The organism is Nocardioides humi, assembly GCF_006494775.1.
In the GTDB taxonomy this organism is placed as follows: domain Bacteria; phylum Actinomycetota; class Actinomycetes; order Propionibacteriales; family Nocardioidaceae; genus Nocardioides; species Nocardioides humi.
This window is the reverse complement of the sequence record NZ_CP041146.1, coordinates 951,715-1,065,119: the sequence shown is the minus strand read 5'-3', so window position 1 is coordinate 1,065,119 and position 113,405 is coordinate 951,715. Positions and strand designations below refer to the sequence as shown.

106 protein-coding genes, 1 tRNA gene and 10 pseudogenes (2 of these 117 only partly in view) are annotated in these 113,405 nt (G+C 72.7%); 78 read left to right on the top strand and 39 right to left on the bottom strand.

Going from position 1 to position 113,405, the window contains the following annotated elements:
• Both FIV44_RS31855 and FIV44_RS31850 read right to left on the bottom strand, forming a co-directional pair.
• Positions 1-534, bottom strand: the 5' portion of a protein-coding gene (locus FIV44_RS31855) for a tetratricopeptide repeat protein (RefSeq protein ID WP_281285852.1). The gene continues 228 nt to the left of window position 1, outside the view; 534 of the gene's 762 nt are visible here — the first part of the coding sequence; its start codon is at positions 532-534; its stop codon lies off the left edge, out of view.
• A gap of 242 nt (positions 535-776) precedes the next feature.
• Complete coding sequence (locus FIV44_RS31850) at positions 777-2,291, bottom strand: hypothetical protein (RefSeq protein ID WP_246086817.1); 1,515 nt, start codon at positions 2,289-2,291, stop codon at positions 777-779.
• Positions 2,292-2,432: 141 nt separating this feature from the next.
• Between FIV44_RS31850 and FIV44_RS05180 the strand changes: the two genes are divergently transcribed.
• Positions 2,433-3,773: a Vgb family protein gene (locus FIV44_RS05180; RefSeq protein ID WP_141003525.1), complete on the top strand. Its 1,341-nt coding sequence runs from the start codon at positions 2,433-2,435 to the stop codon at positions 3,771-3,773.
• 254 nt (positions 3,774-4,027) lie between these two features.
• A complete protein-coding gene (locus FIV44_RS05175) occupies positions 4,028-4,630 on the top strand; it encodes an alpha/beta hydrolase fold domain-containing protein (protein ID WP_246086816.1) in 603 nt (200 codons plus the stop codon).
• A gap of 42 nt (positions 4,631-4,672) precedes the next feature.
• On the opposite strand, the gene FIV44_RS05170 is transcribed toward FIV44_RS05175, so the two are convergent.
• The gene (locus FIV44_RS05170) at positions 4,673-5,101 is read right to left on the bottom strand and encodes a DUF2000 domain-containing protein (RefSeq protein WP_141003524.1); all 429 of its coding nucleotides are present in this window, start codon (positions 5,099-5,101) and stop codon (positions 4,673-4,675) included.
• 50 nt (positions 5,102-5,151) lie between these two features.
• Here FIV44_RS05170 and FIV44_RS05165 point away from each other — a divergent pair, with 50 nt between their 5' ends.
• Complete coding sequence (locus tag FIV44_RS05165) at positions 5,152-5,958, top strand: AraC family transcriptional regulator (protein WP_141003523.1); 807 nt, start codon at positions 5,152-5,154, stop codon at positions 5,956-5,958.
• On the opposite strand, the gene FIV44_RS05160 is transcribed toward FIV44_RS05165, so the two are convergent.
• The gene (locus tag FIV44_RS05160; RefSeq protein WP_141003522.1) at positions 5,942-7,132 is read right to left on the bottom strand and encodes a glycoside hydrolase family 43 protein; all 1,191 of its coding nucleotides are present in this window, start codon (positions 7,130-7,132) and stop codon (positions 5,942-5,944) included. The genes FIV44_RS05165 and FIV44_RS05160 overlap by 17 nt on opposite strands.
• Positions 7,133-7,206: 74 nt before the next feature.
• Complete coding sequence (locus FIV44_RS05155) at positions 7,207-7,950, bottom strand: GntR family transcriptional regulator (RefSeq protein ID WP_141003521.1); 744 nt, start codon at positions 7,948-7,950, stop codon at positions 7,207-7,209.
• A 173-nt stretch (positions 7,951-8,123) separates the two neighbouring features.
• On the opposite strand from FIV44_RS05155, the gene FIV44_RS05150 reads away from it, so the two are divergent.
• The 11 genes and pseudogenes from FIV44_RS05150 to FIV44_RS33505 all read left to right on the top strand — a co-directional run.
• Complete coding sequence (locus FIV44_RS05150) at positions 8,124-9,236, top strand: ABC transporter substrate-binding protein (RefSeq protein ID WP_141003520.1); 1,113 nt, start codon at positions 8,124-8,126, stop codon at positions 9,234-9,236.
• Positions 9,237-9,238: 2 nt separating this feature from the next.
• Positions 9,239-10,963 carry an ABC transporter permease gene (locus tag FIV44_RS05145; protein WP_181411004.1) on the top strand — a complete coding sequence of 575 codons (1,725 nt, stop codon included), beginning with the start codon at positions 9,239-9,241 and terminating at the stop codon, positions 10,961-10,963.
• Entirely contained in the window at positions 10,956-12,062 is a 1,107-nt protein-coding gene (locus FIV44_RS05140; protein ID WP_141003518.1) for an ABC transporter ATP-binding protein, read from the top strand. The genes FIV44_RS05145 and FIV44_RS05140 overlap by 8 nt, the downstream gene beginning before the upstream one ends.
• A complete protein-coding gene (locus FIV44_RS05135) occupies positions 12,055-13,278 on the top strand; it encodes a CaiB/BaiF CoA transferase family protein (RefSeq protein ID WP_219996301.1) in 1,224 nt (407 codons plus the stop codon). The genes FIV44_RS05140 and FIV44_RS05135 overlap by 8 nt, the downstream gene beginning before the upstream one ends.
• Positions 13,279-13,302: 24 nt before the next feature.
• Positions 13,303-14,196: an HpcH/HpaI aldolase/citrate lyase family protein gene (locus FIV44_RS05130; protein WP_141003517.1), complete on the top strand. Its 894-nt coding sequence runs from the start codon at positions 13,303-13,305 to the stop codon at positions 14,194-14,196.
• Between the two features lie 43 nt (positions 14,197-14,239).
• Positions 14,240-14,695 (top strand): AbrB family transcriptional regulator, encoded by a 456-nt coding sequence (locus FIV44_RS33050; protein ID WP_141003516.1) that lies wholly within the window; start codon positions 14,240-14,242, stop codon positions 14,693-14,695.
• Entirely contained in the window at positions 14,662-15,279 is a 618-nt protein-coding gene (locus FIV44_RS33045; RefSeq protein ID WP_181411003.1) for an AbrB family transcriptional regulator, read from the top strand. Before FIV44_RS33050 ends, FIV44_RS33045 begins: the two co-directional genes overlap by 34 nt.
• Positions 15,280-15,368: 89 nt before the next feature.
• Positions 15,369-16,451 (top strand): FecCD family ABC transporter permease, encoded by a 1,083-nt coding sequence (locus FIV44_RS05115; RefSeq protein WP_141003514.1) that lies wholly within the window; start codon positions 15,369-15,371, stop codon positions 16,449-16,451.
• A gap of 21 nt (positions 16,452-16,472) precedes the next feature.
• Entirely contained in the window at positions 16,473-16,820 is a 348-nt protein-coding gene (locus FIV44_RS31115; RefSeq protein ID WP_219996300.1) for a substrate-binding domain-containing protein, read from the top strand.
• A 14-nt stretch (positions 16,821-16,834) separates the two neighbouring features.
• Positions 16,835-17,464: an ABC transporter substrate-binding protein gene (locus tag FIV44_RS31110; protein WP_219996588.1), complete on the top strand. Its 630-nt coding sequence runs from the start codon at positions 16,835-16,837 to the stop codon at positions 17,462-17,464.
• Positions 17,461-17,685: pseudogene (locus FIV44_RS33505) on the top strand (ATP-binding cassette domain-containing protein); the annotation flags it as partial. The gene FIV44_RS31110 and the pseudogene FIV44_RS33505, both read left to right, overlap by 4 nt.
• Here FIV44_RS33505 and FIV44_RS33500 read toward each other — a convergent pair.
• Complete coding sequence (locus FIV44_RS33500) at positions 17,601-17,846, bottom strand: hypothetical protein (protein ID WP_342778922.1); 246 nt, start codon at positions 17,844-17,846, stop codon at positions 17,601-17,603. The pseudogene FIV44_RS33505 and the gene FIV44_RS33500 overlap by 85 nt on opposite strands.
• On the opposite strand from FIV44_RS33500, the gene FIV44_RS31835 reads away from it, so the two are divergent.
• From FIV44_RS31835 to secA, 5 genes are all read left to right on the top strand, one after another.
• Entirely contained in the window at positions 17,823-18,233 is a 411-nt protein-coding gene (locus FIV44_RS31835) for an ABC transporter ATP-binding protein (RefSeq protein ID WP_342778902.1), read from the top strand. The two genes, FIV44_RS33500 and FIV44_RS31835, sit on opposite strands and share 24 nt — an antisense overlap.
• Positions 18,230-18,955, top strand: a complete 726-nt coding sequence (locus FIV44_RS05100; RefSeq protein ID WP_141003513.1) for a class I SAM-dependent methyltransferase — start codon at positions 18,230-18,232, stop codon at positions 18,953-18,955. The genes FIV44_RS31835 and FIV44_RS05100 overlap by 4 nt, the downstream gene beginning before the upstream one ends.
• Before the next feature lie 40 nt (positions 18,956-18,995).
• Positions 18,996-20,039, top strand: a complete 1,044-nt coding sequence (locus tag FIV44_RS05095; RefSeq protein WP_342778878.1) for a bifunctional folylpolyglutamate synthase/dihydrofolate synthase — start codon at positions 18,996-18,998, stop codon at positions 20,037-20,039.
• A 303-nt stretch (positions 20,040-20,342) separates the two neighbouring features.
• The gene (locus FIV44_RS05090) at positions 20,343-20,726 is read left to right on the top strand and encodes a DUF4233 domain-containing protein (RefSeq protein ID WP_246086991.1); all 384 of its coding nucleotides are present in this window, start codon (positions 20,343-20,345) and stop codon (positions 20,724-20,726) included.
• 20 nt (positions 20,727-20,746) lie between these two features.
• A complete protein-coding gene (secA, locus tag FIV44_RS05085) occupies positions 20,747-23,641 on the top strand; it encodes a preprotein translocase subunit SecA (RefSeq protein WP_141003512.1) in 2,895 nt (964 codons plus the stop codon).
• 131 nt (positions 23,642-23,772) lie between these two features.
• Here the strand turns inward: secA and FIV44_RS05080 are convergent, their stop codons facing one another.
• On the bottom strand, positions 23,773-24,303 hold the full coding sequence (locus FIV44_RS05080) for an Rv3235 family protein (RefSeq protein ID WP_141003511.1): 531 nt from the start codon (positions 24,301-24,303) through the stop codon (positions 23,773-23,775).
• A gap of 26 nt (positions 24,304-24,329) precedes the next feature.
• Entirely contained in the window at positions 24,330-24,995 is a 666-nt protein-coding gene (locus tag FIV44_RS05075) for a LysM peptidoglycan-binding domain-containing protein (protein WP_219996299.1), read from the bottom strand.
• Between the two features lie 109 nt (positions 24,996-25,104).
• Here FIV44_RS05075 and FIV44_RS05070 point away from each other — a divergent pair, with 109 nt between their 5' ends.
• Positions 25,105-25,656: a hypothetical protein gene (locus FIV44_RS05070; RefSeq protein ID WP_141003510.1), complete on the top strand. Its 552-nt coding sequence runs from the start codon at positions 25,105-25,107 to the stop codon at positions 25,654-25,656.
• Positions 25,657-25,721: 65 nt separating this feature from the next.
• Positions 25,722-26,951, top strand: a complete 1,230-nt coding sequence (locus FIV44_RS05065) for an NHL repeat-containing protein (protein WP_141003509.1) — start codon at positions 25,722-25,724, stop codon at positions 26,949-26,951.
• Here FIV44_RS05065 and FIV44_RS05060 read toward each other — a convergent pair.
• From FIV44_RS05060 to FIV44_RS05030, 7 genes and pseudogenes are all read right to left on the bottom strand, one after another.
• Positions 26,941-29,301, bottom strand: coding sequence for a tetratricopeptide repeat protein (locus FIV44_RS05060; RefSeq protein WP_141003508.1), 2,361 nt, complete (start codon positions 29,299-29,301; stop codon positions 26,941-26,943). The two genes, FIV44_RS05065 and FIV44_RS05060, sit on opposite strands and share 11 nt — an antisense overlap.
• A gap of 12 nt (positions 29,302-29,313) precedes the next feature.
• Positions 29,314-29,670, bottom strand: coding sequence for a sec-independent translocase (locus tag FIV44_RS05055; RefSeq protein WP_141003507.1), 357 nt, complete (start codon positions 29,668-29,670; stop codon positions 29,314-29,316).
• A 53-nt stretch (positions 29,671-29,723) separates the two neighbouring features.
• Positions 29,724-30,867: pseudogene (locus tag FIV44_RS05050) on the bottom strand (P-loop NTPase).
• Between the two features lie 50 nt (positions 30,868-30,917).
• A complete protein-coding gene (locus tag FIV44_RS05045) occupies positions 30,918-31,445 on the bottom strand; it encodes a DUF1003 domain-containing protein (RefSeq protein WP_141003506.1) in 528 nt (175 codons plus the stop codon).
• Positions 31,442-32,700 (bottom strand): annotated as a pseudogene (locus FIV44_RS05040) (magnesium transporter MgtE N-terminal domain-containing protein). Before FIV44_RS05040 ends, FIV44_RS05045 begins: the two are co-directional and overlap by 4 nt.
• Before the next feature lie 163 nt (positions 32,701-32,863).
• Complete coding sequence (locus FIV44_RS05035) at positions 32,864-34,417, bottom strand: sulfatase family protein (protein WP_141003505.1); 1,554 nt, start codon at positions 34,415-34,417, stop codon at positions 32,864-32,866.
• Positions 34,414-35,384: pseudogene (locus FIV44_RS05030) on the bottom strand (formylglycine-generating enzyme family protein). Before FIV44_RS05030 ends, FIV44_RS05035 begins: the two are co-directional and overlap by 4 nt.
• Positions 35,385-35,452: 68 nt before the next feature.
• On the opposite strand from FIV44_RS05030, the gene FIV44_RS05025 reads away from it, so the two are divergent.
• From FIV44_RS05025 to FIV44_RS04980, 10 genes are all read left to right on the top strand, one after another.
• Positions 35,453-36,529, top strand: a complete 1,077-nt coding sequence (locus FIV44_RS05025; protein ID WP_141003504.1) for an endonuclease/exonuclease/phosphatase family protein — start codon at positions 35,453-35,455, stop codon at positions 36,527-36,529.
• A 158-nt stretch (positions 36,530-36,687) separates the two neighbouring features.
• Positions 36,688-37,257: a phospholipase D-like domain-containing protein gene (locus FIV44_RS05020; RefSeq protein ID WP_181411002.1), complete on the top strand. Its 570-nt coding sequence runs from the start codon at positions 36,688-36,690 to the stop codon at positions 37,255-37,257.
• On the top strand, positions 37,140-38,084 hold the full coding sequence (locus FIV44_RS05015; protein ID WP_181411001.1) for a phospholipase D-like domain-containing protein: 945 nt from the start codon (positions 37,140-37,142) through the stop codon (positions 38,082-38,084). Before FIV44_RS05020 ends, FIV44_RS05015 begins: the two co-directional genes overlap by 118 nt.
• 101 nt (positions 38,085-38,185) lie before the next feature.
• A complete protein-coding gene (locus FIV44_RS05010) occupies positions 38,186-39,232 on the top strand; it encodes a hypothetical protein (protein WP_141003501.1) in 1,047 nt (348 codons plus the stop codon).
• Complete coding sequence (locus FIV44_RS05005; protein WP_141003500.1) at positions 39,229-40,191, top strand: glycosyltransferase family 2 protein; 963 nt, start codon at positions 39,229-39,231, stop codon at positions 40,189-40,191. The genes FIV44_RS05010 and FIV44_RS05005 overlap by 4 nt, the downstream gene beginning before the upstream one ends.
• Before the next feature lies 1 nt (position 40,192).
• Positions 40,193-41,965, top strand: coding sequence for a DUF6752 domain-containing protein (locus FIV44_RS05000; RefSeq protein WP_141003499.1), 1,773 nt, complete (start codon positions 40,193-40,195; stop codon positions 41,963-41,965).
• A 9-nt stretch (positions 41,966-41,974) separates the two neighbouring features.
• The gene (locus FIV44_RS04995) at positions 41,975-43,054 is read left to right on the top strand and encodes a hypothetical protein (protein WP_141003498.1); all 1,080 of its coding nucleotides are present in this window, start codon (positions 41,975-41,977) and stop codon (positions 43,052-43,054) included.
• A gap of 235 nt (positions 43,055-43,289) precedes the next feature.
• A complete protein-coding gene (locus FIV44_RS04990; RefSeq protein ID WP_141003497.1) occupies positions 43,290-44,651 on the top strand; it encodes an endonuclease/exonuclease/phosphatase family protein in 1,362 nt (453 codons plus the stop codon).
• 151 nt (positions 44,652-44,802) lie between these two features.
• Positions 44,803-45,999, top strand: a complete 1,197-nt coding sequence (locus FIV44_RS04985; RefSeq protein WP_141003496.1) for an acyl-CoA dehydrogenase family protein — start codon at positions 44,803-44,805, stop codon at positions 45,997-45,999.
• Positions 45,996-47,048 carry a MaoC family dehydratase gene (locus FIV44_RS04980; RefSeq protein ID WP_141003495.1) on the top strand — a complete coding sequence of 351 codons (1,053 nt, stop codon included), beginning with the start codon at positions 45,996-45,998 and terminating at the stop codon, positions 47,046-47,048. The genes FIV44_RS04985 and FIV44_RS04980 overlap by 4 nt, the downstream gene beginning before the upstream one ends.
• Here the strand turns inward: FIV44_RS04980 and FIV44_RS04975 are convergent.
• Positions 47,035-47,538: a DUF6174 domain-containing protein gene (locus FIV44_RS04975; RefSeq protein WP_141003494.1), complete on the bottom strand. Its 504-nt coding sequence runs from the start codon at positions 47,536-47,538 to the stop codon at positions 47,035-47,037. The two genes, FIV44_RS04980 and FIV44_RS04975, sit on opposite strands and share 14 nt — an antisense overlap.
• Positions 47,539-47,703: 165 nt before the next feature.
• Between FIV44_RS04975 and FIV44_RS31830 the strand changes: the two are divergent.
• The 7 genes and pseudogenes from FIV44_RS31830 to FIV44_RS04940 all read left to right on the top strand — a co-directional run.
• Positions 47,704-49,065: pseudogene (locus FIV44_RS31830) on the top strand (ABC transporter substrate-binding protein); the annotation flags it as partial.
• A 215-nt stretch (positions 49,066-49,280) separates the two neighbouring features.
• Positions 49,281-50,669 (top strand): ABC transporter substrate-binding protein, encoded by a 1,389-nt coding sequence (locus tag FIV44_RS31825; protein WP_141003492.1) that lies wholly within the window; start codon positions 49,281-49,283, stop codon positions 50,667-50,669.
• 3 nt (positions 50,670-50,672) lie between these two features.
• The gene (locus FIV44_RS04960; RefSeq protein ID WP_141003491.1) at positions 50,673-52,649 is read left to right on the top strand and encodes an ABC transporter permease; all 1,977 of its coding nucleotides are present in this window, start codon (positions 50,673-50,675) and stop codon (positions 52,647-52,649) included.
• A gap of 1 nt (position 52,650) precedes the next feature.
• On the top strand, positions 52,651-53,433 hold the full coding sequence (locus FIV44_RS04955; protein WP_141003490.1) for an ABC transporter ATP-binding protein: 783 nt from the start codon (positions 52,651-52,653) through the stop codon (positions 53,431-53,433).
• Positions 53,430-54,137 carry an ABC transporter ATP-binding protein gene (locus tag FIV44_RS04950; RefSeq protein WP_141003489.1) on the top strand — a complete coding sequence of 236 codons (708 nt, stop codon included), beginning with the start codon at positions 53,430-53,432 and terminating at the stop codon, positions 54,135-54,137. Before FIV44_RS04955 ends, FIV44_RS04950 begins: the two co-directional genes overlap by 4 nt.
• A 498-nt stretch (positions 54,138-54,635) precedes the next feature.
• Positions 54,636-55,724, top strand: coding sequence for a choice-of-anchor P family protein (locus tag FIV44_RS04945; protein WP_141003488.1), 1,089 nt, complete (start codon positions 54,636-54,638; stop codon positions 55,722-55,724).
• A gap of 1 nt (position 55,725) precedes the next feature.
• Entirely contained in the window at positions 55,726-56,286 is a 561-nt protein-coding gene (locus tag FIV44_RS04940; protein WP_141003487.1) for a hypothetical protein, read from the top strand.
• 165 nt (positions 56,287-56,451) lie between these two features.
• On the opposite strand, the gene FIV44_RS04935 is transcribed toward FIV44_RS04940, so the two are convergent.
• Positions 56,452-57,612, bottom strand: a complete 1,161-nt coding sequence (locus FIV44_RS04935; RefSeq protein ID WP_246086815.1) for an MFS transporter — start codon at positions 57,610-57,612, stop codon at positions 56,452-56,454.
• A 47-nt stretch (positions 57,613-57,659) separates the two neighbouring features.
• Here FIV44_RS04935 and FIV44_RS04930 point away from each other — a divergent pair, with 47 nt between their 5' ends.
• From FIV44_RS04930 to FIV44_RS04910, 5 genes are read left to right on the top strand one after another with little or no spacing between them, the layout of a single operon-like run.
• Positions 57,660-58,220, top strand: coding sequence for a histidine phosphatase family protein (locus FIV44_RS04930; RefSeq protein WP_246086814.1), 561 nt, complete (start codon positions 57,660-57,662; stop codon positions 58,218-58,220).
• Positions 58,221-58,280: 60 nt separating this feature from the next.
• The gene (locus FIV44_RS04925; RefSeq protein ID WP_246086813.1) at positions 58,281-59,015 is read left to right on the top strand and encodes a DUF6758 family protein; all 735 of its coding nucleotides are present in this window, start codon (positions 58,281-58,283) and stop codon (positions 59,013-59,015) included.
• A 31-nt stretch (positions 59,016-59,046) separates the two neighbouring features.
• Complete coding sequence (locus FIV44_RS04920; RefSeq protein ID WP_141003486.1) at positions 59,047-60,747, top strand: bifunctional lysylphosphatidylglycerol flippase/synthetase MprF; 1,701 nt, start codon at positions 59,047-59,049, stop codon at positions 60,745-60,747.
• Positions 60,710-61,582, top strand: coding sequence for a PHP domain-containing protein (locus FIV44_RS04915; protein ID WP_141003485.1), 873 nt, complete (start codon positions 60,710-60,712; stop codon positions 61,580-61,582). The genes FIV44_RS04920 and FIV44_RS04915 overlap by 38 nt, the downstream gene beginning before the upstream one ends.
• On the top strand, positions 61,579-62,187 hold the full coding sequence (locus FIV44_RS04910; RefSeq protein WP_141003484.1) for a MarC family protein: 609 nt from the start codon (positions 61,579-61,581) through the stop codon (positions 62,185-62,187). Before FIV44_RS04915 ends, FIV44_RS04910 begins: the two co-directional genes overlap by 4 nt.
• Positions 62,188-62,399: 212 nt before the next feature.
• Here the strand turns inward: FIV44_RS04910 and FIV44_RS04905 are convergent, their stop codons facing one another.
• Positions 62,400-63,161 (bottom strand): SDR family NAD(P)-dependent oxidoreductase, encoded by a 762-nt coding sequence (locus FIV44_RS04905; RefSeq protein ID WP_141003483.1) that lies wholly within the window; start codon positions 63,159-63,161, stop codon positions 62,400-62,402.
• Positions 63,162-63,218: 57 nt separating this feature from the next.
• On the opposite strand from FIV44_RS04905, the gene FIV44_RS04900 reads away from it, so the two are divergent.
• From FIV44_RS04900 to FIV44_RS04890, 3 genes are all read left to right on the top strand, one after another.
• Positions 63,219-64,010 carry a ParA family protein gene (locus tag FIV44_RS04900; RefSeq protein WP_141003482.1) on the top strand — a complete coding sequence of 264 codons (792 nt, stop codon included), beginning with the start codon at positions 63,219-63,221 and terminating at the stop codon, positions 64,008-64,010.
• A 7-nt stretch (positions 64,011-64,017) separates the two neighbouring features.
• On the top strand, positions 64,018-64,776 hold the full coding sequence (locus tag FIV44_RS04895; protein ID WP_181410999.1) for a L,D-transpeptidase: 759 nt from the start codon (positions 64,018-64,020) through the stop codon (positions 64,774-64,776).
• Between the two features lie 78 nt (positions 64,777-64,854).
• Positions 64,855-65,682: an endonuclease/exonuclease/phosphatase family protein gene (locus FIV44_RS04890; RefSeq protein ID WP_141003480.1), complete on the top strand. Its 828-nt coding sequence runs from the start codon at positions 64,855-64,857 to the stop codon at positions 65,680-65,682.
• Positions 65,683-65,688: 6 nt separating this feature from the next.
• Here the strand turns inward: FIV44_RS04890 and FIV44_RS33895 are convergent, their stop codons facing one another.
• Positions 65,689-66,243: a DEAD/DEAH box helicase domain-containing protein gene (locus tag FIV44_RS33895; RefSeq protein ID WP_425465155.1), complete on the bottom strand. Its 555-nt coding sequence runs from the start codon at positions 66,241-66,243 to the stop codon at positions 65,689-65,691.
• Entirely contained in the window at positions 66,153-67,220 is a 1,068-nt protein-coding gene (locus FIV44_RS04885) for a DEAD/DEAH box helicase (protein WP_425465154.1), read from the bottom strand. Before FIV44_RS04885 ends, FIV44_RS33895 begins: the two co-directional genes overlap by 91 nt.
• Positions 67,221-67,481: 261 nt before the next feature.
• On the opposite strand from FIV44_RS04885, the gene FIV44_RS04880 reads away from it, so the two are divergent.
• A complete protein-coding gene (locus FIV44_RS04880; RefSeq protein WP_141003479.1) occupies positions 67,482-68,183 on the top strand; it encodes a ferritin-like fold-containing protein in 702 nt (233 codons plus the stop codon).
• A gap of 110 nt (positions 68,184-68,293) precedes the next feature.
• On the opposite strand, the pseudogene FIV44_RS33890 reads toward FIV44_RS04880, so the two are convergent.
• Positions 68,294-70,914 (bottom strand): annotated as a pseudogene (locus tag FIV44_RS33890) (esterase-like activity of phytase family protein).
• Positions 70,915-71,035: 121 nt separating this feature from the next.
• Between FIV44_RS33890 and FIV44_RS04870 the strand changes: the two are divergent.
• The 6 genes from FIV44_RS04870 to FIV44_RS04845 all read left to right on the top strand — a co-directional run bounded on the left by FIV44_RS04870 (position 71,036) and on the right by FIV44_RS04845 (position 76,677).
• Positions 71,036-71,344 carry a nuclear transport factor 2 family protein gene (locus FIV44_RS04870; protein WP_219996296.1) on the top strand — a complete coding sequence of 103 codons (309 nt, stop codon included), beginning with the start codon at positions 71,036-71,038 and terminating at the stop codon, positions 71,342-71,344.
• A gap of 180 nt (positions 71,345-71,524) precedes the next feature.
• Positions 71,525-72,802: a phosphopyruvate hydratase gene (gene eno, locus FIV44_RS04865; RefSeq protein ID WP_141003477.1), complete on the top strand. Its 1,278-nt coding sequence runs from the start codon at positions 71,525-71,527 to the stop codon at positions 72,800-72,802.
• Between the two features lie 217 nt (positions 72,803-73,019).
• Positions 73,020-73,427 (top strand): FtsB family cell division protein, encoded by a 408-nt coding sequence (locus FIV44_RS04860; RefSeq protein WP_246086812.1) that lies wholly within the window; start codon positions 73,020-73,022, stop codon positions 73,425-73,427.
• Entirely contained in the window at positions 73,424-73,960 is a 537-nt protein-coding gene (locus FIV44_RS04855) for a DUF501 domain-containing protein (protein WP_181410998.1), read from the top strand. The genes FIV44_RS04860 and FIV44_RS04855 overlap by 4 nt, the downstream gene beginning before the upstream one ends.
• Entirely contained in the window at positions 73,953-74,876 is a 924-nt protein-coding gene (locus FIV44_RS04850) for a Ppx/GppA phosphatase family protein (RefSeq protein ID WP_141003474.1), read from the top strand. Before FIV44_RS04855 ends, FIV44_RS04850 begins: the two co-directional genes overlap by 8 nt.
• Before the next feature lie 421 nt (positions 74,877-75,297).
• Complete coding sequence (locus tag FIV44_RS04845) at positions 75,298-76,677, top strand: helix-turn-helix domain-containing protein (protein ID WP_181410997.1); 1,380 nt, start codon at positions 75,298-75,300, stop codon at positions 76,675-76,677.
• A 31-nt stretch (positions 76,678-76,708) separates the two neighbouring features.
• Here FIV44_RS04845 and FIV44_RS33040 read toward each other — a convergent pair whose 3' ends face one another.
• Positions 76,709-76,834 carry a hypothetical protein gene (locus FIV44_RS33040; protein ID WP_281285809.1) on the bottom strand — a complete coding sequence of 42 codons (126 nt, stop codon included), beginning with the start codon at positions 76,832-76,834 and terminating at the stop codon, positions 76,709-76,711.
• Positions 76,835-77,481: 647 nt separating this feature from the next.
• Here FIV44_RS33040 and FIV44_RS04840 point away from each other — a divergent pair.
• The 6 genes from FIV44_RS04840 (at position 77,482) to FIV44_RS04815 (ending at position 83,164) form a co-directional block, all read left to right on the top strand.
• Positions 77,482-78,006, top strand: coding sequence for an RNA polymerase sigma factor (locus tag FIV44_RS04840; protein WP_181410996.1), 525 nt, complete (start codon positions 77,482-77,484; stop codon positions 78,004-78,006).
• Entirely contained in the window at positions 78,003-78,599 is a 597-nt protein-coding gene (locus tag FIV44_RS04835) for a hypothetical protein (RefSeq protein ID WP_141003471.1), read from the top strand. The genes FIV44_RS04840 and FIV44_RS04835 overlap by 4 nt, the downstream gene beginning before the upstream one ends.
• Positions 78,600-78,607: 8 nt before the next feature.
• Complete coding sequence (locus FIV44_RS04830) at positions 78,608-81,742, top strand: CHAT domain-containing protein (protein WP_141003470.1); 3,135 nt, start codon at positions 78,608-78,610, stop codon at positions 81,740-81,742.
• Between the two features lie 160 nt (positions 81,743-81,902).
• Positions 81,903-82,427 carry a glycine cleavage system transcriptional repressor gene (locus FIV44_RS04825; RefSeq protein WP_219996295.1) on the top strand — a complete coding sequence of 175 codons (525 nt, stop codon included), beginning with the start codon at positions 81,903-81,905 and terminating at the stop codon, positions 82,425-82,427.
• 59 nt (positions 82,428-82,486) lie between these two features.
• On the top strand, positions 82,487-83,053 hold the full coding sequence (def, locus tag FIV44_RS04820; RefSeq protein WP_141003469.1) for a peptide deformylase: 567 nt from the start codon (positions 82,487-82,489) through the stop codon (positions 83,051-83,053).
• 37 nt (positions 83,054-83,090) lie between these two features.
• A tRNA-Leu gene (locus FIV44_RS04815) sits at positions 83,091-83,164 on the top strand.
• A gap of 59 nt (positions 83,165-83,223) precedes the next feature.
• Here FIV44_RS04815 and FIV44_RS04810 read toward each other — a convergent pair.
• A complete protein-coding gene (locus FIV44_RS04810; protein WP_246086811.1) occupies positions 83,224-84,774 on the bottom strand; it encodes an MFS transporter in 1,551 nt (516 codons plus the stop codon).
• 154 nt (positions 84,775-84,928) lie between these two features.
• Positions 84,929-85,612, bottom strand: a complete 684-nt coding sequence (locus FIV44_RS04805) for an SAM-dependent methyltransferase (protein WP_246086810.1) — start codon at positions 85,610-85,612, stop codon at positions 84,929-84,931.
• A gap of 54 nt (positions 85,613-85,666) precedes the next feature.
• Here FIV44_RS04805 and FIV44_RS04800 point away from each other — a divergent pair, with 54 nt between their 5' ends.
• The 3 genes from FIV44_RS04800 (at position 85,667) to FIV44_RS04785 (ending at position 88,597) form a co-directional block, all read left to right on the top strand.
• A complete protein-coding gene (locus FIV44_RS04800; protein ID WP_141003467.1) occupies positions 85,667-86,248 on the top strand; it encodes a helix-turn-helix domain-containing protein in 582 nt (193 codons plus the stop codon).
• Between the two features lie 133 nt (positions 86,249-86,381).
• Positions 86,382-86,714 carry a helix-turn-helix domain-containing protein gene (locus tag FIV44_RS04795; RefSeq protein ID WP_141003466.1) on the top strand — a complete coding sequence of 111 codons (333 nt, stop codon included), beginning with the start codon at positions 86,382-86,384 and terminating at the stop codon, positions 86,712-86,714.
• Between the two features lie 566 nt (positions 86,715-87,280).
• Complete coding sequence (locus tag FIV44_RS04785; protein ID WP_141007732.1) at positions 87,281-88,597, top strand: IS256 family transposase; 1,317 nt, start codon at positions 87,281-87,283, stop codon at positions 88,595-88,597.
• Positions 88,598-88,627: 30 nt separating this feature from the next.
• On the opposite strand, the gene FIV44_RS33885 is transcribed toward FIV44_RS04785, so the two are convergent.
• On the bottom strand, positions 88,628-89,041 hold the full coding sequence (locus FIV44_RS33885) for a hypothetical protein (protein ID WP_219996294.1): 414 nt from the start codon (positions 89,039-89,041) through the stop codon (positions 88,628-88,630).
• Positions 89,042-89,050: 9 nt separating this feature from the next.
• On the opposite strand from FIV44_RS33885, the gene FIV44_RS33880 reads away from it, so the two are divergent.
• A complete protein-coding gene (locus FIV44_RS33880; RefSeq protein ID WP_219996293.1) occupies positions 89,051-89,623 on the top strand; it encodes an integrase core domain-containing protein in 573 nt (190 codons plus the stop codon).
• Between the two features lie 11 nt (positions 89,624-89,634).
• On the opposite strand, the gene FIV44_RS04775 is transcribed toward FIV44_RS33880, so the two are convergent.
• Both FIV44_RS04775 and FIV44_RS04770 read right to left on the bottom strand, forming a co-directional pair.
• Entirely contained in the window at positions 89,635-90,288 is a 654-nt protein-coding gene (locus tag FIV44_RS04775) for a ClpP family protease (protein ID WP_141003464.1), read from the bottom strand.
• A pseudogene (locus tag FIV44_RS04770) lies at positions 90,285-90,889 on the bottom strand (ClpP family protease). Before FIV44_RS04770 ends, FIV44_RS04775 begins: the two are co-directional and overlap by 4 nt.
• Before the next feature lie 139 nt (positions 90,890-91,028).
• Between FIV44_RS04770 and FIV44_RS04765 the strand changes: the two are divergent.
• The 3 genes from FIV44_RS04765 (at position 91,029) to FIV44_RS04755 (ending at position 94,221) form a co-directional block, all read left to right on the top strand.
• Entirely contained in the window at positions 91,029-91,709 is a 681-nt protein-coding gene (locus FIV44_RS04765; RefSeq protein ID WP_141003463.1) for a class I SAM-dependent methyltransferase, read from the top strand.
• A gap of 46 nt (positions 91,710-91,755) precedes the next feature.
• Entirely contained in the window at positions 91,756-93,258 is a 1,503-nt protein-coding gene (locus FIV44_RS04760) for a cellulase family glycosylhydrolase (protein ID WP_141003461.1), read from the top strand.
• Between the two features lie 120 nt (positions 93,259-93,378).
• Positions 93,379-94,221, top strand: a complete 843-nt coding sequence (locus tag FIV44_RS04755; protein WP_141003460.1) for a Bax inhibitor-1/YccA family protein — start codon at positions 93,379-93,381, stop codon at positions 94,219-94,221.
• Positions 94,222-94,423: 202 nt separating this feature from the next.
• On the opposite strand, the gene FIV44_RS04750 is transcribed toward FIV44_RS04755, so the two are convergent.
• Entirely contained in the window at positions 94,424-95,476 is a 1,053-nt protein-coding gene (locus FIV44_RS04750; RefSeq protein ID WP_141003458.1) for an SGNH/GDSL hydrolase family protein, read from the bottom strand.
• Positions 95,477-95,512: 36 nt separating this feature from the next.
• Here FIV44_RS04750 and FIV44_RS04745 point away from each other — a divergent pair, with 36 nt between their 5' ends.
• The 5 genes and pseudogenes from FIV44_RS04745 (at position 95,513) to FIV44_RS33035 (ending at position 99,383) form a co-directional block, all read left to right on the top strand.
• Positions 95,513-96,898, top strand: a complete 1,386-nt coding sequence (locus FIV44_RS04745) for a cystathionine beta-synthase (RefSeq protein ID WP_141003457.1) — start codon at positions 95,513-95,515, stop codon at positions 96,896-96,898.
• Positions 96,891-97,261 (top strand): annotated as a pseudogene (locus tag FIV44_RS31810) (N-acetyltransferase family protein); the annotation flags it as partial. The gene FIV44_RS04745 and the pseudogene FIV44_RS31810, both read left to right, overlap by 8 nt.
• A 291-nt stretch (positions 97,262-97,552) precedes the next feature.
• Complete coding sequence (locus FIV44_RS04735; RefSeq protein ID WP_141007731.1) at positions 97,553-98,194, top strand: ABC transporter permease; 642 nt, start codon at positions 97,553-97,555, stop codon at positions 98,192-98,194.
• The gene (locus tag FIV44_RS31800; protein WP_281285808.1) at positions 98,191-98,742 is read left to right on the top strand and encodes an ATP-binding cassette domain-containing protein; all 552 of its coding nucleotides are present in this window, start codon (positions 98,191-98,193) and stop codon (positions 98,740-98,742) included. The genes FIV44_RS04735 and FIV44_RS31800 overlap by 4 nt, the downstream gene beginning before the upstream one ends.
• Positions 98,709-99,383, top strand: coding sequence for an ATP-binding cassette domain-containing protein (locus FIV44_RS33035; RefSeq protein WP_281285807.1), 675 nt, complete (start codon positions 98,709-98,711; stop codon positions 99,381-99,383). The genes FIV44_RS31800 and FIV44_RS33035 overlap by 34 nt, the downstream gene beginning before the upstream one ends.
• A gap of 123 nt (positions 99,384-99,506) precedes the next feature.
• Here FIV44_RS33035 and FIV44_RS31795 read toward each other — a convergent pair whose 3' ends face one another.
• Positions 99,507-99,818: a hypothetical protein gene (locus tag FIV44_RS31795; RefSeq protein ID WP_246087089.1), complete on the bottom strand. Its 312-nt coding sequence runs from the start codon at positions 99,816-99,818 to the stop codon at positions 99,507-99,509.
• Between FIV44_RS31795 and FIV44_RS31790 the strand changes: the two are divergent.
• Positions 99,700-100,098, top strand: a pseudogene (locus FIV44_RS31790) (ABC transporter permease); the annotation flags it as partial. The gene FIV44_RS31795 and the pseudogene FIV44_RS31790 overlap by 119 nt on opposite strands.
• A gap of 91 nt (positions 100,099-100,189) precedes the next feature.
• The gene (locus tag FIV44_RS04720) at positions 100,190-101,182 is read left to right on the top strand and encodes a glycine betaine ABC transporter substrate-binding protein (protein WP_181410995.1); all 993 of its coding nucleotides are present in this window, start codon (positions 100,190-100,192) and stop codon (positions 101,180-101,182) included.
• On the opposite strand, the gene FIV44_RS04715 is transcribed toward FIV44_RS04720, so the two are convergent.
• Entirely contained in the window at positions 101,146-102,126 is a 981-nt protein-coding gene (locus FIV44_RS04715) for a GNAT family N-acetyltransferase (protein ID WP_141003456.1), read from the bottom strand. The two genes, FIV44_RS04720 and FIV44_RS04715, sit on opposite strands and share 37 nt — an antisense overlap.
• A 79-nt stretch (positions 102,127-102,205) precedes the next feature.
• Between FIV44_RS04715 and fdxA the strand changes: the two genes are divergently transcribed.
• Both fdxA and dapC read left to right on the top strand, forming a co-directional pair.
• Positions 102,206-102,532, top strand: coding sequence for a ferredoxin (fdxA, locus tag FIV44_RS04710; protein ID WP_141003455.1), 327 nt, complete (start codon positions 102,206-102,208; stop codon positions 102,530-102,532).
• A pseudogene (gene dapC / locus FIV44_RS04705) lies at positions 102,533-103,644 on the top strand (succinyldiaminopimelate transaminase).
• Positions 103,645-103,647: 3 nt separating this feature from the next.
• Here dapC and FIV44_RS04700 read toward each other — a convergent pair.
• Together FIV44_RS04700 and FIV44_RS04695 are read right to left on the bottom strand one after the other, a co-directional pair.
• On the bottom strand, positions 103,648-104,217 hold the full coding sequence (locus FIV44_RS04700) for a hypothetical protein (RefSeq protein WP_141003453.1): 570 nt from the start codon (positions 104,215-104,217) through the stop codon (positions 103,648-103,650).
• A gap of 8 nt (positions 104,218-104,225) precedes the next feature.
• The gene (locus FIV44_RS04695) at positions 104,226-104,612 is read right to left on the bottom strand and encodes a hypothetical protein (RefSeq protein ID WP_141003452.1); all 387 of its coding nucleotides are present in this window, start codon (positions 104,610-104,612) and stop codon (positions 104,226-104,228) included.
• A gap of 124 nt (positions 104,613-104,736) precedes the next feature.
• Between FIV44_RS04695 and FIV44_RS31785 the strand changes: the two genes are divergently transcribed.
• Positions 104,737-105,750, top strand: a complete 1,014-nt coding sequence (locus FIV44_RS31785; protein ID WP_141003451.1) for a helix-turn-helix domain-containing protein — start codon at positions 104,737-104,739, stop codon at positions 105,748-105,750.
• Here the strand turns inward: FIV44_RS31785 and FIV44_RS04685 are convergent.
• From FIV44_RS04685 to FIV44_RS04660, 7 genes are all read right to left on the bottom strand, one after another.
• Entirely contained in the window at positions 105,747-106,124 is a 378-nt protein-coding gene (locus tag FIV44_RS04685; RefSeq protein WP_141003450.1) for a hypothetical protein, read from the bottom strand. The genes FIV44_RS31785 and FIV44_RS04685 overlap by 4 nt on opposite strands.
• The gene (locus FIV44_RS04680; protein ID WP_141003449.1) at positions 106,121-106,372 is read right to left on the bottom strand and encodes a hypothetical protein; all 252 of its coding nucleotides are present in this window, start codon (positions 106,370-106,372) and stop codon (positions 106,121-106,123) included. The genes FIV44_RS04685 and FIV44_RS04680 overlap by 4 nt, the downstream gene beginning before the upstream one ends.
• A gap of 69 nt (positions 106,373-106,441) precedes the next feature.
• Complete coding sequence (locus FIV44_RS04675; protein WP_141003448.1) at positions 106,442-107,404, bottom strand: VldE C-terminal domain-containing protein; 963 nt, start codon at positions 107,402-107,404, stop codon at positions 106,442-106,444.
• A 50-nt stretch (positions 107,405-107,454) separates the two neighbouring features.
• On the bottom strand, positions 107,455-108,393 hold the full coding sequence (dapD, locus tag FIV44_RS04670) for a 2,3,4,5-tetrahydropyridine-2,6-dicarboxylate N-succinyltransferase (protein WP_141003447.1): 939 nt from the start codon (positions 108,391-108,393) through the stop codon (positions 107,455-107,457).
• 451 nt (positions 108,394-108,844) lie between these two features.
• On the bottom strand, positions 108,845-109,639 hold the full coding sequence (locus tag FIV44_RS30260; protein WP_181410994.1) for an acyl-CoA thioesterase: 795 nt from the start codon (positions 109,637-109,639) through the stop codon (positions 108,845-108,847).
• A 47-nt stretch (positions 109,640-109,686) separates the two neighbouring features.
• The gene (locus FIV44_RS30255) at positions 109,687-110,181 is read right to left on the bottom strand and encodes a DinB family protein (protein WP_181410993.1); all 495 of its coding nucleotides are present in this window, start codon (positions 110,179-110,181) and stop codon (positions 109,687-109,689) included.
• A gap of 10 nt (positions 110,182-110,191) precedes the next feature.
• Positions 110,192-110,512 carry a hypothetical protein gene (locus FIV44_RS04660; protein WP_141003445.1) on the bottom strand — a complete coding sequence of 107 codons (321 nt, stop codon included), beginning with the start codon at positions 110,510-110,512 and terminating at the stop codon, positions 110,192-110,194.
• Positions 110,513-110,781: 269 nt separating this feature from the next.
• On the opposite strand from FIV44_RS04660, the gene FIV44_RS31780 reads away from it, so the two are divergent.
• Positions 110,782-112,083 carry a class I tRNA ligase family protein gene (locus tag FIV44_RS31780; RefSeq protein ID WP_281285806.1) on the top strand — a complete coding sequence of 434 codons (1,302 nt, stop codon included), beginning with the start codon at positions 110,782-110,784 and terminating at the stop codon, positions 112,081-112,083.
• A gap of 11 nt (positions 112,084-112,094) precedes the next feature.
• Positions 112,095-113,405, top strand: partial view of a class I tRNA ligase family protein gene (locus tag FIV44_RS33030; protein WP_281285805.1) — the 5' portion only. The gene runs 606 nt beyond the window's last position; 1,311 of the gene's 1,917 nt are visible here — the first part of the coding sequence; its start codon is at positions 112,095-112,097; its stop codon lies beyond the right edge, outside the window.

Sequence of the window (113,405 nt, the reverse complement as noted above, 5' to 3'; positions counted from 1 at the left end):
GGCGAGCGCGAGCCGGGCGCTCGCCACGCCGCACAGCGCGGACGCCTCCAGCAGCCGGTCCCCGGACCGGCGCGCGATCTCGAGCGCGGTGTCGTGGTGGGCGATCCCGTCGAGGGGCCGGCCGAGGCCGACCAGTGCCCGGCCCCCCGCGGTGAGGCCGTAGCCGCGGACCGGGTCGTGGCCGACCTGCTCCGCCAGCCGCACGCCCTCCTCGGCCGAGGCCAGCGCGGCCTCCGGGTCGCCGAGCGTGAGCTGGAGGGTCGCGGTGTTGACCAGGCTCAGCGCGCGCGGCGCGTCGGCGCCGGCCCGCTCGGCCACTCCCTGGGCGAGCTGGTGGTGCCGCAGCGCCTCGGCGAAGTTGCCGAGGCGGTGCTCGACGATGGCGACGTTGTCGAGGGAGAGCGCCTGACCGACCAGGTCACCGCTCTCGGCGGCGAGCTCGGCGCAGCGCCGGAAGAGCGCGGAGGCCTCGGCGGGCCGGCCCTGCTGGGCGGCCACGATGGCGAGGCCGTTGAGCGCCTCGCGGGCCTCGATCGGGAGGCCGGCCTCCTCGAGCTGCGGGTGGACGGCGCCGAGGTGCTCGGCGCCCGCGGTCAGGTCGCCGAGCCGGACGAGCGCGCGGCCCAGGTCGAGCCGGGCGCGCAGGACGGCGTCCGGTCGCTCCGCGGCCCGGGCGACCGCCCACGCCCGCTCGTGCAGGACCCGCGCGTCGGCGTACCTGCCCCACAGGTCGAGCCGGGAGGCGAGCGCCCGGGCCAGGTCCGGCAGGACGTCGGTCAGGGGCCCGTCGGCCAGGCCGGCGAGCAGCAGCAGCGTGTCGGACTCGCGATCGACCCGGCGGCGCGCCTCGTCGGCGTCGAGGTCGGGCAGCTCGAGGCCGGCCGGCGGCGGCCGGCCGCTGCCGGCGCGCAGGTGGACGTGGTCGGCCCAGGCCAGGGCGAGCAGGTGCTGCGCGAGCCGGCGCTGCGCCGCCGCGCGCTCGACCGGTCGGTCCTGGTCGTGGGACCGGTCGAGCGCGAACGTGCGGACCAGCGGGTGCATCCGCAGGCGGGACGGCGCGGAGCGCTGGAGCAGGTGGTGGCGCCACAGCTCCGCCAGGGCCGCGGCCGCCTCCTCCGCCGGCGTCCCGGCGACCGCCGCGACGGCCGTCTCGTCGAGGTGCTCGACCGGCAGGGCGGACAGCAGCCGGAGCAGCCGGGCCGCCTCCGGGCCGAGCGCCGTGTACGTCGCCGCGAGGGTCTCGGCGACGGCGTCGTCGACCCGCAGGCTGCGGCGCCGGGCGTCCGCCACCTCGACGAGATCGGCCAGCGGCCAGTCGTGGCGCGCGGGACCCGGGTCGCCGCGAGGGACACCGCGAGCGGGAGGTGGCCGGTGGCCTCGGCCAGCGCGGCCGCCGCCTCCGGCTCGGCGGCGACCCGGTCGGCGCCGGCGATCGCGCCCAGCAGGTGGACCGACTCGCGGGGCGTGAACGAGCCGAGCGTCACCCGGTCCGGTACGTCGGGCAGCAGCGCGAGCCTGCTGGTCACCAGGTGCACGGTCGGCCCGGCGCGCACGAGGAGCGGGCGCACCTGCTCCTCGTCGGCCGCGTCGTCGAGGACGACGACGTGCGGCCGGGCCCGGAGCAGGTCGGCGTACTGCTGGCGCCGGGTGGGCAGCGCGGCCGGCGCGGCGCCACCGCCCAGCGCGCGGACGGCGGCCGTGAGGGCGGCCTCGGTCGCGACCGGGGGCAGCCCGTCGTGGAACCCGCGCAGGTCGACCTGGAGCCCGCCGGCCAGGCGCCCGCTCGCGACCAGGCGCTGCGCGGCCCGCCGGGCGAGCTGGGTCTTGCCGCTCCCGGCCAGCCCGTCGACCACGACGACCCGGGCGCCGGCCTCGACGGCCGCGACCACGGCCGCCAGCTCGGGCCGGTCGATCGACGGCTCCTCCGGCGGCGGCACCGGCGCCGTCGCCGTACCGACCATCCCGGCGTCCCGCCGGTGCTGGGCCGCGCTGCTGCGCTGCCGCCAGTGCTCGGCCGTGGCGGCGTCCCCGCCGAGCGCCTCCACGATCTCCGCGACCAGGTCCGCGTCGAGCCGCCGGCGCCCCGCGCGGAAGCAGTCGTAGACGGTCACCCGGCCGACGTGACACTCCGGCTCGGGCACCCCGCGGGCCCGGCGGGCCTCGGCGATCCCCTCGGCGATCCGGGCGTACGACGGGCTGCCGGCGTCGGCGCGCAGCTCCCGCAGCCCGGCGGCGAGGTCGTCCAGGGTCCAGGTCGCGCCCTCGTCCGAGGCCGGGCGTGCGGCTGTCACGCGGTGACCGTACCGGGTGCGTGCGCGGCCGTCCGGGACCGTCCGGGAGCGTTCGGGAACGTTCGGGATCGCGGCGGGCCGGCGCGCCGGTGCGGCAGCCTCGGTTCGCACGGTGACCGGCGGTGAGAGGAGCGTGGCGAGGTGCGGATCAGACGGTGCGCGGCGGCCGCGGCGGGGACGCTGCTGCTGGCGTCCCTGGCCGGCGTGGAGGCGGGCGCCGCCCGGGCGGAGGAGGGCGCGCCGGAGCGCCCGGGCAGGGCGCCGACCATCGCGACGTACCCCGTGCCGACCGCCGACGCCGGCCTGGACTCGCTCGTGGTCGGGCCCGACGGGCAGCTGTGGTTCACCGAGCGCAAGGGCTGGAAGCTGGGCCGGATCACCGCGGCGGGCGCGATCACCGAGTTCCCGGTCCCGCCGATGGGCGGCGGCAGCGGCCCGAGCGACATCGTGCGGGGAGCCGACGGCTACCTCTGGTTCCTCACCGACAGCCGGTTCCGGCTCGGCCGAGCGACCACGGGCGGCACGGTCGAGCGGGTGGCCGAGGCGCCGCTCGCGACCATCTTCTCCGACCTCGCCGCGGGTCGCGGACGCGGCGTGTGGCTCACCCAGGCCGACGGCGGCCAGGTGCACCGGCTGCTGGACGCGGACACCAATCCGGCCCAGGGCTGGTCGCTGGCCACGTCGTACCTCAGCCCGACGCCGATGGCCGTCGCCCCCGACGGAGCGCTCTGGTACGGCGACGGCGCGGGCTACCTCAAGCGGCTCGACGAGGCGGGCAACCAGACCAACCACCCGATCAGCTGGGGGAACAGCAATATCGACAGCACCTCGCTGGCGTTCGGCTCCGACGGCGCGCTGTGGGCGACCGGGTTCGCGCCCGGCACGCCGCTCAGCACCGCCGAGGGCGGATCGGTCGGCCGCTTCGACGGCACCAGCCTGCGGGCCTGGCCGCTGCCCGAGCTCGCCACCCACGTCGACCCGGTGCCGGGCTCGATGACCGCCGGACCGGATGGCGCCCTCTGGTGGGCCGAGGACGGCGCGATCGGCCGGATCACCACCACCGGCGTCATCTCGCGGGTCCGCATCGCCCCGCACGACCCCGACGACATCGCCTTCGGTCCCGACGGGCGCCTGTGGTTCCTCGACACCGGCGCCAACCGGGTCGGCGCGATCACCGTCGACGCGAACCTGTTCCCCGCCCGCCAGGTGGCCCGCAAGGTCAAGCTCCGCGCCGTCTCGGGCCGGCGGGTCAAGGGGCGGGTCGTCACGGCCGAGCCCGGCTGCCGGGCCGGCAAGGTGGTCGCCTACGCCAAGCCCCGCAAGGGCAAGGCGCGCAAGATCGGCGCCGGCCGGGCGAAGGCCAACGGGAAGTTCTCGGTCAAGTTGCGCAAGCGGCCCGGCGGGAAGGTGTTCGTGAAGGTCAAGGCGTCCGCGCCCGCGGCCGACGTGCGGTGCCTGCCCGCGAAGTCGCGGGCCCGCTGACTCGCTAGGGTCCGCCGCATGGCCCTCCACCCCCAGGCCCGTGCGGCCGTCGAGAACGCCGCCGGGGAGCTCCCCGTCACCGATCCCGCCTACGACATCGCGGCCGAGCGGGAGCGCGACCGCGCGGCCGCCCTGGCCCAGGAGCGGCCCGCGGTCGCGGACGTGCGCGACGTCGACGCGGGCGGCGTACCGGCTCGGCTCTACCTCCCCGAGGGGTACGACGCCGTGGTGCTGCACGCCCACGGGGCGGGTTCGTGTTCAACGACGTCGAGGTCCACGACGCGGCGGTACGGCGGTTCGCGAACATCAGCGGGGCGGCCGTGCTCAGCGTGGACTACCGGCGCCCGCCGGAGCACCGGTTCCCGGCCGCGCCGGACGACCTGTCCGCGGCGGTGCGCTGGCTGGACGGCGAGCCCGGGCTCGCGGCGCTGCCGACGTTCGCGCACGGCGACAGCGCCGGCGGCAACCTGGCGCTGGTGACGGCGCTGCGGCACCCGGGCCGGTTCGCCGGCCTCGCGCTGGTCTACCCGTTCCTCGATCCCACGGCGTCCTACGACTCCTACCGCACCGCCGCCGACGGCTTCGACCCAGCGGAGGCCGCCTGGTACTGGCAGCAGTACGCCGCCACGCCCGCCGACCTCGAGCACCCGGACCTCGCGCCGCTGCGCTCGGACGCCCTCGGCACGCTGCCGCCGACCCTGGTCGCGACCGCCGAGCACGACCCGCTGCGCGACGAGGGGAGCACCTCGCCCTGCTGCTCGCCGAGGCGGGCGTCGAGGTGGTCGGCACCCGCTACCTCGGCCAGGTGCACGGCTTCTGGCGGCACACCGGCGTCTTCGACGCGGCCGAGCCGCTGATGTGGCAGGTGGCCGGCTGGATGCGGATGCACGCCGACCGGGTCAGGGGTGCAGGCTCGCGCCCTTGAGCACCTTGTCGACGGCGTTGCGGGGCCCGTGCACGGCCAGGCCCACCAGGTCGAGAGCCGCACCCCCGACCGCGGCGACCACCGCCCGATTCGCCTCGTCGTGGCCGGTGCGGAACATGTCGCCGGTGTAGACCGCGAGCGGCAGGCCGCGTCGTACGGCGCGCTCGCGGGCCGCGCCCAGGGTCTCCACGCTCGCCCGGAACACCAGCACCGGCATGCCCAGCAGGGGCAGGTACGCCGTGCCGTCCGCGTCGGCGTACGGCGCGCCGATCAGGTGCGGATGCGCCGCGGCGACGCCGCTGGCGAGGAACGCCGTGACGTTGAGGCGCTGCCAGGTGGCCAGGTCGTCGCGGACGGCGATGGCGATCTTGGAGTCGAACGGGGGCTGCAGGATGTCGTCCACGGCGCCCAGCCTGGCCGGGGCGCGACGGCCCCGTCTTGTACGTTCCTGACATGGCGCCCCGGCCGCGGATCCGCACCTGGCGGCCCGACGTGCCCGGCGTGGCCGAGGTGCTGCACGCGCACTTCCCGAGCCACGCCTACCCGCCGCACACCCACGACACCTGGACGGTCCTCCTCGTCGACCACGGGACGGTGCGCTACGACCTCGGTCGCCACGAGCGGGCGACGGCGCGCTCGCGGGTGACCGTGCTGCCGCCGTACGTCGCCCACGACGGGCGCAGCGCGGAGGCGGGCGGCTTCCGCAAGCGGGTGCTCTATCTCGACGCCGACCGGCTCGACCCGGAGCGGGTCGGGAGCTGGGTCGACCGGCCGGATCCCGCCGACGGGGCGCTGCGTGCGGCCGTCGACCGGCTGCACCGCGCGGTGGCCCTGCCCGGGGAGGAGCTCGCGGCGGAGGTGGGCCTGGCCCTGGTGGTGGAGCGGCTGCAGCGGCACCTGGCGCGGGTCGACCCCGAGGCGCCTCCGGTCACCGCGCCGACCCTGGCCCGCCGGTTGCGCGAGCTGCTCGACGAGCGGATGGTGGAGGGCGTCTCGTTGGCCGAGGCCGCGGCGGAGCTGGGCGCCGACCCGGCCCATCTGGTCCGCGTCTTCCGGCGGGAGGTCGGCGTGCCGCCGCACCGCTACCTCGTCGGCCGGCGGCTCGACGCCGCGCGGCACGCGCTGCTGGCCGGGCACCCGCCCGCCGAGGTCGCCGTACAGGTGGGCTTCCACGACCAGTCGCACCTGCACCGGCACTTCCGGCGCCTGCTCGGCGTGACGCCGGGGGAGTACGTCCGGTCGCTCAACCCGGGTCGATGACCTCGAGGGTGCCGTCGTCGCGCTGCCAGAGGCTCGCGATGTGCATCTGCCGGGTCCGGCCCACCTGGTCCCAGGCGTGGTAGATCAGCCGCAGCGACTTGTGGTCCACGAACGCCGAGGCGCCGCCCGGCCCCAGCCGGCCGGTCGCGGCGGTCGACAGCAGCGGGTCGCCGCGGTTCTGGCGGACGCACGGACCCTCGGGTCCCGCGCAGATCGCGTACCCGGTGGCGTAGTCGGCCCGCTCCCAGGAGTTGCCGGAGTAGAAGAGGTAGGTGACGCCGCGGAACTGCACCATGCTCGGGTTCTCGATGGTGTCGCCCTCCCAGGCCCGTTCCAGGGTGAGCAGCTCCCGGGTCTGCGAGCCGTCGGCGAAGCCGGTGCCGTCCGGGTTGAGCTGGCGGATGAAGATGCCGGCCGGGCGGCGGTTCACCACACCGGAGAACTTCCACAGCAGCCACGGGACGCCGTGCTCGTCGACGAACACGTCGGGGTCGATGACACCCAGCTGCGCCTCGCCGTAGCAGATCGGCTCGCCCACGGGTCGGAACGGGCCGGCCGGCGAGGGCCCGCGGGTCAGGCCGATGCAGTTGTGCCGCTGCCCGCCCTGGGTGCCCGCCGGCGCGGCGTACGCCGCCGTCCAGCCGTCTCCCACCTTCTCGACGCCGGGCGCCCACAGGTCGCGGCCGCCGTCGCGGCTGCGCACCCAGCCGCCGATCTCGAGCGGGTCCACCCGACGGCCCGCGCTGTCGGCGAGCGGGGTCCAGGTGACCAGGTCGCGGGAGGTCAGCGTGGGCAGCCGCAGGTGTGAGGTGTTGGTCGCGTAGGCGTACCAGCGGTCCCGGTGTCGCACGATGTCCGGATCGGCGAACACCCCGCGGTACGCCGTGCCCGGCTGCCAGCGCGAGCTGCTGCCCGCGATCCGCACCGGCGCGGGCCGCCGCTGCGCGGGCAGCTGCTGCGCCAGCCGCTCGGCCAGCTTCGCCAGGTCCTGCATCTCGCCCGCGAGCACGTCGCTGGGCAGCGCGGTCGGCAGCGCGCTCTCCTCCGGGATCAGCGGGGCCTCGGAGGAGGTGTGGTCCGCGCGCGGCGACGCGCTTCCACCCTCGGTGCAGGCTGCGGCGCCGATCGCGACGAGCACCAGCAGCGCGGCGATCGGCCTGCCCCGCTTGCGCATGTCCCACCTCCCCACGGTGGCGCCACTCTAGGGCGCGGGCCGTCGGATCGCGCTGCCCCCGACGCCGAGAGCGATCAGCTCTCGTCCGGTGCGCCGTCGCCCCTGGTCTGCGGCCAGATCTCGAGCACCTCGGTCATCGCCTTGCGCACGTGCTGGATCGTGATCCGCTCCGCCTCCGCCTCGTCGCGTCGCGCGATGGCCTCGACGACGGCGCGGTCGTCCTTCCAGCGGTAGTTGCCCGGGACCTGTTGGTCCAACATGGCGCGCTGGGTGCGCTCGCGCATCTCACGGTGGTTGAACGCCTCGGTCTGCTCCAGCAGGCGCACCAGCAGCGGGTTGCCCGCGCAGGCGTACTGGAGCCGGTTGAACCGGTCGGTCATGTCCGCGACGCGGCGCAGGTGATCGTCGATGGGCAGGCCGTCGGCCCGGCGGCTCGCGATCAGGCGCCACAGGTCGTCGGACTCGTCGAGGACGGCCATCAGCTCATCGACCTGCTCCGGGGTGGCGTGGCGTGCCGCGAGGCGGGCCAGCACGCCGCGGATCGCGGCGCGGGCCTCGATGATCTGGCTCAGGGTGGCGGGGGTCATCGCCGTCACGACGAGCGTGCGCGGGCCTGGGCGCTCCACCAGGCCCTCGCGCTCGAGGCGCTTGATCGCCTCGCGGATCGGCGTCGCGCTGACATTCAGGCTGGCGGCCAGCCCGCGCTCCGTCAGCCGCTCCCCGGCGCGCAGCTCGCCGACCGTGATGGCGCGGCTGATCGCCTCGTAGCAGCGGTCGGCGACGCTCTGTGTCTCCAGACGTTCGAGTGCAGGCGGCATGGCTGGATGCTACTACGAATAGCAAAGATCCACTTCGAAAGATTCCAGTAGCAAAACTATTGCAGGCAGATAGGCACTTTGCTATTGCAAACAGGAGAACGGGCGGCCTACGCTCACGGCCGTTCGGTCGTGTGGTGGCCGACACACGCACGACCCGAGAGGAAAGGACGACCATGAAGATTCCGACCCGACGCTGGCTCGCGGTCAGCACGGCAGCCCTGCTGTCCGGCGGCCTCCTGACGGCCTGCGGCGACGGCGGCGCCACGGACGAGCCCATCGCCAGGAACACGAGGGCCGCGGCCGGGATCGGCCAGGACGAGGTCGCCGAGGCGACCGCCGAGGGGAAGGTCGTCGTCTACGGCAACCCGCCCGAGGACATGTGGAAGCGGCTGATCCCGACCTTCGAGAAGGCCTACCCGGGCATCAGGATCGAGACCGTCGACCTCGGCGGCTCCGAGCTCGTCCAGCGGGTCCTCTCCGAGGCCAAGACCGGCGCCGCATCGGCCGACCTGGTGATCGACTCGAACAGCAAGACCTTCCTCGACCTTGCCGACGTGATCGCCGCGCGCACCTCGCCGTTCACCGCCGAGCTCCCGGAGTTCACCCAGCCGGAGAGCGGTGTCTACGCCTTCGCCGCGGACCCCGGCATCCTGGTGTACAACAAGGCCGTCCTCGACGAGGGCCAGTACCCGGCCTCGATGGCCGACCTGGCCGCGATCGGCGACGCCCATCCGGGCAAGCTGACGACCTACGACCTCAGCAACGACAACGGCTACAGCCAGATGTGGACCTTGGCCGACGCCATCGGCGACGCCGCCTGGGACGTGTACGCCGACCTGGTCCCCGAGACGACCTACGAGTCGGCCGGCGGCACGATGCTGCAGAAGGTCGCCCAGGGCGAGTACGTCGGAGGCTACTTCCAGTCCGGTCTGGCGCGCGGCCTGCTCGCGCCGATGGGATACGACAAGCTCGTCGGCTGGTCCTACGCCTCCGACGGCACCCCGGTCCAGCCGCGCTACGTGGCGCCGTTGAGCGACGCCGGGCACCCCAACGCGGCCGCCCTGCTCCAGGACTACCTCCTGTCCGCCGAGGGGCAGACGGTCGTGTGCGCGAGCGGCCTGACCGCCGTCCGCGAGGACGTGGTCGGCACCTGCGGCGACTTCGCGCTCAAGCACATCCAGGACGAGCTGGGCGAGGAGAACGTCCACCTCGTGCCGTTCGGCCGCCAGGTCTTCGACGACAAGCCGGACTTCGAGGCGCGGGTCGACGCGCTCGACAAGGGCTGATCGTGTCCCTTCGCAGTCACGCCGGACCCGCGCCCGCGCGGGTCCGGCACCGGCCGTCGGCGTCCTCGCTGACCTGGTGGATCACCCTGGTCGTCTCGGCGGTGCTGCTGCTCGGCGCGATCCTCCCGATCGCGTACGCCGCGCTGCGCTCGGTGCCGCTCTACGAGTCCGGCGGCTCGTTCACGCTGGACAACTACACCGCCTTCCTCTCCGACGCCTCGTTCTGGACGGCGCTGTGGAACACGAGCCTGCTGGCCGTGCTGACGGCGGTCCCGTCGATCCTGATCGGCACCGCCCTGGCGGTCCTGGTCACCCGGACGAACATGCCCGGCCGCTCGCTGATCGGAGTGCTGCTCCTGGCGCCGCTGCTGTTCCCGGGGCTCGGGGCCACCCTCGGCTGGGTCTCGATGTACGCGCCCAGCGGCTACATCTCGACCTGGTTCGCGAACACCTTCGGCGGCGTCCCCTGGAACCTGTACTCGATCCCCGGCATGGCCCTGGTGTCGCTCGAGCGCACCGTGCCCATGGTGTACCTGCTGGCGCGGGCGCGGCTCTCGACGCTCGACTCCTCGATCGAGGACGCCGCGCTGTCGGCGGGCGCCGGCCCGGCGCGGATCCTGCGCACGATCACCCTGCCGATGATGCGGCCGTCGCTGCTGCTGGCCGGCGTGCTGATCAGCATGATGGTGTTCGAGTCGCTCGGCCTGCCGCTGCTGCTGGGCACGTCGTCCGGGATCGAGACGGTCTCGACGTACATCTACAACAACTGGACGAGGTCGGCGGACAACCAGGGCCTGGTCTCGGCCACCGCGTCGACCCTGCTGCTCATCGTCACCCTCATGATGCTGCTGCGCAGCAGGCTCGAGGGCGACAGCAAGAGGTTCGTGACCGCCTCGGGCAAGCCCAAGGCCCGCCGTCCGCTCGATCTCGGCATCATCGGCCCGGTCGCGTCCGTGCTGTGCCTGGCGTGGGTGGTCCTCGCGATCGTCATGCCGACCTTCGGCCTGCTGATGACGGCGTTCACCCAGATCTTCTCCCCGCTGATCTCGCCGTGGGAGGTGCTGACCACCCACAACTTCTCCACGGTGTTCGACAGCCCCGCGTTCACGCGCTCGATCCGCAACAGCATCCTCGTCGCCGTCGTCGGCGCCCTCGTCTCGACGGTGGCCCTGACGATCGCCGCCCTGGTCGCGCACCGCTCGGAGTTCCGGTTCCGTACGGCGCTCCCGCCGCTGCTCCTGTTCCCGCGGGCGATGCCCGGCATCGTGGTCGGCATGGGCCTGTTCTGGGCCTTCGTCGTGGTCGATCCGTCCGGCTGGGTCCGGGCCTCCATCTGGGGGATCATGATCGCCTTCGTCATCCGCAACACCGCCGTGGGCTACGCGGCGATCGAGTCGACGCTGCTGTCGATCAGCAACGAGCTCGACGGCGCCGCCCGGACGTGCGGAGCCGGCTGGCTGCGCACCGGCTGGACCATCGTCGTCCCGCTCCTGCGTCCAGCGCTCGGCGCCTGCTTCGTCCTCATGTTCGTCGCCCTGCTCAACGACTACGACCCGGCGATCTTCCTGATGACGTCCGGGAACGAGGTCATCGGACTGACCATGCTGCGCCAGTGGCTGGCGGGATTCGCCGGTCCCGTCGCCGCCCTCGGCGTCATCCAGATGCTCATCACGGCCGTCGTCCTCGGGTCGGGCCGCCTGTTCTTCGGAGTGAAAGCCCATGTCTGACGTCACCATCGACCGGCTCGGCCTCGACTACGGCGACAACACCGTCCTGAAGGACATCTCCTTCCACGTCGCCGAGGGCGAGTTCGTGACCCTGCTCGGTCCCAGCGGCTGCGGGAAGACCACCACCCTCATGTCGATCGCAGGACTGGCCGCCCCGACGCGGGGCTCCATCACCTGCGGGGAGGTCACGCTGTTCGACGGCGCCAGGCGGATCAACCGGCCGCCCGAGCGGCGGGACTGCGGCGTCGTCTTCCAGTCCTACGCGATCTGGCCGCACATGAGCGTCGCCGACAACGTCGCCTACCCCCTGCGACTGCGCCGCCGGCCCAAGGCCGAGATCGCGGCGGCCGTCGCGGAGACCCTGGCGCTCGTCGGGATGGGGGATCTCGCCGAGCGGTACCCGCACGAGCTGTCCGGCGGGCAGCAGCAGCGCGTCGCGATGGCGCGCGCGGTGGTCTACTCGCCACGGGTCCTGCTGCTGGACGAGCCGCTGTCCAACCTCGACGCGAAGCTCCGCGAGCAGGCCCGGGTCTGGCTCAAGGACATCCAGGCCCGCCTCGGCCTCACCACGATCTTCGTCACGCACGACCAGGACGAGGCTCTCGCCATGTCGGACCGGATCGTCGTGATGAAGGACGGCGCGATCGAGCAGATCGGCGCCCCCGAGGAGGTCTACCGCGAGCCGTCGTCCCCGTTCGTCGCCTCGTTCCTCGGCTCGAGCAACCTGATCGCCGGGACGGTGGTCGGCTCCTCCGGTGGGCGCACGGACGTACGGATCGGGCAGGACGGAGCGGTGCTCGCGCTCGACGCTCCGGTCGGCGCCGCCGTACGCGACGTCCAGCTGATGGTGCGCCCGGAGGACGTCGAGCTCAGCGAGCAGGCGCGCGACCGCGCATCGATCCCCGTCCGGATCGAGTCCCGGATGTTCCTCGGATCCCACTACCGCTACGGCGTCTCGCACGCCGGGACGTCCTTCTTCGTCGACAGCCGGGATGCCGTCGCCGGTCCGACCGCCCATGCCCACATCCCCAGCGGAGCGGCCCGCGTCTTCGACGCGACGTCTCCCACGACCCCGAACCAGGAGCCAGTCCGTGCCTGAACTCACCCTCGATCCGGTCGACTACCAGAACCCCGTCGACTACCAGCCCGACGCCAAGGGACCGCTGGAGGGAGTGCGTGTCCTCGACCTCGGCCGGTTGGCCGCCGGCGGACACTGCGGGCTCGTCCTCGCCGACCTCGGGGCCGACGTGGTCAAGGTCGAGAGGCCGAAGGTGGGCGACGAGATGCGGGGCATGGGACGCGCCGCCCTGTCGCCGTACTGGGTCGTCTACAACCGCAACAAGCGCAGCCTGGCGCTCGACCTGAAGTCGGAGGAGGGGCGCGCCCTGCTGTTGGAGATCCTGCCGCAGTTCGACGTCCTGGCCGAGAACTTCCGGCCGGGAACGCTGGAGTCGCTCGGCATCGGCCCCGACGCGCTGCTGGCGCGCCATCCGGGCCTGGTCGTCACCCGGCTGTCGGGCTGGGGGCAGACCGGCCCGTACGCGAGCCGCCCGGGCTTCGGCACCCTCGCCGAGGCGGTCTCGGGCTACATGCTGCGCAACGGGTACGCCGACCGGCCGCCCGTCCCCGCCCCGACCGCCCTGGCCGACATGGTCGCCGGCCTCTACGGCGCCTGCGCCACGGTGGCCGCGGTCCTGCACGCGCGCGGCGGCGGACCGGGCCAGGTCGTCGACGTGTCGCTGTTCGAGCCGATCACCTCGATCATGGGACCGGACGCGCTGCTCGACCAGCTCGGCCGGCTCCCGGTGCGGGGCGAGGGGACGCGCGCCTCCTCGGTGAAGGGCATCTTCGAGTGCGCCGACGGCCTGTGGATCGCGCTGTCGGCCGGCACGGACTCGATCGTGCAGCGGGTCTTCGAGGCCCTCGGCATGGGCGACTTCGCGGACGACCGGCGGTTCGCGACGTACGACGACCGGCTGGAGCACCGCGAGGAGATCAACGCGATCATCGGTGCCTGGGTCCGGCAGCACTCGCGGGACGAGGCGCTGGCGCACTTCCACCGCCACGGAGTCACGGCCGGCCCGCTCTACGCCGTGGCCGACGCCCGCCGCGACCCCCACTTCCAGGCGCGCAAGGTGTTCGTGGACCTGCCCGGTCGTCCGGGCGAGCCGGAGCGCGTCGCCATGCACAACATCGTGCCGCACATGTCCGCCACCCCTCGGGGATCCGGCGGCCGGCGCCGCTGCTCGGCGAGGACACCACCGACGTGCTGCGCGAGGCCGGGATCGCGGACGAGCGGATCACGGCACTGCTGACCGACGAGATCATCGAGGAGAACCATGCGTGACCACGACGCGGCCCCCTGGCGGTCGCTGCTGTACGTCCCCGCCAACCGCCCGCGGTTCGTCGCGGGCGCGACCCGACGGGGAGCCGATGCCGTCATCCTCGACCTCGAGGACTCGGTGCCCCGCGAGCAGAAGGCGGCGGCCCGCGCCGGGCTGACCGATGCGATCGGGACGGTCGCGCAGGGCCGCGGGGACGTGCTGGTCCGGGTCAACCGGAACTGGTCGGACCTGGTCCCCGACCTCGCGGCGAGCGTGCACCCGGCGGTCACCGCGATCAACCTCCCGAAGGTCGACGACCCCGGCGTCGTACGCGTCGTCTCCGAGATGCTGGACGAGCTGGAGGCCGAGCGTGGCCTGGAGCGCGGACACGTCCGGATCTTCGCCCGGATCGAGACGGCCGGCGGAGTGCGCCGCATCGACGACATCCTGCGCGCCAGCGACCGGGTCGCGGCGACGGCGATCGGCACCGGCGACCTGTCGATCGAGGCCCGCCTCGACCCCGCGGGGGACGGCATCAGGCAGGCGTTCGTCGAGGTGACCCTGGCGGCGCGCGCCGCCGGGGTGCAGCCCCTGGGGCTGCCGGGCCTGATCGTCGACTTCGGCGACCTGGACGCCTTCCGGCGGACGGCGGAGGACGCCAGGAGCCTGGGCAGCCGGGGCGCGCCCTGCATCCACCCGTCCCAGGTGCCCGTCCTCAACGAGGTCTTCGGCCTGCAGCCCGACGAGGTCCGGGCGGCGCGCGAGGTGGTCGCCGCCTTCGAGCAGGCGGCTGCGGAGGGACGAGGCTCGCTCATGCACGAGGGGAGCTTCGTCGACGTGGCCAACTACAATCAGGCCCGCCACGTCCTCGAGCAGGCGACCCGTCAGCAGGAGCTGGAGACCGCCTGAGCCGGACGACCCATCCACCCGCGATCGACAGCTCGGAGAGTGCATGAGCCCGCCGGCGTGGCGCGTGGTGCTCGCGGCGGTCATCAGCGCGGGTGCGACGGCGCTGATGTTCGCCGTCTCCGCGCCGTCGCCCGCGCTGTTCGCGGGCTTCGTGACGTCGGTGACGTGCGCGCTGCTGCTGAGCCGGCAGCTCGCGGTGCCCACGCCGGTCAGCCGGACCGCCCAGGCCGTGCTGGGCGGCACGGTCGCGACCCAGGTCGATCTCGACGGGTGGGGGAGCGTGCACGCGCAGCTGCCGGCCGTGTTCGCGGTCGCGACGCTGACCATCGTGGTGGCGGTGGCGATGGGCCAGCTGCTGCTGCGGCACGGCGTCTCCCGGACCACGGCCGTCCTCGCCTCGGTCCCCGGTGGTGCCTCGACCGTCACCGCGATCGCGGGGACCTGGGAGCCGACCAGCGGGTGGTCGTGGTGGTGCAGTACCTGCGGGTCGTCGTCGTGATCGTCACGCTCCCGGTCCTGCTCGCGACCCTCTTCGACACGTCGACGGGAGGCGCGGCGACGTCGGCCGCCGCGGGGGCGTCGGACTGGGTGTACGTCGTGCTGGTGGCGCCGGGTGGGCTCCTCCTCGGGCACCTGCTCCGCCTGCCCGCGCCCGCCGTCGTCGGCGCGCTGCTGGCCGGGACCCTGCTGATGCTGGCGCCGCCCTTCGAGGCCTCGGTCACCCCGCCCCTCGTCCAGTCGGCGGCGCTCCTGGCGATCGGGCTCCAGTCGGGCAGCGGGTTCAACCGGCGTACGCTCGCCGACCTGCGCGGACTCCTCCCGATCGCCCTGGTGACGAGCGTGCTGCTGGTGGCCCTCTGTGCGCTGGTGGCGGTGCCCTTCGCCGCCTGGACCGGCGTCTCGGGCCTCGACGGCTATCTCGCGACGTCGCCCGGAGGGCTTCCCGTCGTGCTCGCCGCATCCCTCGACTCCGGCGGTGACGCCGCCCTGGTGTCGGTCACCCAGATCGTTCGGCTGCTCGCGGTGCTCCTCGTGATGCCGATCGTGCTGTCGATCGCCCGGCGCTGGAGGCCGGGCAGCTGATCTCGGGCGGAGCGCCCGGTGTCGGGCGGACAGGGCTAGTGCGCTAGCTTCTCTGTTGCAATCGACTTGCAACAAGACGAGGAGCCGTGATGGTCGCGCTGGAGCCCGCCGTCGCCGTTCCGGAGGCTCCCGATCGCACCGCGGCCCGGGCACGCCGGTGGACGCTCGGGCTGCTGCTCGCCCTCGCCGTGTCCGTGGTCGCGGGCATCGCGTTCGGCGCGATCGCCGTCCCGTTCCGCAGCGTGGTCGAGGTGATCGGCCACCACCTGTTCCTCATCCCCGGAGAGCGGACCTGGAGCGCGCCCCGCGACTCCATCGTGTGGGACGTACGGCTCCCGCGGGTCCTGCTCGCCGCGCTGGTCGGCGCCGGCCTGGCGGTGTGCGGGACGGCGCTGCAGGCGATGGTGCGCAACCTCCTCGCGGACCCCTACCTGCTCGGCGTCAGCTCGGGCGCGTCCGCCGGCGCCGCGGCCGCGATCCTGTTCGGCGTCAGCCTGGGACTGGGAGAGCACATGCTCTCGGGCAGCGCCTTCCTCGGGGCGCTCGCCGCCTCCGTCCTCGTGTACGGCGTCGCCCGCTCGGCCGGCCGGGTCACCTCCACGCGACTCCTCCTCGCCGGGGTCGCCGTGGGCTACGCGCTGCAGGCCGTCACCAGCTTCCTCATCTTCGCCTCGGACTCCGCCGAGGGCGCCCGGTCGGTCATGTTCTGGCTGCTCGGCTCGCTCGCCCTCGCCGGCTGGGGGCAGCCGCTCGCCGTGGCCGTGGTGGTCGTGCTGCTCGCCGTCGCGGTGCTGACCGTGCTCGGCCGGCAGCTGGACGCGCTCGCGGTCGGCGACGAGACGGCGCTCGCGCTCGGCGTACCCCCGGAGCGGTTCCGGTCCGCCCTGCTGGTGCTCGTCTCGCTCTGCATCGCGGTCGTGGTCTCGGCCGCCGGCAGCATCGGCTTCGTGGGCCTGGTGGTGCCCCACCTCGCCCGCCGCGCGGTCGGCGCCGCTCACGTCCGCGTCGTCCCGGTCGCGGCCCTCATGGGCGCGATCCTCCTGATCTGGGCCGACATCGTCGCCCGGGTGCTGCTCGCCCCGCAGGAGATCCCGATCGGGATCATCACCGCGGTCGTGGGCGCACCGTTCCTGCTCGTCCTCGTCCGCCGCCTCCAGGCCACCGCCGTCTGACCTCCAGGAGACCCATCCGCCATGCGCCGTCCACTGATCGCCCTCGCCGCGACGACCTCCCTCCTCGCCGTGTCCGCCTGCGGCCTGGCCACCGAGTCGCAGTCCGCCGAAGGCGGCTCGAGCGACTCCGACGCCTACCCGGTGACCGTCGAGAACTGCGGCGCCGAGGTCACCTTCGACGCGGAGCCGGAGCGGGTGGTGTTGCTCAAGAGCGCCGCGGTCCCGTACCTCTCGGCGCTCGGGGTCCTCGACCGGGTGACCGCCCGCGCGGGGGAGTACCCCGCGACTACTACGACGACGCCACCTGGTCCGCGCTGGAGGACATCCCCGCCCTCACCGGCAAGACGGACACCTCCGGGCACCTGCTGATCTCCAAGGAGGTCGTGATCGACCAGGAGCCGGACCTCGTCCTCGGCGAGGTCGACAACCTCAGCCGCGCGACCCTCGACGGCGTCGGGATCCCGCTGGTCGAGGAGCCGGCGATGTGCGCCGAGGGGCTCGACGACCCCGGCTTCGACGACGTCTACGACCAGATGGAGACCTACGGCAAGGTCTTCGACCGCCCCGACGAGGCCGCGGCCGCCAACGCCGCGCTGGAGCAGCGGGTCGCCGAGCTGAGCACGGACGACGCGGGCCGTCGTCGTACCGCCGCGGTGCTCTACCCGACCGTCGGCGGCGGCGTGACCTACGCCTACGGCACCCGCAGCATGGCCGCCCCGATCCTCGAGGCCGCCGGCTTCGACAACGCCTTCGGCGACACCGACGAGCGGGTCTTCGAGGTCACCCCCGAGGAGCTGATCGGCCGCGACCCTGACGTCCTGATCCTGCTCTACAGCGCCGGCGACCCGGCGAAGGTCGCCGACGCGGTCACCACCCTGCCCGGCGCGCAGAGCATCTCCGCGGTCCGCGACGACAACCTGATGCCGCTGCTGTTCAACTACGTCGAGCCGCCGACGCCGCTCGCCCTCGACGGCCTGGAGCAGATCCGCGAGCGGTTCGGCGACGCGTCGTGATCGTCGCCGAGGACCTCCACTTCTCCTACGGCGCCGCGCCGGTCCTGCGCGGCGTCGGGCTGGAGGCGCGGCCCGGCCGGGTGCTCGGCCTGCTCGGCCCCAACGGCAGCGGGAAGACCACCGCGCTCCGGATGCTCTACGGCTCGCTCCGCCCGGCGCGCGGCCGGGTCACCCTCGCCGGCCGCCCGCTGGCCACGCTCACGCCGCGCGAGGTCTCGCAGCGGATCGCGGTCGTCGTCCAGGAGTCCGACGCCGAGTCGATGCTGTCCGTGCGCGAGATGGTGACCCTCGGCCGGCTGCCGCGGCTGCGCACCTTCCAGCGCACCGGCCCGACGACCACCGCGCCGTCGACGACGCGCTGGCCGCGGTCGGCGGCACCCACCTGGCCCGCCGCCGGTTCGCCGAGCTCTCCGGCGGCGAGCGGCAGCGGGTGCTCGTCGCCCGCGCGCTGGCCCAGGAGGCGGAGTTCCTGCTCCTCGACGAGCCGACCAACCACCTCGACATCCGCTACCAGCACGAGGTGCTCCACCTCGTCCGCACCGTCGCCACCAGCGCGGTCGTCGTGCTCCACGACCTCAACCTCGCCGCGCGCTACTGCGACGACCTGGTCCTGCTCGACGCCGGCCGCGTCGTCCGGGCCGGCTCGCCCGACGACGTCCTCGACCCGGACCTGATCGCCGAGGTCTACGGCATCGGCGCCACCCGGGCCGACGCCGGCGGCCACCCGCAGCTCCTCTTCCACCCCCTCACCGAGAGGCTCCCCGCATGAACCAGCCCGTGAGCTCCACCGTCCAGGACAACGTCGACGCCTACTGGACCGGCCGCGCGCCGTCCTACGACGACTACCAGCAGCGCCCCGAGCGGCTCGCCCTCGACCAGGCGGCCTGGGGCGCGATCTGGTCCGGCGCCCTGCCGCCCGCCCCGGCCGACGTCCTCGACCTGGGCACCGGCAGCGGGTACGTCGCGCTGCTCCTCGCCGGCCTGGGATACGACGTCACCGCCACCGACCTGTCCGAGGGCATGCTGGCCCGCGCCCGCGAGCACGCCGACCGCGCTGCTCGCACCGGCCGCGCCCCCGACTTCCGCCGCGGCGACGCCGTCGTACCCGACTTCCCCGACGCGTCCTTCGACGCCGTCACCAGCCGCTACCTGATGTGGACCCTGCGCGAGCCCGAGCGCGCCCTCGCGAGCTGGCGCCGGCTGCTGCGTCCCGGCGGGGTGCTCGCCGTCGTCGACTCGACCTGGTTCCCCGACGGCCTGGACCGCGACACCTCCGCCGACTTCGTCGAGCTGTACGACGACGAGGTGCGCCGCGCTCTGCCGTTGGCCGCCGCCCGGTCGATCGACGCCACCCGCGACCTGGTCGCGGCGGCGGGCTTCACCGACGTCACCGTCACCCCGCTGACCAGCATCCTCGAGCTGGACCGCGCCCACGGCGTCGCGCCCGACCACGAGGTGCAGCTGCAGTTCCTCGTCCGCGGGGTCCGCTGATTCATCGCCCGTCCCGGCGCGCATCTAGACTCCAAGCGCCATGAGTGAGCCTGTTGCGCGCCCAGCCGAGACCGTCGCCGAGGCCGAGGACGCCCTGCTGTCCCGGTGGCCCGAGACCCGGCTGGAGCCCTCGCTCGACCGGATCCGCGCCTTCACCGAGCTGCTCGGCGACCCGCAGCGGGCCTACCGCTCGATCCACCTGACCGGTACCAACGGCAAGACGTCGACCTCGCGGATGATCGACGCGCTGCTGCGGGCGCTCGACCTGCGCACCGGCCGCTTCACCAGTCCGCACGTCGAGCGGATGAGCGAGCGGATCAGCATCGACGGCGAGCCGCTGGACGACGAGGCGTTCGTGCGGGCGTTCAACGACGTGGCGCCGTACACGCACCTGGTCGACGCCGCCGAGGCCCATCCGCTGAGCTTCTTCGAGACCGTCGTAGGGATGGCGTACGCCGCCTTCGCCGACGCCCCGGTCGACGTGGCGGTCGTCGAGGTCGGCATGGGCGGGGTCTGGGACGCGACCAACGTCATCGACGCCGACGTCGCGGTCATCACCCCGATCGCGGTCGACCACGCCAACTACCTCGGTGGGACGGCGGTCGAGATCGCCCGTGAGAAGGCGGGGATCATCAAGCCCGGGTCCGTGGCGGTCCTGGCCCAGCAGAGCGCCGACGTCGCGGCGGTCCTGCTGGAGCGGGTCGCCGAGGTCGGCGCCACCGTCGCCCGGGAGGGCCTGGAGTTCGGCGTCGTCTCCCGCGCGCCCGCGGTCGGCGGCCAGGTGGTGACCTTCCAGGGCCTGCGGGGCCGCTACGACGAGGTGTTCCTCCCGCTCTACGGCGCCCACCAGGCGCAGAACGCCGCCGCCGCGCTCGCCGCGGTCGAGGCGTTCGTCGGCGGGGACGAGCCGCTGGGCGACGACGTGGTCCGCGGCGCGTTCGCCGAGATCACCTCGCCGGGCCGGCTCGAGGTGGTCCGCCGCAGCCCCACGATCGTGCTCGACGCCGCCCACAACCCCACGGCGCCGAGGCGACCGCGGCGGCGCTGGAGGACTCCTTCCAGTTCGACCCGCTCATCGGCGTGATCGGCGTGATGGGGGACAAGGACGCCGAGGGACTGCTGGCCGCGTTCGAGCCCCACCTCGCCCACGTCGTCATCACCCAGAACTCCACCGACCGGGCGCTCCCGGCCGACCAGCTCGCCGTCGTCGCCCGTGAGGTGTACGGCGAGGACCGGGTCAGCGTCGTACCCCTGCTCGCCGACGCCATCGACGCCGCGGCCGCGCGCGCCGAGGCGGCCGGCAGCGACGCCCTCAGCTCGGGAGCCGTCCTCGTCACCGGGTCGGTCGTCACGGTCGGCGAGGCCCGGGCCCTGCTGGGGGACGCAAGTGACCGACGAGCGCGACAGGTCGCCGCGGCGGGCGATGTGCGCGGCCGTCCTCTCCCTGGAGGCGATCGCGGTCGCGCTCTCCACCCCCGTGATGATCGCGATCTCCGACATCCGCCCGGCCGTCGCGCTGCCCGTGGGGCTGGGCCTGGCGGTGCTGTGCGTGCTGGTCGCCGGGATGCTGCGCCGCGAGTCGGCGTACGCCCTCGGCCACGTCCTGCAGGTCGCCGCGATCGCGCTGGGCCTCCTCGCCCCGCTCATGTTCGTCATCGGCGGCATCTTCGCCCTGCTCTGGGGCACGGCCTACGGTCTGGGGCGCAGGATCGAGAGCGAGCGGGCGGCCGCGTTCGCCGAGTACGACCGCCGGAACTCGGACGGTTCGTGACTGCTCGGTAGAGTGGCCGCGTGCCAGTGATCATCGACAAGCTCCTCCGCATCGGAGAGGGCAAGATCCTCCGCCAGCTCGAGGGCATCGCGAAGGCCGTCAACGCCATCGAGGACGACTTCAAGGCGATGTCCGACGACGAGCTGCGGGGCATGACCGAGGAGTTCCGCACCCGCCTCAACGAGGGCGAGGATCTCGACGACATCATGCCGGAGGCGTTCGCCACCGTCCGCGAGGCCGCCCGCCGGGTCCTCGGCCAGCGCCACTTCGACGTCCAGGTCATGGGCGGCGCGGCGCTGCACCTCGGCAATATCGCCGAGATGAAGACCGGTGAGGGCAAGACCCTGGTCTCGACCATGCCGGCGTACCTCAACGCCCTCGAGGGCAAGGGCGTCCACGTCGTCACCGTCAACGACTACCTCGCCAAGTTCCAGTCCGAGATGATGGGCCGGATCCACCACTTCCTCGGCCTCACCGTGGGCGTGATCCTGCCGAGCATGAGCCCCGCCGAGCGGCGCGAGGCCTACGCCTGCGACATCACCTACGGCACCAACAACGAGCTCGGCTTCGACTACCTCCGCGACAACATGGCCTCCTCGCTGGAGGAGTGCGTCCAGCGCGGCCACAACTTCGCCATCGTCGACGAGGTCGACTCGATCCTCATCGACGAGGCCCGGACCCCGCTGATCATCAGCGGCCCGACCCAGGACGAGGTCAAGTGGTACGCCGAGTTCGCCAAGATCGCGCAGAAGCTCACCCGTGACGTCGACTACGAGGTCGACGAGAAGAAGCGCACCATCTCGGTCCTCGAGGACGGCATCACCAAGGTCGAGGACCACCTCGGCATCGAGAACCTCTACGAGTCGGCCAACACCCCGCTGATCTCCTTCCTGCACAACTCCATCAAGGCCAAGGAGCTGTTCCGCAACGACAAGGAGTACGTCGTCATGGAGGGCGAGGTGCTCATCGTCGACGAGCACACCGGCCGCATGCTCGCGGGACGCCGCTACAACGACGGCCTCCACCAGGCCATCGAGGCCAAGGAGGGCGTGAAGGTCCGCGAGGAGTACCAGACCCTCGCGACCGTCACCCTGCAGAACTACTTCCGCCTCTACGACAAGCTCTCCGGCATGACCGGCACGGCCATGACCGAGGCCTCGGAGTTCGACAAGATCTACAAGCTCGGCGTGGTCCCGATCCCGACCAACAAGCCGATGCTCCGCAAGGACCAGCCCGACCTCGTCTACCGGACCGAGGAGGCCAAGTACGACGCGGTCGTCGACGACATCGTCGAGCGCAACGAGAAGGGCCAGCCGGTCCTCGTCGGCACCGTCTCGGTCGAGAAGTCGGAGTACCTCCACCAGGCGCTGACCAAGCGCGGCGTACCCCACTCCGTCCTCAACGCGAAGGTCCACGCCGAGGAGGCGAAGATCGTCGCGATGGCCGGCCACAAGGGCGCGGTCACCGTCGCCACCAACATGGCCGGCCGCGGCACCGACATCATGCTCGGCGGATCGGTCGAGTTCCTCGCCGACGCCGAGCTGCGCAAGCAGGGCCTGGAGCCCTCCGGAGAGACGGCCGAGGAGTACGACGCCGCCTGGCCCGCCATGATCGAGACGATCAAGAAGCAGGTCGAGAAGGAGCACGACGAGGTCAAGGAGCTCGGTGGCCTCTACGTCATCGGCACCGAGCGCCACGAGTCGCGCCGCATCGACAACCAGCTCCGCGGTCGCTCCGGCCGTCAGGGCGACCCCGGCGAGAGCCGCTTCTACCTCTCCCTGCAGGACGAGCTCATGCGGCTCTTCAAGTCCGACTGGGTCGACCGCGTGCTGCTCCTGCTCAAGATCCCCGACGACGTCCCGATCGAGAACAAGCGGGTCACCAACGCCATCGCCAACGCGCAGGGCCAGGTCGAGTCGCAGAACTTCGAGTCCCGCAAGAACGTCCTCAAGTACGACGACGTGATGGACCGCCAGCGCAAGGTCATCTACGGCGAGCGCCGCGAGGTGCTCGAGGGCGTCGACCTCGAGGACCAGGTCCGCACCTTCATCGACGACGTCGTCACCGGCTTCGTCGGCAGCTCCCTCGACGAGTTCGCCGAGCAGTGGGACCTCGAGCAGCTGTGGACCGACCTCAAGCAGTTCTGGCCGGTCTCCCTGTCCTGGAAGGACCTCGTCGAGGACGCCGGCTCCCAGGCCGCGCTCGAGAAGCAGCACCTGATCGAGAAGCTCAAGGAGGACGCCCACGCGGCGTACGACCGTCGCGAGGAGGAGGTCGGCGAGGAGGTCGCCCGCGAGCTCGAGCGCCGCGTGCTCCTCTCCGTGCTCGACCGCAAGTGGCGCGAGCACCTCTACGAGATGGACTACCTCCGCGAGGGCATCTACCTGCGCGCCTACTCCCAGCGCGACCCCCTGGTCGAGTACCAGCGCGAGGGCTTCGACATGTTCGCCGCGATGATGGACGGCATCAAGGAGGAGACCGTCGGGTTCCTCTTCAACCTGGAGGTCCAGGTCGAGGACGACGACGAGGACGACGACGAGGAGGAGTTCCACTACCACGCCGACGGCACCCGCCACGCCGGCCCGATGCACCAGGGCGCGTTCGCCGAGCCGCCCGTCGGTGCGGGCGCGGGCGGCGGCGTCGACCTCGCCTCGATCTCCTCCGAGCTCAAGGCCCCGAAGGTCACCGCCAAGGGCCTCGACGCCCCGAAGCAGCCGCAGAACCTCACCTACTCCGCACCCGACGAGACCGGGCACGAGGAGGTCCGCGGCGGCGGCACCGTCACCAACGCCGGCGACGAGTACGCCGACGTCGGCCGCAACGCGCTGTGCCCCTGCGGGTCGGGCAAGAAGTACAAGCGCTGCCACGGCGCCCCCGGTGGCCCGTCCGGGCTCACCACCCGCGTCAACGGCTGAGGCTTGCCGCGACCCGGCGCGTCCTGACCTCGGAATCGTGTCGACCCGGCGCATCCTGACCTGACGGAGGTAAGGATGCGCCGGGTCGGCGTCGTTCGGAGGTCAGTTTGCGCCGGGTCGGGCACGCGGTCTCACGAGAAGTCGAGCGCGGTGCAGATCCAGCGCTGGTCGATCCGCTCGAAGCGGGCGGCGACGGCGCGTGAGCGGTCGCCGTGGCGCACGTGCACGCCGCACTCGACGACGGTGTCGCTGAGGAAGCAGGCGTGCACGCTCTGCACCCGGGGCCGGACCGGCTGGACGCGGGCCAGGCCGGGCTGGTGGCCACCGGCGCGGGCGACGAGCAGGGCGCGGCGGTGGAGGTCGGCGTACACGTCGCGGCTGGTCCAGCGGACCAGCTGGGAGACGGGGCGGTCGCCGCCGACGATCTCGACGGCTGCCTGGACGAACCGGTGCGTCCACTCCTCGATGGCGTGGCGCAGCCGCTGGTCGATGGGTACGACGACCGCGCCCGGGCGCGCCGGCGGCCGTCGCTCGGGCCGGTTCGGTGGGGGTCCGGAGGGCGGGGTCTGGCGGGGGAGCAGGGCGAGGGCGAGGGTGCCCTGGGTGGGGCTGACGGGGACCGCCAGCCGGAGGCCGACGAGCTCGTGCGGGACTGCGGACATGGATCCTCCTGGTGCGGGCGGCTGGTTCACGCGGGCGGCAGCCGCAGGGACTGTCCGGGCTGGATGAGGTCGGGATCGGGGCCGATGACGGCGGCATTGAGCGCCTGCACCCGCCGCCAGTACGACGCCACGTCGGCCGCCGACGCCCCCGGCCCGAGCCGGCGGGCGGCGATCGTCCACAGCGAGTCGCCGGGCCGGACGATCACGACCGTGGGTCCGGACCCGACCCTGCGCCCGACGGCCCGGTCGGGGAGCGGCAGCCCGTCGAGGGCCCTCGCGCCGGCAGGTGCGTCGGAGCCGAGCGGCGCATCCGCGCCGGCCGGTGCACCCGAGCCCAGCGACGAGCCGGCGTGGGCCGGTGCCGTGGTGGCGAGCACGGTGACGCCGCAGGCGGCGAGCACCAGCCGGCGCACGGATCCGACCCGCCCGGTGGACCGGCCCGGCGGCGTACCCCCGGACCGCAGCACGCCCCACACGACGTCGGTGACGGTGACCCACAGGACCCCGGCGGCGACCAGGGCCGCGGCGGCGCAGGCCCGGACCAGGGCGGCGGCGAAGTCCGGGCCCGGGCCGGTCAGCAGGTCGCGGGCGAGGGGCGCGGTGAGGGCGCCGAGCGCGGCCAGGGCGGCGGTGGCGGTGAGCCAGAGCAGGGCGGCGCGTGCGCGCACCCGTCCGGCAACGACGAGTTCCATCCCGAGAACCTTTACGTTTGCTTCTGTTTGATTCAGGATGAATTCGTTCGAGGACGATGTCAACCGTTGGTGTTCGGCTTGTGGACGACGGCGTGTGAGGGTGGTGCCCATGGGCTGGGAGGACGAGCTGTTCGCGCTGTTCGACGACCTCGAGGACCAGGCCAGCGCCCTCTACGCCGCCGAGCGGGACCTCGAGGTGGCCGACCGCAGCCGCGCGGAGTACCGCCAGGTCACGCTGAGCAGCCGGCTGATGGCGAGCGTCGGCGACGAGGTCACGCTCGGGATCCTCGGCGTCGGCAGCGTGACCGGCACCGTCGAGCGGGTCGCCGCCGACTGGCTGCTGGTGTCCGCCGGCGACCACGCCGGCCACCACGACTGGGTGGTCGACCGGACGGCCGTCGTCACCGTCGAGGGCGCCTCCGACCGCGCGGTCCCCGAGGTCGCCTGGTCGCCGCTGACCCGCCTCGGCCTCGGCTCCGCGCTGCGCCGGATCGCCGACGCCGGTGAGCCGTGCCTGCTCCACCTGCGCGACGGCAGCCGCCACGACGGCGTGCTCGGCCGGGTCGGCGCGGACTTCTGCGAGCTCGTCGAGGGGGAGCGCCGCCGTACCGTGCTGATCGCGTTCAGCGCCTTCGCCGCGGCCCGGTCCGGGGCTCGCTGAGCGGTCCGTTCGGATTCGTCCGGATTGCGCCCACCGCCGGTCGGGGGACACCAGACTCCCGGAGCATGCGTGGAATCGCCCGACGTGCCCTGTCCGTCCTGCTCGGCGCGGGGATGCTGGTGGGAGCGGGACTCGTGCCCGCCGCGGCCCGGACCGAGAGCGTGCCGACCGCCCCGCCGACGGCCCCGCGGGCGGCTCCCGGCGCCCTGTACGTCGAAACGGGCCACTGGGCCGTCGGCGAGGCCGGACCGGTCGCCGTCGACAACAGCGGCCACGTCCTGGTCGCGGCCGACGAGAGGCTGCTCACCTACGACGAGACGGGCCGGCTGCTGTCGTCGTTCGCGACCGGCGTCTCCACCGCCTACGGGCTGGCGGTCGGTCCCGACGGGCGGATCTACCTCTCCGAGTACGGCGGCCTGCCGAGCGCCGTGCACGTCTTCAGCCCTGGGGGCGCGTCGCTGGGCAGCTACACCTCGCCCGGCGGCGGCTCCTTCGATCCGTGGGGGCTGGAGACCCACCCGGGCACCGGCCAGCTGTGGATCGCCAACGCCACCGGCGACGAGATCGACCGGGTCACGCCGAATGCGCCGGCCATCGGCGGCCCGGGCACCGGGAACGGCCGGTTCGACACCCCGGTCGACGTCGCCTACGGCAACGGCAGCATGTACGTCGTGGACCGGGACAACAGCCGGATCCAGCGCTTCCGCGCCGACACCGGCGTGTTCCAGGGGAAGTGGGGACAGCTCGGGCACGGCGCCGGCCAGTTCGAGCTCCCGGTGGCGCTGGACGTCGGTCTCGGCGGGTCCGTGCTGGTCCTGGACCGCTGGCTGACCGGGGACAGCGACCTGGACGCGTTCAGTCCCGACGGGGTCTACCTGGGGACCAGCAAGGTCCCCGCTTCGCACACCTTCGGCATGGCGACCGATGCAGCCGGCAACGTCTACGTGTCCGGCCTGCTGGCGAGCGGTGGCTGGGGAGTGGTGCGGATGTCCCCGGCGTCCTATCCCCGGCTGGCCGAGAAGCGGGTCGACGCCAAGCCGAACCGGAAGAAGGCGAAGGTCAAGATCGCCTGCGCGGCGGGCGCCGACTGCCACGGCAAGGTCCGGGTCGTCCGGAGCGGCAAGGTGGTGGCCAAGGGCAGCTACCACGTGGCCGCGGGAGCCAAGCGCATGGTGAAGATCAAGATCACGCCGAAGGGACGCACGGCGCTGCGCCAGCGCGCCCGTACGCCGGTGAAGGTCCGCCTGGTGTCGGCTGGCGGCGTGGTCAAGGCACGGGGCGTCCTCACCCGGTGAGCGCGAGTCCCTCCCGGGCGCGCTGCGCCTCGAACCCGTCGGCGTGGACCACGTGCCGGAGCGCGCTGGAGTAGGCGGCCCGCGCGGCGTCGAGGTCACCGGCGGCCCGCTCGGTGTCGCCGAGGTTGTTGGCGATCGCCGCCACCAGGTCGGGGTCCCGGGCCTCCCGAGCCGCGGCGCTCCCGAGCCGGTGCGCGGCCCGCGCCTCGTCGTACCTGTCGAGCGCCGTCAGCGCGACACCAAGATTGGTGCGGCTGGCCGCCGCGTTCACCCCGTAGCGCTCCGCCAGGTCGCACGCTCGCTCGGCGGCGCGGAGCGCCTCGTTCGGCGAGCCGTCGGCGAGCTGGTTGTCCACCAGGTTGTTGAGGGCGGAGGAGGCCAGGCTCCAGTCGCGGTCGCGCAGCGCCAGGTCGAGCACCTCCTGCTGGTGGGCGATCGCCTCCGGGAACCTGGACAGGTGGGTCAGCACCACACCGATGTTCCCGAGGAGACCGGTCCGCGTGCGGACGGTCCGGCCGGTGTCGACCAGCGCCAACGCCGCCCGGAACTCGTCGAGAGCCTGCTCGAGGTCGCCCCGGTGGACCGCGAGGACGCCGCGCACGGTGCGGGCGGTCGCGCTCGCGTCGGCGCCGGCCTCGGTTGCGGGGTCGGCGCCGGCCAGGATGAGCTCGGTCTCCCGCAGCGCCGTCTCCGCGTGGCCCAGGCGCGCGTGTGCGGCCGCCAGGTGGCCTCGGGCACCGATCGCGCCGCTGTCGTCCGCGCGGCCGAGGGCGGCGTCGACCGCCCACCCGTGGAGGACGACGGCCTCCTGGTGGAGACCCTGCGTGTCGAGGTAGCGGCCGAGCAGCCGTGACATCCGGACGGTCGCCTCGGGCCCGGGCCGGTACGCCGGGTCGACCAGGGCGATGAGGCTGGTCCGCTCCCGCGTCAGCCACGACCAGGCGTGGTCGGCGTCCTCGGCGGGCTCTCCTCCGTCCGGAGCCGGCTGGCCGGGGGCGTAGGAGAGCATGCCCGTCGCGGCGATCGCGCGCTCGGCGGCGCGCAGGCAGTGGTCCACCAGCCGCTCGCGCGCGGCGTCGCGCTCGGACGGCGAGTCCTGGCGCGGGCCCCACGCTCGCGCCGCCACCCGCACCAGGTCGTGGAGGACGATCCGATCCGGGGGACCGCTGACGAGGTGGGCGGCGGCGAGGCCGTCCAGCCAGGTCGTGGTGCTGGCGAGGTCGGCGCCGAGCAGCTCGGCCACGGCCTCGGCGGGCAGGTGCCCGCAGGGCTGCTCCGCGATCAGCCGCAGCGTGCGGCCCGCGCCGGGATCGAGCGCCCGGAAGGACAGCTCGAGACTCGCGCTCACCGGCTGGTCGAGCCGGAGCAGGTCGTGCTCGTGGCGCGTGGCCGCCAGGTGGTCGGCCAGCGACCAGTCCGGGCGCTCGGCCAGCCGGTGCGCGGTCAGCTCGAGTGCGAGCGGGTGGTGCCCGACCAGTGCGGCCAGGGCGAGGGCGGTGTCGTGGTCCTCGACGGGCACCGCGCGTCCGTACGCCGCCAGCAGCCACACGGCGGACACCGGGTCCAGGCCGTCGAGGGCGAGGTGCTGCGCGAGCGGCCAGTCGAGCCCGGCGCGACTGGTGGCGAGCACCAGTGAGCCGCATTCGTCCGGGCCGACAGCGCCGAGAACGGCGGCGATCTCGTCGGCCGACGCGGCGTTGTCGAGGAGGAGGACGCAGCGTCGCTCCACGAGCGCGGCGCGGAGCGCGCGCTGCTCCTCCGGCGCCGGCAGCCCGCGCGGAGGCGCGTCGACCAGCTGCTTGAGGAGCTCGTGGCGCACCGCCGCCGGGTCGGCACCGGGCCGGGTCTCGTCGTACCCGCGGAGGTCGACCAGCAGCAGCCGGTCGGCCCGGCCGTCGCGCACGTGGTCGCGGGCGGCCCGGATCGCCAGCTGGGTCTTGCCCACGCCGCCGACGCCGCTGATCAGGAAGACGCCGCGCTCGTGCGCCCGCAGCGCCGTGAGCTCGGCGGTGCGGCCGACGAAGGTGGCGGTCGTCGCCGGATCCGGGTCGCTCGCGACGATGCGTGCCGCGTCGATCCCGTTCTGCACCGCGAACAGCGACGCGCTCCATGCCGTGGCCTCGGTCCCGGACAGGCCGAGCACGGCGCCGAGGTCCTCGAGGAGCGCGAGGTCCATCCGGACCCGGCCGTCCCGGAAGCAGTCGTACACCGCGGTCCGACTGGTGTGCTCGGGCCGACCCTGCGCCGCCCGCCGCTGCCCGACCTGCGCCGCCAGCCGCGTGTACGACGGGCTCCCCGCTCGGGTGCGCAGCTCTCTCAGCGTCGCGGCGACGTCATCCCAGGAGCGCACGACCCACCCGGGCTACGTCGCGTCGATGTCGTACGGCGGCCGCTCGCCCGGCTCCAGCAGCCGCGCCGGCGGGGGCGCGTCGTCCTCGCCGGCGCTGCGGATGGTGTCCTCCAGCTCGTCGAGCTCGGCCATCGCCTCGGCGATGTGCTTGCGGACGATCGCGCGGGGGTCGAGGTCGGTCAGCTCCAGGTCGGCGTACTCGGGCCCGAGCTCGGAGCGCAGCTCGTCGCGCGCGTTGTTGGCGAACCGGCGCAGCTCCCGGACGAGCCGGCCGGCCTGGCGGGCGAGCTCGGGCAGCTTGTCGGGGCCGAAGACGAGCACGGCGAGGAAGGCGATGACCACGAGCTCGCCGAAACCGATCCCGAACACCCGCCGCCCGCCCCTCTACCGTCGTCCCGCGCACGCCTGTCGCAGCGTGCGGGTCAGAACTTACTGGTCGGGGTGAGCCCGAGCTGCATGCCGGCCAATCCGCGGCCACGGCCGTCGAGGCGGTCGGCGATCGACCGCAGCGCCGCGGCGGCCGGGGCGGTGGGGTCGGCGTCGACGATCGGCTTGCCGGCGTCGCCGCCCTCGCGGAGGGCGATGTCGAGGGGAATCCGGCCGAGCACGGGCACGTCGTACCCGAAGCGCTGGGAGAGCGTCTCCGCGACCCGGTCGCCGCCGCCGGAGCCGAAGACCTCGAGCCGGTGGTCCTTGCCCTCGGCCGTGCAGTGGGGCAGGGGAGGTAGCTCATGTTCTCGATCACGCCGACGACCCGCTGGTGCATCATCGAGGCCATCGTGCCGGCGCGCTCGGCGACCTCGGCCGCGGCCTCCTGCGGCGTGGTGACCACGACGACCTCGGCGCCCGGCAGGTGCTGGCCCATCGAGATCGCGACGTCGCCGGTGCCGGGGGCAGGTCGAGCAGGAGGACGTCGAGGTCGCCCCAGTAGACGTCGGCGAGCATCTGCACGAGGGCGCGGTCGAGCATCGGCCCGCGCCAGGCGACGACCTGGTCGCGGCGCGGCTTGAGCATGCCGATCGAGATGACCGAGACGCCGGACGGCGTCGGGACCGGCATGATCAGGTCCTCGACCTGGGTGGGCCGGGAGTCGGCGACGCCCAGCATCGCCGGCACCGAGTGACCGTAGATGTCGGCGTCGACGAGGCCCACCTTGCGGCCGGCGGCCGCCAGCGCGAGGGCGAGGTTGACGGTCACCGACGACTTGCCGACGCCGCCCTTGCCGGACGCGATCGCGAAGACCTTGGTGAGCGAGCCCGGCTGCGCGAACGGGATCTCGCGCTGCGCCTGGCCGCCGCGCAGCGTCTCGTGCAGCCCGGAGCGCTGCTCGGCGGACATCACGCCGAGCTCGACCTCGACCCGGGTCACGCCGGGGAGGGCGGCGACGGCGGCCGAGACGTCGCGGTTGATGGTGTCCTTGAGCGGGCAGCCCGCCACGGTCAGCAGCGCCTTGACCGTCACCACCGAGCCGCCGTCGCCCGCGGCGATGTCCACGCCCTCCACCATGCCGAGCTCGGTGATGGGGCGCTTGATCTCGGGGTCGTCGACCTTGCTGAGCGCGGCCATGACCTGCTCGACGGACGGGGACTGCGTCGTACTGCTCACAACCGTTGAGTCTACGGAGCGGCCGGAGCTTCCTCGTCGGCGCCGTCCCCGTGAGACTGCGCACGCTCGTCGAGGTCGGACAGCAGCGAGCGCAGCTCGGAGCGCAGGAAGTCGCGGGTGGCGACCTCGCCGACCGCCATCCGCAGCGACGCGACCTCGCGCGCGAGGAACTCCATGTCGGCGTGCGCCCGCGCGTCCGCCTGCCGGTCCTGCTCCGCGATCACCCGGTCCCGCGCCTCCTGGCGGTTCTGCGCGAGCAGGATCAGTGGAGCGGCGTACGACGCCTGCAGGCTCAGCATCAGGGTCAGGAAGATGAACGGGTACTCGTCGAAGCGCAGGCCGTCGGGGACGACCAGGTTCCAGCCGATCCAGCCGACGACGAACAGCGTCATGTAGATGAGGAAGGTCGCCGTCCCCATGAACCGGGCGAACTGCTCGGCGAACACGCCGAACGCGTCGGCGTTGTACGCCGGCCGGCGGACCAGCTGCCGCCGCTGGTCGCGGGGGGTGTCGAGCCGCTCGCGGCGCGCCTCGCTCATGACGCCGCCCCTCCGCGCTGCCGCGCCCGGTCGCGCCAGTTGGCCGGGAGCATGTGGTCGAGCAGGTCGTCGACGGTGACCGCGCCGAGCAGGCGCCGGTCCTCGTCGACGACCGGCGCCGCCACCAGGTTGTACGTCGCCAGGTGGGCCGCGACCTCGTCGATGGTCGCCTCCGGGCGCAGCCACTCCAGGGAGTCGTCGAGCGCCCCGGCGACCAGCGTCGAGGGGGCTCGCGGAGCAGGCGCTGGATGTGGGCGACGCCGAGCAGCTTGCCGGTGGGCGTCTCCAGCGGTGGGCGGCAGACGTAGACCAGCGCCGCGAGGGACGGGGTGAGCTCGGGGTTGCGCACGTGGGCGAGCGCGTCGGCGATGGTGGCGTCCGGGCCCAGGATGACCGGCTCGGAGGTCATCATCGCGCCGGCGGTGTTCTCGACGTACGACATCAGCCGGCGGACGTCCTCGGCCTCCTCCGGCTCCATCAGCTGGAGCAGGATCTCCTGGGTCTCCGGCGGCAGGTCCGCGACCAGGTCGGCCGCGTCGTCGGGCGACATCTCCTCGAGGACGTCGGCCGCGCGCTCGGAGTCCAGTCCCTTGAGGATCTCGACCTGGTCGTCCTCGGGCAGCTCCTCCAGCACGTCGGCGAGCCGCTCGTCGTCGAGAGCCAGCGCGACGGCGGTACGACGCTCGGCGGGCAGGTCGTGCAGGATGCTCGCCGCGTCGGCGGGCCGCATCTCGTTGAGGGCCGCGATCAGGTGGGTCGCCCCCTGCGCCTCGTCGACGCGGTGCAGGCCGACCACGTTGCGCCATTCCACGACGTGGGTCTGCCCGCGGCGGCGGAAGCCCTTGGACGGCTCGCGCACGGCGACCCGGCTGAGGACCCAGTCCCGGGTGCGGGCGGGCTCCATCGCGACGTCGTACACGGTGCCGGTGATGCCGCTGTCCTTGATGGTCACGGTGCGGTCGAGCATCTGGCCGATGACCAGGGTCTCGGTGGAGCGCTGCTCGAAGCGGCGCATGTTGAGCAGGCCGGTCGTGTAGACGTGCCCGCTGTCGATGTTCGTCACCCGGGTCATCGGGACGAAGATCCGGCGCCGGCCGAACACCTCGGCGACCATCCCGAGCACCCGCGGCTGGGTGCCTTCGGTGCGCATGGTGACGACCAGGTCGCGGACCTTCCCGACCTGGTCGCCCTGGGGGTCGAAGATCGGGAGCCCGACCAGCCTGGCCGCGAACACGCGGGACGGGGTGGTGCTCACGGGACGCAACGCTACCGGTCGGCGCGACGCGCCCGTGACACCAACGCGCTAGGGAAGCGCTGATCGATGTCGCCGTCGCGAGCGCCGTGAGGTGCGTGCGTTGCCAACGTAGCCAGCGTGCGTGCATCGCGGCGCGCAGCAGGCGAGATTGATCGGCGGTTCCCTACTGCATGAAGGTCCGCGGGCAGGAGGCTCCGGCGCAGTCGCGGGTCTCCGCCCACAGCCGGCGCAGCTCCTTGCGCACGCTCTTGAACCGCGGGTCCCGGTAGATGTTGTAGAGCTGGTAGGGGTCGGACTTCGCGTAGTAGATCTCGCCGCGCCCCTTGCGCCCGCGCACGTAGGTCCACGGCCCCACGATCACCCCGGTGTAGAGCGGCTCGAGGCCGCCCTTGACCGGCCAGCCGGCGACCGGGATGACGCGCCGGGTGGCGTCGCTGTCGAGCCACGGCATCACGTCGACGCCGTCGGCGTCGCGGTCGAGGGTGGTGCCGGCGAGGGCGGCGAACGTCGGTGCCCAGTCGGCGTTGGTCACCGGCGCCTGCGTGGTGATGCCGGCCGGGAGCCCCGGGCCGCGGATGAACATCGGGATGCCGATGCTGTCGCGGAAGTACCACAGCTTGCCGTTGAGGTTGTGCTCCCCGACAGTGAAGCCGTTGTCGGAGGTCACCACGACATAGGTGTCGTCGAGCTGGCCGGTCTCGCGCAGGGTGTCGACCGTGCGGGCGATGGCGCGGTCGACGGCCTGGAGGGACTCGACCCGCTGCTGGCGCGCCTCGCGCAGCCCCGCGCGGCGCTCCGGGGAGCTCTTCTGGCGCGCGGCCCGGACCAGCGCCTTGTCGGAGGGGTCCTCCTCGAACATCTCCGGCGTGGTGTCGAGCTCGAGGTCGGAGAACGTGTCCTTGTCCTGCTTGTCGGGGACCGTGGTCGAGATGCCCTCCGGGTCGTCGTCCTCGTGGGGGCTGCCGTGGTGCGGGGCGACGTAGTTGACCCACAGGTACCACGGGTCGTCGCTGTCGGCGCGGTCCTCGATCAGGCCGTTCGACTGGTCGCTGAGCAGCGTCGTGGAGTAGGTGTCGTAGTCCTTGATCCGGCCGTCCACGAGCAGCTGCGGGTGCTCGAAGTTGTACGTCGCGAAGTCGACCGTCGGGCGCCACACGGTCCAGCCCGGCGGCTCGTGGTGCACCTCGCTCTTCGTGTACCCGTTGAGGTACTTGCCGACCATCATCGTGTCGTAGCCCGCCTTCTGCAGGCTGACCGGCAGCGTGTCCTCGTCGTCGAACGCGTGGTAGCCGCCGCCCTCCCCGCTGATGGTGACCGCGCCGTGGTTGTTGGCGTACTGGCCGGTCAGCAGCGAGGCGCGGGCGGGCACGCAGATCGGGGTGGGCGCGAGGCCGTTGGCGATGGTGACGCCCTGGTCGGCGATCAGCTCCTGCAGGTGCGGCATGAACTGCATGTCCTTGAGCGCCGCGTCGTCCATCGTGATCATCAGCAGGTTCGGCTGCTCGGGCGACGTGATCGGCACCGGGGTCGCCTCCGGGCCCAGCACGGTGTCCTGCTCCGTCGGCGCCGCGACCTCGGCCTGCTCGCCCGGCGGCTGGTACTTCACCGCCGGCCGCTTCTCCTCGGCCCCGCCGCCACCCCCGCCCGTGCAGGCGGCGAGCACGCTCGCGCTCAGGACGGCGGCGGTGGCCAGCCGGAGTCGGCCGGGGCGTGTCACGCGTCGATCTCCTTCTCGGTGGTGGCGTCGGCGGCACAGCGGAAGCCGAGGTTCGAGGCGCTGGAGTCCGGTGGTGCCGCGGAACGGGCGGCGACCCGGTACCGGTTGCAGTACGAGTCGTGGCACAGGAACGACCCCCGCGCATCACGCGGACCGTACCAGAGGCCGGGCCGCGCGGATCGCGCCGCGGCCGGTCGGTGTACGCCCCCGGGTCGAACCAGTCGGCGCACCACTCCCACACGTTCCCGACCATCTGGTGGAGGCCGTAGCCGTTGGGGGAGTACGCCGTCACCGGCGCGGTGGTCGTCCAGCCGTCCTCGGCGGTGTTGCTGGCCGGGAAGCTGCCCTGGAAGATGTTGCACCGCCAGGCGCCGTCGGCCATCAGGTCGTCCCCCCAGGGGTAGCGCTTCGCGGCGAGGCCGCCGCGGGCGGCGTACTCCCACTCGGCCTCGGTCGGCAGCCGCCTCCCGGCCCATCGGGCGAAGGCCAGGGCGTCGTCGTGGGAGACGTGGACCACCGGATGGTCGGCCCGGTCGGCGAGGTCCGAGAGCGGGCCCTCGGGGTGCCGCCAGTCCGCGCCGCGCACGCCCACCCACCACGGCGTCGCGGGGGAGTAGCCCAGCACGTCGGCGAGCGGGGCCGCGACGTCGGTGTGGAAGACGGCGGAGTAGCCCTCGGTCTCGGCCGTGGTCCGGTGGCCGGTCGCGTCGACGAAGGCCGCGAAGGCGGCGTTGGTCACCGTGGTCGTGCCGAGCAGGAAGGCGGACAGCTCGACCTCGTGGACCGGTCGCTCGCCGTCGCCGGCGTAGCCGTCCCCGAAGTGGTCGCCCAGGACGGCCCGGCCCGCCGGGATCGCCGCCATGGCCGACGGGTCGGTGCCCCGCAGCTCCGCCGGCGGCGCGGCCGGGGCCGCCCCCGAGCGGGCGTCGAGGCCGGCAGGGACGCAACACGCAGGCTGATCGGACATCGCCGACCAGTCTGCCCCGGCCCGCGAAGAGATCCGGTGATCGGGGTGTGTCGTTTACCATTCCCGACGTGGCGGAGCATGGGAAGCGCGGCGCGCGCGCGAGCAGGCGGCAGGGCCCTGCCGTCTCCTCCCTCGACGTCGTCGTCACGCTCGTGGCGGTGGTCGTGGTGCTCGCCGGGCTCAGCGTCTCGCTGATCTTCCCGCCGGGCGCTCCGGACACGCCGGACGCCTCGATCGCGCGCGAGGGGAAGCGCACGACGCCGGCGGTGGTCGCCACCGACGTCCCCGTCCCGGAGGCCACCGAGACCGGCGGCGTGGTCGTCCCGCCGCTGGCGATGGAGGCCGAGCGGCAGTCCGCCCAGCTGGTCTGCCAGGCCCTGATCGGGACCCACGAGTTCACGGCCCTCTCCTACAACATCAAGTCGGGGCGCGCCGGCGGCCTGGAGCGGCTGCTCGGCGTGATGCAGCGCTCGACGGCCGACGTGATCCTGCTGCAGGAGGTCGACAACAAGCGCCGCAGCACCGGCAGCGTCGACCAGGCCGCCTGGTTCGCCGGCCGCCTCGGCGGGTGGCACTCCGCGTTCGGCCGCAACGTGACCTTCGGCGACGGCCTCTACGGCACCGCCGTCGTGTCGAAGTACCCGATCGTCTCCTCGGTCAACACGCCGCTGCCCAACAGCGGCAAGGCGCAGCCGCGAGGGCTGCTGCACGTCGTGATCGACGTCGAGGGCGTCGAGGTCAGCATCTACAGCACCCACCTCGACAACACGTCCAACAACATCCGCACGGCCCAGGCCAGCCGGATCTCCAGCATGCTGGCGGCCGACCCGCGGCCCAAGATCCTCGGCGGCGACATGAACGCCTGGCCCGGCGCCGGGCCTGCCCGGATCCTCACCTCGCGGCTCACCGACAGCTTCGTCGTGGCCGGCCGGGGCGGCGGCGCCACCCACCCCGCGAACCGGCCGCGCGGGCGCATCGACTACCTGCTGTACGGCGGTCCGGAGCTGAAGGCGCTCAGCGCCGACGTGCTTCCCGACGGGGGGTCCGACCACCTCGCCGTCCGGGCCCGCTACGAGCTCGGCGGGATCAAGACCGAGAAGTGCAGCGGCGACGGCAAGGCCAAGGGCGAGGCCAAGAGCGACTGACCGGCCGGCCGCGCGGGTGGGGCGCGGGAGGCGGGTTTCGGCGCCTCCTGGTGGGTATAGTTCCCGCGTCAAAGGGTCGAGAGCCGCCTGCACCCGCGAGGGGTGCTCCGTTCGGAGCCCGATCGGTTTTCGGGTGGAGTGGGTAGGGAGTCAGGGACGTGGCGAATGTGTGGGGGACCTCGTCGACGGTCGGCCGGACCAGAGGAATGGCGGCGCTCGTCGCGCTGCTGCTCGCGGCGGGGCTGCTGGTCGCCGGCCAGGGGAGCGTGAGCCGCGCGGAGGCCGCTGCGGTGGCCGCGCCGGCGGCGGTGTCGACCACGTCGGCGGCCGAGGCCGCGACGAAGCGCAAGCCGAACCCGGCGTTCGTGGTGAAGCCCGGGATCGTGTTCAACCACCCGTTCAAGAAGAAGAAGCGCACCAAGATCCAGCGCAAGATCATCAAGACGGTCAAGAACGTCGAGGCCGGCCAGACGATCCGGCTGATGACCTGGAACTTCGACTCGCCCATCTACAACAAGGTGTTCATCGCCGCCCACAAGCGCGGCGTCTCGGTGCAGATCATCATGGCCCGCGGGCTCGCCCGGGGCAGGGCCCCGGCCGCTCGTACCCCGTGCTGCGCAACGCGCTCAAGAAGGGCAACGCCGACCGGCCCAAGGAGCTGCGCAGCTGGATCCGCACCTGCGTCTCCACCTGCCGCGGCAAGGGCGGCGCGATGCACTCCAAGCTGATGCTGGTCAGCCGCTCGGGCGCGACGAACTGGATCGTGATGCAGGGCTCCGGCAACTTCACCGGCGCCGCGGCGTACAACCAGTTCAACGACTGGACCACGGTCACCGAGGACCAGGCGGTCTACGAGGGCTGGATGCAGATGTGGAAGCAGTCCACGAAGGACAAGAACTTCCCGCCGCTGCGGTTCACCGTCGGCAACATCACCTCCATCTTCGCCCCGCACCGCGACAAGGTCGACCCGGCGCTGAAGGTGCTCAACGAGGTGAAGTGCTCCGGCGCCACCAACACCGCCAACGGACGCACGAAGGTCCGCATCGCCAACGCGGTGTGGGGCGACGAGCGGGGCGCCCGGATCGCCCGCAAGGTCCGCGAGCTGCACAACCAGGGCTGCGACGTCCGGCTGGTGTTCATGATGATGTCCGGGAAGATCCGCAGCATCCTCGCCGGCCTGCCGGCGAAGCAGATGGTCTACATCACCGGTGCGACGGCCAACAAGTTCAAGGACCGCTACGTCCACCTCAAGGGCCTCGCCGTCCAGGGCAATGTCGACGGCCGCAGCGACGGCAACGTCGTGCTGTCCAGCAGCGAGAACTGGACCCAGCTGGGCTGGCACTCCGACGAGCAGAACATCATCTTCTACGACGACGCGGCGATGGCGGCCAAGTACGCCGACTGGGTCGACGTCATCTACCGGCAGGCGCCGCGGACGCTGGCCAACTACGTCAACTCCGCGGACCCGGACCCGAAGGTCCGGATCAAGCCCGGCAGCGAGTATCTCAGCCCGAAGGACTACCCCTTCCACGAGCTCGAAGCCGAGTTGAACTGACGAGACGCATCCCGGGCCCGGGTCGCTGCTGAGAGAATGCAGCGGCCCGGGCTTCGGGCGCCCGTGAGCAAGGGGACCTGAGACATCGGAGAGGACGACCCATGGCGCAGCGAGTGGTGCTGCACATCGGCACCATGAAGTCGGGGACCAGCTTCCTCCAGAACGTGCTCGGGGAGAACAAGGCGGAGCTGGCCGAGCGGGGGGTGCTCTTCCCCGGCCGCCGGTGGCGCCGCCAGGTCCGGGCGGTGCGCGAGCTGATCGCGTACGGCGGTCCCGGCCAGCCGCCGATGCCGCCCGCCGGCTACTGGCAGCAGCTCGTCGACGAGATCCGGGCCTGGCCCGGCACCGCCGTCGTGTCGATGGAGTACCTCGCGCCCCGTGACGAGCGGCAGATCCAGCGGATCCGCAAGACGTTCCCGGAGAGCCGGGTCGAGGCCGTGCTGACCTGCCGCGATCTCGGGCGCAATGTGCCCGCGATGTGGCTGGAGTCGATGCAGAACGGCGGGGTGACCGGCTGGGAGGACTATGTCGCCGCGCTCGGCACCCGCAAGGACGGCACCGAGTCCACCGCCCGGTTCTGGCGCCACCAGGACGTGCCGACGATCGCGTCCCGCTGGGCCAAGGCGCTCGACAAGGGCGCGCTCAGCCTGGTCACCGTCCCGCCGCCGGGCGCGCCGGGCGACCTGCTGTGGCGCCGGTTCGCCGAGGTGCTCGGGACCGACCCCGACGCGGTCGGCCTCGACGTCCGCAGCAACCCCAGCATCGACCTGCCCAGCGCCCTCCTGCTGCTCGAGCTCAACCGGCGCTTCCGCCCCGACGGCAAGGGCGACCTGCCGCCGTTCTACGACCGGCTGGTCAAGCACCAGGTGGCCAAGCGCGGGCTCTCCCTGCGCGAGGGCGGCGGCCAGCGGCTCGGGTACGACGACCCGTGGGTCCGCGCCAAGGGCGAGGAGCAGGTGACCCGCCTGCGCAAGGCCCGGCATCGCGTCGTCGGCGACCTCGACGAGCTCCGCCCGGTCCCGGTGCCCGGCCTCCAGCCCGCGGACGTTCCTGCCGAGGACGTGCTGCGGGCCGCGGTCGACGCCCTCGAGATCGCCCTGTCCCGCTGGAGCAGGTCCCGGGGCCTCACGGAGGGGGAGCAGCGATGAGGTGGCGTGGTCGCCGCGAGGACGCGCCGGCGCCGGGTCCCGGCCCGGCCGCGACGGACCGGCCGTCGAGCGACGGGCTGCCGCGCGTCGCCGCCATCACCATGACTCGCGACAGCGGCCCGGTGCTGCGGCGCTGGGTCGAGCACTACCAGCGCCAGCTCCGCGCCGACGACGTCTTCGTGGTCGACGACCACAGCGTCGACGGCTCGACCGACGACCTCCCGTGCACGGTGCTGCGCCTGCCCTACCTCGACAAGTACACCTTCGAGCCGTCCCGGATGGGCATCCTCAGCGGCCTGGCCACGTCCCTGCTCTTCGCGTACGACGCCGTGCTGCTCGCCGACGCCGACGAGTTCGTGGTCGCCGACCCCGCGAAGCACGACTCGCTGCGCCACTTCGCGGCCGCCCGTCAGGGCAGCGCCGTCGCCGGCGTCCTGGGCTACAACGTGATCCACCGCGTGGACGTCGAGCCTCCGCTCGACTTCGCCGCCCCCTCGCTGCTGCGGCAGCGGGAGTTCGCCCGGTTCACCCCGCTGATGTGCAAGCCGGCGCTGAAGTGGGTGGACGCCGACTGGGCCCACGCCTCCCACGGCATCCGGCACCCGTTCGAGCCCGACCCCGAGCTGTTCATGTTCCACCTCAAGTTCGCCGACGTCGACCAGCTCCGGCTGCTCGCCGAGCAGCGCCACCAGGCCGCCGTCGTCGAGGGCCGCGCGGTGAAGTCCGGCTGGAGCCGCCCGACCGACGAGATCGTGGAGGCGCTGCGCACGGCCGCCGCCCAGATCGCCACCGCCGAGGAGCAGGGGGAGCTCGGCCGGTTCCGGCCGGGACCGAAGAAGATCGCGGCGATCGTGCAGAACGAGGGCGACCTGTGGCGGGCCACCGGCGCCGGCCAGCACCTCGCGCTGGCGCGGCCGCCGTACGTCCGGATCCCCGACGAGCTCCGCGACCTGGTGTGACATGGCCGACCTGACCGTCACCGCCGTCGACGACGACGGACTGCTGCTCGCCGTCGAGGACGAGGACCGGGCGCTGGACGTGCTCTTCGACGGCCGCCGGATCTGGTCCTTCTGGTCCCTGCGCGACACCATCGAGAGCGACACGACCGAGGGCGCGGAGGCCGAGCGCCGGATCGCCTGGCCCGAGCGGATGCTCCGCTTCCTTCACGGGGTCACCCGGCTGAGCGTGCGCGACCACGTCGCCGGCACCGTGCTCTACGACGAGGAGATGTCCTTCGGCGACGGCGACGAACGGATCGCGTTCGTCAACAAGCAGGGGCTGCCGATCGCCCTGGACAAGTCGGGCCGCTTCCACCCCGAGTTCTCCGTGCGCAGCGGTGACCAGCTCGAGCCGCTGCTGGAGGCGATGCACCGGGTGATCGCGGTCCTCGAGGAGGAGGGGATCGCCGCCTTCCCGGCGTACGGCACCCTGCTCGGCGCGGTCCGCGAGCAGGACTTCCTGGGCCACGACTCCGACGCCGACCTCGGCTACGTCTCGCGGCACGTCTCGCCCGCCGAGGTCGTGCGCGAGTCCTTCCGGCTGCAGCGCGCGCTGGCCGTCCGGGGCATGGCGACCTTCCGCTACAGCGGCGGCGCGTTCCGGATCGACGTCGAGGAGAGCGACGGCTCGGTGCGCGGGCTCGACCTGTTCGGCGGCTTCTTCGCCGGCGACGGCCGGCTCTACCTGATGGGCGAGGTCGGCGTGGACTTCCGCGAGGAGTGGATCTTCCCGCTGTCCACGGTCACCCTCGCCGGCCACGAGTTCCCGGCGCCCGCCGAGCCCGAGCGGCTGCTCGAGGCGATGTACGGCCCGCACTGGCGGGTCCCGGACCCCGCCTTCAAGTTCGAGACGTCGGCCCGCACCAAGGCCCGGCTCGACAGCTGGTTCCGCGGCCTCTCCCCGTTCCGGCGCGACTGGCAGCGCAACCAGGCCCACCGCAAGGCCGACGTCGACGCCCCCGCCTCCGACCTGGCCGGGCGGCTCGCGGCCGACACCGCCGTGGGCACCCACGTCCTCGACGTCGGCGCCGGGCGGGGGAGCGACGCGCTCCACCTCGCGCGCGCGGGCTTCCGCACGACGGCCTACGACTACGTGCCGCAGACCCTGCGCAAGGCCGAGCGGGTCGCCGGGCGCGAGGGCGCCCCCCTCGACGTACGGATGCTCAGCCTCACCCAGCTCCGCTCCGTCCTCGCCGAGGGCGCCCGGATCGCGCGCCAGGAGGGACCGCGCGCCATGCTGGCGCGGCACGTCCTCGACGCGACCACCGAGCTCGGCCGCGAGGGACTGCTGCGGTTCGCCGCGATGACCCTGCGCGGCGGCGGGCGGCTGCACGCCGAGTTCGCGACGGGCGAGGGCGAGGCCGGCGAGGGTTTGTATCCTGTTGCCCTCGACGGGGTCCTGGCGGCGATCGGACGGTTCGGGGGCTCGGTCGTGTCGGCGGACGTCGAGCCCGGCCCGCGGGTCGCGCCGGACGCGCCGTCGTGGTCGCCCGGTGGTGAAGATGGTGAGAGAAGAGATGACCCGATGACGCAGAATCGCTGGAACCTGTTCGCGACCGTCCGCGCCCAGCGGCTGCGGATCGAGGCGCTCGAGACCGAGGTGGCCGAGCTGCAGCGCCACTACGTGCGCGTGGCCGAGCTGGTCGACGTCGTCCAGGAGCTGCTGATCCCCGTCGCCCAGCAGGACGAGGCCCGGATCGCCGAGGCGATCGAGGCGTTCGAGAAGAGCCTGTAGGGAGATCTCGTGGTGTCTCGCCGCGTCTTCGTCCACATCGGGCTGCCCAAGACGGCCACGACCTACCTCCAGACCATCGTCTGGGCCTCGCGGGACCGGCTGCGGGAGGACGGCGTGCTGCTGCCCGGGTTGGGTCGCTTCGACCACCTGTGGAGCAGCCGCATCGTGCGCGAGGACCCGCGTCTCCCGAAGGCGACCGAGGAGCACCGGACCGCGTGGGAGCGCCTGCGCGCCGAGATCGCGGCGTACGACGGCGACGCGCTGATCACCCACGAGTTCTTCGCCGCGGCGAGCGCGGAGCAGGCGGCCCGGATGGCCGAGCAGCTCGCCCCGGCCGAGGTGCACGTCGTGGTCACCGCCCGCGACCTGCTGGGGCTGTTCACGGCCAGCTGGCAGGAGAGCCTGAAGAACCGCGGCACGACGCCGATGGCCGACTACTCCCGTGAGGTCTCCGACGACCCCCGCGACGTGTGGAACTGGCGCACCCTCGACCTGCACCTGGTCCTCCAGCGCTGGTCGGCGGCGGTCCCGCACGAGCGCATCCACGTCCTCCCGCTCGACACCTCCGCCGCCCGCGACGAGATCTGGCACCGGTTCGCGGGCCTGCTCGGCCTGCGCGCGGACGCCTACGACCTGAGCCAGTCCTTCCCGAACGAGTCGATGGGCGTGGTCGAGGCCGAGGTGCTGCGCCGCGTCAACGAGCGCCTCGTAGCGCGCCGGTCGCTGGGCGCCGCGCGGGACCGCGGCATGTTCATCCGCACCTTCCTCGCCGACGAGCGGCTGGTGCCGCGGCGGGGGGAGAAGTTCTGGCCGCAGGCCGAGCGGATCGAGGAGTGCCGCCGCCGCAACGAGGCGGCGCTCGACTACCTGCGCAGCCATCCGGTCGACGTCGTCGGCGACCTGGCCCGGCTGGAGATCCCCGCCGAGCTGCCGCCGCGGCGTACTCCCGACACGGTCACCGAGGCGGAGGTGGCCGCCGCCGCCACCGACCTGCTCGCGACGATGCTCGGCGACGTCCGCGACCTCCGGGTCGCCGCCGCTCCGGCCCCGGCGAAGCGCGGCCTGCTCGGCGCCCTCCGCAGGCGCTGATCGCTCACCATCCAAGCTCAGGTTGGCCCAGGACCTGCCGAAGGGTCCCAGGAATTCCGACGCTGCCCGATATCACGGGACCCGTGTATTCCCGGACGAATGACATCGTTGTCATTCTCCTAATTACATTCTTGTAGTTATTCGCCCTGTATTGCATTGGTGAAGTTGTTACTGATGTGATTCCTGAGGAAATTGTTCGCTCGGCGCATGTGGGCGCCGTGATTCGGGAGGTCCCATGCGCAGGCTGAGCTCGCTTCGATGGCTCCGTGCCCTACCGGCGACGGTCACCGCGCTCGCGGTCCTCGCGACCCTCCTGGTCCTCGCGGCGGCGAGCACCGGGGGCGGGCGCAGCGAGCTGGAGAACACCGCGGCGGCCTCGGACCCGGGCGGCGCCAGCGGCATCCGCCTGGTGCAGGCGAACATCAAGTCCGGGATGGCGGCCGGCAAGACGGCGGCCGACCTCGGCCAGGTCTTCGCGCAGGTCCCCGACTTCATCACGTTCAACGAGGTCTCCAGCCGTCCCGACGCGCTGCTGGCCCCTCCGGGCTACGCCATCCAGCGCACGCCCGGCACCTACACCGGCGCGACCGCGGTCGTCTGGGACACCTCGCGGTGGACGAAGATCGCCGCCGGCACCTACAACATCACCGACGTCTGGGGGAAGACGAAGAACCAGAAGGTGCACTGGGGCGTCCGGTACGCCAACTGGGTGACCGTGCGCAACCCCGAGGGTCGCGTGGTCTCCGTCGTCGCGGTGCACTTCGCGCCGGCGTCCAAGTACACCCAGGGCCTCACGCTGCCGTCGTACCAGCGCCTGGCGGGCCTCGCGCAGACCCTGTCGGCGAGCGGCCCGGTGCTGATGGCCGGCGACGTCAACGTGAACTTCCGCACCGCGGCGTACCCGCGCAACGAGATCGCCGCGCTGGGCCTGGTCAACGTCTTCGACCTGTTCGGCGTCGCCCCGGGCACCCACGACAGCGGCGCGGTCATCGACCACGCCTACCTCTACCAGGGCGACCCGCTGCTGCCGGTGACGAACCTGACCACGGTCCCGCTGCACTCCGACCACCACCTGCTCGCCGTCGACCTGGGCAATGTCGGCCCGCGGGCCGGGGCCTTCGCGCCCGGCTGGGTCTCGAACAAGAGCGACAAGAAGGCCACGATGCGGCTGGTCAAGCAGGCGATCAAGCAGGCGCCGCCGGGCTCGGCCCTCCACCTCGCGACCAAGAAGCTCTCCGGCAACGGCATCTACAAGGCGATCGTGAAGGCCCGCGCCCGCGGCGTCGAGGTCCAGATCATCACCGGGCACGGCAAGGCGACCCCGCTGGACCGCAAGCTCGCGAAGCTGCTCGGCACCAAGAAGAAGCACAAGTCGTGGGCCAAGCGGAAGTCGAACTGGGCCCGCACCGGCCTGCCGCGCTCGCTCGTGCTGGCCAGCATGTCCGGCGGCACCCGCGCGGTCCGGATCGACTACAACCGTGCCTGGGTGCCCAAGCAGCAGAAGAAGTCGGGCTCCGCCGCGCAGATCCGCTCCGACCAGTTCGGCTACGACGAGATGTTCATCCGCTACTTCGCGGCGGTCGGCCGGACGATCTGACCGGCGCTCTCGACGGGCTGTCCGGGCGGCCGCGTGACCTGCCTCACGTCCCGGGTCTCGGCACTCGTTCGAGGGGACCCGGGGTGTCTACTCGCGGGTACAGTGCCGTGCGGCAGCACGAGCGCCGTGCCAGTTGCGAAGGGGAGAACCGATGACCCGGCTTTGTCAGACCGAGGGCCTCACCGAGGACCAGACCGAGATCCTGAAGGCCGTGCGGGTCTTCGTGGACGAGCAGATCATCCCGGTGGCCCAGGAGCTCGAGCACGCGGACGAGTACCCGCAGGAGATCGTCGACGGTCTCAAGGAGCTCGGTGTCTTCGGCCTGACCATCCCCGAGGAGTACGGCGGCCTGGGGGAGTCGCTGCTGACCTACGCGCTGGTGGTCGAGGAGATCGCCCGGGGCTGGATGAGCGTCTCGGGCGTCATCAACACCCACTTCATCGTGGCCTACCTGCTGATGCAGCACGGCACCGAGGAACAGAAGCAGAAGTACCTCCCGCGGATGGCGACCGGTGAGGTGCGGGGCGCGTTCTCGATGTCCGAGCCCGGCCTCGGCTCCGACGTCTCCGCGGTCTCGACCAAGGCCACGAAGCAGGACGACGGGTCGTACTCGATCACCGGGCAGAAGATGTGGCTGACCAACGGCGCCACCTCGACCCTGGTCGCGCTGCTGGTCAAGACCGACGAGGGCGCCGAGAGCGTCTACAAGAACATGACGACCTTCCTGGTGGAGAAGGAGGCCGGGTTCGGGGAGACCGCGCAGGGCGTCACCGTGCCGGGCAAGATCGACAAGATGGGCTACAAGGGCGTCGAGACGACCGAGCTCATCCTCGAGAACCACCAGATCGCCGCGGAGCAGGTCCTCGGCGGGGAGCCGGGCAAGGGCTTCTTCCAGATGATGGACGGCGTCGAGGTCGGCCGGGTCAACGTCGCCGCGCGTGCGTGCGGCCTGGCGTGGCGGGGCTTCGAGCTCGGGGTGGCCTACGCCCAGCAGCGCAAGACGTTCGGGAAGGTGATCGCCGAGCACCAGGCGGTGCTGTTCCGGATCGCGGAGATGGCGACCAAGGTCGAGACCGCGCACAGCATGATGGTCCGCGCCGCGCGGCTGAAGGACACCGGGAAGCGGATGGACGTCGAGGCCGGCATGGCCAAGATGATCGCCAGCGAGTACGCCAACGAGGTCGTCGAGGACTCCTTCCGGATCCACGGCGGCTACGGCTACTCCAAGGAGTACGAGATCGAGCGCCTCATGCGTGAGGTCAAGTTCATGCTCATCGGCGAGGGCACCTCCGACATCCAGAAGATGATCATCGGCCGCCAGCTGCTCAAGGAGTACAAGCTCAAGTGAGCGGCGCGACAGGGGGATCCAAGACCAACCCCGGCAACTTCTTCGAGGACTTCGAGGTCGGCCAGGTCATCCGGCACGCCACGCCGCGCACGGTGACCGAGGGCGACCGGGCCGTCTACGGCTCGCTCTACCCGACCCGGTTCGCGGTGCCGTCCTCCGCCGAGTTCGCCGCCTCGGTTGGCCTCGACCCCCACCCGGTCGAGGACCTGATCGCCTTCCACATCGCTTTCGGCAAGACCGTCCCCGACGTCTCGCTCAACGCGGTCGCCAACCTCGGGTACGCCGAGTGCCGGTTCCACCGCCCGGTGGTGCCCGGCGACACGCTGAGCACCACGTCGGAGGTGATCGGCCTCAAGCAGAACTCCAACGGGAGGAGCGGGGTCGTCTACGTCCGCTCCACCGCCACCGACCAGCGCGGCGAGATCGCGCTGGACTGGGCGCGCTGGGTGATGGTCCACAAGCGCGACACCGATGCGCCGGCCCCCGAGGCCGTCGTCCCCGAGCTCGCGCCGGCCGTGGCCGCCGCGGACCTGGTCGTGCCCGCGGGCCTCGACTTCACGTCGTACGACTTCGGGGCGGCCGGCGAGCCGCACCGCCTCGACGACTACGTCGTGGGGGAGCGGATCGACCACGTCGACGGCGTGACGCTGACCGAGTCCGAGCACCAGCAGGCCACCCGGCTGTGGCAGAACACCGCGAAGGTGCACTTCAACACCGAGGCGCGGCCCGACGGCCGCAACCTGGTGTACGGCGGCCACATCATCTCGATGGCCCGCGCGCTGTCCTTCAACGGGCTCGCCAACGCCCAGCTGATCGCGGCCATCAACGCCGGCGCCCACACCGCCCCGGCGTTCGCCGGCGACACCGTCTACGCCTGGTCGGAGGTCCTCGACAAGGCCGAGACGGCCGCCCCCGGCGTCGGCGCGCTCCGGCTGCGGCTGGTCGCCACCAAGGGCCGGGACGAGTCGATGACCCTGCGCGGCGAGGACGGCAAGTACGCCTCCGGCGTGCTGCTCGACCTCGACTGCTGGGCGCTCATCCCGCGCTGATCCGCACGTTCTTGATCGTGTAGGTCACCTCGTCGTCGACGGCCTGCGCGATCCGGTCGAGCATGACCGAGTCGGGGTGGTCCTGGCCCGCGGGCCACTCGACGCTCGCCTTGTCGACGTCGGGGTCGTTGGCCATCTCGATGACGTCCTGGATGGTGAGCTGCGCGAACTCCGGCACCGCGCCGCCGGGCACCGTGTCGTCGAGGGCGACGGCGTTCGCGACCTCGCCGTCGCGCACGGTCACCTCCACCGGCCCGGTCTGGGGGCAGAAGCAGAGCACCTCGAGCTCGTAGGTGTAGTCCTGCGGCGCGAACGCCGGGTACGACGCACTGCCGGCGCTCGGCGTGCCCGACCCCGTCGGCGTGCCGCTCGGGCTCGCGGAGGCGGTCGTCCGGTCCGCGGCGCGGTCCGACTCCTTGGTGCACGCGGTCGCCGTCAGCAGCAGGGCTGAGGTCAGGGCGGCGGTCAGGGCGGCGGCAGGCAGGCGCATGGTGCTCATGATGCCTGGGACGGCTCAGCGGGCCGACAGGTTCCCCCGGGCACAAAACTGGAACAAGTTCCATTTCGGCCGTGACCTGAGTCACAGGCGCTCGTTGGTCCAGCACCGGTCGTCCGCGGCCGGCGACCTGTTGCGCTGTCCCATCGAGAGGTCCGCATGCCCCGAAACTCTCGCGTGCGACGTCTGGCCGGCGTCGCCGCCGTGGTGCTCGCCCTCTCGGCGTGCGGCTCCCAGCTCGACCCCGCGACGGTCGCCCGGGTCAACGGGCAGGCCGGTGGGGACGGCTCCGGGCAGCAGCCCGGCGCGGTCGCCGACCCGGTGTCCGGCTCCGACGAGAGCGTGGCGGGCGGCGACGGCGAGGTCGCCGGGGGCGACGTGGCGGCGCCCGGGGACGCCGGCGCCGCGGACCCCGCGGCCGGCGCCGACAGTTCTGGTACGGCGGGCGGCGGCTCCGGCGGCAAGGCGAAGGGCAAGGGCTCGCCGACCGGCGGCGTCAAGGCGGCGTCCTGCGAGGGGTTCAAGAACCAGACCGGCATCACGGACAGCACGATCACCCTGGCCAACGTGGCGGACCTGTCGGGACCGGTGCCCGGCATCTTCGAGGCGTCGCAGCAGGCGGCCCGCGCCTATGTGGCGTACTTCAACTCCCAGAACACCCTCTGCGGGCGCAAGCTCGCGCTGCTCAACCTCGACAGTCGCGCCGACGCCGGCGCGGACCAGCAGGCCTACACGAAGGCGTGCGCCGGCGCGTTCGCGGCCGTCGGGTCGATGGGCGCCTTCGACTCCGGCGGCGCGGCGGCGGCCCAGGGCTGCGGCCTGCCGGACATCCGGACCACGACCACCACGCCCGAGCGGGCGGCCTGCTCGACCTGCTTCGGCATCTACTCCATCCGCCCCAACCTGATCGCCGACTCCGGCCCGAAGTGGCTCGCCGCGCAGTACCCCGAGGCCACCAAGAACGTCGGGGTCCTCTACATCAACGCCGGCGCCGCGGTGGTCAACGCCAAGAGCCAGGCCGCGGCGTGGGGGAAGATGGGCTGGACCATCAACTACCTCCAGGGCATCGACGTCGCGGAGTTCAACTTCGCGCCCTACGTCCAGCAGCTCAAGGACAAGGGCATCAAGATGGTGGTCTACACCGGGCCCTACCAGAACACCGTCAAGCTGCAGCAGGCCATGCAGCAGCAGGGCTACAAGCCCGACGTCTTCATGCAGGACCCGACCGTCTACGACCAGCGCTACGTCCAGCAGGCCGGGGCGCTCGCCGAGGGCACCTACGTGTACTCGACCACGGACCTGTTCGAGAACAAGAGCAACCCCGAGATCCAGCTGTACCTCTCCTGGCTGCAGCAGGTGAAGCCGGGCGCGGTGCCGAACTTCTACGGCCTCTTCGCGTGGTCGGCGACCCGTCTCTTCGTCGAGCAGTCCCTGGCGCTCGGCGGGAAGCTCACCCGGGAGTCGCTGGTCGCGGCGATGCGCAAGGTCGACGACTGGACCGGCAACGGCGCCCACACGGCGATGCGGGTGGGCACCGCGGAGACGCCGCCGTGCCAGAAGATCATCCAGTACAAGGGCGGCCGCTGGCAGCAGGTCTCGCCCGGGAGCTGGCTGTGCGGCAACGTCGTCAACTCGGGAGTGGGGGCTGAGGAGTGCGCACCCGCTGGCGTCGTACCGCAGGAGCCGGCCTCGCCCTGGTCGCGCTCACCGCCTGCGGGTCCCAGCTCGACCCGGCGATGGTGGCGCGGACCACCGGCCAGGGCGCCACGACGGGGGTCGACGCCGAGACCGGCGGCGACACCGGACCGCCTGCGGGTGAGGCACCCGCGGGCGACGTACCGGCCGCGGGAGAGGCGCCCGCGGCCGGTACCGGTGGGGACGCCGGTACGCCGGAGGGTGGCGGCGACGCCGGCGGAGGGACGGGAGGTGGAGCGAAGGCCAAGGGCAAGGGCTCGCCCACCGGCGGCGCGAAGGCCGCGTCCTGCGAGGGCTTCAAGAACCAGACCGGCATCACCGACAGCACGATCACCCTCGCCAACGTCTCCGACATCTCCGGCCCGGTGCCCGGCATCTTCGAGTCCGCCCAGCAGGCGACCCGCGCCTATGTCGAGTACTTCAACTCCCAGAACACCCTCTGCGGGCGCAAGCTCGCGCTGCTCAACCTCGACAGCCGCGCCGACGCCGGCGCCGACCAGCAGGCCTACGTCAAGGCGTGCGCCGACGCGTTCGCCGCGGTCGGCTCGATGTCGGCCTTCGACTCCGGCGGCGCGGCCACCGCCGGCTCGTGCGGCCTGCCCGACCTCCGCTCCACGATCGTCAACCCGGAGCGACAGGCCTGCAAGTCGTGCGTCGGGGCCTACTCCATCCGCACCAACCTGATCTCCGACCCGGCCGCGAAGTGGCTGGCCGCGAAGTTCCCCGAGGCCGTGAAGAACGCCGCCTTCCTCTACATCAACGCCGGCGCGGCACCGGTCAACGCCAAGAGCCTGGCCGCCGGCTACGAGAAGGCCGCCGGCTGGTCGGCGACGTACGTCCAGGGCATCGACGTCGCCGAGTTCAACTTCGCGCCGTACGTCCAGCAGATGAAGGACAAGGGCGTCCGGGCGGTCGTCTACTACGGGCCCTACCAGAACACCGTGAAGCTGCAGCAGGCCATGCAGCAGCAGGGCTTCAAGCCGGACTTCTACCTCCAGGACCCCACCATCTACGACAAGCGGTACGTCGACCAGGCGGGCGCCGTCGCCGAGGGCGCCTACGTCTTCTCGCCCAACGACCTGTTCGAGAACAAGGGCAACGCCGAGGTCCAGCTCTACCTGTCCTGGCTGCAGCAGGTGAAGCCGGGCGCCATCCCCAACTACTACGGACTGTTCGCCTGGTCCGCCGCACGGCTGTTCGTGGAGAAGGCGATCGCGCTCGGCGGCAAGCTGACCCGCGCCTCGCTGGTCGACGCGGTCCGGGCGACCACCGCCTGGACCGGCAACGGCGCCCACACCGCGATGAACATCGCGACGGGTGCGACCCCGCCCTGCCTGAAGATGATCCAGTTCAGCGGCGGCAAGTGGCAGCAGGTGTCGTCCGGCGGCTACCTGTGCGGCAGCGTCGTCGACTCCGGGATCGGAGGCTGAGCCATGTCGTCCCTCTTCGCCTACACGCTGCTGGGCCTGTTCACAGGCGCGGCGTACGCCATCATGGCCAGCGGCCTGGTGCTGACCTACACCACCACGCGGGTGTTCAACATCGCCCACGGCGCGTTCGGCATGTTCCTGTCCTTCGTGTTCTGGGACTTCACCCAGCGCCAGGGGCTGCCGACCGTGTTGTCGCTGGTCCTGGTGCTCGGCGTCGTGGCGCCGGCGATCGGCTGGTTCATCCAGCGCTTCGTCACCCGCGGTCTCGGCGAGGGACCCGTCTCCGTCGCCCTCGTCGTCACCGTCGGCCTCCTCGTCGGGCTGATCGGCCTGGCCCAGCAGATCTGGCCACCGGAGCCCCGGGTGCTGCTCCCGTTCTGGTCCGGCACCGGCTGGCAGCTCGGCGACACCTTCGTCACCGCCCACCAGCTGGTCACCCTCGTCTGCGCGATCCTCGTGGCCTTCGGGCTCTACCTCCTGCTCAGCCGGACCCGGATCGGCACGGCGATGCGGGCCTCGGTCGACAACCCCGAGCTGCTCAAGCTGTTCGGCGGCAAGCCCGACCGCGTGGCCGCCCTGTCCTGGGCGATCGGCATGTCGCTGGCCGCGCTCGGCGGCATCCTGCTGACGCCCGTCGTGCTGCTCGACTACTACGCACTCACCCTGCTGGTGATCAACGCGTACGCCGCCGCGATGCTCGGCCGGCTCAAGAGCCTCCCCATGACCTTCGCCGGGGCCATGATCCTGGGCGTCCTGGAGTCGTGGGCGGTCGGGTACCTGCCCACCGACGGCTTCCTGGCCTCCTTCCGCCCGGTGATCCCCGCGCTCTTCCTGTTCGCGATCGTCGTGCTGATGCCGCAGGCGCAGCTGCGGATCGGCCAGGTCAAGGGCATCGTCACCGCGCCGGTCCCGACCCTGCGGCTCTCGCTCGGCTCCGGCGCCGGACTCCTCGTGGTGGCGCTGCTCCTGGTCAACCTCGTGGCGCCCAACCAGGTGCTGCTCATCGGCGTCGCGGCGACCTACGCGATCGTGATGCTCTCGCTGGTCCTGCTGACCGGGTACGGCGGGCACGTCTCCCTCGCCCAGTTCACCTTCGCCGGCGTCGGTGCGCTCGCCTACGCCAAGCTCGACGAGCCGAACCTGATCGGGCTCCTCCTCTCGGCCCTGATCGCCGCCGGGGTCGGCGCCCTCGTCGCGCTGCCGGTGCTGCGGCTGACCGGCCTCTACCTCGCGCTCTCGACGATGGCCTTCGCCGTCCTCATGGACAAGGTGGTCTTCAACGCCGACTTCGCGTTCCAGTTCAACGGCACCCTGGCCGCCGAGCGGCTCTCGATCCTCGGCCTGCGGATCGGATCCGACACGTCGTACGTGTGGTTCATGGTGCTCGCCTTCGTGCTGCTCGCGCTGGGCGTGCTCGTGCTGCGGCGCGGTGCGCTCGGCCGGCTGCTCATCGCGATGCGGGACAGCCCCTCGGCCTGCGGCACCCTCGGCCTGGACCTGCGCTGGTTCCGGGTCGGCCTGTTCGCGCTGTCGGCGGGCATCGCCGGACTCGCGGGCGGGCTGTTCGCCGGCCTGCGCGGGACGGTCGGCGCCGCGGACTTCCTCTACTTCCAGTCGCTGCTCGTGCTGCTGCTCGCCGTCGTCTTCGGCGCCACCTCGGTGACCGGTGCGCTGCTCGGCGGCGTCGCGCTGATGCTGCTGCCGGAGCTCCAGGCCTCCCAGCCGGGCATGGCCGGCCTGCTGTTCGCCGTCATCGGCTTCGGCGCGGTGCTGCTCGGCCGCGACCCCAACGGCCTCGCGAACCACCTGTTCCGGGTGGGCCGCTGGCTGCGCTCGCGGCTCGCGCCCGGGCTGGAGGGGCGGCTGCAGGGGCTGCTGCCCCGCGGTGGGACGGCCGACGGCGCGGACGGCTCGGTCGACGTACCGCTGGTGGAAGTGCCGGGCGCCGCGGAGCCGGTGGCGATCGAGAAGGCGGGCTGACATGGCGCTCCTCGAGGTCGACGACGTGGTCGTCCGGTTCGGCGGGGTGACCGCCGTCAACCGGGCGAGCTTCACCGCGGACCGCGGCGTGATCACCGGGCTGATCGGGCCCAACGGCGCGGGCAAGACGACCTGCTTCAACGTGATCACCGGCCTGCAGCGGCCCACCAAGGGCCGGGTCCGCTACCGCGACCGCGACGTCACCGGCTGGCCGGTGCACCGCCGCGCCCGGCACGGCATCGGCCGCACCTTCCAGCGGCTCGAGGCCTTCGGGTCGCTGACGGTGCGCGACAACGTCCGGGTCGCGCAGGAGATCCACGGCGGACCGCTGGCCTGGCTCGGCAGCCGGCGGGGCGCGCTCGGCGTCGACGTCCTGCTCGACCGGGTCGGCATCGCCGAGTACGCCGACGAGCGGGCCGACTCGATCCCCACCGGCACCGCACGGCTGCTCGAGCTGGCCCGCTGCCTGGCCGGCGACCCGCGGCTGCTGCTCCTCGACGAGCCGTCCTCGGGCCTCGACGAGACCGAGACCGACGCCTTCGGCGCGCTGCTCGTCGAGCTCGCGGCGGAGGGCTGCTCGATCCTGATGGTCGAGCACGACATGGACCTGGTGATGAGCGTGTGCCACGAGATCCACGTCCTAGACTTCGGCGAGATCATCGCCTCGGGCGCACCGGCCGACATCCGCACCGACCCGAGCGTCCAGCGCGCCTACCTCGGCTACGCGGAGGACGAGGGGGACACCAGCGTGCTGGAGCCCGTGGCCGAGGAGGTGCTCCCGTGAGCGTCCCGATCCTCGATGTCATCGACCTGCACGCGGCGTACGGCCGGATCGAGGTGCTGCGCGGGGTCGACCTCTCCGTGCCGCGCGGCGCGGTGATGGCGCTGCTCGGTCCCAACGGCGCGGGCAAGTCGACGCTGGTGAAGGTGATCAGCGGCCAGAAGGAGGCCACGTCCGGCGACATCCACCTGGCCGGCGTGCACGTGCAGGGCGCTCGCTCCGACGACCTGGCCAGAGTCGGGCTGTGCACCATCCCCGAGGGCAGGTCGGTGTTCCCGAACCTGACCGTCGAGGAGAACCTGGTCCTGATGTCGTACGCCGGCGTGCCGGCCTCGGCCGTCCTCGACACCGCCTACACCTACTTCCCGCGCCTGCACGAGCGGCGCCACCAGCTCGCCGGCACCATGTCGGGCGGCGAGCAGCAGATGCTGGCCATGTCGCGGGCGCTGGCCTCCGACCCCGCCCTGCTGCTGCTCGACGAGCTGTCGATGGGGCTGGCGCCGCTCATCGTCGACGAGCTCTACGAGACCGTCGCCCGGATCGCCGAGTCCGGCGTGTCCATCCTCTGCATCGAGCAGTTCGCCCGCACCGCCCTGCGGGTCGCGGACTACGCGGCCGTGATGAGCGGCGGGCGCATCGTGGCCACCGGCGAGCCCGGCGAGATCCTCGAGACCATGGCCGACGTCATCCTGGGAGGCGCAGCATGAACAGGTTCCGACTCCTCGTGGCGGGAGGCATCGTCGCCGCCCTCGCCGCCGGTCCCGGCGTCCCGCCCGCGACCGCCGACGACGGCGATGGGGCGGCGGCGCCGCGGCGTACGGCGGCTTCACGACGCAGGCCTGGTCGGCGCCGATCCGGGTCGAGATCTTCGAGCCGAGCATCCCGATCCCGGTCGACGCCGGGCAGGCGCAGGTCGAGTTCGACATGGGCTACAGCAAGGTCAAGGCCGACTCGGGCGAGTCCCGCGGCCGGGCCAGCCTGTTCTGGCCGGGCGACCCGGTCGGCGAGGGCCTGAAGACCTTCGCCGAGCAGCTCGGGCTGCCGCCCAACCCGCTGACGGACGGCGGGTACCCGATGCAGGTCAACTCGCAGTATCCCGGCGACACGCCGACCCAGACGGACGACACGATCCCGGGCGCGATCATGACGACGACGTCGGGGAGGGCGTCGCGACCGCCGAGACCGGCTTCTCGCCGGACGGCGCGGTGCTGGGGCCGGACGGCGCCACCGGCGACGGCTCTCGGAAGAGCGGGCTGCTCGACCTGCTCAACGGCGTCACCGGCCTGCTCACCGGCGGCCTCGGCGCCACCGCGCCGACCACCCGCGCCGCCGCGCCCGGCCTGCCGCCCGAGCTGGCCGCGCTCGTCGACGTCGACGGCTACGTGTCCACCAGCAGGATGGAGGCCAAGGAGGGCAAGGTCGTCGGCGTCTCCCGCGCGACCCTCGGCGAGATCCGGCTGCTCGGCGGGCTGATCACGCTCGGCGGTGTGGAGGCCGTCGCGAAGACGACCTCGGACGGCACCACCGGTACGGCGACCGGCCGCTCCGCCTGGGGCACGCTGGCGATCGCCGGGCAGGAGTTCGGCATCGGCCCGGACGGCGCCATCGCGATGGGCAGGACCACGCCGATCCCCGGCCTCGACAAGCTCCCGCTCGACGCGCTCAAGGCGCTCGGCGTGACCCTCGAGGTGCCCGAGCAGGTCCGCACCGTCGACGGCGACGCCGGCACCAGCCTCTCGCAGGGCCTGCGGATCACCATCGACACGCTGCTCCTCTCGCCGCTGCTCAAGGCGCTCCCGGCCAACGTGCTGGCCGAGCTGATCCCCGCCCAGGCAGGCCCCCTCAAGGGCGTCGTCTCCGGCCTCTCCAACCTGGCGCCGCGCGTGGTGATCACGCTCGGGGTCGCCAAGGCCGAGGTCGACACCGTCCCGCCCATGGACGTCTCCGCGCCGCAGCCCGGCGAGGAGGCCGCGCCGCCGGCGGCCGCCGAGGAGGCGGCGCCCGCACCCGCGGCGGGCGGGGTCGGCGTACCCTCGGCGGCCGGACCGTCCCCGGTCGGCGCCGTGCCGGCGGGTGGCGGCACGGGACCGGTCGAGCAGCTGGCCGACGCCGCGCCCGCCAGCGCCGGGCTGCCCGAGCTGTTCTCCATCCCGGGGATGCTCCTCGTCGCCGCCTTCGCCCTCGCAGCGGTCGCGGGCTCCTGGTTCCGCCGGCTCGGCGCCGCCGCGCTCGGCATCGGCGCCTCCTGCCCCCACGGCCTCGACAGCGGCCTTCCCGACCTCCGAAAGGCATGACATGACCACAGCCGCCACTCCGTCGGGCAGCCGGGCCGGCAGCCTGCCCCGGGCCGGGGACTCCGGCCGCTCCGGCATCGCGCCCCTCAAGGACAACCACTACGCCCTGCTCCAGGTCGTGCTGTTCTGGGCGGGCGCGATCATGCTCCCGCTCGGGATCGTGGTGATCATCCTGGGCTGGTACGGCGCCGCCAACACGCCGTACCAGTGGGACCAGATGTCCTACGTCGTCTCCGGCGGCATGCTCGGCCTGGGCCTGACCTTCGTCGGCGGGTTCCTCTACTTCGGCGCCTGGCTCGCCCGGATCGCGGCCGACGGCCGGGAGTCGTCCAAGCGGCTCGCCGACACGCTGCTCGTGCTCGCCGAGGTGACCGCGACGTCGGCGCGCACCGACGACCAGGGCCACGACGTCGGCGCGATCCCGGTCACCGCCGGCGGCGGCACCACCATGCACCGGCGCGACTGCGCGCTGATCGCCCACCGCGACGACCTCGTCCCGGTGGGCGAGGACAACGCGCACCTGGCTACGTGCCGGGTGTGCCGGCCGACCGCTCGGCGCTGACCGCTGGGGCGCGTCTCCCTGTTCCCCGCCTGCTACGCGGCGTTTCCGACTCGATCTGGCGGCGTTGGGGCCGCTCGACGTGCGATCCAGCATGCCGTCGCGTCCCCGCCTTGCCAGATCGGCCGGAAACACCGCTCGCGACGGCGCCGAACAGGGAGACACGCCCTAGCGCTCCCGGCCCGCCCGGGTCCCGAACCAGCGGGCCAGGGGGAGCAGGGCCAGCACCAGCACCATCGGGACGACGAAGCCGAACCGGAGCTCGTCCTGCCCCACCACCCCGGTCAGCACCGCGCCGAGCAGGCCGCCCACGTAGTTGAACTGGTTGAACCGAGCGATCACGGCGTCCACCCGCTCGACCGAGCCGCCGGCGATCCGCGCCGCCGCAGAGAAGCTCAGCGGCGCCACCACCGAGATCCCGGCGCCGGTCAGCGTGAAGCCGAGCACCGCCACCGGCCAGGTCGGCGCCGCCGTGACCACCGCCAGTCCGCCGCACGCGACCACCGCACCGACGCGCAGGACCGGCGTGGCGCCGTACCTCTCGACGAGGGAGTCGCCGGCGAGGCGGACCAGGAGGCTCGCGACGAGGTAGGGGAGCGTCGCCAGCGCGACCCACCGCGACGGCGCGTCGAACACCTCGTCGAGGTAGACCGCGCCCCAGGTCTGCGAGGCGGTGTCGACCATGTAGAACACGACCATGCCGAGGCCGACCATGAGGATCGGGCGCCACGGGATCGCGAGCACGGCCGTCGCCGGGACGGCGGTGGCTCCGGCGTCGCGGGGGAGGAACCTCGCGCCGGCGACGACCAGGGGGAGCACCGTGATCAGCGCCGTCCAGGCCAGGTCGACGTGCGCCGTCGCCAGCGTCACGGCCGCGCCGAGCAGGCCGCCGAAGGTCCACGCGCCGTGGAAGCTCGGCAGGATCGTGCGTCCGTAGCGCCGCTCCAGCGCGACCGCCTGCATGTTGGTGCTCGCGTCGACCATGCCCAGCCCGACGCCGTAGCCGGCGACGCCGAGGAGGTACGCCGCCCACGCGGGCGCCGCGAGCATCAGCGCCGCACCGCCCGCGATGAGTACCAGCCCCGCCCGCAGCACCCGGGCGCTGGCCGTGCGCGCCGCCAGCGTCTCCGCGAGCACCGAGCCGCCGCCGGCGAGCAGCACGATCGCGAGCAGCACGCCCGAGACCTCCAGCTCGGACAGCTCCCAGCGGTCCTTGATGTCGGGCAGGCGGGTGGTGAGGCCGATGAAGACGAAGCCCTGGGTGGCGAAGCCGGCGGCGACGGCGAGCCGGTAGCGGGCCAGGGGCACGCGACTTTCGGTGCGGGGCATGAGCGGGATCCTGCCACCGCCGATGCGTGGCTGGCAGGATGTCGGCCATGGCCGATTCCGCGTTGCTGGCCCGGCACGGTGCGACGGAGTGGAGCGTCTCGGGACGGCACACCTCCCGCACCGACCTCCCGCTGCTCCCCGAGGGCGAGGAGGTCGCGCGCGGTCTCGCCGCACGGCTCGCCGACCGGGACTTCGCCGAGGTGCTGACCAGTCCGCTGCTGCGGGCGCGTCGTACCGCCGAGCTGGCGGGCTTCGCCGACGCCGAGGTCTGCGACGACCTGCGCGAGTGGGGGTACGGCGACTACGAGGGCCGCACCACCGCGGAGATCCGGCAGGACGTGCCCGGCTGGACGATCTGGACCCACCCGTGCCCCGGCGGCGAGCCGGCCGAGGAGGTCGCGGCCCGCTGCGACCGCGTCGTCGCCCGGATCCGCGAGGTCGACGGCCCGGTCCTCGTGTTCGCCCACGGCCACCTGCTGCGCGCGCTCGCCGCTCGCTGGCTGGGCCTGCCCGTCGGCGAGGGGCGGCTGTTCCGTCTCGACACCGCGACCCTCTCCGAGCTCGGGCACGAGCGGGAGACGCCCGTGCTGCTGCGGTGGAACTGCTGATGCGGGCTCGAGCTCCCAGGGTGCTTGACGAACGGGCCGCCGCGCAGCACGGTGTCGGACATGCCGACCGATGAGCCCAGGCCGCCCCGCAGCGGGGACGGGGTGCGCGTGGAGTGCCCACGCTGCCCCGCGCCGGTGGCCGAGGTGGGCGACGGGCGCTGGTCGTGCCCGGACCACGGGATCGTCGTACCCCTGTGGCGGCCGGTGACGTCGTCGTACGACGAGTTCGCGGCCCACCTCCTGCGCGTCGGCCCGTTCCCGACCTTCCTGCCGTGGCCGCTCGGGCCCGGGTGGTCGGTCAGCGACTTCGCCGCGGTCGTCGCCGACGGCGAACCGCCGCGCGCCACCATGGCCTGCGTCTCCGGCACCAGCCAGCTCGACGGGCCGGTCGACGTGATGGTCATCAGCGAGGAGCCCGGCACCGGCTTCGGCGCGCGCGTCGCCGGCCTCGCCACTCCCGACGATCCCGAGCGCATCGATCCCGGCCACGAGGTGGGGGAGGGGCCGGCGCCGGTCCGGGTGCGCGTCGACCAGTACCCCGTCGGCCTGTGGCCGGTGTCCGTCAGCACGTCGCCGGGGGAGTGGGACCGCTCGGTCCTGGCCGGCGAGGCCGGCGGCCGCTGGCTGTGGCTGGTCCTGCGTCCCGCCTCCGCGATCCTGCTGCTGCGCGACGACTGGATCCTCCGTGACATCTCCGCGACCGGGCCGCAGCTGGTCGCCCTGCCCTTCGGGGGCCGGCGCCCTCCTGGTGAGGTAGTGCAGACACCACCCCCATCCGGGTCGGTGCGCTACTGACCTCGGCGTCCCCGGTGGTGAGGCTGGAGTCATGTCAGCTCCCCGTGGGTCCCGCCCCCTCACCGTCGTACGACGTCGGCCGTTCACCGCCCTCGGGCTGCTGCTCATCGTGGTGGTGGCGCTGGGCACCGGCGCGATCGCCACCGGCCCGCTCGGCCACGGCTGGGGGCGCGCCCTCGCCTACGGGCCGGGCGCGCTCGAGGCGGGCCACTGGTGGACCCTGCTGACCGGCCCGCTCCTGGCCATCGCGCCCTGGTGCTACCTGCCCGTCCTGCTCAGCTTCGCGGTCTGCGTCGGCTACGCCGAGCCACGGCTCGGCACCCTGCGCACCGCGCTGCTCTGGCTGGGCAGCCAGGTCGGCAGCGTGCTCATCGCCAGCGCGCTGATCCTGGCGGTCGGCCCGGACTCCCTGCAGCGGTCCCTCGACGTCGGGCCGTCCGGCGGGGCCCTGGCCGTCGGCGCGGTGATGACGGCGTTCCTGAGCACCGTCCCGCGCCGCATGGCCCGCGGCGGGCTGATCGCCTACGCCGTCGTCGCGCTGCTCGCGGTCGGCCACCTCGCCGACGTGGTCCACCTGGTCGCCGTACTCGGGGGGCTGCTCATCGGCTCCCTGATCGGGCCCCGGCGCCGGCCCCTGGTCAACCGCGACCGTGCCGTCGAGCACCTGCAGCGCGACGGCGGCGGCTCGATCTCCTGGATGACCACCTGGCCCGGCGTGCGCTACCTCTACGACCCGCGGGGCGAGGGCTACATCGCCTACCGCCGCCACCTCGGCGTCGCGCTCGCCCTCGGCGACCCGATCGGCACGCCCGGCTGGCGGCACCGGGCGCCGGCGGAGTTCGCGGCCTTCTGCGCCGACGAGCACCTGATCCCGTCCCACTTCGCGGTGAGCCGCCCGGTCGCGGAGGCCGTCGCGCAGGTCGCGGGCGGTCGCAGCCTGCAGATCGGCGAGGACACCCTGCTGGACCTGCCCGGGCTGGAGCTCCGCGGCAAGCGGTGGCAGGACGTCCGCACCGCCCGCAACCGCGCTCGTCGGGACGGCATCCGCTTCGAGCTGGTCGTCCTGGCCGACGCGGACCCGCGCGTCGTCGCGCAGGTGCGGGCGATCAGCGACGGCTGGCTGCGCCGCCAGCGCACCCCCGAGCTCGGCTTCACCCTCGGCGGGGTCGACCACGCGATGGACCCGCGGGTCCGGGTCGCGCTGGCCCTCGACGAGGACGACCGGGTGCACGGCTTCCTCTCCTGGCTGCCGGTCCACGGCGGCGGGGGCCGGATCCACGGCTGGACCCTGGACCTGATGCGCCGCCCGGACGACGGCTTCCGGCCGGTGATCGAGTTCCTGATCGCCGAGTCCTGCCTGGTGTTCAAGGACGAGGGAGCACAGGTCGTGTCGTTGTCGGCGGCGCCGCTGGCCCGCAGCGAGGGCGAGCCGGACGGCTGGCTCCAGCGCGGCCTGGAGCGCTCCGCACGGGTCCTCGAGCCGCTCTACGGGTTCGCCTCGCTCCACGCGTTCAAGGCGAAGTTCTCGCCCCGGTGCGAGACGCTCCACCTCACCTACCGCCGGCTCGCCGACCTGCCGTGGATCGCCGCCGCCGTGCTCACCGCGTTCCTCGTGACGCCGAAGACCCGCGACGCGAGCGCGCCGCTCGCGCTGCCGGCTCCGTCCGCGCCGGCCCGGGCACTAACCTCGTACGGTGAGGATCGATCTCCACACGCACTCCAGCGTCAGTGACGGCACCGCCTCGCCCGCCGACCTCGTGCGGGCCGCGGCGACGGCCGGGCTGGACGTCGTCGCGCTCACCGACCACGACACGACCGCCGGATGGGACGAGGCGGTCGCCGCGGCGGAGGAGTCGGGCATCGGACTGGTGCGCGGCATCGAGGTCAGCACCCGGTTCCGCGGCGCCCCCGTCCACCTGCTGGCCTACCTGCCCGATGCCGACGACCAGGCCCTGCAGGCCGAGCTCGGCCGGATCGTCGCCGGCCGGGAGGAGCGGGTGCCGGCGATGCTGGCGCGGCTGCGGGAGCTCGGCGTACCGGCGACCGAGGAGGCGCTCGCCGAGGTCAGCCCCGGCAACCGCGTCACCGGGCGCCCCCACGTCGCCGACCTGCTGGTGCGGCTCGGGGCGGTGGCCGACCGTGACGAGGCCTTCGCGCGCTATCTCGCCGACGACGGACCGGCGTACGTCGACAGGTACGCCGCCGACCTGACCACCATGATCGGCCTGGTGACCGCCGCCCGCGGCGTCGCCGTCGTCGCCCATCCGTGGGGCCGCGGCTCCGCCGCGGTGCTCGACGACGGTGCGTTCGCCGTCCTCGCCGATGCGGGGCTCGCCGGCATCGAGGTCGACCACCTCGACCACGACGCCCGGGCCCGCGGCGGGCTCCGGGAGATCGCCGGGCGGCTCGGCCTGGTCGTCACCGGCTCCAGCGACCACCACGGCACCGGCAAGACCGGGCACCACCTGGGCTGCGAGACCACCGCCCCGGCCCAGCTGGAGCGGATCCTCGACCGGGCCGCGTCGCTCCGCTCCCCGACGACCCTGGCCGGGAAGGCCCGGCGATGATCGAGATCGTCCTCCTCGTCGAGGTCTTCGTGACGCTCTTCGTGATCATGGACCCGGTCGGCACCGTGCCCATCTTCCTGTCGCTCACCGCCGGCCGCAGCCCGGCCACCGCCCGCCGCGCCGCGTGGCAGGCCGTGGCGGTGTCGTTCCTGGTGATCACGCTGTTCGCCTTCTTCGGCCAGCAGATCCTCAACTACCTGCACATCTCGCTGCCCGCGCTCCAGTGCGCCGGCGGCCTGCTGCTCCTGCTCGTCGCCCTGGAGCTGCTGACCGGCAAGGAGGAGGAGATGACCGCCTCCGCCGACGCCAATATCGCCCTCGTCCCGCTCGGCACCCCACTCCTCGCCGGCCCCGGCGCGATCGTGGCGACCATGCTCTTCGTCCAGGACATCGACACCTGGGAGGACGGCCTCGCCGTCGCGCTCGGCGTCGTCGGCGTCCACATCGCGCTGTGGGCCGCGATGCGCTACTCCCTCCCCATCCTCCGCCTCATCCGCGACGGCGGCGTCCTCCTCGTCACCCGCATCGCCGGCCTCCTCCTCTCCGCCATCGCCGTCCAGCTCGTCGCCGACGCCGTCCGCGCCTTTATCGCCGGCGAAGGCTGAGTCGATGGCGCGAGCGCGTCGTCGCTGCGCTCCGCCGCGCTGCCGCGCGCGCCGTCGGCGTTCGCCGGTGGCCGCGGTCGTCAGGCGGCCAGACAGGCGGCTCGCGGGAACGCCGATTCCTGCGCTCCGGTCGCTCGTCCCTCGCTCCCTGCGCTCCGTCGCTCGGCGTTCCCGCGACGACCGCTTCCTGGGTGATCGGGGTCCGGCACCTGCTACTTGCGGCCGAGGGACTGGAGGCGCTGGAGGGCGGGGCGGGGGACGAGGCGGCTGGCGGTGACGATCGCCTTGTAGCGCTTCGAGGGGACCGACATCGCGCGGCCGCGGTCGAAGTCGGCGAGGGCGTCGCGGACCAGGCGCTCGGGCTCGAGCCAGAGCAGCCCGGGGGCGGAGGCGTCGCGGTCGATGCCGAGGCGCTGGTGGAACTCCGTCTTGACGAAGCCGGGGCACAGCGCCATCACGGTCACGCCCTGCCCGGCGTACTCCCGGTGCGCCCAGGCGCTGAACGAGTTCACCCACGCCTTCGCGGCGCTGTAGGTGCCGCGGGGGAGGAAGGCGGCGACGCTGGACACGTTGATCACGCCGCCGCGGCGGCGCTCGACCATGCCGCCGAGCGCCGCATGGGTCAGCCGCAGCACGGCGCGCACGAGGACGTCCTGCTGCGCCTGCTCGACGTCGATCGGGTTGTCGAGGAAGCGCTCCTTGAGCCCGAACCCGGCGTTGTTGACCAGCAGGTCGACGGGCGCGGCCCGGTCGGCGAGCCGGGCCTCGACCCGGGCGAGCTCGTCGAGGGAGGTGAGGTCGGCGGGCAGTACCTCCACCCCCACGCCGTACGACGACCGGAGCTCCTCGGCGACCGAAGCGAGCCGCGCCTCGTCGCGGGCCACGAGGACGACGTCGTCGCCGCGGGCGGCGAGCTGGCGGGCGAACTCGAGGCCGATGCCGGCGGTCGCGCCGGTCACGAGAGCAGTGGGCATGCCGCAACACTAGGAGGTGCGGAGCCTGCGCCCGGCGATCCGGCATGATGGGTCCCGATGAACAGCGAGCAGGTTGCCCCCACGATCCTCGCCGTCGCCAACCAGAAGGGCGGCGTCGCGAAGACGACCAGCGTCGCCTCCATCGGCGCGGCCCTGGCCGAACGGGACCAGTCGGTGCTGCTGGTCGATCTCGATCCCCAGGCCTGCCTGACGTTCTCGCTCGGCGTCGACCCCGAGGACCTCGAGCTGTCGGTCCACCACGTCCTCACCAAGGGCACCGCGGTCGAGGAGGTGATCATCGAGACCGACGACGGCGTCGACCTGCTCCCGGCGACCATCGAGCTGGCGCGCGCGGAGGCGGACCTGCTCACCCGCACCGGCCGCGAGCACGTCCTGCGGGGTGTGATGGAGGACCTCCGGGCGTCCGGCCGGAGCTACGACTGGGTGCTCCTCGACTGCCCGCCGTCGCTGGGCGTGCTCACGGTCGCCGCCCTCACCGCGGCCGAGGGCGTCCTCATCCCGCTGCAGTGCGAGACCCTGTCCCACCGCGGCGTCGGCCAGCTGCTCGACACCGTCCACGACGTACGCCGCTTCACCAACCGCGAGCTCGCCGTGTGGGGCGTCCTCCCGACGCTGTACGACGGCCGGACCAACCACGCGCGCGCCGTGCTCGACACGATCGCGGAGACCTACGACCTTGAGGTCGTCGAGCCGCCCATCCCCAAGACCATCAAGTTCGCCGAGGCGCCGGCGGCGGGCCGCTCGATCCTCGCCACCAGCCGTACGAGCAAGGGCGCGCAGGCCTACCGTGAGGTGGCTGGCGCCCTCCTGGACCGATCGGCGCGCTGAGCCCGTCGTGAAGCACGCAGCACCACGCCATGCCGCCGGGCGGCACCGTGCCCCCGCGCGTCCCCGGTACGGCCGGATCACGGCGGTCGCCGCGGCGCTGACCGTGACCGTCGTGGCCGTCGCGGGCGGGTTCGGGCTGCTCCCGGGCGGCGGCGGCCCGGCAGCGGCGGGCTCGGCCGGATCCGCCGGATCGGTCGGCGCCCGGGAGACCCCGTCCCCGCAGGCCGACGAGCTCGCCGCGTCCGGCGAGCCGGCCGCGAAGGACACGCCGAAGCCCGACGACCTGCCCGCCCTGGACGGCGCCGTCACCGGCGACCTGGCCGACACGGGCTCCCGGATCGCGGCGGTCTCGGACTCCACCGAGCTGCCCGCGGCGTCCGGCGCCGGCCGGCGGATCGTGTTCAGCGAGGGCCGCCAGCGGGTCTGGCTGGTCGACGCCGACGGGTCGGTCGCGCGGACGTACCTCGTTTCCGGCAGCGTCTACGACAACCTCGAGCCCGGCACCTACTCCGTCTACTCCCGCAGCCGCAACGCCATCGGCATCGACGACTCGGGCACGATGGAGTACTTCGTCCGGTTCACCCGGGGCACCCAGGGCGCCGCGATCGGCTTCCACACCATCCCGGTCGACGACGGCAAGCCGGTCCAGACCCTCGACCAGCTCGGTACGCCGCTCTCGCACGGCTGCATCCGGCAGGCCCGCCCCAACGCGATCGCGCTGTGGGACTTCGCCCCGGTCGGCACCAAGGTCGTCGTCACCACCTGAGCCCCACCCGGCGCAACGGTCACAGCCGTCACAGGCACGATTTGCCCTGCCCGGGGTGGGTCTGCCTAGGGTGCCCGGATGCTCGCCCACCTCGGAAAGCACCTTGCCCGGATCTGCGCCGCGCTGATGGTCCTCACCCTCGGCGCCACCCTCTCACCCGAGCAGCCGGCCGCCACGGCGGCCGCGCCGGAGGCGAAGGGCGCCGGCTACGAGATCCGCGCCATGTCGTTCAACATCCTCACCGCCTCGATGGCCCCTGGCGGCGCGGCGCGCGCGAACAGCGCCGCGAACCAGGTGCAGGAGCGCAGCCGCGAGGTCGTCGCCTTCCAGGAGGTCCACCGCTCCCAGCTGAAGGTGCTGCGCAAGCGTCTGCCGCGCTTCAAGTTCTACCCTCGCCGCAGCCTCGGCAACTACAGCTCGGCGATCCAGCTCGCCTGGAAGGCCGACGTCTACCAGGCGAAGAAGAAGGGCGTGATCTACCGGCCCTTCCTGGGCCACCAGCGTGCGATCCCGTACGTCAAGCTCAAGCACCGCAAGACCGGCCGTGTCTTCTACGTCGTCGCGATCCACAACTCGCCGGGCGGCCAGGAGCGCGAGCGTGACATCTCCACGACCAAGGAGATCAAGCTGATCAAGCGGCTGGAGGCCAAGGGCGACCCCGTCCTGGTGATGGGCGACATGAACGAGCGGGTGGAGTTCTGCCAGCGCGTCGCCAAGGCGACCGACCTGGTCTCGGTCGGCGGCACCAAGCGCAAGCCGTGCCCCGTCCCGCCGAAGGCCGGCCCGGACTGGATGATGGCGACCTGGACCGGCACCAAGTTCAGCGACCACCGCAAGGTCTACAACGGCATCAGCGACCACCCGGTGCTGGTCGGCAACGTGTGGGTGGAGCCCGCGGCGAGCTGACCTCCGTCAGCTCCTCGACCACAGCCTGAGACGGAGCGGAGCCCGGGACAGGCCCGGGCTCCGCTCCGTCGTCTCCTGATCAGGCCGACTGCGTCTCCGTGGAGCCCGTCCCGCCACCGGTACGACGGCGCCGGCGCCGGTTGCGGCCGGCGGGACGCTCGGCGCCCTCGGGCGGCGTACCCGCGCCGTCCGTGGCCGCGGCGGCGGTGTCCCGCGCGCCGTCCCCTCGACGGGCTTGCCGCCGCGGGTCCGGGTGCGCGTCCGGGTCCGGTTGCGCTCGCCGCCGGAGCGCCGCTCGCCTGAACGGCTCGCGCCGCGCTCGCCCGACCGCTCGCCGCGCGGTGCAGGCGGCGCCGGGGGAGCGATCCGGCCCTTGGTGCCGGGTGCGATGCCCTGGTCGTGGAAGAGGTGCTCGGAGGTCGAGTAGGTCTCGACCGGCTCGTCGAAGGGCAGGTCGAGCGCCTTGTTGATCATCTTCCAGCGGTGCACGTCGGTCGCGTCGACCAGCGTGATCGCGATGCCCGAGGCGCCGGCGCGGCCGGTGCGGCCGATCCGGTGCACGTAGGTCTTGTCGTCCTCGGGCAGGTGTAGTTGATGACGTGGCTGACGCCGGAGACGTCGATGCCGCGGGCGGCGACGTCGGTGGCGACGAGGACCTTGATCTTGTCCTCGCGGAACCTGGTCAGCGCCTTCTCGCGCGCCACCTGCGCCATGTCGCCGTGCAGGGCGCTGGCCTTGAAGCCGCGCTCGACGAGGTCGTCGGCGACCCGCTGCGCCTGCCGCTTGGTCCGCGTGAAGACGATCATCTTGTCGGCGTCCTCGGCCTGCAGGATCCGGCCGATGATCTCGGGCTTGTCGAGGTCGTGGGCGAGGTAGATGAACTGCGCGGTGGCCGGCACCGTCGCGTTCTCGTACGACGACTCCGCACGGATGTTCATCGGGTGCCGCATGTGCATGCGGGCCAGCGACACGATCGCGGCCGGCATGGTGGCGGAGAACAGCATGGTCTGCCGCGTCTCCGGGGTGAGCCGCAGCAGCTTCTCCACGTCGGGCAGGAAGCCCAGGTCGAGCATCTCGTCGGCCTCGTCGAGCACGAGCGCGTGCACGTGGGAGAGGTCGAGGACCTTGCGGTTGGCGAGGTCGATCAGCCGGCCCGGCGTACCGATGACGATGTCGACGCCGGTCTCGAGGGCCTCGATCTGGGGTTCGTAGCCGACGCCGCCGTAGATGGTGAGGACGCGCAGGCCGCGGTCGCGGCTGGCGATCTCGAGGTCGCTGGACACCTGGAGCGCGAGCTCGCGGGTCGGGGCGACGATGAGCGCCTGCGGCTTGCCCTGGGGCAGCTCGGAGTAGTCGGGGTCGGTCGGCGCGACGCTGCGCTGGATCACCGGGATGCCGAAGGCGAGGGTCTTGCCGGTGCCGGTGCGGGCCTGGCCGATCAGGTCGGTGCCCATCAGCGCGACGGAGAGGGTCATCTCCTGGATCGCGAAGGGGTGCGTGATCCCGGCCCGCTCGAGCGCGTCGCAGATCAGGGGCATCACGCCGAGGTCGCGGAACGAGGGCCCGCTGGTCTCCTCGGTCGCCGTGGTGGCAGGGGTGGACGCAGCGGTGATGTCGTTGGAAGTCAGTGTTCTGTTCGCTTTCGTGAGTGTCGTCGGCCGGTCGGCAGGCGCCAGATTCGATGCGGCCGATTCACACTCAGCCGCGCACATACGTGGGCGGGTGCCCGGGCGGGCCGCGCCGCCCCGAGGGGCCGGACGGGCTCTCGCCACGGTCTAGTCTACTTGTAGCCTGCACCTATGGCTGAATCCGCCGACGCGACCGCTCCCACCGCCGACGCCGACCCGGCCTATCGCGAGGCCGTGGTCGACCTCCTGGCCGCCATCGCGTACGGCGAGATCTCCGCCTTCGAGCGGCTCGCCGAGGACGCCAAGCTCGCCCCCAGCCTGGCCGACAAGGTCGACCTGGCGACGATGGCGAGCGGGGAGCTCACCAAGGTGCACGCCCTCCACGACCGGATCCGCGCGTTCGGCGCCGACCCGTTCGCCGCGATGGCGCCCTTCCGGGAGCCGCTCGACGAGTTCCACCGGCACACCGCGCCGGCGGACTGGTACGAGGGCCTCGTCAAGGCGTACGTCGGCGACGGGCTCGCCAACGACTTCTACCGCGAGATCGCGGCCTATCTCGACCCCGAGACGCGCGACCTGGTCATCTCCTCGATGGAGGAGGGCACGCACGCGACGTTCGTCGTCGACCGGGTCCGCGCCGCGATCGCCGACGACCCGCGCCTCGGCGGCCGGCTGGCGCTGTGGGGCCGGCGGCTGATGGGAGAGGCGCTGACCCAGGCGCAGCGGGTGGCCGCCGACCGCGACGCGCTGACCGCGCTCCTCGCCGGCGGCGTGGACCGCCCCGGCCTCGACCTGGCCGCCCTCGGCCGGATGTTCACGCGGCTCACCGAGCGCCACATGGAGCGGATGGCCGAGCTCGGTCTCGACGCCTGATCGACCCGGCGCGTCCGCCCCTCGGAATTGCACCGACCCGGCGCAAACTGACCTCCTGCGAGGTCAGTTCGCGCCGGGTCGGTGTGATCTCCGGGTCAGTTCGTGCCGGGTCAGCAGTGCTGGGTGACAGCCGCCTGCGCGGTGGCCGCGGCGGCGGTCGCCTTCTTCGACTGCTTCTTGGCCTTCTTGAGCTTCTTCTTCGTCTTGGTCACCTTGGCCGGCTTGTGCGCCTTCTTCGCCGACTTGGCCTTCTTCTTGGCCTTGCTCACCTTCGCCTTGGCCTGCGCCGCGACGGCCGCGGCCTGGGTGGCCTGGGCCTGGGCGGAGGTGCACGCGGCGGACGGGCCGTCGACGGGCGGTGCCGGGAAGTACTGCGCGGCCGGGCCGAGCCGGAACAGCTGGGTCTCGCCGGTGGCGTTGGCGAGGCCGTCGTTGTCCGTCACGGCGAGGGCCTCGCCGCCGGCGGTGATGGTGAAGCCCTCGAGCTTCTCCTGCGTCCATCCGTTCAGCGCCCTCATCCGCGGCAGCAGGTCGATCGCCAGGCGTTTGGCCAGCGGCGTCACCGCGCCGCCGGTCGTGGCCGGGAGGTCCACGGCGTAGACCCGCTTGATCGCGGCGGTGGTGCCGTTCTGCTTGTCCCGCTCGATCACGGCCAGGGTGTCGGCGTCGACCGCGGTGACCTCCGAGAGGCCGATCCAGTCGCCGGCGACCGAGGTCTGCTCGAGCGGATAGGTGAACCAGGCCCACGCACCGGTGGCGGGCGTGTAGCGACCGATCCGCGCGACATTCCCCTCCAGTGGCTCCAGGCTGCCGTTCGGGACGGTCGGGTCGACCCACAGCGGCCGCTGGACCGCGACGTACACCTGCTCGGCGGCGCCGGTGCCCCACGCGGTGACCCCTCGAGGCCCCAGCTCTTGATGTGCGCGCTGACCTCCTCCGGCAGGGAGACGCTCTCCTGGATCTCGCCGTCCGCGGCGAGCCGCAGCAGCTTGTTGCCGGCGCCGGTGGCGCCCTCCTGGGCGACCCAGAAGCCGCCCTCGGCGCGGGCGTGCAGGCCCTCGATGTCGATCGCGACCGGCGCGCCGTCCTCGGTCACGGTGATGACGTCGTCGATCACCGCCGGCTGCTGGGCCAGGTCGACGGCGTAGATCCGGCCGGTGGCGTACGCCGCGTCGCTGGCCGCCCACACCCGCTGCGGGTCGCCGGGCTGGGCGCTGAGCGCGCCGAGCGCGCCCCAGCCGATCGCCGTACCGCCCTCGTCGGCGGAGACGATCGACGGGAACGCCGGCGCGGTCGTGCCGAGCTCGTAGAGGGCGACCGAGGAGCGCACCAGGACGCTCGCGTCGTCGGTCTCGGAGGAGACGGCGAGCAGGTTGCGGCCGGGGATCGGGAGCAGGCCCTCGGGGCCGTTGGTGGTCGGGAGGACCTGGACGAACGCCGGCTCCGTCGGGTCGGTCATGTCGTAGACCGCGACGAAGTTGCTGCGCTCGGAGCCGACGAAGGCGTACGGCGTCCCGCCGAACTCGTCGAACGCCAGCCCCTCGGGCTCGGGGCCCTTCTTGCCCGCGCGGTCGTCGTTGAACAGGCCGTGGCGGATCGCGAGCTGCTCGAAGGAGTTGCCGGCGTCCCACACGACGTCGCCGGTCGCGGCGTCGAAGACGGTCCAGCCGCGGGTGCCGCCCTTCCAGTCGCCCTCGTTGGCGGTGGCGACCAGGCCGTCGCCGACCCACTGGACGGCGTCGGGCTCACGGGGGAGGTCGATGCTGTCGACGGGGTCGAAGAGGCCGTTCTTGGTGGCGTCGACGCCGGAGACCTGGGCGTTGCCGGCGCTCCAGACGTGGTCGATGGAGGCGGTCGGCAGGTCGATGACGACGACGCCGTTGTTCTCCTGCAGGGTCAGTGCCAGCTTGTTGTCGTCGTTGATGTCGACGTACTCCGGCTCGGCGTCCTCCGGGGTGTCGAGCCCGGCGAGGTCCGTCTCGGTGAGCTCGACGGGGGTGGCCTCCCAGGTCGTCGGGTCCGGGTCGCCGATGTCGATGATCTGCACGAAGCCGGCCGGCGGCTGGGGGAGGTCGCCCTCGTCGCCGCCGTCGGGCGTGACCGCCTCGTTGCGCTGGTTCTCGATGGCGATCGCGGCGTAGCGCCCGTCGGGGCTGATCGCGATCGAGTCCGGCTGGCCGAGCAGCGGGATCGAGGCGATCTCCTCGTGCTCCCCGGCGAGGGCGACCACGTCGAGGCGGCCGTCGCGGACGCCGTCCGCGGGAGGCAGGTCCTCCCACGGCGTGTCCTCCAGGCCGGGGTAGGTGCTCTCGTCGACGACGACGAGCGCGTTGTCGCCCACGATGGCGACCGATGTGGGGCTGTCGGTGCCGTCGCCCGCCACGTCGTGGCTGCCGAGGCCCGCGGGCGCGGACGGGTCGGTGATGTCGAGGAACCCGATCCGCCCGCCCAGGGCATCGGTGTAGGCCAGCGTGTTCCCGTCGGCGGAGACCGCCGAGATCTCGGCGACCGTCGGCGCCGCGGGGTCGACGTCGTCCGGCACGTTCTGGAACACGGGATAGGTCGCGACCCGGTCGAACCACGGGCCGGCTTCGGCGCCGGCCGCGACCGTGGTCGGGAGTGGTGCGGCGGCGCCGGGGAGGGCGGCGAGCGCGCTTGCGGCCAGCGGCGCGACCGCCAGCAGGGCGACGGACAGCGGGCGCAGTCGTCGCGCCCGGGTGCTTCGTGGCATGGGTGAGGCCTTCCGGATCAGGTCCCGAGATTGCTGAGGATTCGCAAAGACCCTCATCGCCCCGGGCGACGCCCTCGTGGCCGGTGGGCGACGTCCGGGTGAACGCTGTGCCGGCCCCGTCGTGCTGGCCGAGGGCGCAGCGGCCGTCGAGGCCTTCTACCGCTCCCTCGTCCGCCTGTACGACGACGGCACACCGCGGACCCGGCACATCACCACCAACGTGACGATCGAGGTCGACGCCGAGGCGGGCACGGCGACCGGAGCGGCGTCGTACACGGTCTTCCAGGCGACGGACGCGCTGCCGCTGCAGGCGATCATCGTCGGCCGCTACCGCGACACCTTCCGGCGCATCGACGGCGCGTGGTGGTTCGCGTCCCGCACGATGGCGGCGGACCTGAGCGGCGACCTCAGTCGGCACCTGCTGCGCTGAGCTCCTTCTCGGCGGCCGCCGCCGGCGCCGGCGTCCAGCCCGGCCGCGGAGATGGGCGCACGCCGCGAGCGGCTGTTCGGCGCGGTGCTCGGCACCGCCGCTCGCCTGCGCGATCCCCAGGACCCGATCCTCTAGGCTGACCGCGACGACAGCCGTCCCCGACCCCCAGGAGCAGTGCACGTGGCAGCGATCGAAGCCGTCGGAGCCCGCGAGATCCTCGACTCCCGCGGCAACCCCACCGTCGAGGTCGAGGTGCTGCTCGACGACGGGTCCTTCGCCCGGGCCGCTGTGCCCAGCGGCGCCTCGACCGGCGCCTTCGAGGCGGTCGAGCTGCGCGACGGCGGCGACCGGTACGCCGGCAAGGGCGTCGGCAAGGCCGTCGACGCCGTGATCCAGGCGCTCGGCCCGGCCATCGAGGGCCTCGACGCGGCCGACCAGCGGCTGATCGACCAGACCCTGCTCGAGGCCGACGGCACGCCCAACAAGGCCCAGGTCGGCGCCAACGCGATCCTCGGCGTCTCGCTGGCCGTGGCCCGCGCCGCGGCCGACTCCGCGGACCTCCCGCTCTACCGCTACGTCGGCGGCCCCAACGCCCACCTGCTGCCGGTGCCGATGATGAACATCCTCAACGGCGGGTCGCACGCGGACTCGAACGTCGACATCCAGGAGTTCATGATCGCGCCGATCGGCGCCCCGACCTTCCGCGAGGCGCTGCGCGTCGGCGCGGAGGTCTACCACGCGTTGAAGTCGGTGCTGAAGGACAAGGGCCTGGCCACCGGCCTGGGCGACGAGGGCGGCTTCGCGCCCAACCTCGAGTCCAACCGCGCCGCCCTCGACCTGATCGGCGAGGCGGTCGCCAAGGCCGGCTACGAGCTCGGCAAGGACGTCGTGCTCGCGCTCGACGTCGCGGCCTCCGAGTTCCACGACGACGGCGGCTACACCTTCGAGGGCGCCACGAAGTCGGCCGACGAGATGATCGCCTACTACGCCGACCTGGTCGCCAACTACCCGATCGTCAGCATCGAGGACCCGCTCGACGAGGAGGACTGGGACGGCTGGAAGGCCATCACCGACCAGCTCGGCGACAAGACCCAGCTCGTCGGCGACGACCTGTTCGTCACCAACGTCGAGCGGCTCCAGCGCGGCATCAGCGGCGGCCAGGCCAACGCGATGCTGGTCAAGGTCAACCAGATCGGCTCGCTCACCGAGACCCTCGACGCCGTCGAGCTGGCCCACCGCAGCGGCTTCCGCAACATGATGAGCCACCGCTCCGGCGAGACCGAGGACACCACGATCGCCGACCTCGCGGTCGCGACCAACTGCGGCCAGATCAAGACCGGCGCCCCGGCCCGGTCCGAGCGGGTGGCGAAGTACAACCAGCTCCTGCGCATCGAGGACGAGCTCGGCGACGCCGCCCGGTACGCCGGCGCCGCCGCCTTCCCGCGCTACCAGGGCTGAACGACCAGGAGCCGCCGATGGCTGCCACACCGGGCGACCGCCGTACGTCCGCAAGCCGGGCCGCCCCGTCGCGGGGCGGTCCGGGCCGCGGTACGCCGAGCGGCTCAAGGCCGAGCGGAAGAAGGCCGCCCGCGAGCGCGAGGCCGCCCTGGTCCGGGCCCGCGCCGAGCACCAGCAGAGGTCCCGGCTCACCAGCCGCGCCGCGATCCTCGTGCTCGTGCTCGCCGTGCTGGCCGTCTCCTACGCCTCCTCCCTGCGGGCCTACCTCCAGCAGCGGGGGAGCATCGACGCGCTGGAGGCGCAGATCGCCCAGCGCGAGGAGAAGATCGACGACCTCAAGGACGAGAAGAAGCGCTGGGAGGACCCGGCGTACGTCGCCCAGCAGGCGCGCGCCCGGTTCGGGTACGTCGCCAAGGGGGAGACGCCGTTCGTCGTCGTGGACGCCGACGGCAACCCGCTGGACGCCTCGGCCGAGCTCGGCGATCCCGCGCAGGTCGCCGACCCGGACAGGCAGACCTGGTACGAGGACGCGTGGGAGTCGATGAAGATCGCGGGCGACCCGCCGACCAAGGTGCGCGCCCCGAAGGACCAGATCAAGGCACCCAAGGAGGACCTCGCGCAGTGACCGGCGCAGTGACCAGCACCGACGAGGCGGTCATCGCCGCCCAGCTCGGCCGGCCGCCGCGCGGGGTCCACGCGATCGGGCACCGCTGCCCCTGCGGCAACCCCGACGTGGTCACCACCGAGCCCCGGCTGCCCAACGGGACGCCGTTCCCGACGACGTACTACCTCACCTGCCCGCGGGTGAACTCCCGCATCGGCACGCTCGAGGCGTCCGGGCTGATGCGGGAGATGCAGGACCGGCTCGGCACCGATCCCGAGCTCGCCGCCGCCTACCGCGCCGCGCACGCGTCCTATCTCGCCGACCGGGCGGCCGTCGGCGCGACCGGCGGCTTCGACGTCCCCGAGATCGAGGGCATCTCGGCCGGCGGCATGCCCGACCGGGTCAAGTGCCTCCACGTCCTGGCCGCCCACGCGCTCGCCGCCGGCCCGGGCGTCAACCCGCTCGGCGACGAGGTGTTGGAGATCCTGGGCGACTGGTGGGCCAAGGGGCCCTGCGTCTCCGCTCCGGATGCCGCGCCCGGCGCCGATGGCTGACCCCGTCGCCGCGATCGACTGCGGCACCAACACCATCAAGCTGCTCGTCGGCGATCTCGGTTCCCATCCCGACACGGTGCGCCGCGAGAGCCGGATGATCCGCCTCGGCCAGGGCGTCGACGCCACCGGCCGGCTGGCGCCCGAGGCGCTCGAGCGGGCCTGGACGGCGATCGACGAGTACGCCGCCATCGTCCGCGCCGCCGGCGTCGGCCCGGAGCGGACCCGGTTCTGCGCCACGTCGGCGACCCGGGACGCGGCCAACGCCGCGGAGTTCACCGCCGGCGTCCGGGACCGCCTGGGTGTCGACCCCGAGGTGCTGTCGGGCGAGGAGGAGGCACGGCTCGCGTTCACCGGGGCGGTGCGCGGGCTCGCCGGCGCGGTGGAGCTGGGCAGCCCCGCCCTCGTCGTCGACATCGGCGGCGGCTCGACCGAGCTCATCCTCGGCGACCCCCTCGGCGGACCCCGGATCGCGCACTCCATGGACATCGGCTCGGTCCGGCTGCACGAGCGGCACGTCCGTCACGACCCGATCGCGCCCGACGAGATCGCCGCGATCGTGGCCGACATCGACGCGGCCCTCGACGCCTGCCCGGTCGACCCCGCCGCTGCGGCGTCCGTGCTCGCCGTCGCCGGCACCAACACCACGATCGCCGCGGGCACCCTCGGGCTGGAGGCCTACGACCGGGCCCTGATCCACGGCCGGGTGCTCGCCGTACCGGACGTCCAGGCGCAGGTCGACCGGCTCCTCGCGATGACCGTCGCCGAGCGCCGCGCCCTCGGCTGGATGCACCCCGGCCGTGCCGACGTCATCGACGCCGGCGCCCTCATCGTCTCCCGCGTCCTGCGGCGGCTCGAGGTCACCACGATCACCGTCGCCGAGACCGACATCCTCGACGGGATCGCCTGGTCGCTCTAGGACCCGGGACCTAGGACCCGCACTTGACATAGCGTCACGTGTCGTTTCTCACATTTCAAGGCAAGAATTCGGGTGAGCGCCGACCCATTGGTCGCGGCCGTGACGGGTGACTGGCGGGTTGAACGCTCGCGAATCCCAGGATGTGAGACTCGATCGCCACGATTTTTCGCGGTCTCGCGCCTGTCCCGCGCGTGCTTCCCGGGTGAATTGCCGGGTGAACGAGCTTTCCTCCCGATCCGCGGTCCGGGGGCTCCCCAGGGGGATGCCGCCGCGCGGCGACGCCCTTGCCGGGCGCGGCAAACCGGCTCCACGACGGGGCTCTCGCGTCCGTCGGCGCGTTCATGGCGGGGTCGGTGCCCCGGCAATCGAGTCCGTGCATTTGCCAGTGGAGCGCCGGGAGGTTCGCCTAACATGCCTCCTGGTGAGTCAAGTCGACACGCGGTGGGCGGAGATTCTGGGGACGGTCGATCCGGTCGTTCTCGGTACACGCGTGCGCTCGGCCCGGGTGACCAAGGGGCTGACCCAGGGCGACCTGGCCGGCGAGACGTACTCGGTCGGATATGTGTCGCGGATCGAGACCGGCGCCCGGCGCCCGACCCTGCGAGCGATCACCGTGCTCGGCGAGCGGCTGGGGGTCTCGGTCGGGGAGCTGCTCGAGGGCGCCTCCGAGGAGGAGGTCGACGAGATCCGGCTGGGGCTCAGCTACGCCGAGCTCGCCCTGGAGAACGGCGAGGCGGTCGACGCCGAGCACCAGGCCCGCCAGGCGCTGGAGCGCGCGGAGGGGACCTCGGTCCCCGACCTGAAGACCCGCGGCCGGTTCGTCGTCGCCCGCGCGATGGAGGCGATGGGACAGCTCGACGGCGCGATCCTCGAGCTCGAGTCGCTGTTCGCGGAGGCCTCGGGCCTCGACATGATCAAGTGCGGGATCGCGCTGAGCCGCTGCTACCGCGAGGCGGGGGACCTCAACCTCGCCATCGACGTCGGCGAGCGGGTGCGCCCCGCCATCCTCGACAGCGGCCTCGAGCGCACCGACGAGGCGGTGCAGCTCGCGATGACCGTCGCGCTCGCCTACATCGAGCGTGGCGACCTCCACCGGGCCAATCGGATCTGCGCGGAGGCGATCGAGCTCGCCGAGGAGATGGCGTCGCCGACGGCGCGCAGCGCCGCCTACTGGAACGCGAGCATCGTCTACTCCGAGCGGGGGGAGACGCAGGCGGCGCTCACGCTGGCGTCCCGCGCGCTCGCCCTGCTCGGCGAGGGGCAGGACACCCGCAACCTCGCCTACCTGCGTCTCGAGCTCGGCCGCCTGCAGCTCGAGCTCGATGCACCGGACGTGCCGCGCGCGATCGACCAGGTCACCCGGGCCGCCGACGAGCTGCGCGGTTCCAGCGGGTCACGCGCGCAGATCGCGCACACCCAGGTCGTGCTGGCGCACGCGCTGGTGATGGACGGCCGTCCCGACGAGGCGCTCGAGATCGCCGTGGCGGCCCGGCGGGCCAACCCCGCCGACGCCTCCTTGGGCGCGGCCGAGGCCGCGATCGCCCACGGCGAGGCGCTGGCCGAGCTCGACCGGCGTGACGAGGCGATCGAGGTGTGCCGCGAGGCCGCCGACATCCTCGCGGCGCTCGCCGACGCCGACCGGTGGGTCGCCCAGGCCTGGTGCGAGCTGGCGGAGCTGTTCGAGTTCCTGGGCGAGGTCGTGGCCGCCCACACCGCCATCAAGGCGGCGGCGCGGGCGAGCGGTCTGCGGGTGCGCAGCCGCGAGCGCCGGCGCGTCGACTCCCCGGCCCAGGCCGGCTAGCCGGCCCGGGCTCCGAGGACGACCTGACGGACTAGCAGCAGCCGGCGGGGCGCGTGGCGATCGTGATGTCGCCGGCGCCGGCGGGCGCGCCGAGGGACACGGCCAGCGTGGCGGCGAGGGCGGCGGCGGTGGCGGCGAGGATCTTGCGAGTCTTCATGGTCTCTCCTTGGTGGGGGGTGTCCGGTTCACGGAGGCGGTGAGGTCGTCGGGAGCGGTGGGGTGCTGCCGGACTTGCCTCCGAGGTTGTCACATTTTGGCAAGTTCGGGAACGTTTCGGGGGCAAGCTCGTGCTACGGTTCTGTCAGAACGCCGGTATGAGGAGAGCCGCGGCATCGGGCGCCGTGCTCGTGCCGGCGCTTCGGGATCGACGGCGCCTCCTCCCGCCGTCGCCGAGAGTTCGCCGCCATCGGCTGCGGGGCCGCGGTCGGGACGCGAACGCGGCTCCGATGCGGGTGACGGACGAGTGCGGTGGGGGTCACACCCGACTAGTGCAGGCTCCCGCCCGTCTGATCCACGGCGTCTCCACAGGCTTGCCAGCCTCCTTGTGGGGGTGCCGATCCGCCGCCTATCGTCGACAGCGACCCGAGGGCCACCGCCCGGGGTCCGACCGATTGCTCTCTCGGGCGGATCGCAGCATTTCTTTTTGGCGTTGGCTCTCCCTTTTGGAACTCCCCGGCAGGGTGCGTTCCCTGACCTGCTGTGCCCTGGGGGAAAACCATGACGTCCTTGAGCGAGCGCCCGACTCGCGTCACCGAGCTACGGCCCACCGGCCGCACCGCTCAGCGCCCTCGCGCCGACAGGGGGGTGGTCACCGATGCCGACCTCCTGCGCCGCTGCCGCCACCGCGACGCGGAGGCGTGGAACGAGCTGGTCAGCCGCTACGAGCGGCTGGTCTACACCGTGGCGCTGCGCAACGGTCTCGGCGCCGAGGACGCCGCGGACGTCACGCAGAGCACCTTCGTCGCCCTGGTCGACGCCCTGGACCGGCTGCGCGACGACGAGAAGATCGCCTCGTGGCTGATGACCGTGGCGCGCCGGCAGGCCTGGCGCACCCGCAACCTCAGCCGCCGTACGACCTCGCTCGACGCGGCGCCCGAGGGCACCACCGAGCCGTTCGCCGACTGGGCGACGACCACCGCGCTCCATGACGCGCTCTCCACCCTCGGCGGGACCTGCCGGGAGCTCCTGCTCGCGCTCTACTTCGAGCCGGACTCCCCGAGCTACGCCGAGATCGCTCGCCGCTTCGGACGCTCCATCGGCGGCATCGGCCCCCTGCGCGGCCGGTGCCTCGACAAGCTGCGCGTCGTCCTGGGCGAGGAGGCACGATGACCACGCGGCCGACCTTCACCGAGCTGCTCGACTGGGTCGAGGGACGACTCGCCGGCGACCGGGCCGACGCCGTCGCGTCGTACGTCGCCGCCGGCGACCCGGCGACCACGGCGAGCGTCGAGTGGATCCGCGAGTTCATCGCCGGTGCGCGCTCGATGCCGCTGAGCGAGCCGCCCCCCGAGCTCAGCGCCCGGCTGCGCAACGTCTTCGAGGAGCTGCACCGCCCCGGCCACGGCGACGGCTGGTCCGACGCCTCGCTGCTGCACGATACCCGCACCGGCCTGGCGGTCGCCGGGCTGCGCTCGCTCGACGACGACGGCGTCCACCTGGCCTTCGACAGCGAGATCGGCCGCTTCGTCCTGGACGCGACCGCGGCGGGCGCCGGCGAGGTCGACATCCAGGGGCTGATCATGCTCGCGCCCGGGACCCGCGGCGTCGACCTGGCGTTCCTGGAGCGCGGCGATCTCCGGCGTGCCGTCCGGTCCACCCCGGACGGCCGGTTCGACGCGCGGGGCGTGCCCGTCGACGTGGACGAGCTGTGGCTCACGTCGGGAGCGACCCGGGTGCGCACCGTCCTCGACCTGCGCCGTTGAGGACGGCGATGAGCACCGCGAAGTCCGTCACGGCCCCCGCCGGGGCGCAGATCGACGAGCTGATCGCCGAGGCGGAGGGCTGGCTCGCTCGCGACCCCGCCCGCTGCCGGGAGCTGGTCGAGCACGCCGAGTCCGCGCTCAACGGTCAGCGCGACGTCGTCCGGGTGGCCTGGATCAGCATGATCCGCGGCGACCTCGCCGTCGCCTGCGGCGAGCTCGGGGACGCTGCCACCGCCTACCGCAACGCGCGGCGCAACTGGCTCGCCGCCGGCCGCCGGCTCGACGCCGCCCGCGCCGCCGCCGGCACGACCGCGGTGCAGCTGCTCGTGGGCGAGTTCGAGGCCGCCGAGGCGGCCCTGCTGCGCCTGCAGGCCGAGCTGGGCCTCGACCACGACGAGGACCCCCGCATCGCCCGGCTCGGCGCGCTCGTGCAGCGACAGCTCGCGGACGCCCGCGCCGGCCAGGGCGACGTGTCCGCCGCGCTGCGGCAGTACGACGCGGCCGAGAACCTGTTCGCGGCGCTGGGCGACGCCGAGAGCATCGCCCACGTCCAGCTCCGGCGCGGCCTGGCCGCCCTCGACGGGGGACTGACGCACAACGCGCTGCTCGAGCTGAACCGGGCCCGGACGACCTACCAGGCCTCCGGCCGGGTCGCCCCCGCGGCGACGGCGACGTCGCTCGTCGCGGAGGCGTTCTCCGCCACGGGGCAGGTCGCCCGCGCGCTCGACGTGCTCGACTGCCTGACCTCCGAGCTGCCGGGCACCCAGTGGCACGCGGCGTACCACGCCCTGGTCCGGTCGGGGGCGCTGCTGCGCGCCGGCTTCGCGGCCGAGGCGCACGCCGAGGCGTGCGCGGCCGAGGAGGTCTTCGTCCAGATCGGCGCCATGGAGCACTCCGCCCGGGCCGCCCTGGCCAGCGCCCGCGCCTCTCTCGCCTGGGGGAAGCGGCGGGCGGCCGCGGCCGAGCTCGAGGTCGCCGAGCGGATCTTCGGCGACTGCGGCAGCCGGCTGATGCGGGTGCGCACCTGGCTCCTGCAGGCCGAGGTGGCCTGGGCGCTCGGCGACGCCGAGGCCTGCCGCGTGGCCTGCGACCGCGTCCTCGCCGCCGAGACCGGCGACACCCCGCCGTACGTCGGCGTCCAGGCCCGCCTGGCGGCGGCCCGGGTCGCGGAGCCCGACGCCGCGGCGACGCTGCTGGAGGACGCCGCCACGCTCGCCTCCCGCAGCGGCATCCCCGAGCTGCGGGTCGACGTGCTGCTCGCGCGGGCGCGCCACGAGCGCCGTACCGGACACGCAGCGCAGGCCGTCGACACCCTGCGCAGCGCGCTGAGCGTCGGCCGGGGCTGGGAGCACCGGCTGGGCCAGCGTGGACCGGTCGTCTGTCCCTCTCTCACCGAGGCCACCGAGGAGCTGATCCTGCTGCTCCTCCAGCGCGGTGACCACGCGGGCCGGCTGGAGGCGCTGCGCCGCACGCGCGCCGCCAAGCGGGCGAAGGTGGACCTGCCGGTCCGGCGGCCGCGGGACGCGATGCCCGACCTGGCGACCGACCCGGTGACCGACCCGGCGGCCGACCCGACCGCCCCCACGGGGCGCCTGCGCCTGGAGCGGCTGCTGTCCGACGCCCTCACGCCGGTCACCCTGACGGCCGACGACGGCGACGAGACCCTGCCCGCCGTCCCCTACGGCTCGCTCGTCGAGTACTACGTGGCGGGCGACGACGTCGTCGTGTACGTCGTCCGCGACGGCCACGTCGACGCGCGGATCCTCTCGGGGGCCGCCGACGGCAGCCGGCGCCTGGTCAGCGCGTGGCAGCAGGAGTGCATGCTGATGGCCCCGGGTGGCCGCGACCACGCCGGGTTCACGTTCTCGGCCGCGCTGGAGGGCCTCTTCGAGCTGCTCCTCGCGCCGGTGGTGGACCTGCTGGCCGACCTCGACGACGAGCTCCAGGTGGTGGGCCACCGGCACCTGCACACCGTGCCGTTCGACGCCCTCCTCGACGAGGTGGGCCCGTGGTACGCCAACCTCGACCGGCCGGTCCCGCTGCCCGATCGCACGCCCGCGGGCGCCGCGGACACCGAGCTGGCGGCGCTCGTGCTCGCCGTACCGGACGAGAACGCGCCCTCCATCGCCGCGGAGGCCGAGATGATCTCCGGCGCGCTTCCCACGGCGAAGGTCCTCGTCGGCGGCGAGGCCACCCGGGACGTGCTCGTGAACTGCGCGCGCGGCGCCGACATCGTGCACCTCGCCTGCCACGGCGTGTTCCGCCAGGACGACCCGATGTCGTCCGGGCTCCGGCTCGCCGACGGCTGGCTGCAGGCGCGCGACATCGCCGGGTCGGGTGCGCTGGACGGGGCGGTCGTGGTGCTGAGCGCCTGCAGCTCGGGCCTCTCGGCCGACTACACCACCGAGCCCGTCGGGCTGGCGTCGGCGTGCCTGGCCGCCGGTGCGCGGGGCGTGGTCGCGGCGCTGTGGGCCGTGGACGACGAAGTGACGCTGGAGCTGATGACGCACTTCTACCAGGCCCTCGCGGCCGGGGTGGAGCCGCCCGCGGCCCTGCGCCGGGCGCGGCGGCAGGTGGCCCGGCGCTACCCGCACCCCTACTACTGGGGGCGTTCCGGTACGCCGGCCGCACCGACGCACCCCGGTAGCGATGGATTCGCATGGATCAATCGGTGCGCGCCGTGCACTAGTTGCACATGGTCACTCGATCCACGTCCCCTGGCGCCGAGGCGGAGGCGCACGCGGCGACCCTCCGCGCCACCCGTGACGCCCACCGCGAGGCCCAGGCCATGCTCGCCGTGGCCAGCCAGGCGAGTGAGGAGGCCGAGCGGGTCGTCCTCGAGGCGCGCGAGGCCGCCGAGCGCGCCCGCCAGGAGCTGGCGGACTGGGCCGCCGCCCAGCGGGCCCAGGTGGACTCGCTCGCGGCCGACCTGGCCGAGTCCGCCCACCACGACGCCGACGTCATCCGGGCCGAGGCCCTGCGGACGTCGATGGCGGAGGCGGAGGAGACCGCCCGCCTGTACGTCGCCGAGGCGGCCGTCGGCGCCCAGCGCGACGCCGAGGAGATCAGGGCCGCGGCGCGGGCCGTCCTCCGGCGCGCGAACGAGCTCGGCGAGGAGGTCACCGAGGCGATCTGGGACCTGACGTCCGCGGCGGCGGCGGTCACGACGCGGCTCCAGGGCGCCCGCGCCATGATGGAGCAGCTGCTCGCCGAGGGCCCCTTCGCGGGCTCGTTCGACGACGCCGACCAGGGTGGGGACGACCGTGGGGACGAGGAGGGCTGACCGGCTGGGATGATGCACGGGTGAGCACCGACCTGTACGCCGTCACCGTCCTCGGCCACGACCGCCCCGGCATCATCGCCGCCACCACCGCGGGCCTCGCGCAGCTCGGGCTCAACATCGAGGACTCGACGATGACCCTGCTGCGCGGGCACTTCGCGATGATGCTGCTCTGCCGCGGCGCCGCCGACCCGAGCGCGATCGAGGGAGCGCTGGCCCCGCTGACGGCCGACGGCGACCTCGACGTCGCGGTCCGCCCGGTCACCGACGAGCCCACGCCCGCCGCCGGCGGCAGCGCGTGGGTGCTGACCGTCCACGGCGGCGACCGCTCCGGGATCGTCTCCGAGGTGGTCGGGCAGGTGGCCGCCGCGGGCGGCAACATCACCGACCTCACCACCCGCCTCGCCGGCGACCTCTACCTGCTCGTCGCCGAGCTCGACCTGCCGGTCGGCGCCGACGTCGCCGCGGTCGAGGGCGCCATCCGCGCCGCGGCCGAACGGGTGGGCGTCACCGCGACGCTGCGCGCGGCCGAGGCCGACGAGCTGTGAACACCCCACGGCGTTCTTCTCCTCCGCTGCGCTCCCCCGAACAACGCCACGGGGACCCCGTGAGCTCGGTCGAGGGCGGCGAGCGGGTCGCCGGCTGGTCCGAGGCCGAGCTCGGGGTCGAGGGCAGGGTCCTCGACGTCGTCCGGGCCCCGGCGGGGGTGCTCTCCACCCGCGGCGCCGACGTCGACCCGGCCTCGCCCGAGATCGTGCAGCTCGCCGCCGACCTGGTCGCGACGATGCGGGTCAGCCCGGGCTGTGTGGGCCTCGCCGCCAACCAGGTCGGCGTCGGCGTCCGGGTCTTCTGCGTCGACGTCACCGAGCACCCGAAGTCCCGCACGAAGCACGGCACCTTCGTGCTCTGCAACGCCGAGATCGTCGAGTCCAGCCGCAACGAGAAGGCGCGCGAGGGCTGCATGAGCGTCCCCGACCTCACCGGCGACGTGAAGCGCGCCTCCCGGCTCACCGTCCGCGGCCGGCTCCCCGGCACCGGTGAGGAGGTCACCTTCGCCACCGACGCCTTCGAGGCCCGCGCCCTGCAGCACGAGATCGACCACACCGACGGCCTCCTGTTCCTCGACCGGGTCGCCGGCGCCCACGCGATCTATCCTCGCCAGACCTATCTGTAGAGACCTGTCTGTAGGTTGCGCGCGTGGAGGTTGTGCCGCCCCCGTATCCCAATCGGCAGAGGAAGCCGTCTTAAACACGGTGCAGTCTGGGTTCGAGTCCCAGCGGGGGCACGAAGAGTGTGAGAACACGTTGTGAGACATCGTGCGATCTCCACCGTCCGTGGCGGTTGTCAGACCTCTGCGCCGCGAGCGCCGGAAGGCTGCTGACTGTCTGCGAGGTCCGGGATCGCGGTGGGCCGGGGACCTCGGGTGGCGACCAGAAGGACCAGTGCGGTCATGATGACGACGCCGGCCCACATGGCGTCCTGCCAGCCGATGATGAAGGACTGGTGGGCGGCGGTGGTGATCTGATGGGCGTAGTCACCTGCGGTGTGGCTGACGGCGTCGGCGTTGGCGACTCCCTCGCTGGCGACATCGGCGAGGGCGGCGGGGACGCCGTCGAGGCGGCTGCCGATGGCGCTCTGGTAGCCGGCGGTGAGGAGTCCGCCGAGCATGGCGATGCCGAGCGCGGCGCCGAGCTCGCGAGTCAGGTCGTTGAGGGCTGAGGCGACGCCTTGCTGCTCGCGGGGCAGCGAGGAGGTGATCGCCTCGGTCGCCGGTGTCATGGTCAGCCCGGCTCCCAGGCCCATCGCGATCAGGCCGGGCAGGACGCTGAGGTAGCCGACATCGGCGGAGACGAGTCCGGCCATGAGTGCCAGGCCGATGGTGGCGACGCCAAGACCGACGGTCATCGCCGCGCGTACGCCGACGCGGGCCGCGAGCCTGGGAGCCAGCCCGGAGGCGAGCATCATCAGCAACGCCATGGGCATCAGGGCGAGGGTCGAGCGCAGCCCGCTCCAGCCGAGCACGACCTGGAAGAACGGGTAGAGCATGAGTGCCACTCCGCCTTGGACGCCGAAGAGGACGAGCAGCAGGGTGGAGGCGGAGGAGAGCCCGCGGGTGCGGAAGTGGCGCACGTCCAGCAGGGGATTCGGCTGTCGCAGCTCCCAGGCGACGAAGCCGATGGTCGCGACGGCGGCCACGACGAGCGTCGTCACGATGACCGGGGCTGTCCAGCCGTGTCCGGGTGCCTCGTGCAGGGCGTAGGTGAGTCCGACGACGGCGACGACGGAGGCGAGGGCGCCGAGCAGGTCGAACCGTCCCAGGGCGTGTTCGCGGGAGTCGGGGATGGCGCGCAGGCCGATGGCGGCCGATACGGCCGTGAGGACCACCGGTAGCGCGAAGAGCCACCGCCACGAGGCGACGTCGACCAGCAGCGCCGACAGGTACATCCCCATGATCCCGCCGCCGCCGGCGACCGCGGTCCACGTGCCGATCGCCTTGGACCGCTCCGCCTCGGGGAACGACGCGGTGATCACCGAGAGGGTGACCGGCATGATCATCGCCGCGCCGACACCGCCGAGCAGCCGGGTGCCCAGCATGATCTCTGCGGTCGGCGCGAGAGCGGCAGTGACGTTGGCCGCCCCGAACACGCTCAGCCCGGTGAGCAGGACCGGCCTGCGGCCCCACCTGTCGCCGGCCGCACCGAGCGGCAGCAGCAGCGCGGCCAGGGTGAGGGTGTAGGTGTTGATGATCCACAGCACCGTTCCCTGGGAGGCGTCGAGCGTCTCGGCCAGCTGTGGCTGCGCCACGTTGAGTCCGGAGACCGAGGCGACGACGGCCATCAGCGCGACACCGACCGCCCACAAGATCGCCCGGCGTCGCCGGGGGTCGGTGATCACGGCGGTGTTCGAGTGCGCCTCAGAGAGCGACGATGGCATGGATGGAGGTCCTTTCAGGCATGACGCAGTGTCGGTCCGCCTCGACGGGCGCCCGAGTGCAGGTGGGAGGCGGGAAGCGCGGCTCAGAGCCGGTGGAGCCGTACGACGAGGTCGTTCAGCTCGACCGGGGGCCAGCACTCGAGGCTGCCGGGGCAACGGTCCGGGTGTTCTCGTAGCAGGCCACGATCGACCAGCCCGGTGCGGCGAAGAGCTCGGTGACGCCCGCCAGGGTGGCGGTGGCATTCTCCGCATGCCCGTCGTCGCCGGGTGGGCTCACCTGTTGATCGCCATGTCCTCCGGTGTGGTGGCCGCGGAGGTGAGCGACGATCAGGAGGGTTCCGCCGGGTGCGACCCAGGAGGCGATGTGGCGGTAGAACGGGAGCTGTCCGGTCGCCGGATGGGCGTAGCTGGTCACTACCAGGTCCCAGAGGCGTCCTGGTTCCCAGCTCGACAGGTCGGCCTGGATCCATTCGACCTGTCCTGCCAGTCCGGCGTCGCTGGCCCGGCGTGCTGCCGCCTCCAGTGCAGTCGTGGAGATGTCGGCGCCGGTGACCTGCCAGCCCTGCTCGGCCAGCCACAGCGCCTCGGCTCCGGTTCCGGTTCCGGCGTCCAACGCTGTCCCTGTGCGCAGGTGAGCTGTCTCGGCAAGCAAATAGGGGTTGACCGGCAGCTGCCGCCCGGACATCGCGGACCCGCCCGCGCCCCAGTGCCTCTCCCAGTAGGACTGGTCGAATTCGTGATCCATCGCTGTTCGCCTCTCTGTGCCAGCGCGCCGCTCTTGCGGCTTCGATGCCAGCATCCGCAGAGGAGGGCTGTACGGCAACGTTTGTTGCCAAATGGCAAACTCGGTGCCATGGACGAGCAGGGCGAGACCACACTGGAGGCCGTCGGCCCCCGACTGAAGCACCTCCGGCTACGGCGCGACGTCACCCTGACCCAGCTCGCGGAGGCGACCGGGATCTCCACCAGCACCCTGTCCAGACTCGAAGCCGGACTCCGCCGACCCACCCTGGAGCAGCTGCTGCCGTTGGCGCGCTACTACGGCGTCACTCTCGACTCTCTGGTCGACGCCCCCCGCACGGGAGATCCCCGTGTCGATCTGCGGCCCATGTCGTGCGGCGACGGGTCGGTCATCATCCCGTTGACCCGCCGGCCCGGTGGCATCCAGGCCTACAAGTTCGTCCTGCCCGCCGGCAGCGACGAGACCGTCCCCGACCTGCGCTCACACGAGGGTTTCGACTGGGCCTACGTCCTCAACGGCACTCTGCGGCTGGTCCTCGGCGACCAGGACCTCCTGCTCGGCCCCGCGGAGGCCGTCGAGTTCGACACCCGCACGCCCCACTGGTTCGGCTCCACCAGCCGCGGTCCCGTCGAATACCTCAGCCTCATCGGGCGCCAAGGCGAACGCACGCATCTCCGCGCCACGCCCAGGTGAGCTCCTTCGGGCTGATGCGTCGGTGCTCCGATGGTGGACTGCTGCGGCTGATGATCCACCCGGCCCCTTCTGCTCTGAGCAGAACCGCTCGGCGACCCGGCCGCTGGGCCGGACTGCCGATCTACGATGAGGCATGGCCGAGGAGCAGAGCGCGGCGGAGCCGCTGTGGCGGGACCTGGTGGGACGACGGCTGCGCGACCTGCGCCGCGAGCGTGGGGAGACCCTCACGGAGACGGCGGGCCGGGCGGGGATCTCACCGCAGTACCTCTCGGAGATCGAGCGGGGCGTGAAGGAGCCGAGCAGTGAGATGATCGCGGCCGTCCTCGGCGCCCTCGGCACGACGCTCCTCGATCTCACGGCCGGCGTCGCCGGCGACCTGTACGCCGCCGGCGCGCCCGCCCGCCTGCAGCCGGTGTCGCAGCCCGTGTCCCAGCAGGTCGCCTCGGTCTACGCCCTTGCCGCCTGAGCGATCCCGGGCTGTCATGTATCAGGACATCCCTGACAGTTCTGTATCAGTAGATTCCTGACGTTTGGGCGGCGTTGGGTCCTGACACTTCTGGCTCTGTTGAGCAGTGTCGAATGAACCTGTTGATCCCCGTGTCCGACTCGCTATCGCACTGTGGCCTGATGACGCTCCCCGCGGTGCGGTGTCCACCTTCTGTGCCGAACACGGGGTGTCGAGGGAAACGTTCTACATGCTCAGGCGGCGTGCGGCCGCCGACGGTCCGGCAGCAGCTCTGGAGCCGCGATCGAGGCGTCCGCGGACCAGTCCCAACAAGGTCGGCGACGATGCGCGTGAGCAGGCCCTGGGCGTGCGGGCAGCGCTGGAGTCGTCTGGCTTGGATCACGGGCCGATCAGCGTCCACGACAAGATGATGACGATGGGCTTTGAGCCCGTCCCGTGGGGGTGTCAGATGGTCTGTGTAAGGGGTCGGTCTCAGCAAAGGAACGATGATGACTGCTGTGACCGAAGGGACCGGGCGACCGGACTACAAGAAGGCCGCCGCGGCCGCGCGTGCTGACCGGGCTGACATGCCCGGCGCGAAGGCCGCGGCTGAGCTCGCCAAGTCAGGCGCGCTGGACGAGCTGTTCGCCAAGATCGACGCCGGTGAGATCGAGTTGACCGGCGATGGCGGGTTCATCCCCGGGCTGCTCAAGGCCACCCTGGAACGCGGTCTCCAGGCCGAGCTCACGAGCCATCTGGGCTACGAGAAGGGCGCGCCCGAGGCGTCCGCGATCGCGAACTCGAGGAACGGCACGAGCCCGAAGAAGGTCGCCACCCAGGCCGGTGAAGTCGATCTGGCGGTTCCGCGCGACCGTGACGCGACGTTCACCCCAACCCTGGTCCCGAAAGGCAGCCGGCGGCTGTCAGGGCTGGACGAGATGATCATCTCGCTCTACGCGGGCGGGATGACGGTCCGCGACATCGCCCACCACCTCGCGTCCACGATCGGGACCGAGCTGTCGCACGAGACCATCTCGAACATCACCGACGCGATCGCCGAGGAGATCCTCGAGTGGCAGGCCCGGCCGCTCGATGCGTTCTACCCGGTGGTCTACCTGGACGCGATTGTCGTGAAGGTCCGCGACGGCGCGCACGTGATCAACAAGTCCGCTCACATCGCCGTCGGGGTCGACATGGACGGCATCAAGCACGTCCTGGGGATCTGGATCCAGACGTCCGAGGGCGCGAAGTTCTGGGCCGGGGTGTGTGCCGAGCTCGCCAACCGCGGCGTCCGCGACGTCCTCATCGTGTGCTGCGACGGCCTCACCGGGCTCCCAGAGGCGATCGAAGCGACCTGGGCCCAAGCGACCGTGCAGACCTGTGTGGTGCACCTGATCCGCGCGTCGATGCGGTTCGTCGCCTATGGCGACCGCAAGGCCGTGGCGAAGGCGTTGAAGCCGATGTACACCGCCTCGTCCGACAAGGCCGCCCGCGAGGCGTTCGCAGCGTTCCAGGACTCGATCTGGGGCAAGAAGTACCCCCACGCCGTGGCGACCTGGGACGCGGCGTGGGAGCGGTTCATCCCGTTTCTGGCGTTCCCGCCCGAGCTGCGTCGGGTGATCTACACGACGAACTCGATCGAGTCGTTGAACTACCAGTTGCGGAAGGTCACCAAGAACCGCGGCCACTTCCCCAACGACGAGGCCGTGGTGAAGCTGTTGTGGCTGGCGATCTGCAACATCGAGGACAAGCGAGCCCGCGAACGTGCCAAGGAGCGCGGCAAGCCGGCCGCGGAGCGCAAGGCCAAGCCCCGGCTCGTCGAGGGGCAGGTCGTGACGAACTGGAAGCAGGCCCTGGGCCAGCTCGCGATCGCCTACCCCGACCGCATCAACCCCTACTTGTAAGAGAAACCCAACCCACGAGGGACCGATCGCTTACACAGAAATCTTGACAAGCTCCGTCCCGTCGGTCGCGACGCTGGCGCGGATCTTCCGTGAGGAAGGTGTGGCGCGCAAGGAGCCTCGCAAGAAGCCGCGGTCGGCCTGGCGCAGGTTTGTGTATCCGGCCCCGAACGCGTGCTGGCAGATGGACGCCACCGAATACGTGCTCACCGGCGGCAGGAAGTGCGTGATCTTCCAGCTCCTCCTCTTCATTCGGACGACCACTCCCGCTACGCCGTCGCCTCCCACGTCGCCTCTCACGTCGCGTGGGGCGAGACATCCGCGGCCGCGATCGTGGTCTTCGACAAGGCCGTGGCCGCGCATGGAGTCCCACAACGGCTGCTGTCTGACAACGGGACAGCGCTCAACCCCTCCCGACGCGGATTCGTGGGCCAGCTTGTCGAGCACGTGTCGTCCTTGGGTGTCGAGGCGATCACCGGCAAGCCCTACAAGCCCACGACTCAGGGCAAGAACGAACGGTTCCACCAGACGCTGTTCCGCTATCTCGACAAGCAGCCCCTGGCCGCCAGGCTCGCCGAACTCCAGGCCCAGGTAGACGCGTTCGACCGCATCTACAACACCGAGCGTCCCCACCAGGGACTGCCGGGCCGGGTCACACCACTGACGGCATGGGAGGCCACCGCCAAGGCCGAAGCGCCGCGCCCCAAGCCCGAGGAGCCCTTCCTTGTCCAGGCCCTCACCAAGCACCTTCAGCCCTCGACAGCGCCGCAGGACCTGCCGGCCGGCACCAGTCTCAGGAGGTTGAGCACCGCGGGCACCTTCATGCTGGCCGGAGTCAACTACAAGGTCGACGGACGCTACGGCTTCCAGCAAGTCCTGGTCATCGTCGAGGGCGACACCATCACCGTCGCCGACCTCGAAGGCGAGATCCTCATCGAGCACCAACGCGCCCCCGCCGGCGTCCGATACGTCGGCAACGGCCGACCACCCGGAGGACGCGGACCCGAAGAAGTGTCAGGGAAGTCCTGAGACACCTTCTGTCAGGGATGTCTTGATACAGAACTGTCAGGGATGTCCTGAGACAACACATGAGCGATCCCGGGCACGTCCCGCGCCTCGATCACGTGGTCGACGAGCCCGTACTCCCGCGCCGCCGTGGCGGTGAAGACCCGGTCGTGGTCGGTGTCCGCGCGCAGCGTGGCGGTGTCCTGGCCGGTGTGCCGGGACAGGATCCGCTCGATGTCGGCGCGCACCCGCACCACCTCGTCGGCCTGCAGGATCAGGTCCGGGATCGCGCCACGGCCCTGGGCGGCAGGCTGGTGCAGCACGACGCGGGCGTGGGGGAGCGCGGCCCGCTTCCCGGCGGCGCCGGCGGCGAGCAGCACCGCGCCGACCGCGATCGCCTGTCCCACGCAGGTCGTCGCGACCTGTGGGCGGATGAACTGCATGGTGTCGTGCACCGCCAGCATCGCGCTGGGGTCGCCGCCCTCGCAGTTGACGTACAGCTGGATGTCGCGGTCGGGGTTGTCGGCCTCGAGGTGCAGCAGCTGCGCGACGAGGGAGTTCGCGACGCCGGCGTCGATCGCCGTGCCGAGGTAGACCACCCGCTCGGTGAGCAGGTGGGAGTAGACGTCCATGATCCGCTCGCCGCGCGGGTGCTGGGCGATCACGTTGGGGACCAGGTAGCTGCTCATCGCGCCGCCTCCGCGACGAAGGTGCCGAGGCCCACGTGGGCCCGCCGCGGCGGCGCCAGCACGTCGTACGACGACACGATCTCGTCCACGAACCCGTAGTCCAGCGCCTCCTGGGCGGAGTACCACCGGTCGTGCAGCGAGTCCTCGAAGACCCGCTCCACCGGCTGCCCGGTGTCCTCGGCGATCAGGGCGAGCACGGTGTCGCGGGTGTGCCGCAGGTCCTGCGCTTGGAGCTCGACGTCCACGGCCGTGCCAGCGATCCCCGCGGAGCCCTGGTGCATGAGGATCCGCGCATGCGGGAGCGCCCGCCGCTTGCCGCGGGTGCCGGAGGACAGCAGGAACTGCCCAGCGCTGCAGGCGATGCCGAGCGCGAGGGTCGCGACGTCGCAGGGAATCAGCCTCATGACGTCGCGGATCGCCAGCATCGCCGGCACGGACCCGCCGGGGAGTGGATCCACAGCGCCACGTCGGCGCTCGGGTCGTCGGCGGCCAGGCCGACCAGCTGGGTGGTCAGCAGCACGCCGTTGTCGTCGTCGAGTGCTCCGTCGAGGACCAGCACGCGCTGCTGGAGCAGCTCGCGTCGTACCCGGTCGTCGAACATCGGGGGTCGGTTGTCATCGCTCATGTCGCCACTGTCGGCGCTGCCACGGCCGCGGGCCAGGCGGATCCGCCCACGGCAGCGGGCCGCTGCCGGCAGCGGATCTTGACTTCAGGTCCACCTGAACCGGGACAGTGGACCCATGCACCGTCACGAGCACCACCACGACCAGACCCTCGCCGAGCTGCGGGACGCGCTGACCGCCGGCTTCTGGGACGAGCGGTACGGCGGCAGCGACCGGGTCTGGAGCGGCCGGCCCAACCAGCGGCTGGTCGAGCAGGTGGCGGACCTGACGCCGGGCACCGCGCTCGACGTGGCCTGCGGCGAGGGCGGCGACGCCGTGTGGCTGGCGAAGCAGGGCTGGCGGGTGACCGCGGTCGACGTGTCGCAGGTGGCGCTGTCCCGGGTCGCCCAGCACGCCGAGGAGGAGGGCGTCGCCGACCGGCTCAAGGTCGGCTTCTACGACGCCCTGGCCGATCCGCGACCCGCCGGCCGGCGCACCTTCGACCTGGTCACGGTCAGCTTCCTCCACGTCCCGGTGCCGGACTTCGCCGACGTGTACCGGGGCATCGCCGAGGCCGTCGCGCCGGGCGGCCGGCTGCTCGTCACCGCCCACCACCCCGATGACGTCGCCACCGGCGCGCGCCACGACCACGGGCCGGGGCTGATGTTCGAGCCGGAGCGGGTCCTGGAGACCCTCGGCGCGGACCGGCCCGGCGGCCCGTGGGAGGTCGAGGTCGCCGACACGCCCGTCCGGGAGCAGGAGACGCCCGACGGCCCGCTCGCGGTCCGCGACACGGTGGTCCGCCTGCGCCGGCGCTGACCGGGTGACGCGAGTCACCTTCCGGGCCGGGTGTCGTTGAAGGGGCGTGCTGTGTAGAACACGTTCCACCGCTCTGCTCGTCGCGACCGGCCTGCTCGCCGCCGTCCTGGCCACGACGGCGCCCGCCGACGCGATCCGCCCGGCGCCGTCGGCACGGGCGGCCGCGCCCCAGGACGACCCGCCCCAGCTGCGGCGCCAGGGCCGGTGGCTGGTCGACGAGCAGGGCCGGGTCGTGATCGTGCACGGCTTCAACCTGGTCTGGAAGCTCGACCCCTACGTCCCGCCGGACTCCGCCGAGGGGTTCACCGCGGCCGACGCGGACTGGCTGGCCGAGCACGGCTTCAACGGCGTCCGGCTCGGTACGCTGTGGGCCGGCATCACCCCGGACGCGCCCGGCGTCGGCGACCCGTCGTACCGCGCCGGCTGGCAGCGGGTCATGGACCTGCTGTCCGACCGCGGGATCTGGATGCAGCTGGACATGCACCAGGACCAGTGGCACGAGACGTACGGCGGCGAGGGGGTCCCCGACTGGGCGGTGCACCGCCCGGCCGTGCTCGGCCTGCTGCCGCCGGTCAACCTGCCGTTCCCGATCGGGTACTGGACGCCCGAGAACTCCCTGGTCTTCGACCAGTTCTGGGCCAACCGGCACGGCGGCATCGACCACTGGGCCGCCGCCTGGCGGATCGCCGCCGAGTGGTGGCGGGACCAGCCGCACCTGATGGGCTACGACCTCATCAACGAGCCGTGGATGGGCCTGGAGTGGCTCTCCTGCTTCACCGGCGGCTGCGCCGGTGCCTACCAGCGCGAGCTGCAGCCGGCGTACGAGAAGGTCACCCGCGCCATCCGGGAGGTCGACCCCGACAATGTCGTCTGGTGGGAGCCGCAGCAGCTCGCCGCCGGGCGGCCCGTGCCGACGTACCTCGAGCCGATGGCCGGCGAGGGCCAGCTCGGCTACTCCTGGCACAACTACTGCCAGGACGTCTTCCTCGAGTCGCAGGGGCTGCCGGTCGGCAACGTCGAGAACTGCTGGCGGTTCAGCCGGGAGCGGACCTCGACCGCGCTCGCCCAGGCCGACCGGATGGACGCCGCGCCGATGATGAGCGAGTGGGGCGCGACCGACAACCTGCGGGCGATCGAGATCGACGCCGCGGTCGCCGACGAGAGCCTGATGGGCTGGACCCACTGGGCCTACAAGCAGTGGCAGGACCCGACCACCGCCGACGACGCGCAGGGGATGTTCCGCGACGACACCGACTTCGGCTCGGTGAAGGAGGAGAAGCTCCGCCTCCTGGTCCGCACCTACGCCCAGGCCACCGCCGGCACGCCGCTGGCGATGAGCTTCGACGCGGGCACCGGCGACTTCTCCTACCGCTACCGCTCCAACGGGATCGACGCGCCGACCGAGATCTTCGTCAGCCCGCTGCACTACCCCGACGGGTACGACCTCGCCGTGACCGGCGGACAGTGGGCGCCGGGCACCGGCGGCCGGATCGAGGTCCGTCCCGACGTACCCGGTCAGGAGGTCGCCGTCCGGATCACCGCCCGCTGAGCGCGTCCCGGGAACCTTTCCCGGGTTCCGCGCGTTCCCACAGCAACGAGACGCCTAGACTGTAGGTGGAGGGCTGCCACCGTGGCCGCCCGGCAGACTCGCAAGCCTGCGGAGGAGACCATGCAGAGCAACAACCCGGTGTTCCGGCGCTCCGAGGAGTTCAACCGGTCCGGAGCCGCTGCCTACCAGGGGTTCGGCGAGCCGCAGTACGGCGGCTACAGCCAGCCCGGCCAGACCGTTCCCGAGGCGCCCACGCGGCAGGGACGGATGACGATCGACTCGGTCGTGCAGACGACCGCGATCACCCTCGGCATCACCATCGTCGCGGCCGCGATCACGTGGTTCGTCACGCCGGCCATCGAGAGCACGGAGGCCATCGGCGTCCTGAGCGCCGCGATGATCGTCGGTGCCGGCGCCGCCTTCATCCTGTCGCTGGTCAACTCCTTCAAGCGGGTCATCAGCCCCGCCCTGGTGATGGCCTTCGCCCTCGCCGAGGGTGTGGCGCTCGGTGCGCTGAGCAAGTTCTACGACGCGGTCTTCGGCGCCGAGTCCGCCGGCTACGGCGGCATCGTCATGCAGGCCGTGATCGGCACCTTCGCCGCCTTCGCCGGCACCCTCGCCGCCTACAAGATCCTCGACATCAAGGTCGGCCAGAAGTTCCGCACCTTCGTCGTCGCCGCGATGTTCGGCATGGTGGCCCTGAGCCTCATGCAGCTGGTCGTCAGCCTCTTCGGCGGCAACCTCGGCATCTACGACTTCAACGCCCTCGGGCTGATCGTCGCGATCGCGGGCCTGGTGATCGGTGTGTTCATGCTGATCCTGGACTTCGACTTCATCGAGCAGGGCGTGCGCAACGGCATCCCGGAGCGCGAGTCGTGGCGGGCCTCGTTCGGCCTGCTCGTCAGCCTCGTCTGGATCTACACCAACCTGCTGCGCATCCTGGCCATCCTCCAGCAGGACTGAGTCTGACGGCGCGAGCGCGTCGTCGCTGCGCTCCGCCACGCTGCCGCGCACGCGGTCGGCGTTGGCGGAGCGCAGTGCGTTGTGGCGGCCAGACGCCGGCGCGCGGACGGCACCCCGACATCGCCGCGCAGGGGTGGCCCGGGAGGCGCCGGAGGCGCCCGGTCAGTCGGCCCCGCCCGGCATCCCGCGGTCTCGGTCCCGGTCAGTCGGTCTCGGCGGCCGCCACGGGCTCGGCGCTGCCGCCGTCGTGGCCCTCGTGCGTCTCGGGCACCTCGCCGGGGACGTGCCGGCGGGGGAGGCGGTGCCGGAGTTCGACCCACAGCCCGCGGACGCCGGCCCGGCGGCCGGCGATCTCGGTGCCGTCGAGCTCGGTGCCGGGCTCCTCGACGGCGCGCAGGGCCGCCCGGATGACCGGGAGGACGCCCTCGCCGCGGAACGCCTCGAGGACGGTCTCCTTCTCGGTCTCCTGCTCCAGCGCGGCGAGCACCGACGGGATCAGGACGCCGGCGAGCGCCTTGTAGCCGTCGGCCGACGGGTGGAACTGGTCGGGTCCGAACAGCAGCGCGGGCGCGGCCGCGAACTCCGGGCCGAGGATGTCGCCCAGGGAGACCGTCCGGCCGCCCTCCTCGACCACGGCGATCGTCTGCGCGGCCGCGAGCCGCCGCGACCACGCCCGGGCGACCTGGCGCAGCGGGGGAGCGATGGGCTGGACCGTGCCGAGGTCGGGGCAGGTGCCGACGACGACCTTGGCGCCGGCGCCGATCAGCCGTCGTACGCCGTCGGAGAGGTGGCGCACCGAGTGCGAGGGACGCACGGTGTGGGTGACGTCGTTGCCGCCGATCAGGATGACCGCGACGTCGGGCTCGATCGGCAGCGCGCGGTCGACCTGGGTGGCGAGGTCGGAGGACTTCGCGCCGACGACGCAGAACTCGCGCAGGTAGACCCGGCGGTCGGCGTGCTCGGCGACGGCGGAGGCGATCAGCGCGCCGGGCGTCTCCTCGACCCGCTCGACGCCGTAGCCCGCGGCGCTGGAGTCGCCCAGCACGGCCATCCGGATCGCCGGGCCGGGGCGGCCGCGGCCGTACCAGCCGGTGGCGTCGGGCGGCGGCTCCTCGCGGGCCGGGCCGATGGTCTTGCGGGCCAGCCGGGCCTCTGCGGAGAGCACGCCGTAGAGGCCCGCGCCGAGCGCGGAGAGCCCGCCCCCGCCGTACAGCGCGGCGGCGGCGAGCTTGCGGGCAGCGGACGCCTTGCTCACGCGCCAACTCTACGGAGACACCGATACGGTGATCGCATGGAGTACGTCGAGTCCCTCTTGGAGCTGATCGGCAACACCCCGCTGGTCCGGCTCAACCGTTCCCTCGACCTGCCCGCCGACGGACCGTTGGTGTTGGCCAAGGTCGAGTACCTCAACCCCGGCGGCTCGGTGAAGGACCGGATCGCCACCCGGATGATCGAGGCCGCCGAGGAGTCCGGCGCGCTGCAGCCCGGAGGCACGATCGTCGAGCCGACGTCCGGCAACACCGGCGTGGGACTGGCGATGGTGGCCCAGCAGAAGGGCTACACGTGCGTCTTCGTGTGCCCTGACAAGGTGAGCGAGGACAAGCGCAACGTCCTGCGCGCCTACGGCGCCGAGGTCGTCGTGTGCCCGACGGCGGTCGCCCCGGAGCACCCCGACTCCTACTACAACGTGTCCGACCGGCTGGCGAGCCAGCCCGGCGCCTGGAAGCCCGACCAGTACTCCAACCCCCACAACCCGCGCTCCCACTACGAGGAGACCGGTCCCGAGATCTGGCGCCAGACCGAGGGGCGGATCACCCACTTCGTCGCGGGTGTCGGCACCGGCGGCACCATCTCCGGCATCGGCCGCTACCTCAAGGAGCAGGACAGCGGCGTCCAGGTCGTCGGCGCCGACCCGGCCGGCTCGGTCTACTCCGGCGGCACCGGCCGCCCCTATCTCGTCGAGGGCGTCGGCGAGGACTTCTGGCCCGAGACCTACGACCGCGGCGTCGCCGACCGGATCATCGAGGTCTCCGACGCCGACTCGTTCGCCTTCACCCGCCGTCTCGCGCGCGAGGAGGCGCTGCTGGTGGGCGGCTCCTCCGGCATGGCCGCCTTCGCCGCGCGCCAGCTCGCCCAGGAGCTCGCGGCCGAGGGCCGCGACGACGCGGTGATCGTCGTCCTGCTGCCCGACTCGGGCCGCGGCTACCTCAGCAAGGTCTTCAACGACGACTGGCTGGCGCAGTACGGCTTCAGCACCGGCCAGCCGCTCCCCGCCCAGTCCATCGGCGAGGTCCTGCACAGCAAGTCCGGCGGGCTGCCGGCCCTGGTCCACACCCACCCCAACGAGACCATCGCCGAGGCGGTGGCGATCCTCCAGGAGTACGGCGTCTCGCAGATGCCGGTCGTGCGCGCCGAGCCGCCCATCGTGGCGGCCGAGGTCGCCGGCTCGGTCTCCGAGCGGGCGCTGCTCGACGCGCTGTTCACCGGCAAGGCCAGGCTGACCGACTCGGTCGAGCAGCACATGTCCCCGGCGCTGCCGACCATCGGCTCGACCGAGGACGCGACCGCCGCCGTACCCCTGCTCGAGTCCGCCGACGCGGTGCTCGTGCACGAGGACGGCAAGCCGGTCGGCGTGCTCACCCGGCACGACCTGCTCAACTTCCTGGCCCGTGGCTGAGGCCGACCTGCCGGTCGGTGTCCGTGTCGCGACGCCGGACGACGTTCCCGACGTCCTCCGGCTGATCCGGGCGCTCGCGGAGTACGAGCGGGAGCCCGAGGCGGTCGAGACCACCGAGGACGACCTGCGCCGCTGGGTGTTCGGCGACGACCCGGTCGCCAGCGTCCTGGTCGCGGAGACCGGCGGCCCGGACGGCGGGGTCGTCGGCATGGCCCTGTGGTTCCGCACCTACTCGACCTGGACCGGTACCCCGGGGATCTACCTCGAGGACCTGTACGTCGACCCGGCCGCGCGGGGAGCGGGCTCGGCAGGGCGCTGCTGACCGCGCTGGCCCGGATCGCCGTCGTCCGCGGATACCGCCGCGTCGAGTGGGCCGTGCTGGACTGGAACACGCCCTCGATCGCGTTCTACGAGGCGCTGGGCGCGCGGCCGATGGAGGAGTGGTCGACGTACCGGCTCGCCGGGGACGCACTGGCCGATCTCGGCGGCTGAGCGGCGTCCCGAGCGGCGTCCGAGCGCCCCCGGCGACACGCCGACGGTGGCGACCCACGCGCGGTTTGTGCTTGGGTGAAGGTGGGCCGTGACACCCCGCAAAGGTTCATGGGGGGCGCGACAGGGCGCTCCCGGCGGCCTGCATGGGAGGTGCTCCCGCTCGTGTGGGAGTTCATCGGCGACCGCAGGTCGGACATCGCGTTCCTCAGCTATCAGCACGCGAGCCTGGTCCTCCAGGCCGTCCTCGTGGCGACCGTGATCGCGGTGGCGATCGCGGTCGTGATCACGCGCGTGCCCCGGCTGCAGGGCCTGGCGAACATGGTGAGCGCGATCGGGCTGACGATCCCCTCGTTCGCCCTCATCGGGCTGCTGCTGCCGCTGCTGGGGCTGGGCGTGCCGACGGCGTTCGTCGCCGTCACCTTCTACGCCGTGCTCCCGATCCTGCGCAATGCCGTCGTCGGCCTGCAGGGCGTGGACCCGACCCTGCTGGAGTCGGCCAAGGGCATGGGCATGAACGAGCTCACCTCACTGATGCGGGTCCGGCTGCCGCTGGCCTGGCCGGTGATCTTCGCCGGGGTGCGCATCTCCACGCAGATGTCGATGGGGGTCGCGGCCATCGCCGCCCTGGTGCTCGGCCCCGGCCTGGGCACCTACATCTTCACCGGCCTGACGCAGATCGGCGGCGCCAACGCGCTCAACTACGCCCTCGTCGGCACCGTCGGGGTGATCGCGGTCGCCCTCGTCGCCGACGGGCTCCTCCTGCTGCTGGGGCGCCTGACCATCTCGAAGGGAATCCGCTCATGAGCATCACCGGCGACACTCCGACCGACCCGACGGCGGCGCAGCCCGCGGACGGCTCCGGCGAGGTCAGCGGCGCGGAGCTCGTCCTCACCGACGTGGTCAAGCTCTACCCCGGCCAGAAGGTCCCGGCGGTCAACTCGCTGTCGCTGACCATCCCCGCCGGCGAGATCGTGATGTTCATCGGGCCCTCCGGCTGCGGCAAGACCACCTCGCTGAAGATGATCAACCGGCTGATCGAGCCCACCTCGGGCACGATCACCATCGACGGCGAGGACATCCGCGGCAAGGACGAGAACGAGTTGCGCCGCCACATCGGCTACGTCATCCAGGGCGGGAGCCTGTTCCCGCACATGACGGTGGAGAAGAACATCGGCATCGTGCCGAAGATGCTGGGCTGGGACTCCGCCCGGATCGCGGAGCGGGTCACCGACCTGCTCGACCTGGTCGGCCTCGACCCCGACCGGTACCGCCATCGCTACCCCGCGAGCTGTCCGGCGGCCAGCAGCAGCGGGTCGGCGTGGCCCGCGGCCTGGCCGCCGACCCTCCGGTGATCCTGATGGACGAGCCCTTCGGCGCCGTCGACCCGATCACCCGCCAGCGCCTCCAGGACGAGCTGATCAGCATCCAGCGCGAGCTGCGCAAGACGATCGTGTGCGTCACCCACGACATCGACGAGGCGATCAAGCTCGGCGACCGGATCCTGATCCTCCAGGAGGGTGCGAAGGTCGCGCAGTACGACACCCCGGAGGCGATCCTCAGCACACCCGCCAACGACTTCGTGGCCGACTTCGTCGGCGCCGGGTCGTCGCTGAAGGCGCTGAGCCTGGCCCGGGTGACCGACGTGGAGCTGCGCCAGCCCACCACCGCGCGGATCGGCGAGGCGACCGAGGAGGTACGCCGCCGCGCGGAGGCCAATGGCGACCGGGCGGTGATCGTGCTCGACGCCCGCGGCCGGCCGCAGGGCTGGCCGTGGCTGCGCCAGCTCAAGGGCGACACGATCGTCGCGCCCGACCAGGAGCTCGTCGACGTCGACCAGCGGGCCACGCTCAACGACGCGCTCGACACGATGCTCTCCAGCAGTCACGGCGCGGCCGTGGTGACCGGCGATCGCGACCAGTACCTCGGCGTCGTCGACTTCGCCGCCGTCACCGCGCAGATCCGGGCGATGGAGGAGGCGCAGGACGATGGCTGACACCGCTGTCGCTCCCGACGCCCAGGCGGCCGCCCGCAGCCCCCGCCGCCTGGCCCGCCTGGACCGCGAGACGTCGCTGATGCTCATCGTGCCTCCGGTCCTGATCGCGCTCGCCTTCGGCGGCTACGTCTGGTGGCGCCAGACCGCGGACCTCGACGAGACGGAGCTGCGCCAGCTGCGCTGGTCGACGGTGACCTCGCAGATCTGGCAGCACACCCAGCTCACCCTGCTCACCTCCGTGCTGGTGGTGCTCATCGCGGTGCCGCTGGGCGTCCTGCTCACCCGTGGCGGCCTCTCCCGTCTCTCGCCGCTCGTGGTGGGGATCGCCAACGTCGGCCAGTCCGCGCCGTCCATCGGCCTGCTCGTGCTGATCTGGATCTGGCTCAACGACATCGGCTTCTGGACCGGCTTCCGGGTCTCGGTCCTGACCCTCACCCTCTACGGCCTGCTCCCCGTGCTCCGCAACACCATCGAGGGGCTGCGGGGCGTCGACCCGACGCTGGTCGAGGCGGCCCGCGGCGTCGGGATGTCCCAGACCGCCGTGCTGCTCCGGATCGAGCTGCCCCTGGCGCTGCCGGTGATCATGGCGGGCGTCCGGACCGCCCTCGTGCTGGTGGTCGGCACGGCCACCCTGGCGACGTTCATCAACGGCGGCGGACTGGGCGCCACCATCAACTCCGGCCTCACCCTGTTCCGCTTCCCGGTGATGGTCGCCGGCGCTGTCCTCGTGGCCCTGCTCGCCCTGCTGGTCGAGTGGCTGGGACGGGTGCTGGAGGTTCTCGCCCGGCCGAAGGGGTGTGAGGACGATGCGGACCCTGTCCCTGCGTCTGGTCGCCGGCCTCGCCGCGGTCCTCGGGCTGCTCGCCGCCACCGCCGGCTGCGGCCTGCAGACCGCCGGCGGCTTCATCCCGAGCGGCACGCTCGTGGGCGACCTCGAGGACGCGCCCGACCTGTCCGGGGTGGAGCTCTCCGTCGGGTCGAAGAACTTCAACGAGAACATCATCCTCGGCAAGATCGCGCTGATCCTGCTCAAGTCCGCCGGCGCCGACGTCACCGACCTCACCAACATCCCGGGCAGCGCCTCGGCCCGGCAGGCGCACCTGACCGGCGACATCGACGCCATGTGGGAGTACACCGGCACGGGCTGGCTGCAGTACCTCACCCAGCCGGACCCGATCCCGGATGAGGAGAAGCAGTACGAGGCCGTGCGCGACCTCGACCTGGAGCGCAACGACCTGGTCTGGCTGCCGCCGGCGCCGATGAACAACACCTACGCCTTCGCGATCACCGAGCAGAGCGCGCAGAAGTACGGCATCACCACGCTCTCCGAGATCGCGAAGGTCCCCGTCGCCGAGCGCACCTTCTGCGTGGAGTCGGAGTTCCGGGACCGCAACGACGGGCTGGAGGGGATGCTGGAGACCTACGGCATCCCGCTCGGCTCCGCCCAGGGCGTGCCCGAGAGCAACCTGAAGACCTTCCAGACGGGCGCGATCTACGACGCCACCGCGTCGGGCAACTGCGTCTTCGGCGAGGTCTTCACCACCGACGGACGGATCCTCGCGCTCGACCTGACCGTCCTCGAGGACGACAAGCGCTACTTCCCCAACTACAACGTCTCGCTCGTCGTCCGCAAGGAGCTCTTCGACGAGCATCCCGAGATCGAGGACCTGATGGCCCCCGTCACCGCGAAGCTCACCAACGAGGAGCTGCTCGCGATGAACGCCCGAGTCGACGTCGACGGCGAGGAGCCCACCGACGTGGCCTACGACTGGCTGGTCGACAACGGGTTCGTCGAGTAGTAGCGGCAGGTGTGGTGGCGGGTGAAGCCGAGCCGCTCGTAGAGGGCCAGGGCGGGCTCGTTGCCCGTCTCGACGTGCAGCCACACGGTCAGGGCACCCCGCTCGGCGCCCCACTCCAGCAGCGCGGCGAGGACGGCCCGGGCCCGGCCCCGGCGGCGGTGCTCGGGCGCCACCTGCAGGTCGTGGATGCCGAGCCAGTCGCCGTCGAGGCCGGCCCGCCCCTCGGCCACGCCGTCGAGGACGGCCCGCCCCTCGGCCACGCCGTCGAGGACGGCCCGCACGCGGGGCCCGTCCACCTCGAGCGAGGGCGACCCGTCCGCCGGCTCCAGGCTCCGCCGGGCACGGGAGAGGGAGGCGAGCAGGAAGTGCGAGTCCCGCCCCGGGACCGGCTGCCAGCCCAGCGCGCGCAGCGCCTCCTCGTTCGCCGAGCCGAGCTCGACCTGGATCCGCGGCGACCGGCCCCGGGCGGAGTAGAACGACCGGACGGCGTGCGCGGCGTCCGCCACCGGCATGCCCGGGTCGCCCACGCCCAGGCACGAGTTGAACCGGTTGCGGACCCGGCCCGACGGTGCGGGCTCGTAGCGCAGCTGCCACTCGCCGAGCGGCGTGGTCTCGATGCCCTCCAGCGCCGCTGTGTGCAGCTCGGCGTCGCGCACGGTGACGCGCTGTCGCACCGAGGGGCGCGGCGGCACCGGCTTGCCGGAGACGATGTCGGCGATCGGGATCGTCACCGCGGCGCCGGTCTCCGGCTGGACCACGCAGGCCCCGTCCCGCCACGACAGGCAGGTCCCGAGGAGGTCGGTGAACGCGGGCCCTCCGGTGGGTCCGGTCTCGCCGCGCAGCAGGCGTCGTACGACGACCCGCCGGCCCACGACGTGGGGTCCGAGACGGTGCCGTCCCGCCTGGTGTCCGTCTCGTGGCGTGGGTCCGTGCGCGTCGGTCACGCCCGGGATACTAGGCTGAGCACCGACACGAAACACTTTCGTGTCGGTCCGCTCGCCTTGAGGGTCTCAGGAGGAATCGATGACCTACGTCATCTCGCAGCCGTGCGTCGACGTCAAGGACCGCGCGTGCGTCGACGAGTGTCCGGTCGACTGCATCTACGAGGGCAAGCGGATGCTCTACATCCACCCCGACGAGTGCGTCGACTGCGGCGCCTGCGAGCCGGTCTGCCCGGTCGAGGCGATCTTCTACGAGGACGACGTGCCGGAGGAGTGGAAGGACTACTACGACGCCAACGTGAAGTTCTTCGACGACCTCGGCTCGCCCGGCGGCGCCGCCAAGATGGGCGAGATCGACAAGGACGCCGAGTTCGTCGCTGCCCTCGAGCCGCAGAACCAGGATCACTGAGTGGGGCGGGTCTCCACCCGGCTTCCCGACTTCCCCTGGGACAAGCTGACGCAGTACGCCGAGCAGGCGCGCGCGCACCCCGGCGGGATCGTCGACCTGTCGATCGGCACCCCGGTCGACCCGACGCCCGAGGTCGCGCGCGCCGCGCTCGCGGCGGCCGCCGACGCACCCGGCTATCCGGTCACGATCGGGACCGCCGAGGTCCGGCAGGCCGTCCTCGACTGGCTCGCCGGGACGCACGGCGTGACCGGCCTGGGCCTGGACCAGGTGCTGCCGCTGATCGGCTCCAAGGAGTTCATCGCGTCCCTGCCGACATACCTCGGCCTCGGGCCGGGCGACCTGATCGGCTACCCGGCGCTGGCCTACCCGACGTACGAGGTCGGTGCCGCGCTGGTCGGCGCGAAGGCCGTCGCTACGGACTCGCTGACCACCTTCGGCCCCGAGACGCCGCGGCTGCTGTGGGTCAACTCGCCCTCGAACCCGTCCGGTCGCGTGCTGCCGCCCGAGCACCTCAGGAAGGTCGTCGACTGGTGCCGTGAGCGCGGCGTCCTGCTCGTCTCCGACGAGTGCTATCTCGACTGCGTCTGGGAGGGCGAGGCGTACTCGGTCCTCCACCCCGACATCTGCGGCGGCTCCGCCGAGGGCATCCTCGTCGTCCACTCGCTCTCCAAGCGCTCCAACCTCGCCGGCTACCGCTGCGCGTTCGTCGCAGGCGACCGCGAGGTCGTCGCCGAGCTGCTCGCGGTCCGCAAGAACCTGGGCCTGATGATGCCCGCCCCCAGCAGCACGCCATGGCCGCGGTGCTCGGCGACGAGGCCCACGTCAAGGAGCAGCACGAGCGCTACCGCGCCCGTCGTACGACGCTCCGCGCGGCGCTGGAGGCCGCGGGCTACACGATCGAGCACTCCGAGGCGTCGCTGTACCTGTGGACCACCCGCGGGCCCGACGGCCCCGACAGCTGGCAGCTCGTCGCCGACCTCGCCGCGCAGGGCGTCCTCGTCGCCCCAGGAGCGTTCTACGGCCCCGCGGGCTCCCACCACGTCCGGATCGCGCTCACCGCGACCGACGAGCGCATCGCCGCGGCGGTCGAGCGCCTGGCTGGCTCGGCCTGAGTCTCAGCCGAGACTGACGCACACCGCGAAGCCGCGGATGTCCCAGTTGCCGCCGTCCGTTCCCTCCTCCTCCTGGGCGAGGATGAACCAGCCCTGCTGCAGCGGTCCCGCCGCGCCCGAGGGCGGCGAGCTCTCGGTGATGTAGACGTTGTTGTCGCTGCCGTTGATGATCGCGCCGCCCGAGATCGCGACCTTGCCGTCGGGGCACTGTGCGGTGACGGATTTCGACGGCTCGGAGCCGGTCGCGGAGGAGGTTCTCCAGACCAGCTCCGCGTCCGTGATGCCGCGCGCCGAGGGCGCGAGGTCGTCGCGCCCCACAGTGCGGTCCTGGAGGTCCGCGCCGGACAGGCTGCCGTCCTGGATGTCGAGGCCGGTGAGCGAGCCGTCTCTCACCTCGTCCGCCCGCACCGCGCCGGCCTTGATGTGCTTGGCGCGCACGGCGTCCCGCTTGATGTCCGTGGCGCCGACCTTGACCGCGGCGTACGCCGTCCCGGACAGCCCCACGGCCAGCGCCAGGCAGGCGACCGCGAAGGCGGGGGTGAGGGTGGCGCGGAGTGCGGTCAGGATCCTCATGGCGGCGGTCAGTCGTTGCGCACGGCTTCGATGCGTGGGCTCTTGGCGGCCTTGCACGTGGGAGTCTTCCTGACCTTCGCGAAGAAGGTGCCCTCCTGGCCGGTGTTGCCGGTGTCCCAGCGGCCGCGCTCGTCGGTCGTGTCGGTGCTGAAGAGGTGGTTGCCGTCGTCGAGGACCTTGAAGACGAGGACCGTGCGCCCGACCTTGCACTTGGTCCGCTTGCTCTTCACCTTGCCGAAGAGGTCGACGCCGGCGGCCTTGATGGTGACCTTGCTCTTCACGGGGGCCGCGGCCCCGGCGGGCGCGGCCAGGGCGGGGGTGAGCGCGGCGGTGGTCAGGGCGACGGCGAGCGCCGCGGCGAGACGGCGCGGCCTGACGGCGGGGGTGTGCGACATGAGAGCTCCTCGGGATCGGCGGCCCGGGCGGGCGCGTCAGGCAACGTAGCCCGGAGCTGTCCGGTAGGGGTCACTTCCTGAGAGTCCGGTTGCGGAATGTCCGGTACTCCCGCACGCTGGCGCCATGTCCACGCCGTCCGGTGCCGGCCTCCCCGGGATCCGGGAGAGCGCGCTGCTCGATCCCGTGACGATGGAGATCCTGAGCACCGCCTATCTGCTCCGTCCGCCCGACGAGGCGGCGCTGGTCGCGGCGCTCGCCGACCCGCCGCGGGACCTGCGCGCCCGGATCGCGGCCCTGGAGGACGGCGGCTTCCTGCGCCGCGACGGCGAGCCCCTGGAGTACGAGTCGCCGTACACCGTCTTCGTGGCGCTCGGCGAGGCGCGGGCCCGGGCCCTGATGGCCGAGAACGCCCGCACCGTCGCGCTGATGGAGGCGCTGCCCGGCCTGATCCGCGCGTGGGACCTCGGGACCGCCGACCCTGAGGGCGAGCACCCGCTCGCGGTGACGCTGGTCCACGCCCACGCCGACTCGTGGGACGAGTGGTTCCGCCACGCGGAGCGGGAGCGGCCGCAACGGCCCTCGCTCGTGGCGCCCGACGCCGGCGTGCTGCGCGTGGCGCTGGTCTCCGGCCACCTGCTCCGCCTCCAGGAGCGGCTCTCCGGCGAGGCGCGGGTCCGGGTGCTCGTGCCGAGCGACCCGACCTGGGGACGCGGCGGCGACGGCGTCGCCGACCTCGACGGTCTGGTCGAGGCCGCCCGGGCCGCCGGCGTCGACTTCCGGCGCAGCGAGCAGGTCGCGAGCTGGATGTACGTGGACCCGCCCGGCCTGGCCGCGCTGCCGGTGTGGTGGGGCTCGCCGGCCCCGGAGAACACCATCGCGATCCGGACCCCGCCGGTGGTCGCCGCGATCGGCCTGCTCTTCGACGAGCTCTGGGCGACCTCGCACGCCTGGCTCGCGGACGACGAGCCGTGGGCCGACGTCCTCGGGCTACTGGCCCGGGGGCTGACCGACGACGCCGTGGCCCGGACCCTCGGCATCACCGCGCGGACGGTGCGCCGGCGGGTCTCGGAGGCGATGGCCGAGCTCGGTGCGAGCTCCCGCTTCACGCTTGGGATGGCCTGGCGGCGGCGGACCTAGACTCGCTCGATGATCACGTCCACCCCGCGGGTGGCGGCGAGGTGGTCGAGGTCGTCGGGGTCGGACGTCAACAGGACGGCATTGGGATCGCACAGGGTGGCGACGTGGGCATCGATGACATCACTGGTGCCGGCGTCGGCGAGGAGTCGGCCGACCCGGCGGGACGCGCCCGCGTCGATGGCGTGCTCATCGATGCCGCGCAGCGCGGTGGCCAAGCGGACCTGTCGCGCCCCGTTGCGCCAGGTCTGGGCGACCGCTCCGCTGCTCGTTCGCACGGGGACGCCCTCCTCATGCGCACGCCGGATCGCGGCCAGCACGGCCCGGTTGCGCCACTCGATCGCCAAGAGGGCGCCGGTGTCCAGCACCAGCGTCATGGCGTGGGCTCGTCCTTCCAGCGTCCGGGCTTCCGCCGGAAGAGTGCCCGGGCCTCGGCCATCTCCTCCTCGGTGAAGGCTCCGTACTCGGCCTCGTACTCGTCGAGGAACTGGCCGAGGAAGTGGTTGCGCAGCCGCGCCGCGGCGGCCTCGGCCATCCACGCGCTCACCGACTGTCCCTGCTCGGCGGCGGCCTTGCGCACGGCGACGCCGATGTCGTCCTCGACGGCGATGGTGATCCGGTCCATACCTCCAGCGTAGACGCATACGATCGTATGCGCCACCGAGATCGTCGGGCCTGTGGACAACCGCGGCCGTCAGCGGAAGACGTCGATGTGGACGTGGTCGCGGTGCTCGAGGATGGCTCGGTCGCCCGAGGAGGACGCGGGCACCCGGTAGTCGCGCCAGCCCTTGCGACCGGCGGTCCAGATCCGGTCGTCGAAGATGACGGTGCGGATGTCGAGGCGGGCGGCGTTGGCGACCGCCCAGTGCGCGATCGCCCAGCCGCGGGCGTTGTTGGCCTTGGTGACCGGCCGCACGAACACGTCGACGGCGCGACCGTCGTAGTGCGCCGAGCCCTCCATGTGGCCGCTCGAGACGCCGGCCGGGTCGAAGCCGCCGAGCTGGAGGCGCCCGAAGCGGGTGAGCAGCTCGGTGCGGACCGCCTCGGCGCGCGGCGTCAGGCCGCTGGCGACCAGCTGGGTGTCCGCCGAGGGGGCGCCGCCGTCGAGGTCGCAGCTGAAGGTGGCGGGGGAGTAGCCGGTCAGCGCCGAGGCGAGGGCGCGGCCGTCGGCCTCGTGGTCGGCGTACGCGTTCGGGAAGGCCGAGCGCTGCACCGCCTGCGCGGCGACGGTGATCTCCATGGTCTCGTAGCCGTCGACCTTCACCAGCGCGTCGTAGAACGCGTTGGTCGCGTAGACGGGGTCGAGGATCTGCTCGTGGGTGCCCCAGCCCTGCGACGGCCGCTGCTGGAAGAGGCCCAGCGAGTCGCGGTCGCCGTAGTCGATATTGCGCAGCTTCGACTCCTGGAAGGCCGTCGCCAGGGCGATCGACGCCGCGCGAGCCGGCAGCCCCCGGCGTACGGCGATCGCCGAGATCAGCGCCGCGTTCTCGGCCTGCTCGCCGCTGATGTCGACGGTGTGGTCGTCGAGCGTGACGGTGCAGTCGCCGGTCGGCCCGCCGACCAGCGTGTCGGTCGCCCGGAGCACGCCGATGCCGACGGCCACGACGGTCGTCAGGACCGCCAGGCCGACGACGACCGCCCAGGCATTGCGCTTCACCTCGCCAGTGTGCGGGGGCCGTGGTGACGGGGGACGGTGCTCAGCCTCGCTCAGTTGGCGTGCAGCGCGGCGTTGAGGGCGATGCCCTCGCCCTGCCACGGAACCGCCTCGATCGCCCCGGACACCGAGTTGCGGCGGAACAGCACGTTGCTGGCGCCGGAGAGCTCGGCGGCCTTGACGACGCGGGCGTCCTTGCCGGGCTCGAGGACGGTGACCTTCGTGCCGGCGGTGACATAGCAGCCGGCCTCGACGACACAGTCGTCGCCCAGGGAGATGCCGATGCCGGCGTTGGCGCCGAGCAGGCAGCGCCGGCCGACGGAGATGACCTGCTTGCCGCCGCCGGACAGGGTGCCCATGATCGACGCGCCGCCGCCGACGTCGGAGCCGTCGCCCACGACGACGCCCGCCGAGATCCGGCCCTCGACCATGGACGTGCCGAGCGTGCCGGCGTTGAAGTTGACGAAGCCCTCGTGCATCACGGTGGTGCCCTCGGCCAGGTGCGCGCCGAGCCGGACCCGGTCGGCATCGGCGATCCGGACGCCCGCCGGGATCACGTAGTCCACCAGGCGCGGGAACTTGTCGACGCCGTACACCGTGACGTGCTGGCCCGCGGCCTGCAGCCGCGCCCGGGTGAGCTCGAAGCCCTCGATCGCGCACGGACCGGCGGAGGTCCACACGACGTTGGCGAGGAGGCCGAACTGCCCCTCCAGGCTGAGCCCGTGGGGCGGCACCAGGCGGTGGGAGAGCAGGTGGAGGCGCAGCCACACGTCGACCGTGTCGACCGGCGCGGCGCCGAGATCGGCGATCTCGACCAGGTTGACCCTGCGGGTGACGCCGCGCGCCTCGTCGCTGCCCTCCAGCGCGAGCAGGTCGGCCGGTGCCTGCGCGTCGGCGGGCCGCTCGCCCAATGCGGGTGCGGGGAACCAGGTGTCCAGGACGGTCTCGTCGGCGGCGTAGGTCGTCAGGCCGAAGCCCCATGCAGCAGTCACGTGAGCAGATTCTATGGGCGCGGGGAACCGGTGGCACGTCGGCGCCGTCGGACGGACATGTCTCGCGGCCGCCGCCTCCTGCTCGCGCCCCTGCTGCTCGCCGTGTTGCCGCTCGCCGGCTGCGGCGACGGGCCGGTGCGGCTCGAGGTCACCGTCCAGGGCTGGACCGGCTGGTCGCGGGAGCAGCCCGAGCCCGTCGTCACCATGTACGAGCTCTCCGCGGGTGACAGCCTCACCGTCGGCGTGCTGGGAGAGCCGCACCTCGTCGTCACCGTGGTCCAGGTCAGTGGCCGGGAGGTGGCGCTCGAGACCAGCGCTCCGATGATGCCCGAGCCCCGGGCGACCTGCGCAGGGAGTTCTCGCTGGACCGGCACGGTGCCGTCACCTTCGGCACCCCCACCCTCGACGCCGGTACGACGGTCACCGTCGCCGAGCGCTGAGGGCGGGCGGATCAGTCTCCGGCCAGGATCGCCAGCTGCCGGCTCTGCGCGATCAGCCGGCCCTGCTCGTCCCACAGCTCGACGTCCTCGTCGTGGTAGCCCGCGATGACGTGCCGGCTCGTGACGTGGCCGAGCGCCCACACCGTCGCGGGCCGGCGCCGGTAGTGGACGGTGAGCTGGATCGTCGCGGACGCGAGGTGGCCGATCTCGGCGGTGACCGGCGGGAACGCATCGGTCATCGCGCCCGCCAGCAGCGCGTCGACCGGCCGCTGGTCGGCGGCCTGGATCCAGCACAGCGACTCGGTCAGCCCGGAGGGTCTCCCGGTGAGCCAGCCGGGGGCGCTCGGCGCGCGATAGCGGTAGCGGTCCAGGATCGGCACCATCCCGGCCGGCACCAGCGCGCTCACGTCCACGCAGTCGTCGGGCCGTGGCGCGTCCGGGGCGGTGTGCGGGACGTGCTCGACCGAGCCCGCCGCGTCCCAGTCGTGGGTGCTCACCACGGCGTGGGCGACCTCCTTGTCGTCCTGCGTCAGCACGGCGTCGTACGTCGACACCCGGCGGCCCTTGCGGACCTCCCGCACCCGGACGTCGCCCGGGCCGGGGAGCGCGGGCCGGAAGTAGGTGATCGAGATGCTCAGCGGATCGGGATGGGCGGACTCCTGCAGCACCGCGTGCTGCAGCAGCGCGAGGACGTAGCCGCCGTTGGGCGTCTGGTTCGCGGTGTTCCAGTCGGCGGTGACCTGGACCCGGCACCGGCCGCCGCCGAGCGCCTCGGCCGCGACCGCTTCGTCGAGGAGATAGCTCACCGTGCCATCGTGCCGGAGAGGTCCGACAGCGGCGATATCGTGCTCGCTCACTCGCCGGTGACGCCGTCGATGCACTCCCTCAGCAGGTCGGCGTGCCCGCAGTGCCGGGCGTACTCCTCGATCATGTGCACGAGGATGTCCCGCACGCTGGCCGTCTCGGTGCCCTGGCGGAACGTGACGACCTGCCCGAGGCCGTCGTCGGTGCGCCGGTCCAGCCAGGCGTCGGCCAGCGCGACCTGCTCGCGCCAGGCGGTCCAGGCCCCGGCGACCGCGGCCTCGGTCGGCTCGACCTCGGCGAACCCGGCGTCGCCGTCGTCGTAGATGCGCGGGGCGTCGACCTCGACCAGCGCGCGCTGGAACCAGAAGTGCTCGACCCGGGCCAGGTGGCGCACCATCCCCAGCAGGCTCAGCGTGCTCGGCGGCACCGACCGGGTCGCCAGCTGCTCCGGCGTCAGGCCGGCGCACTTGCGCTCGAGGGTCGCACGGTAGTGGGTGAGGTAGTCGCGCAGGTTCGCCAGCTCGCCGGTCGTCGTGGACGTCATGACCCCATTCTCAGCGGTACGGGCCGCCTCTGCGGTATTCGATGTTGATGCTGATGCAGGTCAGCAGTGCGCTCACCATCACGACGAGAGAGGCCCAGGCGAGGGGGAGCAACAGCGCCGTCGCCGTCGGGGAGGCGTCGGACCCGTCGGTGAGGAAGAGGGTGCGGACGGCGATGCCCAGCATCCTGGTGCCACCGCTCCGGCCCTGCGCCGCCTGGTCGTCGGGCGACAGCACGGTGATCGTGATCGCGAAGGTCGCGAACGCCACGAGGAACGCGGCGATCGCGATCAGGTAGCGGGTCGTGAGACTGGGGCGACGCCGAGAACGCATGCGCACAGTCTGAGGTACGCAACCGGTTGGCACCGCACCCGACCGACGCCGTACGCTTGGGGGCACAGCGTTCGAGCCGTCATCAGCGGCGAGCTCCGGGAAGAAAGCCGACAGGCAAGTAGAACCCGGCGGGCAGGCCCGTCACAGCCGTGAACGAGCGGTCGTCCCGAGCAGTCGGCGGGGCGGCAAGCGAGGTGGTACCGCGGCAGACGTCGTCCTCGTCAGGCAGTGCACATCGAGAGCCAGACGACGCAGGAGACCGAAGCCCGATGACCTATCCGAAGGTCACCACCGACCCGACCGCCGGCCAGGGGGCCGTCCCGAGCTCGCCGCGCTTCCCGCGCATCGAGGAGGGGGTCCTGGCCTACTGGGCCGAGGACGACACCTTCCGCGCGTCGGTCGAGCAGCGCGACCCCGGTCCGAACGGCGAGAACGAGTTCGTCTTCTACGACGGCCCGCCGTTCGCCAACGGCCTGCCCCACTACGGCCACCTGCTGACCGGCTACGTCAAGGACATCGTGCCGCGCTACCAGACGATGCGCGGCAAGCGCGTCGAGCGCCGCTTCGGCTGGGACACCCACGGGCTGCCGGCCGAGCTGGAGGCGATGCGCCTCAACGGCATCAAGACCACCGACGAGATCGTCGAGATGGGCATCGACAGGTTCAACGACGCCTGCCGTGCGTCGGTGCTCAAGTACACCGGCGAGTGGCGCGACTACGTCACCCGCCAGGCGCGCTGGGTCGACTTCGACAACGACTACAAGACCATGAACCCCGAGTTCATGGAGTCGGTGCTGTGGGCCTTCAAGAGCCTGTTCGACAAGGGCCTGGTCTACGAGGGCTTCCGCGTCCTGCCCTACTGCTGGAACGACGAGACCCCGCTGTCCAACCACGAGCTGCGGATGGACGACGACGTCTACCAGATGCGGCAGGACCCGGCCGTCACCGTCGGCTTCGAGATCACCTCGCCGGGTGACCTCCAGGGCGCCAAGCTGCTGGTCTGGACCACCACGCCGTGGACCCTGCCCAGCAACCTCGCGGTGATGGTCGGCTCCGACATCGACTACGTCGTGGTCGACCACGAGGGTCAGCGGCTGGTGCTCGCCGAGGCCCGGCTGGCGGCGTACGCCCGCGAGCTCGGCGACGAGCCCACCGTCACCTGGCGCGGCAAGGGCGCCGACCTGCTCGGTCTGGTCTACGCGCCGCCGTTCTCCTACTTCGCCGACCACGCCAACGCCTTCCGCGTCGTCGCCGCCGACGAGGCCGTCACGACCACGGACGGCACCGGGCTGGTGCACAGCGCCGGTGCCTTCGGCGAGGTCGACAAGGAGGTCACCGACCGCGAGGGCATCGAGGCGGTGATGCCGGTCGGCAAGGACGGCCGGTTCACCGCGCCCGTCACCGAGTACGCCGGCATGCTGGTCTTCGACGCCAACCTGCACATCATCGACGACCTCAAGACCGCTGCACTGAACCCCGGGGCGAGCGCGGTCACCCCCGGCACCGTGCTGCTGCGCCGCGAGACCTACGACCACTCCTACCCCACTGCTGGCGCTGCCGCGAGCCCCTGATCTACAAGGGCGTGAGCAGCTGGTTCGTCGAGGTGACGGCGTTCAAGCAGCGCATGGCCGAGCTCAACCAGGAGATCCGCTGGGTCCCCGAGCACATCAAGGACGGCCAGTTCGGCAAGTGGGTCGACAACGCCCGCGACTGGTCGATCACCCGCAACCGGTTCTGGGGCTCGCCCGTCCCGGTGTGGAAGTCGGACAGCGAGGAGTACCCGCGCATCGACGTCTACGGCTCCTTCGAGGAGATCGAGCGGGACTTCGGCCGGCTTCCGCTCAACGCGCAGGGCCAGCCGGACCTGCACCGGCCGTGGATCGACGACCTCACCCGCCCGAACCCGGACGACCCCACCGGCCGGTCGACGATGCGCCGCGTCGCCGACGTCCTCGACGTGTGGTTCGACTCCGGGTCGATGAGCTTCGGGCAGGTGCACTACCCGTTCGAGAACAAGGAGTGGTTCGAGAACCACTTCCCGGCCGACTTCATCGTCGAGTACATCGGCCAGACCCGCGGCTGGTTCTACACGCTGCACATCCTGGCCACCGCGCTCTTCGACAAGCCGGCGTTCTCCTCCTGCATCAGCCACGGCATCGTGCTCGGCTCCGACGGCAACAAGATGTCGAAGTCGCTGCGCAACTACCCCGACGTCTCCGAGGTCTTCGACCGCGACGGCGCCGACGCGATGCGCTGGTTCCTCATGGCCTCGCCCATCCTGCGCGGCGGCAATCTCGTCGTCACCGAGCAGGGCATCCGCGACGCCGTGCGCCAGGTGATGATCCCGCTCTGGAACACGTGGTACTTCTTCGCGCTCTACGCCAACGCCGAGCAGTACGACGCCGGCGCGCGCACCGACTCGACCGACCCGCTCGACCGGTACCTGCTCGCCAAGACGCGCCAGTACGTCGAGCAGCTCACCGCCGAGATGGACGCCTACGCCATCGCCGACGCCTGCGACACGACGCGCTCCTTCCTCGACGTGCTGACCAACTGGTATGTCCGCCGCTCCCGCGAGCGGTTCTGGGAGGGCAAGCCGGAGGCCTTCGAGACCCTGGCCGCCGTGCTCGACGTGGTCTGCCGGGCCGTCGCGCCGCTGCTGCCGCTGATCACGGAGGAGATCTGGCGGGGCCTGACCGGCGGCCGCTCGGTGCACCTGGCCGACTGGCCCGACGTCTCCGCGCTGCCGGCCGACGATACCCTCGTCGCCGCGATGGACCAGGTCCGCGAGGTCTGCTCCTCGACGTCCGCGCTGCGCAAGGCCGCCAGGCTCCGCAACCGGCTGCCGCTGGCGGCGCTGACCGTGGTGGTCGACGACCCGGCCGCGCTGGAG

Excerpts from the sequence above, each read along its gene's own strand:
- FIV44_RS05165 (WP_141003523.1), top strand. The coding sequence starts at position 5,152 with ATGGCGCCCCGGCCGCGGATCCGCACCTGGCGGCCCGACGTGCCCGGC.
- FIV44_RS05160 (WP_141003522.1), bottom strand. The coding sequence starts at position 7,132 with ATGCGCAAGCGGGGCAGGCCGATCGCCGCGCTGCTGGTGCTCGTCGCG.
- FIV44_RS05155 (WP_141003521.1), bottom strand. The coding sequence starts at position 7,950 with ATGCCGCCTGCACTCGAACGTCTGGAGACACAGAGCGTCGCCGACCGC.
- FIV44_RS05150 (WP_141003520.1), top strand. The coding sequence starts at position 8,124 with ATGAAGATTCCGACCCGACGCTGGCTCGCGGTCAGCACGGCAGCCCTG.
- FIV44_RS05140 (WP_141003518.1), top strand. The coding sequence starts at position 10,956 with ATGTCTGACGTCACCATCGACCGGCTCGGCCTCGACTACGGCGACAAC.
- FIV44_RS05130 (WP_141003517.1), top strand. The coding sequence starts at position 13,303 with ATGCGTGACCACGACGCGGCCCCCTGGCGGTCGCTGCTGTACGTCCCC.
- FIV44_RS33050 (WP_141003516.1), top strand. The coding sequence starts at position 14,240 with ATGAGCCCGCCGGCGTGGCGCGTGGTGCTCGCGGCGGTCATCAGCGCG.
- FIV44_RS05115 (WP_141003514.1), top strand. The coding sequence starts at position 15,369 with ATGGTCGCGCTGGAGCCCGCCGTCGCCGTTCCGGAGGCTCCCGATCGC.
- FIV44_RS31115 (WP_219996300.1), top strand. The coding sequence starts at position 16,473 with ATGCGCCGTCCACTGATCGCCCTCGCCGCGACGACCTCCCTCCTCGCC.
- FIV44_RS05100 (WP_141003513.1), top strand. The coding sequence starts at position 18,230 with ATGAACCAGCCCGTGAGCTCCACCGTCCAGGACAACGTCGACGCCTAC.
- FIV44_RS05095 (WP_342778878.1), top strand. The coding sequence starts at position 18,996 with ATGAGTGAGCCTGTTGCGCGCCCAGCCGAGACCGTCGCCGAGGCCGAG.
- FIV44_RS05080 (WP_141003511.1), bottom strand. The coding sequence starts at position 24,303 with ATGTCCGCAGTCCCGCACGAGCTCGTCGGCCTCCGGCTGGCGGTCCCC.
- FIV44_RS05075 (WP_219996299.1), bottom strand. The coding sequence starts at position 24,995 with ATGGAACTCGTCGTTGCCGGACGGGTGCGCGCACGCGCCGCCCTGCTC.
- FIV44_RS05070 (WP_141003510.1), top strand. The coding sequence starts at position 25,105 with ATGGGCTGGGAGGACGAGCTGTTCGCGCTGTTCGACGACCTCGAGGAC.
- FIV44_RS05065 (WP_141003509.1), top strand. The coding sequence starts at position 25,722 with ATGCGTGGAATCGCCCGACGTGCCCTGTCCGTCCTGCTCGGCGCGGGG.
- FIV44_RS05045 (WP_141003506.1), bottom strand. The coding sequence starts at position 31,445 with ATGAGCGAGGCGCGCCGCGAGCGGCTCGACACCCCCCGCGACCAGCGG.
- FIV44_RS05010 (WP_141003501.1), top strand. The coding sequence starts at position 38,186 with ATGGCGCAGCGAGTGGTGCTGCACATCGGCACCATGAAGTCGGGGACC.
- FIV44_RS05005 (WP_141003500.1), top strand. The coding sequence starts at position 39,229 with ATGAGGTGGCGTGGTCGCCGCGAGGACGCGCCGGCGCCGGGTCCCGGC.
- FIV44_RS05000 (WP_141003499.1), top strand. The coding sequence starts at position 40,193 with ATGGCCGACCTGACCGTCACCGCCGTCGACGACGACGGACTGCTGCTC.
- FIV44_RS04990 (WP_141003497.1), top strand. The coding sequence starts at position 43,290 with ATGCGCAGGCTGAGCTCGCTTCGATGGCTCCGTGCCCTACCGGCGACG.
- FIV44_RS04985 (WP_141003496.1), top strand. The coding sequence starts at position 44,803 with ATGACCCGGCTTTGTCAGACCGAGGGCCTCACCGAGGACCAGACCGAG.
- FIV44_RS04975 (WP_141003494.1), bottom strand. The coding sequence starts at position 47,538 with ATGCGCCTGCCTGCCGCCGCCCTGACCGCCGCCCTGACCTCAGCCCTG.
- FIV44_RS31825 (WP_141003492.1), top strand. The coding sequence starts at position 49,281 with ATGGTGGCGCGGACCACCGGCCAGGGCGCCACGACGGGGGTCGACGCC.
- FIV44_RS04960 (WP_141003491.1), top strand. The coding sequence starts at position 50,673 with ATGTCGTCCCTCTTCGCCTACACGCTGCTGGGCCTGTTCACAGGCGCG.
- FIV44_RS04955 (WP_141003490.1), top strand. The coding sequence starts at position 52,651 with ATGGCGCTCCTCGAGGTCGACGACGTGGTCGTCCGGTTCGGCGGGGTG.
- FIV44_RS04940 (WP_141003487.1), top strand. The coding sequence starts at position 55,726 with ATGACCACAGCCGCCACTCCGTCGGGCAGCCGGGCCGGCAGCCTGCCC.
- FIV44_RS04935 (WP_246086815.1), bottom strand. The coding sequence starts at position 57,612 with ATGCCCCGCACCGAAAGTCGCGTGCCCCTGGCCCGCTACCGGCTCGCC.
- FIV44_RS04930 (WP_246086814.1), top strand. The coding sequence starts at position 57,660 with ATGGCCGATTCCGCGTTGCTGGCCCGGCACGGTGCGACGGAGTGGAGC.
- FIV44_RS04925 (WP_246086813.1), top strand. The coding sequence starts at position 58,281 with ATGCCGACCGATGAGCCCAGGCCGCCCCGCAGCGGGGACGGGGTGCGC.
- FIV44_RS04920 (WP_141003486.1), top strand. The coding sequence starts at position 59,047 with ATGTCAGCTCCCCGTGGGTCCCGCCCCCTCACCGTCGTACGACGTCGG.
- FIV44_RS04910 (WP_141003484.1), top strand. The coding sequence starts at position 61,579 with ATGATCGAGATCGTCCTCCTCGTCGAGGTCTTCGTGACGCTCTTCGTG.
- FIV44_RS04905 (WP_141003483.1), bottom strand. The coding sequence starts at position 63,161 with ATGCCCACTGCTCTCGTGACCGGCGCGACCGCCGGCATCGGCCTCGAG.
- FIV44_RS04900 (WP_141003482.1), top strand. The coding sequence starts at position 63,219 with ATGAACAGCGAGCAGGTTGCCCCCACGATCCTCGCCGTCGCCAACCAG.
- FIV44_RS04890 (WP_141003480.1), top strand. The coding sequence starts at position 64,855 with ATGCTCGCCCACCTCGGAAAGCACCTTGCCCGGATCTGCGCCGCGCTG.
- FIV44_RS04885 (WP_425465154.1), bottom strand. The coding sequence starts at position 67,220 with ATGCCCCTGATCTGCGACGCGCTCGAGCGGGCCGGGATCACGCACCCC.
- FIV44_RS04880 (WP_141003479.1), top strand. The coding sequence starts at position 67,482 with ATGGCTGAATCCGCCGACGCGACCGCTCCCACCGCCGACGCCGACCCG.
- FIV44_RS04850 (WP_141003474.1), top strand. The coding sequence starts at position 73,953 with ATGGCTGACCCCGTCGCCGCGATCGACTGCGGCACCAACACCATCAAG.
- FIV44_RS33040 (WP_281285809.1), bottom strand. The coding sequence starts at position 76,834 with ATGAAGACTCGCAAGATCCTCGCCGCCACCGCCGCCGCCCTCGCCGCC.
- FIV44_RS04835 (WP_141003471.1), top strand. The coding sequence starts at position 78,003 with ATGACCACGCGGCCGACCTTCACCGAGCTGCTCGACTGGGTCGAGGGA.
- FIV44_RS04830 (WP_141003470.1), top strand. The coding sequence starts at position 78,608 with ATGAGCACCGCGAAGTCCGTCACGGCCCCCGCCGGGGCGCAGATCGAC.
- FIV44_RS04805 (WP_246086810.1), bottom strand. The coding sequence starts at position 85,612 with ATGCTGGCATCGAAGCCGCAAGAGCGGCGCGCTGGCACAGAGAGGCGA.
- FIV44_RS04800 (WP_141003467.1), top strand. The coding sequence starts at position 85,667 with ATGGACGAGCAGGGCGAGACCACACTGGAGGCCGTCGGCCCCCGACTG.
- FIV44_RS04795 (WP_141003466.1), top strand. The coding sequence starts at position 86,382 with ATGGCCGAGGAGCAGAGCGCGGCGGAGCCGCTGTGGCGGGACCTGGTG.
- FIV44_RS04785 (WP_141007732.1), top strand. The coding sequence starts at position 87,281 with ATGCCCGGCGCGAAGGCCGCGGCTGAGCTCGCCAAGTCAGGCGCGCTG.
- FIV44_RS04775 (WP_141003464.1), bottom strand. The coding sequence starts at position 90,288 with ATGAGCAGCTACCTGGTCCCCAACGTGATCGCCCAGCACCCGCGCGGC.
- FIV44_RS04765 (WP_141003463.1), top strand. The coding sequence starts at position 91,029 with ATGCACCGTCACGAGCACCACCACGACCAGACCCTCGCCGAGCTGCGG.
- FIV44_RS04755 (WP_141003460.1), top strand. The coding sequence starts at position 93,379 with ATGCAGAGCAACAACCCGGTGTTCCGGCGCTCCGAGGAGTTCAACCGG.
- FIV44_RS04745 (WP_141003457.1), top strand. The coding sequence starts at position 95,513 with ATGGAGTACGTCGAGTCCCTCTTGGAGCTGATCGGCAACACCCCGCTG.
- FIV44_RS31800 (WP_281285808.1), top strand. The coding sequence starts at position 98,191 with ATGAGCATCACCGGCGACACTCCGACCGACCCGACGGCGGCGCAGCCC.
- FIV44_RS04720 (WP_181410995.1), top strand. The coding sequence starts at position 100,190 with ATGCGGACCCTGTCCCTGCGTCTGGTCGCCGGCCTCGCCGCGGTCCTC.
- fdxA (WP_141003455.1), top strand. The coding sequence starts at position 102,206 with ATGACCTACGTCATCTCGCAGCCGTGCGTCGACGTCAAGGACCGCGCG.
- FIV44_RS04700 (WP_141003453.1), bottom strand. The coding sequence starts at position 104,217 with ATGAGGATCCTGACCGCACTCCGCGCCACCCTCACCCCCGCCTTCGCG.
- FIV44_RS04695 (WP_141003452.1), bottom strand. The coding sequence starts at position 104,612 with ATGTCGCACACCCCCGCCGTCAGGCCGCGCCGTCTCGCCGCGGCGCTC.
- FIV44_RS31785 (WP_141003451.1), top strand. The coding sequence starts at position 104,737 with ATGTCCACGCCGTCCGGTGCCGGCCTCCCCGGGATCCGGGAGAGCGCG.
- FIV44_RS04685 (WP_141003450.1), bottom strand. The coding sequence starts at position 106,124 with ATGACGCTGGTGCTGGACACCGGCGCCCTCTTGGCGATCGAGTGGCGC.
- FIV44_RS04680 (WP_141003449.1), bottom strand. The coding sequence starts at position 106,372 with ATGGACCGGATCACCATCGCCGTCGAGGACGACATCGGCGTCGCCGTG.
- FIV44_RS30255 (WP_181410993.1), bottom strand. The coding sequence starts at position 110,181 with ATGACGTCCACGACGACCGGCGAGCTGGCGAACCTGCGCGACTACCTC.
- FIV44_RS04660 (WP_141003445.1), bottom strand. The coding sequence starts at position 110,512 with ATGCGTTCTCGGCGTCGCCCCAGTCTCACGACCCGCTACCTGATCGCG.
- FIV44_RS31780 (WP_281285806.1), top strand. The coding sequence starts at position 110,782 with ATGACCTATCCGAAGGTCACCACCGACCCGACCGCCGGCCAGGGGGCC.